A 112671-nucleotide genomic window follows, 5' to 3' on the forward strand; every position below is an offset into this window, starting at 1 on the left:
GCCTGCCCGACCGGGTGGTCTCCCTGTCCGTTGCGCGGGTCCTGGCATCCCACCCCGCCGACGGGGTCCCAGAACCCGTCGCCGAACTCGGCGACCAGGGCGGCGTAGGCCTTGCAGGCCGAAGGGTGGATCTGATTGGCCACCGGCTGGCAGTCCTGGCTGAGCTGGGGCTCTCCACCCTTGCCGAATTCGGCGCACTGCTGGGAGTTGACCGCGATCGGGTCGAGGTCGGCGCCGGAAAGGGCTTCGACAACCTTCTTGGCGTCGGGCCAATAGGACTCGTAGTGGTAGGCGTCGGCGTTGCGCTGCACTTCATGGGCGACCAGCGTCGGCTCCATGTCGTCGCGCCCCTCGACCTTCTCCAGCTGTTCGAAGAACATCTCCGAGCTGCGCACGGGGTCCATTCGGTCCTCGTAGGTGCCCCAGGCGCCGTTGTCGCGCTGCTGGAACAGCCCGCGTGAGTCGGGGCCGGCGTCGTCTCCGTGGTCGATGACCTCCAGTGTGGACTCGCCCATGGCGGTCATGACGCCGATGGTCTGGTCGCGCACCGAAAGGCCCATGTCCGCGGCGACGTTGATGATGACCGCGGCGTTCTTGAGCTGCTCGCCGTGCCATCCGCCCTGGCCGATGGCGTCGTCGGGAATCTGTGACTCGTCGATGGAAACGCTGGTGGTCGGCGAACAGGACAGGGCGCCGCCCGAGAGCAGCACCACCGACCCCAGACATCCACTGATCAGCAGCAGCGGTAGGCAGCCGACGAGGAAGAGAGCCTTTCCCGCCTGGGACCCCCCCAATATTCCTCCTTCGGGAAACACTTCTGCGGCGGCTGGGAGAAGTTCGTCCAGTCGCCTGGAAAGCGCGGTGGGTCCGGAAAGCGCTCACGGTATACGGCGGCCGTGCCGCCCTGCGGCCTGCGAAAGGCGGGGGTGAGTCTACCATTATAGGGTGGTGGTCGGGTGTTTGGGTCAAGTGATTTTCGTGGCCGGGGTGCGCTATTATCCCGCTTCGGGATCCGGTCAGCGCCGCACGCCTGCGGCTTTTTTGTTATGCGTTCACTTTGTCGTGCATTGCGCCGAGGAGAAACAGGGGAGGGGTCGTGGAGGACAACCCGTGGCTGAGCGCCGCACCGGCTCGGCCAGCGCAAACACCGGCAGCGGCCCCTGGTGCCCCTGAGGCCGGTGAGGCGCCCGGGGCATGGGACGAGCCCGGCCCAGTACCGGTGACCGGTCCGCTGGAGCCCCAGCCCCTCGTGCCCGCCCCCGCAGGGCCGCACCTGCCACACCGCCAGGCCCCCGGGCCCGCCCGGCTGTGGTGGATGGGCGTGCACGGCGGCGCGGGCGAGAGCACCCTGGCCGCGCTGAGCGCCGACGGGGCCCCGGCCGAACACGCCTGGCCGGTGGCCGGGACCGGCCAGCACACCGTGGTGCTGGTCGCCCGTACCCACCACCACGGGCTGACGCGCGCCCGCCAGGCGGCCACCGAGTGGGCGTCCGGGCAGGTCCCGGTGCGCCTGCTCGGCCTGGTGCTGGTGCCCGACGGCCCCGGCCGCACCCCCAAGCCGCTGAAGGAGCTGGCCGCCCTGGTCGCCGGCGCGGTCCCCCGCCTCTGGCATATTCCCTGGGTCGAAGCCTGGCGCCTGGCGCCGGCCTCCCCCGAGACGGCCCCGCGCGCGGTGCGGCGCGTGCTCGCCCAGACCGCCCAGCTGATGACCGCCTGAAGAAAGGTCTGACCCGACGATGATGGAGCTGTTGGCCAGCGGCGCAGCCGCGGCCGCCGACCTGCTGCCGATGTCCGCCAAGATCCCCGACCCCGGGGGCGGCCAGCCGCCGCCGGTCGGTAAGGGGTTCATCACCATCCTGCAGTGGGCCAAGTGGCTTTCGCTGGCGGTGTGCGTGGCCGGGCTGATGATCGCCGGGGCGACCATGGCCATCCAGTCCCGCCGCGGCGAGGGCGGCGAGCACATGGGCCGCATCGTCATGGTCCTGGGCGGTGTCGTGGTCATCGCCGCCGCCACCAGCCTCATCGGATTCCTGGTGGACGCCAGCGTCACCTCCTGACCCCGCCCCTCCCGCCCCCCGTTGCGAAAGGCATCCATGGACACCGAGGAGCACGAGCAGCCCGCCGCCGGCAGCGAGCACCCCTTCGCCTCCCGAGGGTTCGTGGTCGCGGCCGTCCTGGTGGCCCTGATCGTGGTGGCCGGCCTGGTCGTCACCACGGTCAAGCTCCTCGGCGCCGACGACCCCGAACCCGAGCCCCGGGCCGAGGGCTCCGTCGGCGCCGAGGAGTACCCCGAGGACCCGGCGACCGAGGTGCCGCGCAGCGACGGCAGCGACAGCGCGTGCGGACTTCCCGAGACCGAGAAGACCGAATTCGCCGAATGGCCCAAGGACACCGCCTGGGAGCGGGTGGGCACCTTGGATGTGCCCTCCAGCACGGCCCACGGGCCCGCCGAGACCGAGGAGAGCGGGTTCCGGCACTGCTACGCCAAGAGCCCCGAGGGGGCCGTGCTCGCGGCGATGAACTATGTGGCCATGACCACCGATCCGCTGATCGTGCCCGACCTGGTGGAGCAGATGTACGCCGAGGGCGAGGGGCGGGACACCGCGCTGGACAAGCTCGAAGACGACCCGCCCGGAGCCGACGAGGGGACTCCGGGCCATCTGGCCGGTGCACAGCTGGTCTCCTACGGGGCCGACCGGGCCCGGGTGGACTCGGCCATGGTGGTCGAGGTGCCAGAGGAGAGCATCGTTTCGGTGACCGTGGACCTGCGCTGGGAGGACGGGGACTGGAAGGTCGTCACCCGCGCCGACGGGGAGATGGTCATCCCCATGGTCGTCATCCACTCCATGGACGGCTACGTCCCGACTCCTGAGGAGGCCTAGCCCATGCTGCCCATGGACGGAGAGGAGGAGAGCGACTGCGGCTGGAACGTCAAGTGCATGGCGGGCGAGTCGGCCAAGGCCGCCCTAGGCGATGCCTTCACCGACACCATGGAGGACCTGGCCGAATCGGTGACCGAGGCCGTGGCCACGGCCGTCACCTCGATGGGCTCGGCCTGGCTGCACCTGTCCACCCCCGACCTGATCCGCTCCGACCCCGGCCCCGCGACCGAGGCCGCTCCTCCGCCAGACGGGCTGACCGGGGGGCTGGAGAGCGTCCTGAACTATGTCGCCGGCACGGCGATCGCGCTGTGCCTGCTGTCGCTGATGGTCATCGGGGCGATGATGGCCATCCGCTCGCGCACCGGCCAGGGCGGGGAGCACCTGAGCAAGATCGTCATCGTGATGGTCGCCACCATCCTCATCGCCGGCGCCGCCTCCATCGCCCGCCCCATGGTGGGACCCGGGCCTCAATCGGATGCCTCGGGGCCGGTGCTGGAGGTCCAGCAGAACCTCTGGTGGTACGTGGGCGCGGCCGTGGTGCTCTCGGTCATCGTGGCCGGCGCCAAGATGGCCTGGGAGCAACGCGCCGACCCCGCCAAGGACCTGGTGCGCTCGCTGTTCACCCTGGTCCTGGTCACCGGCCTGGGAGTGGTCGTCATCGGCATCTGCACCGAGGCCGCCGACAACTTCGCCTCCTGGATGGTCCTGGACACCCTGAATCCCGACGAGGGCGAGATCTCCAAGTTCGGCGCGCGGGTGATCGACATGCTCGCGCTCTCCGGCGGCTTCGGCGTTCTGCTGGGGATCGTTCTGGGGCTGATCGCGCTGTTCCTGTCGCTGTGCCAGATGGTGCTCATGGTCTTCCGCGACGGGATGCTGGTGCTGATGGCCGCGGTCCTGCCGCTGGCCGCGGCCTTCACCAACACCGAGATGGGCCAGTCCTGGTTCAAGAAGGCCTGTGCCTGGACGATCGCGTTCATCCTGTACAAACCGGCCGCCGCCATCGTCTACGCGCTGGCCTTCGCGATCGTGGGCGTGGACGCCGACGAGACCAACTCCTCGACCCTCATCAACGTCATGACCGGCCTGGCACTGATGACGCTGGCCCTGGTGGCCCTGCCCGCCCTGATGAAGTTCGTCATCCCCATGGCCTCGCTCTCCGGCGGCGGGGCGGCCGCCGGGGCGCTGGCAGGCATGGCCGGGGCCATGGGCGGGAAGATGGGCGAGGCCGCCTCGGGCGCCATCAGCAAGGGCCAGGACATCGGCGCCGCGGAGACCGGCGGCGGGGACGGCGCCGACCCCGGGGGCGCAGCCCCCTCCGGGGCCGACGCCGCGGGCCCGGCCAAGGGCGACTCGGGGGGCGGATCCCCCAGCGGCGGGGAAGGGGCTTCCGGCGGCGAGGCGGCCTCCTCGGGCGACGGCGGGTCCGAGGGCGGCGCGGGCGGTGCCGAGAGCGCCACCCCCGGCGCCGAGGAAGGCGAATCGGCCACCGGCGCGGCAGAGGGCGGCGAGGCCGCCGCGGGCGGAGGCGAGGCCGCCGCCGCGGGCTCCTCGGGCGGCGCCGCCGGAGGAGCCGCCGGTGGTGCTGCGGGCGGGGCGGCCGCGGGCGCCAACCCGTGGATGGCCGCCGCCGAGACGGCCGAGCGCATCAAGGAGACCGGCGAAGCCGCCTACGAGGGAGCGAAGGGAACCATGGAAGAGGCCGCGGAGGGCCCCGATGGCAGCTGAGGCCAACAAGCCGCGCACCTACGGCAACTGGCGCCGCCCCACCTCGCCGGGGCTGATGGGGCTGGGCACCGCGGGCACGGTCGCGCTGATGCTCGGGCTGATCCTGCTGGTGTTCGTGGTGATGGCCGCCGGCCTGCTCGGCGGCCTGATCGCGGGCCTGGTCCTGGGCATGGTGCTGCTGGTGCTGCTGGTCAAGGACCGCCACGACCGCAGCCTGCTCTCGCGCGCGGCCACCCGCGCCGGGTGGGCCAACGCGCGAAGCGCCGGGGCGCACCTGTACAGGTCGGGCCCTCTGGGCCGCACCCCCTGGGGCACCTTCCAGCTGCCCGGCCTGGCCGCGCCCTCCCGGCTCAGCGAGCACGAGGACTCCTACGGCCGCCCCTTCGCCCTGATCCACGTGCCCTTCACCGGCCACTACACCGTGGTGCTGGCCTCCGACCCCGACGGCTCGGCCCTGGTCGACCAGGACCAGATCGACCAGTGGGTGGCCGGGTGGGGCCAGTGGCTGGCCAACCTGGGCGAGGAGCCCGGCGTGGAGGCCGCCCAGGTGACCGTGGAGACCGCCCCCGACACCGGGCACCGGCTGCGCCGCGAGGTCTCCACCAACCTCGACCCCGATGCCCCGGCGCTGGCCCGCGACATGCTCACCGAGACCATGGCCGCCTATCCGCGCGGCTCCAGTCAGGTCCGGGCCTACATCACCATCACCTTCCGCGCGGTGGGCGCCACCGGCAAGCGCCGCAGTGCCGAGGAGGTCGGACGCGACCTGGCGGCCCGGCTGCCCGCCCTGAGCGGGTCGCTGGCGGCCACCGGCGCCGGAGCCGCCCGCCCGCTGTCGGCCGCCGAGCTGTGCGAGGTGGTGCGCACCGCCTACGACCCGGCCGCCGGCCCGCTGATCGACCAGGTGCGCGCCGACGGCGAGGCCACGCAGATGGCCTGGAACGAGGTGGGCCCCACCGCCGCGGAGGCCCGGTGGGAGTCCTACCGCCACGACAGCGGGACCTCGGTGAGCTGGACGATGACCCAGGCTCCGCGCGGCAACGTGCACTCCTCGGTGCTGGAGCGCCTGCTCAAGCCGCACCGCGACATCGACCGCAAGCGCATCACCCTGCTCTACCGGCCCCTGGACCCCGCCCGCGCCGCGGCCGTGGTGGAGGCCGACCTGCGCGCCGCGCAGTTCCGCGCCACCTCCAACCGCAAGGCGGTGGCCCGCGACGTGGTGGCCACCCGCCAGGCCCAGGCCACCGCCAACGAGGAGGCCACCGGCGCGGCGCTGCTGAACTTCGGGATGGTGGTCACCGCCACGGTCACCGACCCGGCCCGCCTGGACGACGCCAAGGCGGCCGTGGACAACCTGGCCGCCACCGCCCGCCTGCGGCTGCGCCCGGCCTACGGCTCCCAGGACGCCGCGTTCGCCGCGGGCCTGCCGCTGGGCCTGGTTCTGCCCCGCCACCTGCGCGTGCCCGCCGAGCTGCGCGACCAGTTCTGATTCCGAGGGAGTCACCCATGGCCACCACCACGCCCCAGCAGGCCGCCGACCCCCGCCAGGAGGGTGCCGCCCGCCCGGACGCCGCGCCTGCCGTCCCGTCTCCGAGCGAGGCGGCCAAGACCCGAAAGAAGGAGAAGAAGGACAAGAAAAAGACCGGCCCCAAGCGCCCCGGCGCGCGCGGCTGGCCCGGCCGCGGGGGCGGGGCCTCCCTGCTGGTGCAGGCGGCCGACGAGTACCGCGGCACCTCGGTCCAGGTGTGCGGGCTGTGGCCGTTCGCCGTAGGGGTGGGGGCGCCCATGGTCGGCGTTCCGGTGGGCCGCAACCTGCAGACTGGCGCCACCACCTGCTGCGACCCCATCAGCTGGTTCCAGCGCGCCAACCTCATCTCCAACCCGAGTGCATTCGTGCTCGGCCTGCCCGGCCTGGGCAAGTCCACGATCGTGCGGCGCATGGCCCTGGGGCTGGCCGGCTACGGGGTGCAGCCGCTGGTGCTCGGCGACCTCAAGCCCGACTACGTGGACCTGATCGAGGCCCTGGGCGGGCAGGTCATCACCCTGGGCCGCGGCCGCGGCCACCTCAACGTCCTGGACCCCGGCCAGGCCCACGCCGCCGCCCGGCGCCTGACCGGCAAGGCCCGCGCCCAGGTCATGGCCGACGCCCACGGCCGGAGGCTGACCATGGTCTCCTCGCTGTTGACCATCATGCGCTCGGCCCCGCCCACCGACCGTGAGGAGACCATCCTGGACCGTGCGCTGAGCGTTCTGGACGAGCGCCACGACGGGGTGCCCGTGCTGGCCGACCTGCTCAAGGTCATCCAGGAGGCCCCCGACGAGGTCCGCCATGTGGCCCTGGACCGCGGATCCATCGACCGCTACCGGGAGATCACCGAGCACCTGGAGGCCACGCTGATCGGGCTGACCGGCGGCGGGCGGCTCGGTGAGATCTTCTCCGCCCCCACCTCCAACCCGATGAAGCTGGACCGGCCCGTGGTCTTCGACGTCTCCAGCATCGACGACTCGGAGACCGACCTGCAGGCCGCCGTCCTGCTGGCCTGCTGGTCCAACGGCTTCGGCTCGGTCAGCGTCTCCCACGCCCTGGCCGATGCGGGCCTGGAGCCCCGCCGCCACTACTTCGTGGTCCTGGACGAGCTGTGGCGCGCGCTGCGCGCCGGGCGCGGGCTGGTCGACCGGGTCGACGCCCTGACCCGGCTCAACCGGCAGCGGGGCGTGGGCATGGCCATGGTCTCCCACACCATGAGCGACCTGATGGCCCTGCCTAGCGAGGAGGACCGCGCCAAGGCCAAGGGGTTCGTCGAGCGCTCGGGCATGGTCGTCTGCGGAGGCCTTCCCGAAGCCGAGATGGGCATGCTCAACAGCGCGGTGCGCCTCTCGCGCGCCGAACAGCGCATGCTCTCCAGCTGGCAGGACCCCCCGGCCTGGGACGCCGCGGCCGGCCGCGAGGCCGCCCCGCCCGGGCGCGGCAAGTTCCTCATCAAGGTCGGCGGGCGCCCGGGGATCGGGGTGCGCGTGGCCCTGACCAAGGCCGAGTCCTCCATCAACGACACCAACAAGCTCTGGCACGAATCCAGCCGCATCGGCAGCGACGACGCCCCCCAGGAGTAGACCCGTGCCCTCGACCGACCGCCGCGGCCCCCAGCCCGGCACCATCAGCGCCGAAGCCATCGTCGGAGCCTGCGCCCTGGGCCTGGTGGCCCTCGCGGTGGGCGGGGCCTGGTCCTCGATGCACCTGGCCAACGCCCTGACCGGCAGTCCGCAGGAGCTGCCGCTCAACCCGTTCACGATGGTCTTCGCCCTGGTGCTGGGCGAGGCCTCCTGGAGCGGCGGCGCCACCGCCGCCGCCGTCGGCCAGGCCCTTGTGGTGGGCGGGGCCAGTGCTCAGGGCATCTGGTGGCGCCGCCGCCGCGCCAAGAAGCGCAGCCGGGTCGACCACGCCGCCGGCTACATGGGCGCCGGCGACGAGCTTGCCCACCTGAGCGAGAAGGGCGCCGCGGCCACCGCCCGCCGCCTGGGCGTCACCGAGTCCCCGGGGGTGCCCATCGGGCGCACCGTGGACGGGGGCCAGATGCTCTACGGCTCCTGGGAGGACATGCACATCGACATCTGGGGCCCGCGCACCGGTAAGACCACCTCCCGGGCGATCCCGGCGATCCTGGCCGCTCCGGCCTCCTCCAGCGTGCTGGTCACCTCCAACAAGCGCGACGCCACCGACGCCACCCGGGACGTGCGCAAGAAGATCACCGGAAACGACCCGTGGGTCTTCGACCCCCAGGGCATCGCCACCGAGAAGCCCACCTGGTGGTGGGACCCGCTGACCTACGTCACCGACGAGGTCAAGGCCGACCAGATGGCCGGCCACTTCTCTTCGGGCACCCGCGACTCCTCGGCCCAGACCGACGCCTACTTCGACGGCGAAGGAAAGAACCTGGTCTCCTGGCTGCTGCTGGCCGCCGCCCTGGACGGCCGCCCCATCACCGACGTCTACACCTGGAGCGCCCGCCCCAGCGACGACACCGCGGTGGGCATCCTCTCCGAACACGGCTACACCCTGCAGGCCGACGGCCTGGCCGGGGTGGTCAACGCCCCCGACAAGCAGCGCGCCGGGGTCTACGGCACCGCCCGGCAGATGCTGGCCTGCCTGACCAACACCACCATCGCCCCCTGGATCACCCGCACCGGGCCCGACGACGACCGGCCGCACTTCGACCCGCACGCCTTCGTCAAGGGCGGCCACACCCTCTACAGCCTGTCCAAGGAAGGGGTGGGGACGGCCGGGCCGCTGGTGACCGCGCTGACCGTGGCCGTGAACGAGGCAGGCGAGGAGCTGGGCGCGCGCTCGGCCAGCGGCCGCGTCCCCAACCCCGTCCTCAACGTGCTCGACGAGGTCGCCAACGTGTGCCGGTGGGCCGACCTGCCCAACCAGTACTCCCACTACGGCTCGCGCGGCATCGTGATCATGGCGATCCTGCAGTCCTGGTCCCAGGGAGTGGAGGTGTGGGGCGAGGCCGGGATGCGCAAGCTCTGGTCGGCCGCCAACATCAAGGTCTACGGCGGCGGCGTCTCCGAGGTGGACTTCCTGCAGCAGCTCTCCCAGCTCATCGGCGACCACGACCGCCGCTCGATCTCGGCCAACGTCTCTTCCGACGGTCGCTCCACCACCCGCTCGCTGTCCGACATGACCACCTTGGACGTGGCCGACCTGGGAGCCCTCCCCCGCGGCCGGGCCGTGGTCATCGCCTCGGGGGCGCCCACCACGCTGGTGCAGACGGTGCCGTGGATGGCCGGAAACCACGCCGACGCGGTCAAGAAGTCCATCGCCGCACACGAACCGGGAAGGTGAGCAAGGTGACCTCGGACCCGACCCCTGACTATGAGGATGCGCTGGCCGCGATGATGGCCTTCGTCGATGAGGACGAATCCGCCAACGGGCCCATCCCCCTCAACAAGGACAGGGCCACGGACGCGCCGGCCGCCGAATGGGGCGGCGACCAGGGCCAGGAGACTCCCCAGGAGGCCGAGCAGGACCAGCCCGACCTGTTCTTCGCCTCGGTGGAGGAGTTCGTGCGCGAATACCTCGCGCCGATGTACCGGCGCAAGGTCTCGGCGCGCGGCTCCCGGCGCTGGTCGGCCCAGTGGTGGCGCAATCCCGAGGCCGTCGCCCGCCTGGAGGCGCTGTGGCGGGCCTGGGAGAACCTGCGCCAGGACGGGGGCACCGGAATGAGCACCTGGTGGCGCGACCACGCCGATTACCACATGAACGCCCTGTTCGACCCGGACGGGCCCTTCGCCTCGGCCGGGGACGAGAACAAGGTCGACCAGCCCCTGCCCTGCGCCCCGGCCCCGCGCGGGCTGTTCCCCGACGCGCGTCCCGGAGGCGCCGAGTGAATCCCGGATACCACGAGGCCGACGACCACATCACCGACGCGCTGGGCGCCAACTGGCGCGCGGCGGTGGCCTCCTACCGCTCAACGGCCCAGCGGATCGACACCGCGGCCTCCAAGATCAAGGAGATCTGGCGGCGCCACGAAGAGGACCGGGAGCGCCGTCGGCAGGCACGCGAGCTTTACCAGAATGCCTGGGAGGAGGCCCGCGAGAAGCTGGAGGTGATCGAGGACCCCCAGTGGCGGTGGGAGGAGGCCACCCCCGAGCAGATCGCCGACCTCTACGGGCACGCCCTGGGGTGGAAGGACCACGAGGTACAGGCCGAAGAGGCCGAAGAGCACATCCACCACATGGTGCGCGAGTACTACGGCCTGGATCTGCGCGAGGGCAAGAGCGTCGAGGAGCGCGTGGAGCAGATCCGCAGCGACCTGGAGGAGGTCAAACAGGCCCACGCCGGGATCGAAGGCGAGGAGGGCGAGCATGACCGCGAAACCCGTCCCGCCGAGCCCGAGCCGGTCCCCGACAGGGCCGAGCCCGAGCGGCCCGCGGCCGCCGAGGAGGCCCCCGCAGCGACCAGGGAGGAGCGCGAAGCGGTGGAGCTGGCCCGGACCGGGATGCCCGACGCCGCGGAGGCCGCCCGCGCCCGCCGCTCGCTCAAGGCGCGCAGCACCCGCCCCCGCACACCCGAGCGCGGGGCCTCGGTGGGGCGCTGACCGGGTCAGCCCACCCCGAACCCCTTGTCCGCACCGCGCTCGGCCGCCGGCCCCCGCTCGGCCGCCGGCCCCCGGCCGGCCCCCGCTCGGCCGCCGGCCCCCGGCCGGCCCCCGAACGTGCGGAGTGGACCTGCTGCATGTAGGTGGCGCCCAGACGGGCGGCGTGCCCGGCAGCGAAACCCCGCAGCCGCTCCAGGGAGCCGGTGTCGGCCTCCAGGCGCAGGTTCACCTGCCCGGCCGCCCGGGACAGCTCCCGGTAGCGCTGCGCGGACTGCACGGTGGCCTCCCCCAGGCCCGCCGCCGGTTCCCGGGGGACCCGGTCGCAGGCCTCCTCCAGCCGGGCGGCGTCCTGGCCCCGGGCGAAGGACCCGGCCATCTGCGCGGCGGTCGCACTGGCCTCCCACCGGCCCAGCGCGTGCTCGATGCTGTGCTGGGCCGTCCGCAGCTCCTGCAGGTCCGCATACGGAGCGGCGCCCAGCTCCTGCTCCACCCACGCCGGGTCCTCGCCCTGCTCGACGGCCGCGCGCAGCGCCGCAGTGGCCTGCACCCGCTCGGCGTGCTGCTGGGCCATCGAGGCGACCACGCCCAAATCCAGCCGGTCGGTGCCGATGCGCTGGGCGATGGCCCCGGCGGCCTGGGCCAGCTCGCCGTAGCCGTCGGCGGCGTGCAGCAGGCTCGGCTGGGCCCCGCCCTCACTCACCCGCCCCAGGGCGTCGTGCAGGTCGATGGCGTCGTCGGCGGGCAGCTCCCGCGGGTCGGCCATCTCGGCGGCCGTGGCGGTCTGCTCCCAGGCCGCGATGCCCTTCTGCGCGACCCACCACGCGGCCCTGCCGGCGGCCTGGCTGCTGGCATAGGCCTGTGCGCCGCTCAGGTCGATGGTGGCCGCGGCCGAACGCGGCACCTCGCCGGCCGCCGCAGGCGGGCCCGAGGCCTCCGGCGCGGGCGCCGCGCCCTCGCCGGGGGAGGGGGGCGGTCCCTCCCCGGTCGATGTCTCGACTTCGGGATCCTTCTCCGGCTCTGCCCCTGCCCGCTCGGCCGGGCCGGGCCCCGGCGCGGCCTCCTCCCCGGCCTCGCTCTCTGCTTCCGCAGCCCGCTCGGCGGGCCGGGCGATGTCGGCGCCGCGGCGCACCAGCATGGCCTGCAGCCGGTCGAACTCCGCCTGGCCCAGGTCCTCCGGGGGAGCGGCGACCTCCAGCTCCTCGTACAGCGTCGCGGCGGCCTCAGTACGACCCTCCTTCAGGGCCTGGAGCAGGCGCACACTGATGTCCCTGGTGGTCTCGCGGGCCCTCTCCAGCAGCTCGGCCCGCTCGGCGGCCCACGGCGGCTGGACGTCCTGCTCGGCCAGCGCGGCGTGGACCGCGTCGATCGTGGCCAGGGCGCCGCGCAAGGTGCCCTCCTGCTCGGCGCGGCGCACCGCCTCGGCCACATCCGGCTCGAAGCCCGACACCAGGGAGCGGGCCCGGGCCGCGCGCTGCTCGCGCTCGCGTTCGGCGAGTTCGCGGTGGAGCTGCTCGGAGATACGGTCGCGCCCCAGCCGGTCCAAGAACGCGCTCAGGCGGGACACCCGGGTCCTGCGGTCCAGGGCGGTGGTCTTCTTGCGCAGCCGCCAGGTGCCCTTGGACTTCCACGAGCGGCGGAACCCCAGCTTCTTCAGCTCGGCCCGCACAGCGGCGTCCTTGGCATCCACCCCCCGGACGAAGGTCTCGGCGGGGCCGTGGTCGATGCGGATCACCGGGCCCTGCAGGGCCCGGTGATCCGAAGGGCCGTCCCGCCACACCAGTCGGCTGCGGTCGGCCTCGCGCTGCCAGGTCATCTCGGGGTCGGCGCCGTTGGCGGCGTTGACCACGTCCAGGGCCCGGTCCGCCCGCCCCTCGCGCATGAGCCGACGGATGCTGCTCTCCACTGCCCAGCGAGCGGCGTAAACGTCCCCGGGGCGCGGCGGCGTCCTTCCTCGCAGGACCTCCAGGGCCTGGTCGGCCTCGCGGCCGAAGACCTCGCGGTCAGGGGGCAGGGGCTCGCTCACTTCAGTCGTCTCCACCATCCGGGCTGCTGGAAATGACGGTCGTCCTCGTCCACCAGGATCATCTCCCCAAGGACCTGCTGGCGCGCGTCCAGGCGGGCCTGGGCGTAGCGGCGGCGGCGCTGCTCGGGGTCCTCGCCCTCGGTATCAGGGCCGGCCATCGTCAGCGTCAGCGCCTCGATCTGCAGCTCGGCGCGCCGCCCCAGGTCGGCGAAGAACTCCTCGCGCTGGTCCTCGGGGATCTCGGCGTAGCTGAACCGGCGAACCGTCCGCCAGTGGTCCTCGGCCATCCAGGCCAGATCGTCGCTCATTTGGGCCGTTACCTCCTCGTCGTGCAGCCCTTTGGCGGCCGGCATTCCGACCCGTTCTTTGAGGGGATTCTTGTTCCGCTTGTCTTTCGGCTGTCACCATCGTGGGCAATGTGACCCGCCAAGTCGTCGAGAACACTCAGACCCGCCGGTGGAGTCCGCCCCACCAAGCCTGTGGTCGTGCTCCTACGAGCGCCGGATGGCCATGGGGGCGGTGATCGGGGCGATACCGCGTCCCCTGCCTTGCGCCTCAAGGTCAGCGTCCGGGACCGCGTTCACTCCCGCGCCGTGGGGTCCCACGACGCGGCGTATGGGGAACAGCCCGGGCTCGGCGGGGTTGGCCGGGCCCCACCAACCCTTGTCGTGCGAGGCGCACGGCTTCGCCGGCTTCGGTAAGGACATCTTCGGTTTTCAGAGCCCGGTGGTGCATATCCTGCCGTTCCCTGGGGCGCTCCAGGGCCTCCAACGTCGGCCCTGCCGATACCGGAAGGACACGCGACGCTCGAGCGGCCAACAGTCTGCCCGCCTCCCCTTGTTTTGCGTGGCCCTCGTTAAGTTCACGCGTTGCTTCTACGATGGCATTCGCCATGTGAAGGCTGGTGTAGCGCCCAACCAGATACTGGTCGCGGAGCGCAGTTCCCTGCGTTAGGCGTTCATGATAATTGTCGATCATGTCCGCCATTGCTTCTGCCCAGAGGGCGGACCGTGGCGTGCCCGGGGTTGGCGCTTCACTGAGCTCGTCGCGGCAGTGGGCTTCATCGTGGACGATGAAGCCCTGAGTCAGATCCCGCGGGAACCGGTCCTCATCGGTGAAGAAGAGAGTCGCCCCGGCTCCTTCCGGAGCGAGCAGCGGGATCCCCTCGCCGAGTGCTTCTGAGGCCACCAGGCCAAAGTGCTCGCGAATGGAGGGCATGAGGATCACGTCGGCGCGGTCGCGCTCCCGCTGGACCTCTTGGGTGCTGGAGGTGTACGGCTTGCACTCAACTACCCCCGGGCCGAGTCTCCTGTCCATTTGGGCCTGATAGCGGGGAATTTCCTCGCCTGGCACGCCCAGCAACGTCAGGCGCGCGTTCCCGTAGCCTTCCTCTCTGAGGCGCGCCACCCCCTCGACTGCGACCCTCCTCCCCTTGTTCAGGTCATCGAGGCGACCATAAAGAAGGAATCGGATAGGTTGCCCCGCCTCCCGGCGGCGTTCTTCGAGGCGCTGGCGCCTCTGGACATCTCCTCGGGACGAAGCCGCAATCGGGGGGGGACACTTCGAGTGCCGGATTCTGGGGAGCCATCCTTAGAAGGTCCGAAGTCAGTAGCGGCCCGACGCCTATCCCCATATCCGTTGAGGCCAGAGTTCTGCTGAACCCTCGCTGGAAGGCGGGAACGGCCCATGTGTCGTCTATGGGCGGGTGCTCTGTGTAGTAGGAGAGGTTATGGACAATTTGTGCAAGACGCGCCTCGGGAAAGAGGTCGCGTATGTGTGGGCCGACGTCTCTGAACTTCCCATTGACGAGGATCGTCGTTGGCGACCATCCTTCGTTTTCCCGCAGCTTCTCATCGAGGGTTTGCACGACGTGTGAAAGGGCGAACCCCTCCCATTTGGCGAGCCCGCTGAGGCCGTCTGGCGGCCGGGGGAGTTCGATGTTCGAAGCGCCTTCGAGCTCGACGGACGGCGGTGTGGTCAGGATCTTCACCTGGTGGCCGCCCTCTACGAGCCCTCGCACCAGTTCGGTGTTGAAGCGTCCCACGCCGTCCATCAGCGTGGTGGGGCCGTAGATGAGGAATCGTTCCGGCTGCGCGGGCCTCGACGTTTCAGGTGTCACGGTGGGGGCTTCTCCGTTCTCAGAGGCGCTGGAGTCGCTCGTCGAAGCGGCGCAGGAACGCACACAGGGGGTAGGCGTCGAACAGGAGCGGCCCTATGTGCTGGTCGGGGGTGACCCGGGCGGCGTACTCGTCGAGGACTTCGGCCGTCACCAGGGCGGTCGCGGGCGGCATCAGGATCAGGCGTGTGGTGCCGGCGGGCTCGGCCGGGGTCTCGAAGTCCTCTGGGGCTTCGTCGGGGCGGGGCAGGCGGGGAGAGGGGAGGCGGTCGAGCACTTCGCGCAGGCTCTGGGCCTCCCAGTTCAATGTCGCTGCGCTCACCCCCTTCTTGACGAGGTGGTGGGCCGGGTCGGCCTCTTCGGTCGGTTCCTGCCAGGCCGGGGAGTCCTCGCCGTCGAGGACGGCCAGGAGGCGCTGCGCGGCGTCCACCGCCGGGCCGGCGACAGAGAAGTCGCGGTCGGCCTTGAGCCGGGCGCGGGAGGGCAGGCTCTGGGCTGCGGCCCGCGCCCGTGAGTCCAGCCGCTCGAAGTCGGCCTCAGAGCCCGTGCCCCCGAGCTCGGGTCCGGTCGAGGATGCGGGCAGAGCGGCGGTCCGGGCGGGAGTGGGGTCCTGCCCGCTCAGCGGTGCGCGCAGCCGGGCCGCCAGGTCGTGCAGCAGGTCGGCGAGCTGCTGGGCCTGGGGGCCGATGGTCACGCTCGGTCTGCCCGGCGCCAGCCGGGCGTCCATCTCGTCGAATACGGCGTCGTGGACCTGGGCGAGCCACGAGGCGGAAAGGACGACCGCCCCGTCGGGTGCGATGCCGTCGTAGCCGTTGTTCCTGGGGGCGGTGGCGATCCCCGCATCCCTCGCGACGCGGCGGTGCCAGTCGTCGGTGGCCTGGGCCAGGGTGATGGGGCGGCCGTCGGAAGTGCGCCGCGAGATCAGGTGGTGGGCCGGGTTGAAGCCGTCGAGGTCGGCCACTGCGGTCAGGCCGATGCGGGCCAGTTCCTCTTCCAGCGCCGTCCATGCCGCACGTCTTTCCTCAGTCCAGGGGTCTGCCCTCCATATGTACGTGCCGTGCTGCAGCCACATCATCTGCGCGGCCGCGGTGTAGACGCGCCTGTAGTGATCTGCCTGTTCCTGGGAATCGCCCATCAGAACACCTCTCAGTCGTCAACGCGGTCGGGGTGCCGTTCGGGAGTGTGCCACCGGGCACCGACGGGCTGCAGGGCGACCAGAGGGCCCCTGCAGGAACCGAACATCACTCCTCGTCGTCGGGGTCGGCGATGCGGTGCATGCTCTCCACCGCGGCGGAGACGCCTAGGTCGCTGGTGCCCACGGCGACCGGGCGGTCCTCGGCGTTGAGCAACGTGGCCACGTAGTCGCCGACGTGCAGGTCCTCGGGCAGGTCGGCACGCCCGGCGTTGAAGCGGACCTCGATGCGGTAGGCGCTGCGCTCGGTGGCCATGACGTCGTCGACGTCGATCACCGGGCCCTGGCCGCGCTCGTTCAGCAGCGTGTATGCGGCCACCAGGGCAGCCAGGGGGCGCCCGCGGCGGGTGAGCACCCGGGGGCGGGTCGGACGCAGGCCAGCCTCGCGCACCAGTAGCTCAGCGGACGGGCCACCCTCCAGTGGTCCATCGCGATCCGCCTCAGCTCGTTCATCTGCAACCCTCTCCTCTTCCTCCTCGACGGCGGCCGCGCCGAACTCCTGCCCCAGCTGCCCCTCGTCTGCCATGCAGCCGAGTCAACCAAATCCTCACCGTGGGCATCCGGGGACACCGGGTCCTCATCCGGTCAGAACCACAGCGGCCGGTAGGCGCCGCCACGGAGGGTCGGGCAGGGGTCTCCCGGCCGCAGGGGAAGCCGGCCGGAGGCATAGGCCACCTCCACCTCCGGCTCCGAAAGTGGGCGGTCGCCCACAGCGGCGAAGGACCACTTGCCCGTCGTGGGGTCCTGTTCCCACTGAGCCGGATCCACTCGGTAGATACGGCGGACCGTGCCGCCCGCGGCCACGATCGCGTACTCGGCCTCCCGGCGTGCCTCCGCTCCTATCTGCCAGGCGCCGCGGTCGATGTCGTACTGCTCCGCGCCGCCGACCTCTCCCAGGACCCCCCTGCGGTCCTGCGGGGCCGCGCGGATGCGGTCGGCGCGCGAGATCACCACCGCGACCCGGTCGCCCCGTCGTACCGTGAACGGCCATCGGTAGGCGGCGGCCTGGCGGGTGATCCCCCATGCGGCGCCCAGTTCCTCGGCGCTGGCGCCGAGTTCCACAGCGGCCCTCGCGTCGCCGTCGGCGGCCTCCTTGCACGCCTGGGCCAGCGCCTTGAGGCCGCCGAGGCGCGCCAGGTAGGCCTCCTTGCGGTCGTTGAGGCCGACCTCCTCCGGTGAGTCGGCGTCGCTGTGCGGTGCCCATCTCCACGCGATGGCGCGCAGATCCTGGTGCAGACTCTCCCCATCACTCATGGGGCAAAAATATTTGCCCCATAGCCCTATCGCAAGGGATAATCGTCCCCGGCTCTTCAGCGAGTACGGCGAGGAGAAGTACATGACCAGCGACCACACCCCCCAGATGCGCACCTGGAGCGGTCAGGAGGCCGTCTCCTACGAGGCCGCCCTGGAGGCCATCCACGGCGCCATGGGGGCCTACAGTGCCCTCATCGCCCACGAAGAGGGCAAACCGGCCCCCGACCCCGCGCTCATCCAGCAGGCCCGCGCCGACCGGCGCGCCTGCATCGAGCACCGCCAGGCCCTCGACCCGGCGGACGCCGACCAGGTCGCCCGCACCCGCGCGCACTACAGCGAGCTGACCCGGGCTGTGCGGGAAAGGATGCAGTGAGCGACTTCAACGCCGAGGATTACCGGCTCTCCCCGGAGCGCAACAGGCACATCTTCGAGAACGAGATCGTGCCGGACCTCCTCGAAGGCAAGACGCCCCAGGAGCGGCCCACCGCCCTCTTCCTCGTCGCCCAACCCGGCTCGGGCAAGAGCCGCCTGCAAAAGGAGGTCGAGGCGCCCCTGGTCGACAGAGGCGGCTACATCGACCTCGACAGCGACCTGTACAAGCCCTACCACGACAGCTACGACGCGCTGATGCAGCGCGACGACAAGCTCATGACGGCCGCCACCCGTGCCGACGGACGCGAGTGGATGTGACTGGCCGCCGAATACGCCCGCGAGAACATGCTCAACGTCATCGTCCAGGACACCTCCCAGGACCCCGAGCACAGCGCGGCGATGATGGAGAGCTACGAACAGGCCGGATACGAGGTCACCGCCGAACTCATGGCGGTGGACAAGGTCATCAGCGACCAAGGACTCAACGCCCGCTACTTCGAGCAGGTCCTGGACAGGGGCGCCGGCCGCCTGACCGTCCAGGCCGCCGCCGACCGATCCTATGAGGGCACCCAGGGCCTGGCGCAGCTCATCGACGAGAATCCCGGCCTGGTCGAGCGCGCCCGGATGTGGCGGCGCGGGGAGAACACCCCCTGCTACGACAGCGCCGACAGCCGATGGGAGGGCGTGTCACTGGCCCAGACCCTGCGCTATGAGCGAGAAGAACGCCCCTGGACACCTGAGATGGTGGCCAGCTTCAGGCAGATGCAGGAGCGGATGAAGTCCCCGCAAGGCCCTGAGGTCCAGGCCAAACTCGGACCGGACTGGCAATCCAGGATGGCCGACCTGGAGCAGCGGGCCGAGCCGAAGATCGCCGCCGCAGAGGCGGCCGAAGCCATCCGACGCGCCGGCCAGGGCATGGCCCCGCCCGGCAGGGCATCGGGCCCGGCATCGCAGGCACCGGCACGCGGCGACCCGCCGTCCCAGCGTCGAAGAGACCCCGGAGTGGAACGCTGAGACCAGCGCGGCGGGGGCGGCCCACCAGGGGCCGCCCCCTCTCTTGTTCTCACCGCTCCTGCCCGGTCTGGGGCTTCGGCGGCTGAGCAGCGGACGCCCCGTCTCCCCCGGGCGCCGACGGCCGCCCGCGCTCCTCGGAGGCCCGCATCGCCCCCCGCATGGCCGGGTCCAGCATCCACTCGGGCAGTCGCTCAGCCTCCTGTTGAGTGATCCCCAGTTCGGCAGCGGCCTGGAGCAGGCTCCGTTCGCGTGCGGCCCGCTCGGCCTCGGCCTGCTCGGCGCGGGCCTGGACCATGTCGGCCTGCACCGCCTCCCGGTGGACCTGCTCGGCGGCCGCGCGCGCCTGCCGCTGGGCCTGGATCTCCTCGCCCAGCTGGCCGCTGGCCTGCTCCCACTGCCGCTCGACCGCCCTGCGACCGGTGCCCTGGCGCAGCAGCCACAGCCGTGAGGCCGTGCGCATCGGCTCCAGACGCTCCAGCTCCTCGCGCAGCGCCTGCTCCCGCTCGGCGGCGCGGTTGCGCTCGACCTCCTCGGCGACCGCCGCCACGGCCGGCCCCTGCCCCGGTCCTCGGTGAGCAGCACCAGCTCCTCGGGCTCCTCGACAGCCGCGGCGGGTCCGGGCCCGGACCGCCGTCCAGGCCGCCCCCGGCCACCTGCGCCCACACCTGGCGCACACGCTCCACAACGGCCCCGGCCGCGAAGGAGTCGCGCACCTGGCGCGAGGCGGCGGTGCGCGCCCACCGGCCGACCACGGACGCCACCGCCACGGCGGCCACACCGCCCTCTTGCCCCAGCTGCCCCTCGTCTGCCGTGCAGTCGAGTGAACCAAAGGACCCACCACCGCGTCACGCGGGATTTCACCGCTCCAGTCCCGGATCCGGGCCTCCCCGGCCGCGGGGACGCCCCTGGTCACGGGGGGCGGTGGGGCGTTGGCCGGGTGGGGCCATGCCCTGCCGGGCGCGGCGCACCGCCTCGGAGGCCTGCGCATCGACCTGCTGCGACCGCTCGCCGGATTGGGTGATCGCGGCGGCATAGGCGGCCCGCTCCTCGCTGCTGGCCCCCAAGAAGGCGCCCGGGGAGTGCGGCAGCGCGGAGTTGTCGGCCCCGCGCTGCCCGGCGAGGACCACCGCCTTCTGCATGGTCTGCCATCGTCGGTGCTCTTCCAGCGCCGCGTTGTCATCGGCGTAGGCGATGGGGGCGATGCGGTCGGCGTCGGTGTGCAGTGCCAGCATCGTGGGCGCGGTGACCGTGTTGATCTCCCCGCGCTGGGCGAAGCTTTCGGCGTACCTCCAGTAGGAGGCCATCCACTCACGCGCCTCCTGCCGGCCGAAGGGCACCTGTCCCTCGGAGCGGGCCTGCTTGAGCGCCTCGCCGGCGCCCGGCGGGTGGAGCCACGCCCCGTCCTCCCCACGGGTGTTGTCGTAGTGCACAGTCCCGGAGCGGTCGGTGACGATGACCCGCCGCACGTTCTCATCGGCCTCCAGGGCGTCCATCGTTTCGGGGACCGCCGCATAGACCCGGTCGTGGGCCTCCGCAGGCACCCACCGGCCCTGCCCGGGCGGGTGGGACAGGTACCGGCCCACCATGTCCAGCCGGGAGCGGTACTCCGAGACCGCCACCCCCACCACCTCGGCCTCGAACCCCGGGTGCAGCCCGGACTCCGGAGTGTGCGCCATCCGATCCACGATTTTCAGGACGCCAGGGGAGTGGCCGAAGGTGCCCTCGATGACCAGCGGGTACCCGGCCTCGTGGGCGTACTGCTGGGCCATGGCATTCCACGTGCGCATCGCCGGAGCGGTCAGCTCGACCAGGTCGTGCGGGCGCTCGGCCATGATCTGCTCATAGTCGGGGTGGAAGGCCCGGAAGTCGTCGGGCGAGATCGGGGTGACGGCGTCGCCGTGGCGCTCGATGATCCCGGCCAGTGAGCTGGACTTCCCGGCGGCCATCTGCCCGCCCAGCAGCACGACCGTCGGCGGGCCGCTGTGAACGGGAACGGTCCGGTGGAATCCGAGGAACCTGACGATGCGCCTATCGAAGATCTGGCGCATGCGCTCCTCGGAAACCCCGAAGGCCTCGTCAGCCATCCCTCTCCAGGGCGTCGAGCTCGGCGCGCAGGCGCTGGTATTCGGCGATCATCCCCGCCCGGTCCAGGTCGGTGCGCCGCTTCACGGCCCCGGCGGCCTCCACCTTGGCCATGGCGGCCTCCTCGTCCTCATCGGTGGTCGCCTGGTCGGCAAGGCGGGCGTAGGCGCCGGCCACGCGGGCGGCGGTCTCGTACAGGACATCGGCGACGACCGCATCGGGGGTGGTCGCATCGAACGGGTGCATAGTGCTTCCTTCCTCAGATGGGATCAGCCACGCGGCGGGGCGTCCGTTGCGAGTGAGCAGGACCCGCCGCCCGGTGTAGCGGACCTGGTCGACCAAGTCGCCCAGGACCTTGCGGGCCTGTTCGATCCCGATGGTGTCGTCAGCGTTCCCATTCATACCACTAACCTTAAGGTTCTTAAGATTTGGAGGGAAGGGGGTGTCGGTCCCGTTTCCCGCTCCGGCCACGCTGACGGAGGGCCTGTACGTCCCGTCGAAGGGCCACTGTCCGCCCCGTCGATCGGGCGCCCGGCCCGCATCGCCCGCCGGGCGAGAGGGTCCAGCATCCACTCGGGCAGCCGCTCGGCCTCTCCGCGCGCGATCCCCAGCTCAGCGGCGGCCCGGACCACGCGCCGCTCGCGCTTGGCGTGCTCGGCCTGCTCGGCGCGGGCCTGAGCCACGTCGGCCCGCACCGCCTCCCGGCGCACATGCTCGGCGGCCGCGCGCGCCTGCCGCTGGGCCTGGATCTCCTCGCCCAGCTGGCCGCTGGCCTGCTCCCAGCGCCGCTCGACCGCCCTGCGACCGGTGCCCTGGCGCAGCAGCCACAGCCGTGAGGCCGTGCGCATCGGCTCCAAGCGCTCCAGCTCCTCGCGCAGCGCCTGCTCCCGCTCGGCTGCACGGTGGCGCTCGCCCTTCTCGGCGGCGGCCATCGCGGCGCGCCCCTGCCCGGTCAGGGCCTGCTCCGCAGTGAGCAACGCCAGCTCCTCGGGCTCCTCTCGGGCTGCCGCGGGAACGGGCTCGCCACCCTGCGGGCGCTGTGGTCCGGCTGCTGGCTCCGCGGCCCGCCGGGGCGCAGCAGGGGCGGACGGGCGGGCCCGCCCGGCCCCCCTCCAGCTCGTCGACGACCATGCCCTCGTCCTCGTCGTTCAGCGCCTTGGCGTAGTCACTGATGACGCGGTCCAGCTGCTTCTGGGCGGTCCGCGCCGGGCCCAGGCTGCGCGTCGCCCCCTCGCTCTCCAGCTCGGCCGCCGGAAGGTAGAGGTCGCTGCGCTCCTTAGCACGCGACATGCCGGGGTAGAGGCTGTGGGCATCGGCCCCCACCCCGTAGACGTGGGCGCGCTCGCAGGTGAGCCCTTGGGCGCCGGCGATCGTCAGGGCGTAGCCGTCGTGCACCAGGTCCCCGCGCGCGATCGCCTCGGGGGCGATCCAGGCGTCCTGGACGAGCCTGCCGAACCGCCACTGGATGCGCGCACTGCGCCTGGCGTCGACCTCCAGGACCACGCCGCGGAAGCCGTTGAGCACGTCCGGCTCCCCACGGCTGTCGCGGCGGCGGGAACGGTGGTCGTTCGCCTGGGCGATCGCCTCCTCGATGTCCTGGCCGCGTTGGCGCGCGGCCAGGATCGCATCGCGCACCGCCACCGCGCGCCCGTGGGCGCCGCGCACATCCAGCAGCGGCCCGCTCGACCGGCGGGCGCGGTACTCGCGCAGGTTCTCTTGTCGGGTGATCAGGCGCAGGTGCCGAGGCTGCTGGCAGACCGACTCGTCGCACGCGTGCGCCAGCACCAGGTCCTCCTCCACGCCCGTGGTGATCACCCCGTATGCCGGTCTCCTCCACCGCGCCGCGCCGAACGCGTACCGGAACCGGCTCGTCACCCGGCGGGGTCGGTACACCGAAAAGGTCGTACTCGTAGCATGTGCCGCTGCCCATCGGCTCATGGTGCCCCACGAGGCGCAGAGCGCGGAGGGGCCGCACCTGCGGCCCCTCCACGCTTCTGGTGGGAACTGTTGCCCGTGCCTGCTCACCGCCTGAGGTCGGGGCCCTGCTCCCTGCCGCGGGGGCGGTCGGCGGCGCCTCCCGGCTGCGCCTGGCCCTGGGGCGGCCGCTGCCCCGGCGGCACCATCCCCTGGCGCGCTCTGGACACCGCCTCCCGGGCCTCGCCAGCCCCCTCCATGCCGCCGGCCTCCTGCAGCACAGCGACGATCCGCCTCTTCTCCTCGGTGCCGGCGTCGAAGAAGAGGTCGGGGCTGTGGGGCAGCTCAGCGTTGGGGGTCCCGCGTTCAGCGGCCGTGACGACCACCTTGTGCACCTGCTGCCAGCGATCGTGCTCCGCGCGGCTGCGTGGCAGGTCCGCCGACTGGGGGACCTCCTTTTCCTGGGCGTAGACCGCGTCGGCGACGCGGACGGCGTGCTCGTGCAGCCGCAGGAAGGTGGGGGCGGTGGTGGAGTTCATGTCCCCGCGCTCCAGCATCTCCCGGGAGTACTGCCAGTAGGCCGCCAACCAGGCCTGCCCCTGGGCGGGCTCCAGCGGGCGCGAACGGTGCTGCTCGGCGAACTCCTCGACCGGAACGCCGGGGTGACGCGGGTCGGGGTGCCACTGCCCGTCGCCTCCGCGCTCCAGCACGTACAGGTCCGCCCCCGTGCGGTCGGTGACCGTGATCCGCGACAGGTGCGGGCTGTCCTGGCAGGCCCGAAGGGTCTGCGGGATCATCGGGTAGGCGCTCTCGTGCGCACCGAGGGGGGTCCAGCGTCCCACGTCGACCCCTTCGCCCGGGTGTAGGTAGCGGCCCACCGACGACAGCAGGCTCTCCTCAGCCCGCACGGCAAGCCCCACCGCCTCCACGTCGAACCCGGCGCGGTCGAACCGCTCGGCGGTTCCCACCACCATTTCGGGGTCGCGGAACACCCCCTCGAGCAGCAGGCTGTGCCGCTCGCGCTCGGCGTAGTCGATGGCGCGCTTGACCCACTGGCCGGAGGCCTGGGAGGTCACGTTCGGCATCATCAGCGGCGCCTCGGCGGCGACCCGCGAGTAGTCGGGATGGAAGGGGCGCAGCTCGTCCCCGGTCAGTGGCACCAGCGCACCCTCGGGGTGCCGCCTGGTCACGGATGCGGCCGCGCTCGACTTGCCCGCCGCCGGCTGGGCGCCCAGGAGTACCAGCGTCGGCCGCCCGGATGGTTTGGGGTAGCCGCCGAAGACGAAGGGGCGTACCCGTGTGGCGAACCGCCGGTCGAGTTCGCTCTCGGAGAGCCGGGAACGGTACTCGGCCACTCAGCGCTCCAGGCGCTTGTACTCATCGGCCCAGCGATCCATGTTCCGGCGCATCGCCGCGCGATCGTGGGGGTCGGTCGCGCGGAGCCCGTCGCGCACCCGAATGACCTCCCCCATCCACTGCTTCTCCTCTTCGGGGGTGTCGGCCGAGTCTGCGCGAGCCGCGTAGAGGCCGATCAAGCGGGACGCCGTCTCGCTCATCGCGTCGAAGACGACGGTGTCATCGTCATGGGCGTAGCGGTCCTTGCTCACCATCATGCTCCTCCTTGCTCGCTTACTTCCATCGTCCTATGCCTGGGGCCCGGATTGCCGGACCCCGCATGCACCGGGCGGCCACCGGAGGGCGGGCTGCTCCGGCCGCGCCGGAGCAGCCCGCCCTCCGGTGCTAGGCCGCCAGTACGTGGTCCATGTACAGGTCCCCCCGAGAGGCGGGTCTGGCCGGTGATGGCCTCGACCAGCGGCGCCACCAGGAATTCGGCGGATTTGGGGGTGACCGCGTTGCCCAGCAGTCGGGCCTTGTCCTCACCGCTGAAGTCGAGCAGGTCGTAGTCGTCGGGAAAGCTCATCCCCGCCTGGATCTCGGAGATCTTGAGCATCCGGAACCGCACCCGGGCGATGTCCAGCTCCGGGCCGCGGGGCTCCGGTGCCGGGTTGGCGATGCCGTAGCGGGCCCGGGGCGTCATGGCCCCGAATGGGGAGCTGGCTGTCATCGCCCGGCCCTTGCCGTAGTACTGCACCAAGAGCGGATTCATCACCGGCTGCAGGGGGCACCAGCCCGTGATGGAGGCCTCCGGCGGTGAAAGTGTGCAGGGGGCGCCGTCTTGGTGAGTGCGCGGGCCGCCCCGGCCCACTTCGGTGTCCTGATGGCGCGCCTGTGCCAGAGGATCGCGGCGCTCAACGCCGCGATCTGGCACAACTGGCTGATCGGGGCCCCGGTCAAGCGGTCGCTGAACGCCTACGACCACTGACCAGGGGACATATTCCCCATCAACGATCTAGCTCCACTACTCGATCCAGGTCAGTCCGTAGACGCGGACGATGCTCGTGTCCTCGTCGATGTAGGCGAGGAACATCCCGTCCTCGCCGAACATGCCCCAGCGGTAGGCGGGTCCGCCCGATCCCTGCTCGGATGTCTGGCCCCACGGGTCGTGGCGGACCCTGCCGAGGGCTTCGATCAGCGCCTTGAACGCGCGGGGAGGCAGACCGACGGTCTCGCTGCTCGCCTTCGCAGTGAAGTCGACCCGGTACCCGCTCACGAGTCCTGCCGACCGGCCGCGAGGTCGTCGAGCGTGGTGAACTCGCCGAGGCCGGTCTCGGCCTGGCGGCGGCTCTCGTTGTGGCCGGCGGAGCTGTAGATGGCCGCGCGCATGCTCCAGTGCTTCAGCAGCTCCTGGAGGTGGCGGTACCTCCAGACCTCGTGCGCGGCGCTGACCGCGGCCGCCCGGTACTCGCTCAGGAACACCTCGCGCAGATCGGCCGGCAGCAAGTCGAGGATGCGGGCCGGGTCGTGGGGGTCGTGGTGCTCGATGGGTTGCGTGGTCATCGGGTTCCCCCTTCTCACTGCTGTTCAGTCTGCCATGCGCGGGGGCAAGAGGCGGGGTGAAGGCGGTAAGCACATAGAGCGCCCTGAGAAGGGCGTAGAGGCGTCGGGATGCGTCCACTCGAACACGGCAAGGGGGACGGGAATGGAGCGGCTCTGCGTGCATTTGAGGTGCCTTCAGGGGGGGTGCTGGCGCTACGGATCGCACTCCTCGCGCGAGGCTCCTCGGTCCGTGACCGGTCCTCACGGCGAATACGTGGTGAAGTTCGCCGCGGTCGGGCATCGCCGCAGGTCAAGGCAGGTTGCGCGACGGTCTGTAAAACCGCCGGCTCAGCCTACGCAGGTTCGAACCCTGCACCTGCCACCCACGGAGAACGCCCCCTGATCAGCGTGAGCGCGGTCAGGGGGCGTTTTCGTTCGGTCCGCCCGAGTCCGGGCGTGTCCCGCCGCAGACGGCCATCTGTGGGAAATACGTGGGGAAGTTTTGCGGCCCCACGGTCGGCTACTCCCCGGGCGGCGCTTTGGAGCCCACCCGTGTGGCCTGCTCGGCCTTGCGCCGGTTGATGGCCTCGCGCCCCGAGACGCACTTGGCGTACGTGCTCAGTAGGACGCCGACGCTGTTCCCTGCCCACTCCGCGACCTGAGCGGGATCGATCCCCGCGTTGAGCCAGGCGGACAGGCAGGCGTGGCGAAGGTCGTAGGGGCGCCGCGCCATGGGAGAGGCGACCTCCTCAGGGGTGAAGGCCTGTGCCCTGGCGCGCTTCAGTAGCCGCTCGTAGACGCTCTCCGAAAGGTCGCCGCCCCGGAGTCCGCGGAACAGGTACCCATCAGTGTGGGTTCCGAAGGTCTCCAGGTGGTCCCTGAGGAGCTCTGCAAGCTCCGGAGGGCGGGGAGACATATCGAACCTCCTTGTCGCCCCTCCACTTCAGTCCGCGCTTGTCGCGGCGCTTCCCCGAGTCGGTCCATGTGCGGCCGGCCACTGCTCCAGAGTCCTCTAGGACCAGGGTTCCGCTTCCGGACATGGGCATCTGCAGTTTGCCGCGGCGCAGAGAATGGCCGCCCCGGCCAGCCAGCCGGACACCGCAGGCGCACAGCCTCACGCACACCCGCCGCTACGGCGCGGGCGCCAGCCGGTCCTGGGGGCCGGATGCATCCGAGGCTGACGCATCGCTCGGTGTGGGGCTGCTACCCGGGGGAGCTACCGGTGATCGAGGGCCCCTGTTCTGTCTGCACGCGCAGGCGCCGTTCCGCCGTCGGACTCCCGAGCCGCTCTGGCAGCACCCCTCGGCCAGGGGGCGGGGCAGGCGCAGGTGGACGAGCTGTGGTGGGCCTGTCTCGCCGGTTCGATATCGAGGACGCCTTTGTTTCGTCCCGGGTGTGATGGAGGCTCTCAACCCCGGGAAGGCTGAGAGTCATGGCAGCACCGAGGAACTATCCCGATGCGCAGCGCGAACGCGCCACGAGGATGGCGGTCGAAGCTCGCCGGGATAAGGATGGCTGTACCTGGCCACGGTGATCGAATGCTGCATGAAAATCGCTTCTGACGTGCTTTTTCTTATGGGGCCGGATCCGGCCCCGAATACGTCGCGTGACGAGAACTCGCAGGTGGAGCATGAGGGAAGGGGGCTAGTATTGGCCTTTACGAGTCGTTTGGGATTGATGAGCTACTCGCGGTTATGTTAGCTTCGCTCCTGGTTCGAATCTTCGCAGGAAACCCCCTGCGAAGTCCTCTAAATCGGATCGGGAAATCCATCATGAAGAAAATGATGAAGCGCGTCACTGTTGCGGCGCTGGCGGCTGCAGGAATCGCTGGCGGAGCCGTTGGCGTCGCCTCCGCTGCCGCCGACAATGTCGGTGGCGGAGCCTGGGACCACGGCACCGCTAATGGCAGAGTCTACTCGAACTACTATCACGGATCCGTCTGCCACGGATCGTCAGTCCAGGGGGAGTACTACAACTCGTCCGGTGATACCAGAGCCGGGGTTACAGCGCGTGCCTCCGCTCCGGACAGGCCGTGGCCCATCATCGACAAGTCGTACTGGAGGAACAGCTGCTGACGCGCTGAAACAGACAGGGTCCGCCGACCTTTACGCCGGTCGGCGGACCGCCGCGAAACCATCCTGAACGAGACCCGTGCTGCATCGCAACATCGCCTTCGGCTACATTATTCCCCTCCTGCTGTCCGTCGTTCTTGTCTTCCTCGTCATGGCCCTCTCGGGTCGAGACTTTACCGCTGGTGACCCGCACATGATATGGGTCAGGGAGAATAGTGATATCTCCACGGTCGCGGAGGTCTCCACTGCAGTCGAGGGGGTGGCCAAAACGACGGGAAGCACGATCATTCTCGAAATCTCCGACCTGCGTGACCCAGGGAATGTACGCCACTTCTACATTGCCGCTGGAGATCCGGCCGGGCCGGGTGCTGAATGGCTGGAGAACGGGTACCCGGACTTCAGTCCGGCAATGCGCACCGAAGTACATTCATTCTCGGATCTCTCCCTCGCTGATCCACGGGGTAACTACCTGATCTTCGGCGATGAGGATGATGTGTCCACTGTTCAGGGCGCGCTCGCCGACGTCGGGCTGACAGGTGATCTCGTTCTCAACGACGGTGAACGGATGCCTCACCGGGGTGACTACCTCTTGAAGGGCGACCTCTTCAATGCGCTGGTGACCGCGGCCCTGTGTATTGCGGTCGTCGTCGGCTCTGGTGTGCTGCTGAGCGCTAGGTTCTACGGTGTGGCGCGGCTCAACGGCCACTCCTACCTGCGCATCCTCGGCTGCGACCTCTGGCGGGTCGTACGCGTGTGGGCGGCCGCCGCTCTCGCTGTCACCGTGCTCGTGCTCACCTTCCTCGGCTATTACAACGGCTGGGCGCAGTTGGGCGCTTTCGCCGCTCTCACCGGATCCCTGGTCGCGGGTTTGACGGTGGTCGCGTTGGCCGCGCACGCGCTCGCGCTCGGGATGCTGCACCTGTCCGACGTGCTCAGCGCGCTCAAGGGCAGGCTCCCCGTCCGATCGACCATCGTGGCGACCTACACCGTCCGTATCGCCGTGCTGGTCCTGGCCTTCGGAGCGATCGTCGCCTTGGCGGATTCCGCTCGCGAGGTGGACGCTTCACAGGACGGGTTCGACCACTTCGCCGAGGCGGGCGACACCTCCCAGATCAAGTTCCTCGGCAGCGTTCGGGTCGAGGAGATGGAGGAGGCCTTCGAGACGGACGTCGGACCGTGGCTGCGTGAGGCCGACGCAGACGGACGCACGATCCTGACGAGCCCAGGGCAGGCCGATCAGTACGTGCCGCCTGGCTCTCCGTATCCGGACTTCGAGACGCTGCTGGTCAACGACACCTACCTGCGAGAGCAGGAGCTCTTCTCCCCGGAAGGGGAACGCCACGGCCCCGGCGAGAGTGTGCGCATCCTCGTTCCCGAATCGCGCGCGGACCTTGCCCCCACCCTGGCTGAGGGAGTGCAGGGGTGGCTGGATTTCGAGACGCGCGACGACGACACCGTCGACATCGAGGTACTCGCGCTGGCCGACGGGCAGCAGGCCTTCACCTACGGCAGAACCGACCTTGCTGACCTCACAACGACGCCTCTGCTCGACGACCCCGTCATCGTCGTGATCCCGAACGGGATGCTGCCCGCGTCCAGCTACGCTCACCGTGCCTCCCAGGGGCACCTGCTGTTCCGGGACCCCACCGACGTGGAAACGGCCATCGCCCAGGAGCCGCTGTCGGCCTATGTCAACGGGCTCCAGCCCGTCGCGCTGGCCGCCGCCGACCAACACGACCAACTCCTGTCCGAGTTGCGTATCCGCGCTGCCAATCTGGCTGCCCTCGCTGTGGTTGTGGCACTCACCGGACTCGCCGCCTGCCTGATCTACGTGCGCACCCGTGCCCAGAACATCTTCGCCCGGCACATCAGTGGATGGACGTTCGCCGCCACTCATCGCCGGATGCTTCTGGCTGAGACCTGCGTCATGGCCGGCTTCGTCGGCTGGGCGACCTGGTGGACGCTGAACCGGCTCGCCCTGCGGCGCAATCCCGAGACCTTCTCGCCCGAGGCGATCGGCACCACCGGGACTGAGCCGCTCGTGGCCGCAGGTGTCGCTGCGGTCGCCCTCGCCCTCGTCCTGGCCACCCTGGTCCTCTTCCACCGCCGTATCGTCCGTGAGGGCGCCTCTCAGGCCTGAGGGCCGCATAGTGAGATAAGGAACCCGTCACATGCTCACCATGGAGAACCTGTCCAAGTCCTTCGGCCCCCGAACCCTGTGGGAGAACCTGGATCTGACCGTGGAAGCCGGGCGGATGCTCGCACTGGTCGGGGCCAGCGGATCGGGTAAGACCACCCTGCTCAACTGCATGGGCCTGCTAGAGCGCCCCAGCGGCGGCCGGATCCTGTTCGAGGACACCGACGTGACCCGCCTAGGCCCGGGAAGACAGCGGCGGTTCCGCCGTGACAAGCTCGGCTACCTCTTCCAGAACTACGCGCTCATCGAGAACGCCACTATCCGGGCCAACCTGGACGTGGCGCGTCGGCGCGGCACGCGTCCCGACTACACCCGGGCGCTGGAGCGGGTGGGCCTGGACGGGCGGGAGAAGGACAGGGTGCACTTTCTGTCCGGCGGTGAGCAGCAGCGGGTGGCGCTGGCCCGGCTGATGGTCAAGGAACCCCGCCTGGTGCTGGCCGATGAGCCGACCGGCGCGCTCGACGCTGCCAACGGTGGCATGGTCATCGACACCTTGCGTGAGATGGCCCGTGAGGGGTGCGCGGTGGTGATCGCCACCCACAACGACGCGGTGCGCGACGCCTGCGACACCGTGTTCGATGTGTCCACCAGCCACCTCACCGCCGCATGACCGAGAATCTCCCGCGTCAGGGGATCAGGTCCTTCAAGGACCGCCCGGCCGCCCCCGTGGCCGGACACCGGGACGCGCTCCCGGCCGCGGCCACGTGACCTCAGACGGGGAGTAACGGGGGTGAAGGGCCGCGCCTCGGCCGGGGTGGCCCGCCGGTTCACCGGCTCCCTGGGCGGGATGTTCCCCTGCCGGGTCGGGGTGCTGGCCGCCTGGGCGACCGCCCGCGGCCAGGCGCTCATCGAGCGCGAGCTCTACCTGCCCAAGGAGTGGACCGACGACCCGCAGCGCTGGCGGGCCGCGCACATCCCCGATGTGACCGGGTTCGCGACCGAGCCCCGCCTGGCCATGCGCATCATCGACCGCGCGCTGCCCGACCTGCCCGAAGGCCGGGTCCGGGTGGCCGCCGACGAGGGTGTACGGGCGCGAGGGCGGGTTTCGCGCGTTCCTGGAGGCCCACCGGTTGCCCTGCGCGGTGACGGTGCAGGCCGACCAGGCAGTGCTTCCGCGCCCCGGATGGCGCCACATCGCCCGCCTGGTGGACTAGGCCGCCGCCGAGCAGGACTGGTTCGCCGCGGTCGGGCATCGCCGCAGTTCCAGGCGGGTTGCGCGACGGTCTGTAAAACTGCCGGCTCAGCCTACGCAGGTTCGAACCCTGCACCTGCCACCCACGGAGAACGCCCCCTGACCAGCGGTTCGGCTGGCAGGGGGCGTTTTCGTTCGGTCCGGCGGCGTCCGGGCGTGTCCCGCCGCAGACGGCCTTCTGCGGCGAATGCGCGGTGACGGTCCCCGGCGCCGCCGGTCGTTCCTCGGGCGGCGTGGCCCCCTCCGAGGGATCTCCGCATGACGGCCGGGCGATGAGTTCCCGCCGCGTCGTGCGTCACCATGACCGACCCCGTCGTTCCCCGATGAGGTCTCATCGCCGAGATCCGAGGCAGAGGGACGAGAATGCCGACCATGCAGCCGGACGAGGTCGCCCGGGTCCTGAACCGTCCGATCAGCCGGGGGCTCCTGGCCCGTGACGTGACCGGCCTCGCCTATGTCGCCAAGGACGGAACGCCCAGGAACGTGCCGATCCCGTTCACCTGGAACGGGTCGCAGGTGGTGATGTGCACGACGCCGAACGCCCCCAAGCCGGTGTCCCTGCGCCGCAACCCGGCGGTCGCCCTCACGATCGACACCGAGGTGCACCCGCCCCAGGTCCTGCTGATCCGCGGACGGGCCGAGCTGGACCCCGTCGAGGGGATCCCCGAGGAGTTCCTCCAGATGAGCGACTCCTCCACGATGACGGCCGGACAACGGGTCGAGTGGGAGGCCGAGGTCCGCTCGCTCTACGACAGCATGGTCCGGATCCTCGTGACCCCGACCTGGGCCAAGCTGCTCGACTTCGAGACGACGCTTCCCACCCCGGTCGAGGAGCTGATCGCGCGGCGCGACGAGCGCCGGCGCGGCTGAGCGGCCGAGCGGGACGGGGAGCACCGGAAAGCTCCGGAACGGCGGGCGTTCGGGTGAGGAGCTGTGTACGCTGGACCCGTTCTCGGGCGTTCGAGCGGTGCAATGGGAGCAGTGGCACGCGATTCGTGCGAGCTCCCGCCCGCCTGTGATCCGCCGGATCCGTCGCGCGGACACGCCTTCCGGCCCCGTCGGGGCCCTCCCGTGTCTCTTCGGCCCTCGGCTGCCTTCGGCACGCCCGGCGTGCCGGAGCTGAACGCTGCGCGCCGCGTCCCCCTGGGCCGATGACCGCCCGCCGTCGGCGTGGCCCGGATATGCGCATGACCGAAACCCGCAGTGCGCCCGTGGGCGGGCGCGACTGCCGCGTGTCCGGGCCCGTAGCGGTCCGAATCCTCCCGCGCGCCGTCTGGCGCCCCCGGCGCCGGGCGTCCCGACCGCCTGGCCCGGCGCCGCGCCCCCGTCCCCGGCGGAGCGTGGCCCCGACGCGGGCACCCGGAATGCCGGAAATGGCGCCGCGTTTTCTCTTCCCATTCCCTCCGCATTGCGGAGCCATGGTCGAAGAAGGGTGAAGTGGACATTTTGAATCCGCCGTTTCGGCGTTGACAAAATACGCTGCGTAGCCCCATGATTACTCACGTCCACCGCGGGGGAGCGTCCGCACGGCGCGCCCTTATCTATCCGCCTCCTTAGGGAATCTTCCGGGGGAATCGCAATGAAGAAGCTGACCGCCGCCGGCCTGCTCGCCGGCGCCGCCATGGGTGCCGTTCTGATGGCCGCCCCGGCCCAGGCCACCGACCAGGAGTACAACTCCAACCTGCAGGGCGTGCCGATCCAGGTCTGCAACGCCAACGTCGGTGTGCTCGGCGCGGCCGTCCCGGTCCTGTCCCCGCAGACCACCGGTGACTGCACCAACGGCCCGATCCTGACGAAGGTCGGCTAGAGCGGCAGCACCCGATAACGGGTGACGATTCCAGACATACTTTTCCAGAGGGGAAATCCGATGATCCGCAAGATCTCCGCCGCCGGCCTGGTGGCGGGTGCCGCGATGGGCGCTTTCCTGATGGCCGCTCCGGCCCAGGCGACCGACCAGGAGTTCAACTCCAACCTGCAGGGCATCCCCGCGCAGGTCTGCAACGCCAACGTGGGTGCCGCCATCGGCGCGGCCGTGCCGGTCGTCTCGCCGCAGACCACCGGTGCCTGCACCAACGGCGCCATCTCCTCGCTCGTCTAGGAAGGAACGACCTGATGATCCGCAAGATCTCCGCCGCCGGCCTGGTCGCCGGCGCCGCCATGGGCGCGCTCATGATGGCCGCTCCCGCCCAGGCGACCGACCAGACGTTCAACCAGAACCTGCAGGTCGTCCCGGTCCAGGTCTGCAACGCCAACGTCGGCGTGCTCGGCGCCGCGGTGCCGATCCTGTCCCCGCAGACCACCGGCGACTGCACCAACGGCCCCATCTCGACGATCGTCGAGTAGCGAGAGGAATCACCCATGATCCGCAAGTTCACCGTCGCCGGCGCGCTCGTCGGCGCCGCGGCCGGCGCCGTCCTGATGGCCGCCCCGGCCCAGGCCACCGACCAGGACTTCAACTCCAACCTGCAGGGCATCCCCGCGCAGGTCTGCAACGCCAACGTCGGTGCCGCGATCGGCTTCGCCGTCCCGGTGCTGTCGCCCCAGTCCACGGGCGCCTGCACCAACGGCGCGATCTCCACGCTCGTCAAGTAGGGAGACGCAGATGCTGCGTAAGGCCACCGTCGCCGGCATGCTCGTCGGCGCCGCGGCCGGCGCCGTCCTCATGGCGGCCCCGGCTCAGGCGACCGACCAGACGTTCAACCAGAACCTGCAGGTTCTGCCCGTGCAGGTCTGCAACGCCAACGTCGGCGTGCTCGGCGCCGCGGTGCCGGTCCTGTCGCCGCAGACCACCGAGGACTGCACCAACGGGCCGGTCCAGACCGTCGTCGACGAGGGTGACGGCTACCGCCACTGACGCGTGATCCGGGCGCGCGGCCGCGACCGCCGGAGCGCCGCCGCCCGGACCGCCGCCGGTCGGCTCGTGGGCCCCTTCCCCGCTCCGGGGAGGGGGCCCGTTCGCGTGCGGTGCGCGCCCGGGGTGCTCAGCGGGTCAGCACGGTGGCCGACCCGTGTCCGAACAGCCCCTGGTTGACCGCGATCCCGACCCGCGCTCCCTCCACCCGGCGCCCGGCCTCGGCCCGTCCGCGCAGCTGGTCGGCGATCTCGCACACCTGGGCGATCCCCTGGGCCGGGACGGCCTCGCCGAAGCTCGCCAGCCCGCCGCCGGGATTGACCGGGATCCGCCCGCCCACCCGGGTCGCCCCCTCGTGCAGCAGCTTCTCGGCGCCGCCGCGCGGGCACAGCCCGATCTCCTCGTACCAGTCCAGCTCCATCGCGGTCGACAGGTCGTAGACCTCGGCCAGGTCCAGGTCCTCCGGGCCGACGCCGGCCTCCTCGTAGGCCGCGTGCGCATTGGCCGCCCGGAAGCGCGGGGCGCCCGCGTCCCGGCCCCCGTCCCCGCGCCGGGGCGGGTCGCCCGCCAGGTAGGGCATCTCCGGCTCGGCCACCGGGTAGGCGGGGACGGCCGCCGACAGCCCGGACACCCGCACCGGGCCGGCGCCGCGGCGCCGCGCGTCCTCGGCGCGCACCAGCACCAGCGCGGCCCCGCCGTCGCTGGTCGCGCAGACGTCCAGCAGGTGCAGCGGGTCCGCGACCACGGGGGAGGCCAGCACCTCCTCGGGGGTGGTGCGCGCCCGGTAGCGGGCCCGGGGGTTGGCCGATCCGTGCGCGGCGTTCTTGGCCTTGACCGCGGCGAAGTCCTCGGGCCGTGCGCCGTACAGCTCCATCCGGCGCCGGGCGGCCAGCGCGAAGTAGAGCGGGTTGGCCGCCCCGAGCAGGCGGAAGCGCAGCCAGTCGGGGTCGTCGGGGCGGTCGCCGCCCAGCGGGGCGAGGAAGCCTTTGGGGGCGGAGTCGGCCCCCACCACCAGCGCCGTGTCGCTCAGCCCGGCGAGCAGCCGCGCGCGGGCGGCCGCGATCGCCTGGGCGCCGGACGCGCAGGCGGCGTAGGAGCTGGCGACCTGCTGGCCCCGCCAGCCCAGGGCGCGGGCGAAGACGGCCCCGGCGACGAACCCGGGATAGCCGCCCCGGACGGTGGCCGCGCCGGAGACGAAGTCGACCTCACCGGGGCCGGTCCCGGCGTCGGCGAGGGCGGCCCGCGCCGCGACCGCCCCGTACTCGGTGAAGGGGCGCCCCCACTTGCCCCACGGGTGCATGCCGGTGCCGATGACGCACACCTCTCCGCCGCTCACCGGTCCTCCTCCCGCGGTCCGTCCGCGGGCAGCGGCCGCCAGTGCCATACGGGGTGGCGCTCGCCTCCGGGCCCGGCGGCCGTGCCCTCGACCAGTTCGGCGGGCAGGCCCACCCGCAGGGCGGACAGGTCGGTGCCGGGTGGGGCCTGGCCGAGCACGATGGGGCCGGGGCCGTCCAGTTCGACGGCGATCAGCACGAACGGCTCGAAGGGGTCGGTGGGCGGGACGAACGGGGGCGGCGGCCGGTACCGGCAGTCGGTGAAGGACCAGACGCGGCCGCGGCGGGGCAGGGGCGCCTCCTCCGTCGGCCCGCCGGGGCAGTGCGGGTCGCGGCAGTGGTCGGGGTCGGGCGGGAAGGCCACGGCGCCGCAGGCGGTGCATCGGCTGCCGACCAGGTGCGGCCCGTCGGGGCCGCGGGCCAGCCAGTGGGCGGTCTCCATGGGCCAGATATAGCACCTAACGCTTGCTTGGTACAGGGGGCGGGCGGCGGGCGGATCGGGGCCGCGCAGGGCGGCATCCGGCGAATCCGGCGAAGCCGCACGTAGGATTACGGTGAGTGACGATGCTCGGCGTTCCGAGGGAGGACCCCATGAAGCCGACACGCACCATCACCGCCGCGGCGGGAGCGGCCGCCGTCGCCCTGGCCGCGGGGTGCGGCGCGGGCGGGGGCGCGGCCCAGCAGCCCACCCCCGAGACCACCGGGGGGGTCGACCCGTCGCCGGCCGGGGGGACCCGCGACGGCGGAGAGGCCTACGTCTTCAACACCCACGGCGACGAGGAGGGCTCCACCGACCAGGAGCCGCAGGACCTCACCGCATCGGAGTTCACCGCCTTCAACGACCTGGAGTGGAGCGAGTGGGGCACCGAGCGGGCCGTCGGCGAGGGCGACCTGTCCGGCACCTGGTGCCTGCCGCAGTGCCAGAACGACCCGTACCGGGTCCCGGTCGAGCTGACCGATCCGGAGGAGTTCGACGGGAAGAGCTATTTCACCGCCTACGAGGTGGGTGAGACCGACGAGCTCCCCGACGAGGAGCGGCAGGCCATGGAGGAGGCCGACGGCGGCAGGCTGATGCGCCCGTGACCGAGCCCGCCCGCCCCGGGCGGGCGGGGCCATCGATCGTGGTGATGTCACCACGCGATCGCACATCGGGTGGCGATATCGCCACTCTCGATGCACGGGCCCGACCGCCCGTCCGCACCACGGACCCGGCGCCCGGCAAGCGGGCGTGAGCGGGGCACCTGCTGCTCCGTCGTTGCCCTTTCGCCTGGATCGCGAGAGCCCCGGCAGCTGTCGAGCAGGTCCGGGAAGCACCCGCCTCTCGGGCCGTAGGGCCGGCGGGCGACGGCCGGATCCCTGATGAGGCCTGCCTGAACGCCTGCGGGCGCGGGCGGAACGTCCGTGGCCGGTCGACCGCCGCCCTCCCCGGAGGGCCCCGCCCGCGCGCTCCGTGCCCATGCGTGCCCGTCGGTCCGTGTCCGTCAGGACGAGGGGCCAGACCCCGCGTCGGCTCAAGCATCGGCCTCGGCGCCCCTCATGCATCCCCTGATGCCCTCCTCATGCCCCGGACGCCGGAATCCGGCACGGCCGGACGACCGGCACCCCGCCCGGCACCCCGGCCGACGCCCGCATCGGCCCCGCATAATTCCCAAGGTGCGCATAACCCCCAGCTCACCGGCGTGATTTCGGCCGCCCGGCGGGCACCGGGACGGGCAATCGGGGCACGGCGGTCGCCGGGGGTCTTTAGGCTGCTGAAGTGATGGGTGACTCAGCAGTGGACGAGGCGGCCGGGAGCGGGCGGGCGACCGGCCGGCACGGGCGCGCCGCCCTCCTGCGGCTGGCCCGGTGGTTCGACTCCGCCGACACCGCGCGCGCCGACGCGCTCTACGCCGCGGCCTTCGCCGCCTGGCCCGCGCGCCGCCTCGGCGGCGCCGGCGACGAGACGGCCCCGGCCACCGGCAGCTGGTGGAACGCCCCCCGCGCGCACGCCGCGCCGCCGCGCCCCGCGGGCCCCGTGCCCACCGAGCCCGCCGCCGACCACTCCGCCCAGCGGGCCGCGCTGCACGCCGCCGCCGAGTCCCGCGCGCACTGGCGCCGCGCCGCCGCCGCCGAGGTGCACCGCGCCCTGGCCCAGCGCACCGAAGGCGGCGCCCGCATCGCGCTCGACCCCGCCGCCGCGGGCGTGCTCATGGAGCTGCTCACCGCCGCCCTGGGGTCGGGCGACCCCGAGCGCGCGCCCGTCACCGCCGGAGACATGGAGCTGGAGGTCCGCCTGCACGCCGGCCCCGCCCCCGACGCGCGCCTGACCCTGGCCTCCCCCGACGGCGAGCTGCACCTGGACGGGCTGTGGCTCCAGGTCACCGACTACCGCACGACCCGGGTCCCGGACGACACCCCGGCCGACGCCCCGGCAGGCGACGGGCCCGACGACGGTCCCGAGCAGGAGCCCCCGGAATGATCGACGACATCGCGCTCACCGGGGAGCGGCAGGCGGCCGCCCGGCGGCTGCTGCGCACCCCGGTCCTGTCCGCCCGCACCCACCCCCGCGACCTGGCGCTCGTCCGCGCCCACTCCGACTGGCTGGTGCAGCGCTTCCGCCGCGTCCTGGGCTACGAGCTGGTCGTCGAGGCCGACCACGCCCGGCTGGTCAAGGCCGCCCCGCCGCAGGACGCCCCGCCGCCGCGCCGGGCGAGCGGCGCCCCGCTCACCCCGCGCGCCTACACCTACCTGGCCCTCACCCTGGCCGCCCTGCCCGAGTGCGCCGCCTCCACCGGCACCGGCGAGGTGGCCGAACGGGTGCGCGCCGCCGCCGCCGAGGCCGGGCTGGCGCACGACCCCGAGGCGCGCGCCGCCGAGCGCCGCGCCTTCGCCGCCGCCCTGCGCCACCTGGCCTCCTGGGGGGTGCTCGCCGAGCGGGAGGAGGGCGCCCTGGCCGACTACGCCGCCGGGAGCCGCCCCGCCGCCGCCCTGGACGCCGACGCCGAGGCCGCCCGCCGGGCGCTCGCCCACCCGCCGCACTCGGCCTCGGGCCCCGAGGAGTTCCTGGAGTCCGCCCGCGACCCCGACCCCGCGGCCGACGCCGACGGCGAGGTCGCGCTCCGCCGCCTGCTGGCCGAGCAGGCCGTCGTCTACCGGGAGGACCTGCCCGAGCGCCAGCGCGGCCGACTCGCCCGCCACCAGTGGCGCGCCGCGGCCGAGCTCGGCGCGCTCCTGGGGTGCGAGACCGAGGTCCGCGCCGAGGGTGTGGCGCTGATCACGCCCGACGGCCAGGACGGGGCCCTGCTGCCCGGCGAGGGCGCGGAGGGCCGCGCCGCGCTTCTGCTGGTGCGCGGCCTGGCCGGGCGGGTGCGCCCGCCGGCCACCCCGGCCCGCGCCGCCGAGGTCCCCGAGGCGGTGCTGGAGGAGGAGCTGGCGGCGGCGCTGCCGGACGGGCCGGGCCGCCGCGACCTGCGCGCCCGGGTGCTGCGGCGGCTGTGCGAGGCCGGGCTGCTGCGGGCGCCGGACGGAGGCGGCCGACAGGGGTGGGAACTGCTCGCGGCCGCCGCCCGGTACGGCCCGCAGGGGGCGCGGATCCGGGACAATGGCCCGGATCGCCCGGTTCTGGCCGCGGCGGGCACGGGCGCACCCAGCGGCACCGACGAAAGCGGAGGGCGGTAGATGAGCGACACCGGCACGGCCCCGGACCCGGCCGGCCCCGCCGAGCAGCAGGTGTCCGCCGACGAGCAGGTGACCGCACCGCTGCCGGTCGTCGGCCGCTCCGCCCGCCGGCGCCACCGGCTGCGCCGGGCCGGCATCCACAACGTCTGGCACTACGACGACCAGGTCTTCTCCTTCGCCGACGGGCGGCTGCTGCTGCGCGGGCGCAACGGCGCCGGCAAGTCCAAGGCCCTGGAGATGCTGCTGCCGTTCCTGCTGGACGGCGACGCCCGGCGGCTCGACACCACCGGCACCGGCCGCACCAGCCTGCGCTGGCTGATGCAGGACGGGCGCAGCGCCCCGGTCCTGGACGACGACGAGGACGGTGAGGAGCGCGGGGAGCGCGCGGAGGAGGGCGACGGCGCCGACGGCGCGGACGGCGCTGATGCCGCCCCTGGCGACGCCGCCCCCGGCGCCCCCGACGGCGCCCCCGCGGCGCGTGTGGGCTACCTGTGGATCGAGTTCGCCCGGGACGCCGCCCGGGGCGAGACCGACGGCGCCGGGGAACCCGAAGGCCCCGCCTCCCCCGACCGCCTCACCCTGGGGGCCGCCGTCACCGCCGTGCCCGGGGAGGAGCCCCGCCGGCTGTACTTCGTCACCGGCCGCACCGTCGGCGAGGACCTGGAGCTGGTCCGCGACGGCCGCCCCGTCCCCGTCGAGCGTCTGCGCGCCGAGCTCGGCGCCGACGACTGCTACGACTCCGCCCCGGCCTACCGGGCCCGCGTCATGCGCGACCTGTTCGGCCTGGAGGACCCGGTCCGCTACCGCAACCTGGTCCACCTACTCTACCGGCTCCGCCGCCCCACCATCGGCGAGCGCCTGGAGGCCGGCGAGCTGGTCTCGGTGCTGGCCGAGGCCCTGCCGCCGATGGACGAGGCCGTGCTCGACCAGGTCGCCCGCAACGTCGCCGACCTGGAGGAGGCCCGCGACCGCCGCACCGCGCTCACCGGGGCCGCCGAGCACGTCCGGACCTTCCTCCAGGGCTACCGCTCCTACCTGCACGGGGTGCTCGGCCGCCGCACCGCCCGGGTGCGCGGCCTGCTGGAGGACTTCCAGCGCCGGGACGCCGAGGCCGCCCGGCTGGAGGAGGAGCTGGACCGGCTGGTCACCGAGGAGGCCGCAGCCCAGGAGGAGCGCGACCGCAGCCGGCGCACCCGGGACACCGCCGCCTCCGACGCCGCCACGCTCACCGCCGCCGGCCGGGCCGAGCCCGCCCCCGCCGAGGGCGAGCTGCAGGCGCGCGACGCCGCCGTCGCCGCCTACATCCGGGCCGCCGAGGCCGCGTGGACCGCCGCCGGGTACGCGCTCACCCGCGAAGAGCGGGCGGTGGCCGCTCTCGCCACCGGGACCGGCGCCGTCGAGCGCAGCCTGGAGGGCCTGGAGGAGCTGCACGCCGAGGCCGCCGAGTCGGCCCGCGCCGCCGGCATGGACCCCGCCCTGCTCGGCCGGGTGCCCCGCCCCGTGCACACCGTGCTCGCCCCCCGCGAGTCCACCACCCACGTCGACTTCGAGGGTCTGGAGCGCGCCGTGGAGCGCGACCCGGTTCCCGGCATCGACCTGGAGGCGCTCCGCTCCGGCCTGGCCGACCTGCACGACCGGCTCTGCCGGGCCGAGGCCCAGGCCGCCGAGCGGGCCGCCGCCGTCACCGCGCTCGGCGCCGCGGCCGCCCGCCGGGACGCCGCCGAGCGGCGCGCCGAGGCGCTGGAGGGCGAGGCGGAGGCCGCCGACGCCGCCCTGGAGCGCGCCCGCGCCCGCGAGGCCGACGCCGTCCGGGCGCTGGGCGAGGCCGGGGGGCACTACGCCGAGCGGGTCCGCGCCTGGGCCCAGGCCCTCGCCGAGGACTTCCCCGAGGCCGCCGGGGCCGCCTCCGCCCTGGAGGAGCTCGTCCACCTGCCGCCCGGCGGGGGAGAGGCGGTCGACGCCGACCTGTGCGCCCGGGTCGAGCAGGCCGCCCACGCCCTCGTCGACGACCTGCTCAAGGAGCTGCGCGCGCGCCGGGACACCTCCCTGGGCGAGGAGCGCGAGCTCGTCACCGAGCTGGACGAGCTCTCCGAGCGCAAGCGCCGGGCCGCCGACGCCGGCCCGGACGGCACCCCGCTGTACCTGCTGGTCGACTTCGCCGACGGGCTCAGCGACGCCGAGAAGGTCGGCCTGGAGGCCGCCCTGACCGCCTCCGGGCTGCTCGACGCCCGCCTGGCCCCCGACGGCACCGCCCACGGCGTCGGGGACGGCGCCCTGGACGGGGCCGTGCTGGTGCCTGGCCGCCCCGCCGACGGCGCCGGCCTGCTCGACGTGCTCCGGGTCGCCGAGGGCGCCGCCGAGGAGTACGGCGTGCCCCGGGACCGGGTCGAGGCGCTGCTGTCCTCGGTCGCGCTGCTGCCCGCCGAGGGCGGGCCGGCCGGCGACCCCGCGCCCCGGCACCGCCGGCTGCGCGACGGCGAGCGGCCCCCGGCCGCCTGCGCCGTCTCCGTGGACGGCCGCTGGCGCCTGGGGGTGGCCTCCGGCGCCGCCGGGCAGCTGCCGGTCGCCCCCGAGCGGATCGGCGCCGACGCCCGGGCCGCCGCCCGCGACCGCCGCCTGGCCAACGTCGACCGGCGCATCGACATCGCCGAGGCGCTGCTCGCCGAGGCGGGCGAGCGCCGCGCCGAGACCGAGCGCGCCCAGGACCGCCTGGTGGCCGCCGCCCGCGAGCTTCCCGGCCCCGCCGGGCCGGACCGCGCCCGCGCCGCCCTGGAGGCCGCCCGGTCCTGGCTGGACGCCGCCCTGCAGGAACGGGACCGCGCCCAGGAGGCCGCCGAGGACGCCCGCGGCACCGCCCTGGGCCTGCGCACCCGTGTGCGGGAGGAGGCCGAGGCCGCGTCGCTGCCCACCGATCCCGGGGAGGCCGCCGCCACCGGGGCCGCCGTGGAGGGCCTGCGGGTGCGCACCGCCGCCGCCCTGCGCGACCTGCGCGACCTGGCCGCGCTGCTGGAGGAGCACCGCGTCGCGGTGGAGGACTGGCGCCAGGCCCGCGCCGACCGGGTGGTGGCCGAGGACGCCCGCACCGCCGCCATCGGCGACATGATCACCGTGCGCCGGGACATCGAGCTCACCGACCGGGCCCGCGCCGCCGACCCCGACCGCCTGGGCACCGCCGTGGACGAGGTGCGCGGCCGGATGGACGAGGCCGCCGCCCGCGTGCCGGACCTGGAGCGCGCCGCCCAGCGCGCCCGCGACGAGCGCATCGCCGCCGAGACCCGGCTCGCCGCCGCCGCGGCCGAGCGCGCCGGGCAGGCCGAGCGGGCGCTGGCCGCCGGGGACCGGCTGCGCGCCGCGCTGTGCGGCGCCGACGGCGCCCCCGACACCGACCTGCTCGCCGCCGCCGGGCTGGAGGAGGCCGCGCCGGCCCTGGAGGGCGGCGCCGAGCCCGGGGCCGGCGAGGACGAGCGGCTGGCCGCGCTGGAGGAGCTGGTCGCGGCGCTGGAGAAGGGCCTGGAGGGCGGCGCCGGCGCCGAGGAGGTCGACGACAGCGGGCTGCTGCGCCGCCGCGAGGAGCTGCACGAGGCGCTGGGCCGGTACGCCGCCGCCCGCACCTCTGTCGCCGAGGTGCACGGGGTCAAGCGGGTCACCGTGCACGACGACTCCGGAGCCGACGGGGTGAGCGCGTACGCCGCCCGGCTGGAGCGGATGCGCGCCGAGGCCGAGGAGGCGGCCCTGCTGCGCGAGGAGGAGGCCTACGAGCGCCACCTGCTCGGCGAGCTGGCCGAGCACCTGGCCCGCCGCATCGACGAGGCCCGCGAGCTGGTGGCGGCCATGAACGGGGTGCTGGAGGGGGTGACCACCTCCCAGGGCATCGGCGTGCGCATCGGCTGGGACCTGGCCCCCGACGCCGACGAGGACGTGCGCGCGGTGGTGCCGCTGCTGGCCCGGCCCGCGCACCGGCGCAGCCGGGTGGAGACCACCCGGCTGCGGGACGCGCTGCGCCGCTGCATCGAGTCCATCCGCCGGCTGGACCCCACCGCCACCGGCGGCGCCCAGCTCCGCCAGGCGCTGGACTACCGGTCGTGGTTCTCCTTCGAGGTGCGGGTGACCGACGCCGCCCGCCCGGACCGGGAGCGGCGGCTGAGCCACCGCACCGGGCTCAGCCAGGGAGAGCAGCGGGTGGTGGCCTACCTGGTGCTGTTCGCCGCGGCGGCGGCCCAGTACGACTCGCTGGCCAAGAGCGCGCCGCACGCGCCGCGGCTCATCCTGCTCGACGACGCCTTCGCCAAGGTCGACGAGCCCACCCACGGCCGCCTGCTGGGCCTGCTGGTGGAGCTGGACCTGGACTTCGTGCTCACCTCGGAGCGGGTCTGGGGCTGCTTCGCCAGCGTGCCGAGCCTGCACGTCTACGAGTGCCTGCGCGACCCGTCCGAACCGGGCATCGCCACCCTGCACTTCACCTGGGACGGCACCCGCAGACGCATGGTCGGGGCCTGAGGGGCGGAGCGCCGTTCCGGCCGCGCGCGCCGGGCGTGCTCGGTATGCTCCGGCCCCGTGTCTCCGGGCCCGTCCTCCCGTGCCCCTCCCCGGGATCCGCCTGCCGGGCCCGGACCGGGCGGGACGGGCGGCCCCCGGGCTGACCCGGTACGCCCCGAACGCGCATACTGTCCCTTCGTACCGGAACCGACGACGGAGGCGGGTGTGGTGACGACGCTGACCACCGGCGCTGAGACGTTCGCCGAGGAACCGCCGCCGCCCGACGGGGCGGCCACCGCCGCCGCGGTGCTGGGCCTGCTCGCCCGCTCCCCCCTCGACAACGGGGCCCGCGGCTGGGTGCTGGCGGCCCTGAGCGGCGAAGAGGCGCTGGAGGCCCTCGCCGGGGGCGGCCCCGCCCCCGAGCCCTCCCAGGTCCTGCACGGCGCCCCCGAGCCGCAGCGCGACCCCGGGGCCGTGCCGCGCCCGGTCTTCCTCTCCCGCATCGGGGTGCAGGGCTTCCGGGGAATCGGCAGCCCCGCCGCGCTGGAGCTGACGCCCGGCCCCGGGCTGACCGTGGTGGTCGGCCGCAACGGGTCGGGCAAGTCCAGCTTCGCCGAGGCCGCCGAGGCCGCCCTCACCGGCCGCAACCTGCGCTGGGACGCCATGCCCACCGCCTGGCGGGACGGCTGGCGCAACCTGCACCACCCCGAGCGCACCGAGGTCACCGTCACGCTGGCCGCACCCGGGGCCGACGGCCCCCTGCGCGCCACCCGGGTGTGGGACGGCGACAGCGTCCGCTCCGCCCGCGGCCGCGTCGAGCTGCCCGACGGCTCCTCCGGCCCGCTCAGCTCCCTGGGCTGGGGCCCCGACCTGGACCGCTACCGCCCCTTCCTCTCCTACGACGAGCTCGGCCGGGCCGTGAACGGCCGGGCCGCCGAGCTCTACGACACGCTCACCGCGGTCCTGGGCCTGACCGGACTGGCCGACGCCGAGCGGGGCCTGGCCAAGACCTGTTCGCGGCTGGCCCGGCTGCGCGACCGCCCGCGCCGCGACCTGGACCACCTGCTGGCGCGGCTCGGCGAGGCCACCGACCGGCGCGCCGCGCGGGCCGTGGAGCTCCTCGGCGAGCAGGGCCCCGGCGCCCCCGACCTGGAGCGGCTGGCCGCGCTGGCCGCCGACGACGGCCCCGCCGACCCCGAGGCCGAGCGGGTGCTGCGCCGCCTGCGGCGGCTGTCGGTGCCCGAGCGCTCCCTGATCGCCGACGTGGTCAACGAGCTGCGCGGCGCCGCCATGGAGCTGGCGATGGCCGCCGGGACCAAGGGCGACCGCGCCCGCGGCGTGGCCGACCTGCTCTCCCGCGCCCTGGAGCACCACGAGCGCCACCCCGCCGACTCCGCCTGCCCCGCCTGCGGCGCGGAGGGCGCCCTCGGCGAGGAGTGGGTGCGGCGCGCCCGGGCCGAGATCGACCGGCTGCGGCCGGTCGCCGAGAGCGCCTCGGCGGCCTACGAGCGTGCCGAGGCCGCCCGGGACCAGGCCCGGTTCCTCATGGCCCCCAAGCCGTCCTGGCTGCCCGCACAGAGCGATCTGGGGCGCATCTGGAGCGAGTGGGAGGAAGGCGCCGGCATCACCGACCTGGTGGAGCTGGCCGAGCACATCGAGAGCACCGGGCGGCGCCTGCGCTCGGCCGCCCTGGCCGCCCGCAAGGACGCCGGGCGGCGCCTGGACGACCCCGCCGGGGACTGGGGCGAGTACGCCGAGATGCTCGCCGCCTGGGTGGAGGACGCGCGCGCGGCGGTCAAGGCCGACGGGCTCCTGGTCTCCGCCCACGAGGCGCTGGACTGGTTCTCCGCCGCGGCCAAGGAGATCCGCGACGAGCGGCTGCGCCCGCTGGCCGCGCAGACCGAGCACGTCTGGCAGCGGCTGCGCCAGGAGCGCCACATCGACCTGGAGTCGCTGCGCCTGGTCGGGCGGGGCGCCCGCCGGCGCGTGGCCGTGGACGTGGCGGTCGATGGCGCCGAGGGGGAGGGCAACGCCCCCGGGCTGCTCAGCCAGGGCGAGTTCCAGGCGCTCGCACTGTCCATCTGCCTGCCCCGCACCCTGGCCGCCGGCAACCCCTTCGGGTTCCTGCTCCTGGACGACCCCGTACAGGCCATGGACACCGAGACGGTGGAGGGTCTGGCCGGGGTGCTGGCCGAGGTCGGCGCGCACCGGCAGATCGTCGTGTTCACCCACGACACGCGGCTTCCGGACGCGCTCAGGAGGCTGGGGCTCCCCGCCGACCTGCGCGCCATCGAGCGCGATTCGCTGTCCAACGTCCGGGTCGCGCCTCCCGATTTGGCAGAGCACCCCCAGAGGCCTGTATAGTCATGACCAACGCAAGGGCGGAACCCCGGAAGGGGAGAAGCCGCAGGAGCGTGCCCCTTTAGCTCAGTCGGCAGAGCGTCTCCATGGTAAGGAGAAGGTCTACGGTTCGATTCCGTAAAGGGGCTCTACCACCTCGATGAGGTTCCTTCCCCACTCAGGTGGACGGTCGGCGGGGGCCATGATCCCTCCCGGCCGGGTCGAGAGACGGGTATCCTCACCCAGTGAGGTCCGTTTCCCGGACCGTCGCGGCGGAGTAGCTCAGTCGGTAGAGCAAGCGGCTCATAATCGCTGTGTCGTCGGTTCAAGTCCGGCCTCCGCTACTACCCGCACGGCCCCTGTCCATTGTCAGGGGTCATCGCGGGTCTTTTTCAGTGTTCACCGTCACCAGCAGAAAGGCACTCCGACGTGGCTGCCACTGACGTGAGGCCGAAGATCACCCTGGCCTGCCAGGAGTGCAAGCACCGCAACTACATCACGCGGAAGAACCGTCGGAACCACCCCGACCGTCTCTCGCTGAAGAAGTTCTGCCCCAACTGCCGGCGGCACAACGAGCACCGCGAGACCCGTTAACCGCGGAAGAGCAGCGCACATGGCCCAGTGAGCCCCGGCTCGCTGGGCCATACGTGTGAGAGAAGGAGCCCATGGCGATCAACCGTGCCTTCCTCGGCCGCGCCTACCCCGCGCCCGAGCCCTACGAGGTCACCCGCGGGAAGATCCGCGAGTTCGCCGAGGCCGTCGGCGACCCCAACCCGCTCTACAGCGACCCGGCCACCGCCCGCGACGAGGGCCACCCCGACGTCGTGGCGCCGCCCACGTTCCCCATCGTGCTGGGCATGGCCGGCGCCGGGCGCGCCGTCACCGACCCCGAGCTGGGCCTGGACTTCTCCATGGTGGTCCACGGGGAGCAGCGCTTCCGCTACACCAGGCCGGTGCGGGCCGGGGACGTGCTGGACGCGGTGACCCGGATCACCGACATCCGCAGCCTCGCGGGCAACGAGCTGATCACCCTGGAGAGCGAGATCACCGACCCCGAGGGCGCCCACGTGGTCACCGCGGTCAACATGCTCGTGGTCCGCGGCGCCGCGGACGGGGCCGGGGCGACGTCCGAGGCGAAGGAGGGGGACGCGTGACCGCCGCCGTCCGCTACGACGAGGTCGAGGCCGGGACCGAGCTCGGCGAGCGCACCTTCCCCGTGCGCCGCGTCGACCTGGTCCGCTACGCCGGGGCCTCCGGCGACTTCAACCCCATCCACTGGAACGACCGCACCGCCAAGGCGGTCGGCCTGCCCGGCGTCATCGCCCACGGCATGTTCACCATGGCCGAGGCCGTGCGCCTGGTCACCGACTGGGTCGGCGACCCCGGCGCGGTCGTGGAGTACGGCACCCGCTTCTCGGCCCCCGTGGTGGTGCCCGACGACGACGAGGGGGCCGAGATCACCGTCTCCGGGGTCGTTAAGGAGAAGCGCGGGGACAACCAGGTCCTCGTCGCCCTGACCGTGCGCTCGGGCGGCACACGGGTGCTGGCCCGCCCCACCGTCGTCGTCCGCCTCGCCTGATCGACCCCGCGTTGTTGATCTCGGGGAAGTCGGCCTTGAGAGGGTCCTGATAAGGCCGACTTCCCCGAGATCAACGCGAAAGGGCCGGCCGGTGATGTCCGGTCGTCCGACAGCCTCTGAGAGGGATCCCCGTGTCCGCTGCACCCGCCGCCGGTGTCCGGCTGGCCGACCACACCACCCTGCGCCTGGGCGGCCCGGCCGCCCGGTTCGTCTCCGCCGCCACCACCGGTGAGCTCACCGCCGCCGTCGCCGAGGCCGATGCCGCCGGCGGCCCCCTGCTGGTGCTCGGCGGCGGCAGCAACCTCGTCGTCGCCGACGAGGGCTTCGCGGGCACGGTGGTCCTGGTCGGCACCGGCGGGGTGCGGACCGAGGCCGGGAGCGCCGAGGGCACCGTCCGGGTGCGCGCCGAGGCCGGCGTGGAGTGGGACGGGCTCGTCGAGCGGTGCGTCGCCGACGGCCTCAGCGGCGTCGAATGCCTCTCCGGCATCCCCGGGCGGGTGGGCGCCACCCCCATCCAGAACGTCGGCGCCTACGGGCAGTCCGTCTCCGAGACCGTCGCCGAGGTCGTCGTGTACGACCGCGAGCGCGGCGAGCGGCGCGCCATGGCCCCCGCCGAGTGCGGCTTCGCCTACCGCGACAGCGTCTTCAAGGGCTCCGACCGCTACGTGGTCTGCGAGGTCGTCTTCGAGCTGGAGTCCTCCGCGCTCAGCGCCCCCGTGGCCTACGCCGAGCTCGCCCGGCGCCTGGGCGTCGGGCAGGGCGAGCGGGTCCCCGCCGCCGACGCCCGCGCCGCCGTGCTGGAGCTCCGCCGCGGCAAGGGCATGGTCCTGGACCCCGACGACCCGGACACCCGCAGCGCCGGCTCGTTCTTCACCAACCCGATCCTCACCGAGGCCGAGTTCGAGGACCTGCGCAAGCGCGCCGCCGACCTCCTCGGCCCCGGCGCCGAGCCGCCCGCCTTCCCCGAGGCCGGCGGCCGCGTCAAGACCTCCGCCGCCTGGCTGATCGACAAGGCCGGCTTCTCGAAGGGCCACGGCTCGGGGCCGGCGCGGATCTCCACCAAGCACACCCTGGCCCTGACCAACCCCGGCGGCGCCACCACCGGCGACCTGCTCGCCCTGGCGCGCGAGGTGCGCGCGGGCGTGGCCGACCGCTTCGGCGTCACGCTGGTCAACGAGCCCGTCATGGTGGGCGTGCGGCTCTGACCCGCGCGGCCCCGCCCGCCCCTCCCAAAAAGGAAGTTGGGGGCGGCCAACTTCATTCTTCGCCGAATTTCCCACTCGCGGGAAGGCGTCTCCATGAATTGTGTTCGGAATTTCGCCCGTCCTAGGGTCGAAACAGCCGAAGGGGAGTAGTCCCCAATCCCCGCCGTCGACACACTGGCCGGGCCCCGTGCCCGGCCCGGCCGCGGGAGCCCGCCGCACGGGCGGACGAGACCTTCGGCCCGGTAACGGACGCCACCGGGCCGAAAGGGCGTCCCCTCGCGCCCCGGCCCACCGGGCGAAAGGCGGACCGAATGGATTTCCTCCCCGCGCTGGCGGCGGGCACCGTGGTGGTGTTCCTCGCCGAGATGGGAGACAAGACGCAGCTGGTGGCGCTCTCCCTGGCCAGCCGCTACCGCTGGTGGACCGTCCTGGCCGGGATCACCGCCGCCACCGTCGCGGTGCACGGGCTCAGCGTCCTGCTGGCCGAGGCCGCCGGCCTGGCGGTCCCCACCGAATGGGTCACCCTCATCGCGGGCCTGGCCTTCATCGGGTTCGGGCTGTGGACCCTGCGCGGCGACGAGATGACCGAGGCCGACGAGCGGCGCGCCGCCTCCCGGCGGGTCCGGTCGGCCTTCCTCACCGTCGCCACCGTCTTCTTCGTCGCCGAACTGGGCGACAAGACCATGCTCGCCACCGTGACCGTGGGCACCCAGTACCACTGGCTGCCGGTCTGGATCGGTTCCACCGTCGGCATGGTCGCCGCCGACGCCATCGCCATCGCCCTGGGGGCGGTGCTCGGCAAGAAACTCCCCGAGCGGGCCGTGCAGATCGCTGCCGCCGTCCTGTTCTTCCTGGCCGGGGGCGCGATGACGCTTCAGGGCGCGTTGACGCTGTCGGGGCTGTGACCGGTGCCGCCTCCGGACGCCCCCTCCCGCGCGCCGGGCTCCCCGGGGGAGCGGGACAGCCATTCGTCCACCCCGGCGAGCATCTCCTTGCGCAGCCACTCCGGCGCGCCCGACCCCCGGATCGACATCCGCGCCAGCTCCGCCAGCCCGGTGTCGCCGAACCCGAAGACCGACCGCGCGATCTCGTACTGCTCGGCCAGCCGGGGCCCGAAGAGCAGCGGGTCGTCGGCGCCGAGGGCGATCGGGACGCCCCCGTCGAAGAGCCGCCGCAGCGGCACGTGCGCCACGTCGGAGACCACGCCCAGGCTCACGTTGGAGGAGGGGCACACCTCCAGCGTCACCCCCTGCGTGGCGATCCGCTCCACCAGGTAGGGGTCGTCCACGGCGCGCACCCCGTGGCCGACGCGGTCGGCGGCGAGCTCGTCCAGGCACTCGCGCACGCTGCGCGGCCCCTGCAGCTCGCCCCCGTGCGGCGCGGACAGCAGCCCCGCGCGCTTGGCGATGCGGAAGGCGCCCTCGAACTCCAGGGCGCGCCCCCGCCGCTCGTCGTTGTTCAGCCCGAAGGACACCACGCCCTTGTCGGCGTACTGCCGGGCCAGGCGCGCCAGCGCCTTGGCGTCCATCGGGTGCCGGGTGCGGTTGGCCGCCACCATCAGCCCGATGTGCACCCCGGTCTCCCGCTCGGCGGCGCGGGCCGCGTCCAGGACCAGCTCCAGGGCGGCGGTGAGACCGTCGAACCGGGCGGCGTACCCGCTGGGGTCGACCTGGATCTCCAGCCAGCGCGCCCCGGCGGCCGCCTCGTCCTCGGCCGCCTCCCGCAGCAGCCGGCGGATGTCCTCCGGCTCGCGCAGGACCGACCGGGCGATGTCGTAGAGCCGCTGGAACCGGAACCAGCCGCGCTCGTCGGCCGCGCTCAGGTGCGGCGGCCACTCCTCGGCCAGGGCCTGGGGGAGGTGGACCCCGTGCCGCGCGGCGAGCTCCACGAGCGTGGAGTGGCGCATGGAGCCGGTGAAGTGCAGGTGCAGATGGGCTTTCGGCAGCAGCGCGATGGGGCGTTCCATGACGCAATGGTGCCGTATCGGCGCGGGCGCCGCCCGGTGCCTCGTGCGAAATGAGACGCGCCGCACGCCCCGGAGGAGGGCGTGCGGCGCGTCGCGTCGGGTCCGGCGGCCGGTGGGCGGCTCAGGCGGCCTCGCCCAGCAGCTTCTGGATCCGGCCCACGCCCTCGGCCAGGTCGGCGTCGCCGAGCGCGTAGGACAGCCGCAGGTAGCCCGGGGTGCCGAAGGCCTCGCCGGGGACCACCGCGACCTCGGCCTGTTCCAGGATCAGCTTCGCCAGCTCGGCGGAGTCCTGCGGCCGCACGCCGCGGATCTCCTTGCCCAGCAGCCCCTTGACCGAGGGGTAGGCGTAGAACGCGCCCTGCGGCTCCGGGCAGACCACGCCGGGGATGTCGCCCAGCATCCGCACGATGGTGCGGCGGCGCCGGTCGAAGGCCTCGCGCATGCGCTCCACCGCCGACAGGTCGCCGGTGACCGCGGCCAGCGCCGCGGCCTGGGAGACGTTGGCCACATTGGAGGTGGCGTGCGACTGCAGGTTGGAGGCGGCCTTGACGACGTCCTTGGGGCCGATCACCCAGCCCACCCGCCAGCCGGTCATGGCGTAGGTCTTGGCGACGCCGTTGACGACCACGGTGCGGTCGGCCAGCTCGGGGACCTCCACCGGCATCGAGGAGAACCGGGCGTCCCCGTAGACGAGGTGCTCGTAGATCTCGTCGGTCATCACCCACAGGCCCGCCTCGGCCGCCCAGCGGCCGATCCCGCGCACCTGATCGGGGGTGTACACCGCGCCGGTCGGGTTGGAGGGGGACACGAACAGCAGCACCTTGGTGCGCTCGGTCCGGGCCTGCTCCAGCTGCTCGACGGTGGCCAGGTAGCCGGTGGACTCGTCGGTGACCACGTAGCGCGGAACGCCGCCGGCCAGCTTGATCGACTCGGGGTAGGTGGTCCAGTACGGGGCGATGACGATGACCTCGTCGCCCGGGTCCAGCAGCGTGGCGAAGGCCTCGTAGATCGCCTGCTTGCCGCCGTTGGTGACGAGCACCTGGGAGGGCTCCACCTCGTAGCCGGAGTCGCGCAGCGTCTTGGCGGCCAGCGCCTCCTTCAGCTCGGGCAGCCCGCCCGCCGGGGTGTAGCGGTGGAAGCGCGGATCACGGGCGGCCTCGACCGCCGCCTCCACGATGTAGTCGGGGGTCGGGAAGTCCGGCTCGCCGGCGCCGAAGCCGATCACGGGGCGGCCCTCGGCCTTCATGGCCTTGGCCTTGGCGTCCACGGCGAGCGTCGCCGACTCGGAGATGCCGCCGATGCGTTGCGAGATACGAGGTCGGTCACTCATGGGCCCATCGTTGCACGCGGTGAGCGGGTCCGGCCCGCTCGGGTTGGCCCGCAGGGCCGATAGGCAATAGACTCAGGCGACCCGGCGGGGCGGACGCGTACGGCGGAGCGGTGGCTCCGGGTGCGCATCCGGGCGCGGAACCGGCTATGGTGGGTACCGCGCGGACGCCGCGAAGGGCAGTGGCTCAATTGGTAGAGCACCGGTCTCCAAAACCGGCGGTTGGGGGTTCGAGTCCCTCCTGCCCTGCAAGGACAGATGTGGATGAGGTGCGCATCGGACCCGACACTAAGGACCTCTGGTGACTCAGACCAACGCCGACGCCAAGCCCGGCAAGGAGCCCCAGCGTCGTACCGGTCCGGTGACCTTCACCCGCCAGGTCGTCGGGGAGCTGCGCAAGGTCCGCTGGCCTACGCGCCGCGAGCTCATCACCTACACGATCGTCGTGATCGTCTTCGTTGTCATCATGGTCGGCTACGTCTCGCTCCTCGACTTCGGCTTCGGCGAGGCCGTCACCTGGCTCTACGGGACGCTCGGGAGCAGCGGCGGCGAGCAGGCCCCCCTCTAGCGCCCCTCCCGCCCCGGCCGCGCCTGGTCACGGTGCGCCCTGTGACGCCGTAAGCTGGCAGGACCGGCACCGGCCGCCACGCGCGCGGGTGCCCGGCGGGCGTAACCGACGAGAGAAAGAGCAGCCGTGTCCGAGTCCCCACTGACCTCTGGCGACCTCCCGGAAGAGGACCTTGATCAGGTGTCAGAGGAAGAGGCCGGCCAGCGCGCCGAGGAGGAGCAGCAGGAGCCGGGCGCCGAGGACGGCGCCGAGGGCTCCGGCGGCCCCGAGGCCGAGTCCCAGGCCGAGGGGGAGGCCGACGAGGCCCCCAGGCTCGACCCGGTCGAGGAGTTCAAGATCGAGCTCCGGCTGCTTCCCGGCGACTGGTACGTCGTGCACACCTACGCGGGCTACGAGAACCGCGTGAAGGCCAATGTCGAGAGCCGCACCCAGTCGCTCAACATGGAGGACTACATCTTCCAGGTCGAGGTGCCCACCCAGGAGGTCACCGAGGTCAAGGGCGGCAAGCGGCAGCAGGTCACCGAGAAGGTGCTTCCCAGCTACGTCCTGGTGCGCATGGAGCTGACCGACGAGTCGTGGTCGGCCATCCGCAACACCCCGGGCGTCACCGGCTTCGTGGGCCTGTCCAACCGGCCGGCGCCGCTGAGCGTCCAGGAGGTCGCCGACCTGCTGGCGCCCGAGGCGGAGGAGGAGCCGGAGCAGGCCAAGCAGGGCGAGCGGCCCGAGCCGCGCGGCGACGTCGCCTACGAGGTGGGCGAGTCGGTCACCGTGATGGAGGGGCCCTTCGCCACGCTCCCGGCGACCGTCAGCGAGATCAACCCCGACACCCAGAAGCTCAAGGTGCTGGTCTCCATCTTCGGCCGCGAGACCCCGGTGGAGCTGGGCTTCAACCAGGTCTCCAAGATCTGAGCACCGCTCGCCCGGACCGCGGGCGGCCGTGCCCCGCCGCCCGCGCGAGCACGTAGACTTGGTGGGTCCGCCTTCTGGGCGGACCCACCGCGCTCTGCCCAGCGCAGGGCCCCTGTCGGCCCCGCTCCGCGCGGTCCGTGCGCCCTGCGCACACCCTCCGGCGCGCCCGAGGGGCCGAGAAGCAACGCAGATCAGGCAAAGGACCCGATATGCCTCCGAAGAAGAAGAAGATCGCGGCGCTCGTCAAGGTTCAGCTGCCCGCGGGCCAGGCCACCCCGGCCCCGCCCGTCGGTACCGCGCTGGGCCCGCACGGCGTCAACATCATGGACTTCTGCAAGCAGTACAACGCTGCGACCGAAGCCCAGCGCGGGAACGTCATCCCCGTAGAGATCACCATCTACGAGGACCGCTCGTTCTCCTTCATCACCAAGACCCCGCCGGCGCCCAAGCTGATCATGAAGGCCGCCGGCGTCGACAAGGGCTCCACCGACCCGGGGCGCACCACGGCCGGCAGCATCAGCGCCGACCAGATCCGCGAGATCGCCCAGACCAAGCTGCCCGACCTCAACACCGACGACGTCGAGGCCGCCAGCAAGATCGTCGAGGGCACCGCCCGCTCCATGGGCTTCGTGATCAAGTAGCCCCCGCCGTCGACCGTGGCAGGGTCCTGCGCGGCCCGCTCACCACACATCTCGTCAGGAGAACCGCATGAAGCGCAGCAAGAACCACCGCAAGGCCAGCTCCCTGGTCGACCGCGACCGCCTCTACGGGCCGGTCGACGCGATCAAGCTGGCCAAGGAGACCTCCACCGCCAAGTTCGACGCCACCGTCGAGGTGGCCCTGCGCCTGGGCGTCGACCCGCGCAAGGCCGACCAGATGGTCCGCGGCACCGTCAACCTTCCGCACGGCACCGGTAAGACCGCTCGGGTCCTGGTCTTCGCCACCGGCGAGAAGGCCGAGGCCGCACGTGCCGCGGGCGCCGACTACGTCGGAGACGACGACCTGGTGCAGGAGATCCAGAACGGCTTCCTCGACTTCGACGCCGTGGTGGCCACGCCGGACCTGATGGGCAAGGTCGGCCGCCTGGGCCGGGTTCTGGGCCCCCGCGGCCTGATGCCCAACCCCAAGACCGGGACGGTCACCCCGGACGTGGCCAAGGCCGTGTCCGACATCAAGGGCGGCAAGATCGAGTTCCGTGTCGACCGGCACAGCAACCTGCACTTCATCATCGGCAAGGCCTCCTTCGCCGAGGAGCAGCTGGCGGAGAACTACGCCGCCGCCCTGGAGGAGGTCCTGCGGCTCAAGCCGTCGGCCGCCAAGGGGCGCTACATCAAGACCGCGAACATCACCACCACGATGGGCCCGGGCATCCCGGTCGACCCGTCGGTGACCCGCGTCGCCGCCGAGTAGCCTCGGCCCCCTGCTCTGGGCCCCGGACCGCGTGCGGTCCGGGGCCCAGCCGTTTCCCCCGGTCGTGCCGCCCGGTCCCCGGCCCGCGCCGGTGTGCCTCCGCCCACATCTTCCGGCGCACGTGCCGGGGCGCTTTCCGGATGCCCTAAGATGGTGAGTGCCGAAGACCGCCGGTCGCCGCCCTCAGGGCGGCCCAAGGTCCCGACGAGGTCGGGCGGCCTGCGCAGGTGTGATGTGAGCTCTTCCGATACGTGTGCGCGATCCCCGGATCCGTGCGTCCTCGGTCGTGCCCCGCGCCCCTGCGCCGGGGCTTTTTTCATGCCGCGCCCGCCCGCCTCGCCCAGGTCCCTGGAACCCCCGGCGTTCACTGTTGGAAGGAGTCCCATGGCGAGGCCGGATAAGGCAGCCGCGGTCGCCGAGCTCACCGAGGAGTTCACGAGCTCCCAGGGCGCCGTGCTTGCCGAATACCGGGGGCTCAGTGTGGCGCAGATGGGCAAGCTGCGCCGCAGCCTCGGCCAGAACGCGCGGTTCCGCGTCGTGAAGAACACCCTCGGCAAGATCGCGGCCAAGGAGGCCGACCTTGACGAGAAGGCCCTCGAGATGTTCGAGGGGCCGTCGGCCATCGCCTTCGTCCGCGGTGACGTGGTCGAGGCGGCCAAGGGCCTGCGTGACTTCGCGAAGGAGAACCCGCCTCTGGTGATCAAGGGCGGCTACATCGACGGCAAGACGATGGGCCCCGAAGAGATCACCAAGCTGGCCGACCTTGAGTCCCGCGAGGTCATCCTCGCGAAGCTGGCGGGCGCCCTCAAGGCCAAGCAGGGCCAGGCCGCCGCCACGTTCGAGGCCCTCCCGCTCAAGTTCGCTCGCCTCGCGCAGGCGCTGCAGGACAAGAAGTCGGACGAGGCCTAAGACGACCATGGCACGGCGCCGAGGGGCGCGCGTGTTCGGGAAGAAAGAGAGATCGCAATCATGGCGAAGCTCAGCAACGAAGAGCTCCTCGGCGCCTTCGAGGAGATGACCCTTCTCGAGCTCTCCGAGTTCGTCAAGCTGTTCGAGGAGAAGTTCGACGTCGAGGCCGCCGCTCCGGCCGCCGTCGTCGCCGCCGCCCCGGGTGCCGGCGACGCCGGTGCCGCCGAGGAGGAGGAGAAGGACGAGTTCGACGTCATCCTCGAGTCGGCCGGCGACAAGAAGATCCAGGTCATCAAGGAGGTCCGCGGCCTCACCAGCCTGGGCCTGAAGGAGGCCAAGGACCTGGTCGACAACGCCCCCAAGCCGCTGATGGAGGGCGTCAACAAGGAGAACGCCGACAAGGCCAAGGAGGCCCTGGAGGGCGCCGGCGCCACCGTCACCCTCAAGTAGGGCCGAGCGGCCGCCCCGCACGCGGGGCCGCCGCGCCGCAGGGAGGCCGTCCCGGAACACCGGGGCGGCCTTCCTCGTTCCACCGGGCGCGCCTCCGCGCCGCCCGTCGCCGCCGCTCTTTGCCCGCGTTCGACCGACCCTTGGAAGTGAAGATTCCTTCCCCGATGTCTCCTCCCTCACACCCGCCCTGTCCTGTGGGACCTCTCACGGGCATCGGGCGAGGCCGCCAGGCCCCTCCGGGCTTGACGGATCCGCCTGAGGGAGCGATGCTGCGTGGTGTCGTGACTGACTCCGGGGGATGCGGTTGGACAGCGGTGTAGTATTCGGCTACACTGCCCTTTTGCGCTGCCCTTTGACGACCCCTGTGCCGGTGTCCGTGCGTTCCGCGCCCTGATCACCCGTGGTCTCGGCCCACCGACTGCACGTGCCACCTCGACGGCGGAGGCCACCGGGAGCCCCGGAGGCTTCCCCCATCGAACAACGACCCGGGTCGTCCGGCGTGCGCGCGCATCAACCGCCACAAGCCTTCGGAAGGACCCCTGTTGGCAGCCTCGCGCAACGCCTCCGCTAACGCCCTTGGTCCGAACCGCGTTTCGTTCGCCCGCATCCACGAACCGCTCGAGGTCCCCGACCTTCTCGCGCTGCAGACCGAGTCCTTCGACTGGCTGCTGGGCAACGAGAAGTGGCGCGCCCGAGTCGAGGCCGCCCTCGAGGCGGGCCGCAAGGACGTTCCGGAGCAGTCCGGTCTCGAAGAGATCTTCGAGGAGATCAGTCCGATCGAGGACTTCTCGGGCACGATGTCGCTGTCGTTTCGCGACCATCGGTTCGAGCCGCCCAAGTACTCCGAAGAGGAGTGCAAGGACAAGGACATGACGTACTCCGCGCCGATGTTCGTCACCGCGGAGTTCATCAACAACGACACCGGCGAGATCAAGAGCCAGACGGTCTTCATGGGCGACTTCCCGCTCATGACCGTCAAGGGCACCTTCATCATCAACGGCACCGAGCGTGTCGTCGTCTCGCAGCTGGTCCGCTCTCCGGGCGTGTACTTCGACCGGCAGGTCGACAAGACCTCCGACAAGGACCTGTTCGGCTGCAAGGTCATCCCGTCCCGCGGCGCGTGGCTGGAGTTCGAGGTCGACAAGCGCGACTTCGTCGGCGTCCGCATCGACCGCAAGCGCAAGCAGGCGGTCACCGTGCTGCTCAAGGCGCTCGGCTGGACCACCGACCAGATCCTGGAGCGCTTCGGCCACTACGAGTCCATCCGCAACACGCTGGAGAAGGACCCCACGGCCGGCACCGACGACGCGCTGCTGGACATCTACCGCAAGCTGCGCCCGGGGGAGCCCCCGACGAAGGAGTCGGCGCAGGCCCTGCTGGAGAACCTGTACTTCAACCCCAAGCGCTACGACCTGGCCAAGGTCGGCCGCTACAAGATCAACAAGAAGCTCGGGCTGGACACGGACTTCACCCAGGGCACCCTGACCGAGGACGACATCGTCGCCACGGTCGACTACCTGGTGCGGCTGCACGCCGGCGAGGAGTCGATGGACACCGCGATCGGCGAGCGGCCGATCGAGACCGACGACATCGACCACTTCGGCAACCGGCGCCTGCGCACGGTCGGCGAGCTCATCCAGAACCAGGTCCGGCTGGGCCTGGCCCGGATGGAGCGCGTCGTCCGCGAGCGCATGACCACCCAGGACGTCGAGGCGATCACGCCGCAGACGCTGATCAACATCCGGCCGGTCGTCGCCTCCATCAAGGAGTTCTTCGGCACCAGCCAGCTGTCGCAGTTCATGGACCAGACCAACCCGCTGGCCGGGCTGACCCACAAGCGCCGCCTCTCGGCGCTGGGCCCGGGCGGTCTGTCCCGTGAGCGCGCGGGCTTCGAGGTCCGCGACGTCCACCCGTCGCACTACGGCCGCATGTGCCCCATCGAGACGCCGGAAGGCCCGAACATCGGCCTGATCGGCTCGCTGGCCGGCTACGGGCGGGTCAACTCCTTCGGCTTCGTCGAGACGCCCTACCGCAGGGTCGTCGACGGGCGGGTCACCGAGGAGGTGGTCTACCTGACCGCCGACGAGGAGGACCGCTACGTCATCGCCCAGGCCAACACCCAGGTGGAGGCCGACGGCACGTTCAGCGAGTCCCGGGTGCTCGCGCGCACCAAGGGCGGCGAGTTCGAGGCCGTCGCCGGCGGCGAGGTGTCCTTCATGGACGTCTCCCCGCGCCAGATGGTCTCCGTCGCCACGGCGATGATCCCGTTCCTGGAGCACGACGACGCCAACCGCGCGCTCATGGGCTCCAACATGCAGCGCCAGGCGGTGCCGCTGCTGCGCGCCGAGGCGCCGAAGGTCGGCACCGGCATGGAGTACCGCGCCGCCACCGACGCCGGCGACGTGGTGCTGGCCGAGAAGGCCGGCGTGGTCGAGGACGTGACCGCCGACTACATCACGGTCATGGACGACGAGGGCGGCCGCAAGACCTACCGCCTGGGCAAGTTCCGCCGCAGCAACCAGGGCACCTGCTTCAACCAGCGCCCGGTCGTCGACGAGGGCGTCCGGGTCGAGGCGGGCCAGGTCCTGGCCGACGGCCCCTCGACCGACCAGGGCGAGATGTCGCTGGGCAAGAACCTGCTCGTGGCGTACATGTCCTGGGAGGGCCACAACTACGAGGACGCCATCGTGCTGTCCCAGCGGCTGGTCCAGGACGACGTCATGTCCTCGATCCACATCGAGGAGCACGAGGTCGACGCCCGCGACACCAAGCTGGGCCCGGAGGAGATCACCCGCGAGATCCCCAACGTCAGCGAGGAGGTCCTCGCCGACCTGGACGACCGCGGCATCATCCGGATCGGCGCCGAGGTCGTCGACGGCGACATCCTGGTCGGCAAGGTCACCCCCAAGGGCGAGACCGAGCTGACCCCGGAGGAGCGCCTGCTGCGCGCCATCTTCGGTGAGAAGGCCCGCGAGGTCCGCGACACCTCCCTGAAGGTGCCGCACGGCGAGTCCGGCAAGGTCATCGGCGTGCGCGTGTTCAGCCGCGAGGAGGGCGACGAGCTGCCGCCCGGCGTCAACGAGCTGGTCCGCGTCTACGTGGCGCAGAAGCGCAAGATCACCGACGGCGACAAGCTGGCCGGCCGCCACGGCAACAAGGGCGTCATCGCCAAGATCCTGCCGCAGGAGGACATGCCGTTCATGGAGGACGGCACCCCGGTCGACATCGTCCTCAACCCGCTGGGCGTGCCCGGCCGGATGAACGTCGGCCAGATCATGGAGATCCACCTGGGCTGGATGGCGGCCAACGGCTGGCAGGTCGACGACGGGCCCGAGGAGTGGAAGCAGCGGCTGCGCGCCATCGGCGCGGGGGAGGTCCCCCCGGGCAGCACCGTGGCCACCCCGGTCTTCGACGGCCTGCGCGAGGACGAGATCACCGGCCTGCTCCAGGCGGTGCTCCCCAACAGCGACGGCGACCGCCTCATCAACGCCGACGGCAAGGCCGTGCTCTACGACGGCCGCACCGGTGAGCCGTTCGACGAGCCGATCGCGGTGGGCTACACCTACTTCCTGAAGCTGCACCACCTGGTGGACGACAAGATCCACGCCCGTTCCACCGGTCCGTACTCGATGATCACCCAGCAGCCGCTGGGCGGCAAGGCGCAGTTCGGCGGGCAGCGCTTCGGAGAGATGGAGGTCTGGGCGCTGGAGGCCTACGGGGCCGCGTACGCGCTGCAGGAGCTGCTCACCATCAAGTCCGACGACGTCCTGGGCCGCGTGAAGGTGTACGAGGCCATCGTCAAGGGCGAGAACATCCCGGAGCCCGGCATCCCCGAGTCCTTCAAGGTGCTCATCAAGGAGATGCAGTCGCTCTGCCTGAACGTGGAGGTGCTGTCCAGTGACGGTATGTCCATCGAGATGCGAGACACCGACGAGGACGTCTTCCGTGCGGCGGAAGAACTGGGTATCGACCTGGGTCGGCGCGAGCCGAGCAGCGTCGAAGAGGTCTGACTTCCGCAAGCTTCGAGAGCAGGGGACGAATTAAGTGCTCGACGTCAATTTCTTCGACGAGCTGCGCATCGGCCTGGCCACGGCCGACGACATCCGCCAGTGGTCGCACGGTGAGGTCAAGAAGCCGGAGACGATCAACTACCGCACCCTGAAGCCGGAGAAGGACGGGCTCTTCTGCGAGAAGATCTTCGGCCCGACCCGGGACTGGGAGTGCTACTGCGGTAAGTACAAGCGGGTCCGCTTCAAGGGCATCATCTGCGAGCGCTGCGGTGTCGAGGTCACCCGGGCCAAGGTGCGCCGCGAGCGCATGGGCCACATCGAGCTGGCCGCTCCCGTGACCCACATCTGGTACTTCAAGGGCGTTCCCAGCCGCCTGGGCTACCTGCTGGACCTGGCCCCCAAGGACCTCGAGAAGATCATCTACTTCGCCGCCTACATGGTGACGTGGGTGGACAACGAGGCCCGCGAGCGCGACCTGGCCTCCCTGGAGGCCCAGGTCTCGGTCGAGCGCCGGCACCTGGAGCAGCGCCGCGACTCCCAGGTCGAGGAGCGGCACAAGAAGCTCGAGGCCGACCTGGCCGAGCTGGAGGAGCAGGGCGCCAAGGGCGACGCGCGGCGCAAGGTCCGCGAGTCGGCCGAGCGCGAGATGCGCCAGATCCGCGACCGCGTGCAGCGCGAGATCGACCGCCTCGACGAGGTCTGGAACCGCTTCAAGGGCCTGAAGGTCCAGGACCTTGAGGGCGACGAGATGCTCTACCGCGAGATGCGGGACCGCTTCGGCAAGTACTTCCGCGGCGGCATGGGCGCCCAGGCCATCCAGGAGCGCCTTGCCAACTTCGACCTCGACGCCGAGGCCGAGAAGCTGCGCGAGACCATCCGCAGCGGCAAGGGCCAGAAGAAGGCCCGCGCCCTCAAGCGGCTCAAGGTCGTCTCGGCGTTCCTGAACACCCGCAACAGCCCGATGGGCATGGTGCTCGACTGCGTCCCGGTGATCCCGCCGGACCTGCGCCCCATGGTCCAGCTGGACGGCGGGCGGTTCGCCACCTCCGACCTGAACGACCTGTACCGCCGGGTCATCAACCGGAACAACCGGCTCAAGCGCCTGCTCGACCTGGGCGCTCCCGAGATCATCGTCAACAACGAGAAGCGGATGCTGCAGGAGGCCGTCGACGCGCTGTTCGACAACGGCCGCCGCGGCCGCCCGGTCACCGGGCCGGGCAACCGTCCGCTGAAGTCGCTGTCCGACATGCTCAAGGGCAAGCAGGGCCGGTTCCGGCAGAACCTGCTGGGCAAGCGCGTCGACTACTCCGGCCGTTCGGTCATCGTCGTCGGCCCCACGCTCAAGCTGCACCAGTGCGGCCTGCCCAAGCAGATGGCGCTGGAGCTGTTCAAGCCGTTCGTGATGAAGCGCCTGGTCGACCTGAACCACGCGCAGAACATCAAGAGCGCCAAGCGGATGGTGGAGCGGTCCCGCCCGGTGGTCTGGGACGTCCTCGAAGAGGTCATCACCGAGCACCCGGTGCTGCTCAACCGTGCGCCCACGCTGCACCGCCTGGGCATCCAGGCCTTCGAGCCGCAGCTGGTCGAGGGCAAGGCCATCCAGATCCACCCGCTGGTGTGCACCGCCTTCAACGCCGACTTCGACGGCGACCAGATGGCGGTCCACCTGCCGCTGTCCGCCGAGGCCCAGGCCGAGGCGCGGCTGCTGATGCTGGCCACCAACAACATCCTCAAGCCCTCCGACGGCAAGCCCGTCACCATGCCCACCCAGGACATGATCATCGGGCTGTACTACCTGACCACCCTCAAGGAGGGCGGCAAGGGCGAGGGCCAGGCCTACAGCAGCCCGTCCGAGGCCATCATGGCCTACGACGGCGGGGAGCTGGACCTGCAGGCCATGGTGCGGCTGCGGGTGCCCGGCGACGTGGTGCCGCCGGCCGACTGGGAGGCCCCCGAGGGCCACGTCCCCGGCGAGCCCTACATGCTCCAGACGACCCTGGGCCGGTACCTGTTCAACGAGACCACCCCGGCGGACTACCCGTTCGTCAACTACCAGGTGGGCAAGAAGCAGGTCTCGGCGCTGGTCAACGAGCTGGCGGAGAACTACCCCAAGGTGCAGGTGGCCACCACGCTGGACGCCTTCAAGGACGCCGGCTACAAGTGGGCCACCCGCTCCGGGCTGACCATCGGCATCGGGGACGTGCTCACGCCGCCGCGCAAGGACGAGATCATGGAGTCCTACGAGCGCCAGGCGGACAAGATCCAGCGCGAGTACGACCGCGGTCTGATCACCGACGACGAGCGCCGCCAGGAGCTCACCGAGATCTGGACCAAGGCGACCAACGACGTCGCCAAGGAGATGGAGGACAACTTCCCCGCCGACAACCCGGTGTGGATGATGGTCCAGTCGGGTGCCCGAGGCAACCCGATGCAGGTCCGCCAGATCGCCGGTATCCGCGGCCTGGTCTCCAACACCAAGGGTGAGACGATCCCGCGTCCGATCAAGGCCTCCTACCGCGAGGGCCTGTCGGTGCTGGAGTACTTCATCTCCACGCACGGCCAGCGCAAGGGCCTGGCGGACACGGCGCTGCGCACCGCCGACTCCGGGTACCTCACCCGGCGCCTGGTGGACGTGGCCCAGGACGTCATCGTCCGCGAGGTCGACTGCCACACCGACCGCTCGCTCTGGCACGAGGTCGGCGAGAAGAACGCCGCCGGCACCGTGGTGCGCAAGCACAACGTGGAGAACACCGGCTTCGGCCGGACCATCGCCGAGGACGTCGTGGTCGACGGCGAGGTGCTGCTGCCCGCGGGCACCGACACCTCCGAGGGCGTCATCGACAAGCTGGTCGAGGCCGGCGTGGAGCGGGTGCGCGTGCGCTCCTCGCTCACCTGCGAGGCCAAGATCGGCGTGTGCAGCGCCTGCTACGGCCGCTCCATGGCCACCGGCAAGCCGGTGGACGTCGGTGAGGCGATCGGCATCATCGCGGCGCAGTCCATCGGTGAGCCCGGCACCCAGCTGACCATGCGGACCTTCCACATGGGCGGTTCGGCCGGCCAGGACATCACCCACGGTCTGCCGCGTGTCACCGAGCTCTTCGAGGCCCGCATCCCCAAGGGTGTGGCGCCCATCGCCGAGCTCGACGGGCGGATCCGCATCGAGGAGACCGAGAAGAGCCGGAAGATCATCCTGATCCCGAACGACGGCTCGGACGAGATCTCCTACCCGGTGCCGATGCGCGCCCAGCTCCTGGTGGAGGAGGGCTCGCACGTCACCGTGGGCCAGCAGCTCATCCAGGGCGCGATCAACCCGCACGAGGTGCTCCGCATCCAGGGCCCGCGCGCGGTGCAGCAGCACCTGGTCAACGAGGTGCAGGAGGTCTACAAGTCGCAGGGCGTCTCGATCCACGACAAGCACATCGAGATCATCGTGCGGCAGATGCTCAAGCGGGTGAACATCCTGGAGTCGGGCGACACCGAGCTGCTGCCCGGCGAGATGGTGGACCGGCCCAAGTTCGAGTCGGTCAACCGCCAGGTGGTGGCCGAAGGCGGTCAGCCCGCCGCCGGCCGCCCGGTCCTGCTGGGCATCACCAAGGCCTCGCTGGCCACCGAGTCGTGGCTGTCGGCGGCCTCCTTCCAGGAGACCACCCGGGTGCTCACCGAGAACGCCATCCACGGCAAGAGCGACCCGCTGGTGGGCCTCAAGGAGAACGTCATCATCGGTAAGCTCATCCCGGCCGGTACCGGTATGCCGCAGTACCGCAACGTCCGGGTCGAGCCGACCGAGGAGGCCAAGGCCTCCATGTACTCGGTCGCGGGCTACGAGGAGCCCAGCGAGTACACGTTCGGCCAGGGCACCGGTGAAGCGGTGCCGCTGGAGGAGTACGACTTCGGGCCCTACAACCGGTAGGGCCGGATCCCGCCCCGGCGGGACGGAGTTCGGAGAGATCGGTTGACCGATCCGGTGACGGCGGTGGCCCATCCCGCGCGGGATGGGCTGCCGCCGTTCGCTGTGTCCGCTGGGCCCGCCGGGTCCGCGCGGATCTGTCAGGGGAGTCGAGCGCACATGCGCGGTCGGGAGAACGAGGACCAGTGACGGACAACGGGGGAGGGCGGTACCGACCGCCCGACGAGGAGTCTCGGCCCGCGGACGACGCGGGCTCGTGGTTCACGCCCAGCGGCGACCGGTACCGCACCCAGGCCGGCTACCAGGACCCCTACGAGGAGGGCGGCGAGGCCCAGGAACCGGGGGCACCGGGCGCACCGGGCGCACCGGGCGCACCGGATGCGCCGGGCGGTTCCGACCGGCCGACCGGGGTGTTCCCGGCCGGCGGCGGCTACCCGAGCACCGGCTACCCGAGCACCGGCGGGCAGCGCCCGCCGATGGCCGAGCCCTACCCGTCGGCCCTGGACGGCCCGCTCGCGGGCGATGCGCCCGCACCGCCGCCGATGCCGCCGCCCACCGGTGCACCGGTGGGCCGGCCGTACACGCCCGAGGCCGAGGCGCCCCCGGCGCCCGAGCGCCCCGACGGCGTGGAGCCGGGGTCGGGCGCCTGGCCGTCCGCGGCCTCCTTCGGCACCGCCCCGGACGGCCCGCGGCAGCCGCCGCGCCCCGAGCCGGAGGCCGAGCCGTCGCCCGAGCCCGAGGCGCCGGTGTGGAACGTGGAGACCGGCGCCTGGCCGTCCGCGGCCTCGGCCGCGCCCCCGGCCGACGGGGGCGGCGACGGCGCCGACGGCACCGACGGCACCGACGGCACCGACGGCACCGACGGCGGAGCCGGGGCGCCCGCGGCGTTCACCGGCGGCGGGTGGCCGAGCGCGGCCCCCGGCCCGGGGGAGTCGGACGGTCACGGGGAAGGACCGTCCGGCGCGCCCGGGAACGCCCCCCTGTCGGGTCCGCAGCCGCACCTGCCGCCCGAGCAGGCGGCTCCGAGCAGTGGTCTGAGCAGTGGTCCGAGCGGGAACACGTGGGCGTTCGGCGGTTCGGGGGAGCCGCCGAACGCCGCGTCCGCCCCTGCCCCTGCCCCGGAACCGGCTCCGGCTCCGGCACAGCCTCCGAACGACGGGGGAGCGGGCCACGGCGGCCTGGGCACCGGAAGCGGCAACACGTGGGCGTTCAGCAGGGACGACTACGACCTGCCCACGGACGTGCGCGACGCCGCGCTGCGCGCCGAGGAGCGCCGCCGGTCCGAGCAGGAGTCCGCCCGGGAGCCCTATATCCCGCAGGACACCTACCGGCAGGACGCCTACCGGCAGGACGCCTTCCGGCAGGAGCCCTACCCGCAGGAACCGGCGCCGCAGGACCCGTCCCTCCGGGAACAGGGCGGGTACGGCGACTACGACCCGCTCGCCCCCGGAGGCCCGTGGGCCGGCCGTGCCGCGCCGCCCCCGCAGGAGCCGCAGAAGCCGCAGGGCCCCGACCCGGTTCGGCCCCCGGCGGACGGCCTGGACCCGTCGGACCCGCTCGGGTCGATCGCCGCGCAGCAGCGTTCGGCCCGGGAGGCGGAGGAGGCCTACGGCGAGGCCCCCGCCGAGGACCGGTGGGGCGGCCCGCAGCAGTGGGGATCGGCGCCTTCGGGTGATGAGGAGTACGGTTCGGGTCCGGCTCAGGTGCCGGGTGCCTGGGGCTCGGAGGGGGCCCAGGGCCCGTCCTTCGAGGGGACGCAGGCGATGCCCTCGGTGGGCCGTGACGATCCGCTCGGCACCCCGGACCCGCTCGGCACGCCGGACCCGCTCGGCGGCCCGCAGCGGTGGGGGCCGGCGCCTTCGGGTGATGAGGAGTACGGTTCGGGTCCGGCTCAGGTGCCGGGTGCCTGGGGCTCGGAGGGGGCCCAGGGCCCGTCCTTCGAGGGGACGCAGGCGATGCCCTCGGTGGGCCGTGACGATCCGCTCGGCACCCCGCAGCAGTGGGGGACCGATCCGGCGGCCACGGCCCTTTCGGAGCAGGGGTACCCGGAGCAGGGGTACCCGGAGCACGGCCGCTCGGACCGGCGCTACGACGGCGCCTATGACGAAGGGCCCGAAGGGTACGGCGCCTACGAACAGGGCGGCCCCGGGCACGACGGCTACGACGGCGCCTACGACGGCGCTTACGACGACGGCTACGGGCACGACGACGGGCGCGTCCAGGACGGCGGCGGCGCCGGGCGGCGCGGCCGGCGGGACCGGCTGGCCGAGGAGTTCCCCGGCTTCGGCGACCGCCCGCCCGGCGGGAACGCCGGAGACGACTACCCGGGCTACGACGGCATCGACGACGTGTGGGCCGAGCCGGACACCGGCGCCGCCGCCGCGATGTGGCTCGGCGTCATCGGCCTGGTCCCCGGCATCGGCCTGTTCACCTCGATCGCGGCCGTCATCGTCGGTCCGCGCGCCGTGCGCCGGATCCGCTCCTCGCGCGGGGAGTACGAGGGCGAGGGCCAGGCGCGCACCGGGACGATCCTGGGCTGGGTCGGCCTGGGGCTGTTCCTCGTCGAGGCGGTCGCGGCGGCGGCCTTCCTGCTGCTTTAGGGGCCGTCGGAGCGGCGGCGCGGTCGGCGCCCGGTCCGGGCGCCGACCGCGCGGGGCCGGGGGTGATCCCGGTCGCACCGGTGCGGCGGTGCGCACATCAGGGGGGCCGCGGTCCGATAATGCGCCCGAGCACTGCCCGGGGGTCGTTACACTGGGAGACGACCTACGGCTGATATGAGGTCCGAGGAACAGCGGTACCCGAGGGGCCGGACCCGTTTTGACCGGGCACAACCCCTTCGGTACCCTTGACCTTCGTGCCCGTGAGCCAACGGGTCACAGCGCGTGCGCTCGTCGCGCCGCCCTTCGGGGCCGGTCGCGAGTCCGGCGCCGCGTGACACCTCCTCCCATGACATTCGACCGCCAGGTCGGGCGTATTCGGTGTCGGCCGTCCCCGGGACAGAGCCCGACACGCCCGGATGCGGGGGTCGGGGGGAACGGGAAATCCAGCAGGTCGATAGCGACAAGGCTACGAGAACCGGCGTAGGTCACGAGGAAGACGGAGACGCGGTGCCCACCATCCAGCAGCTGGTCCGCAAGGGCCGACAGGACAAGGTCGCAAAGAATAAGACCCCGGCGCTGAAGGGGAGTCCGCAGCGTCGTGGTGTGTGCACGCGTGTTTACACCACTACGCCCAAGAAGCCGAACTCCGCGCTGCGCAAGGTCGCCCGTGTGAAGCTGAGCAGCGGGATCGAGGTCACGGCCTACATCCCCGGCATCGGCCACAACCTGCAGGAGCACTCCATCGTGCTCGTGCGCGGCGGCCGTGTGAAGGACCTGCCGGGTGTCCGCTACCGGATCGTCCGCGGTTCGCTCGACACGCAGGGCGTCCGTAACCGCAAGCAGGCGCGCAGCCGTTACGGCGCTAAGAAGGAGAAGTAAGCATGCCGCGCAAGGGCCCGGCGCCGAAGCGCCAGCTGATCACCGACCCGGTCCACGGATCGCCGCTCGTCACCGCACTGATCAACAAGGTGCTGCTGGACGGCAAGCGTTCCCTCGCCCAGCACATCGTCTACGGGGCGCTGGACGGCGCGCAGGAGAAGACCGGTCAGGAGCCCCTGGTCGTCCTCAAGCGTGCGCTGGACAACGTCAAGCCCTCCCTCGAGGTCCGCAGCCGGCGCGTCGGCGGTGCCACCTACCAGGTCCCGGTCGAGGTCCGCGCCTCCCGGAGCACCACCCTCGCCCTGCGCTGGCTCGTCACCTACTCGCGCCAGCGCCGCGAGAAGACCATGACCGAGCGCCTGATGAACGAGCTGGTCGACGCGAGCAACGGGCTCGGCGCCAGCGTCAAGCGGCGTGAGGACACGCACAAGATGGCGGAGTCCAACAAGGCCTTCGCTCACTACCGCTGGTAATCCCCGCGGTCTACTCGATACCTGAGACCGAGAGAGACGAGCCACATGGCTACCACCGCTCTTGACCTTGCCAAGGTCCGCAACATCGGGATCATGGCTCATATCGACGCGGGCAAGACCACGACGACTGAGCGGATCCTGTTCTACACCGGTGTGACCCACAAGGTGGGCGAGGTCCACGACGGCGCCGCCACGATGGACTGGATGAAGGAGGAGCAGCAGAGGGGCATCACGATCACCTCTGCCGCCACCACCACCCACTGGGACGACTACACCATCAACATCATCGACACGCCCGGCCACGTGGACTTCACGTCCGAGGTCGAGCGGTCGCTGCGTGTTCTGGACGGCGCAGTCGCGGTCTTCGACGCCAAGGAGGGCGTGGAGCCGCAGTCGGAGCAGGTCTGGCGCCAGGCCGACCGGTACGAGGTGCCGCGCATCTGCTTCGTCAACAAGATGGACAAGATCGGCGCGGAGTTCCAGCGCTGCGTGGACATGATCCGCGAGCGCCTGAACGCCACCCCGATGGCGATTCAGCTGCCGATCGGCGCGGAGTCGGACTTCAAGGGCGTCATCGACCTGGTCCGCATGAAGGCCTACGTGTGGAACGCGGAGGCCAAGCTCGGCGAGGCCTACGACACGATCGAGATCCCCGACGAGTACGTCGACGCCGCCCGCGAGGCGCGCGACACCATGATCGAGACGCTGGCCGAGGCCGACGACGAGATCATGGAGCTCTACCTGGAGGGCACCGAGCCCACCATCGAGCAGATCGTGCCCGCCATCCGCCGCGCCACCATCGCCGGCACCGCGATCCCGGTCACCTGTGGTTCCGCGTTCAAGAACAAGGGCGTGCAGCCCCTGCTCGACGCGGTGGTCGCCTACCTGCCCGCTCCGGCCGACATCAGCGGCGTCCAGGGCCACGACCCCAAGGACGAGTCCGAGGAGCGTTCGCTCGTTCGCAAGCCCAGCCAGGAGGAGCCCTTCTCCGCGCTGGTCTTCAAGATCATGAGCGACCCGCACCTGGGCAAGCTGACCTACATCCGCGTCTACTCGGGCGTGCTCGAGGCCGGGACCCAGGTCCTCAACAGCCTCAAGGGCCGCAAGGAGCGCATCGGCAAGATCTACCGGATGCACTCCAACAAGCGCGAGGAGATCCAGAGCGTCGGCGCCGGCGACATCGTCGCCGTCATGGGCCTCAAGGACACCACCACCGGCGAGACCCTGTGCGAGCAGGCGAACCCGATCGTGCTGGAGTCCATGACCTTCCCGGTCCCGGTCATCGAGGTGGCCATCGAGCCCAAGACCAAGAGCGACCAGGAGAAGCTGTCCCTGGCGATCCAGCGGCTCTCTGAAGAGGACCCGACCTTCCAGGTCAAGACCGACGAGGAGACCGGCCAGACCATCGTGTCCGGCATGGGCGAGCTCCAGCTCGAGGTCCAGGTCAACCGGCTGCGGGACGAGTTCAAGGTCGAGGCCAACATCGGCCGTCCCCAGGTCGCCTACCGCGAGACCGTCCGGAAGAAGATCGAGAAGGTCGAGTACACCCACAAGAAGCAGACGGGTGGCTCGGGCCAGTTCGGTCGCGTCATCATCGACCTGGAGCCGCTCGCGGCCGACGGTGACGGTGACAGCGCCGGTTACGAGTTCGTCAACAACATCACCGGTGGCCGCATCCCGCGGGAGTACATCCCGTCGGTGGACGCGGGCTGCCAGGAGGCCGCCGAGTTCGGCGTCCTCGCCGGGTACCCGATCGTCGGGGTCAAGGTGACCCTGCAGGACGGCCAGTACCACGACGTGGACTCCTCCGAGCTCGCCTTCAAGGTCGCCGGTTCCATGGCGTTCAAGGACGCCGCCCGCCGGGCGAAGCCGGTCATCCTGGAGCCGGTCATGGCGGTGGAGGTCACGACGCCCGAGGAGTACATGGGCGACGTGGTCGGTGACCTGAACAGCCGCCGCGGTCAGATCCAGTCCATGGAGGAGCGCGGAGGCAGCCGGGTCGTCAAGGCTCAGGTGCCCCTGTCGGAGATGTTCGGCTACGTGGGGGACCTGCGCAGTCGGACGCAGGGCCGGGCCAACTTCACCATGGTCTTCGACTCCTACGCCGAGGTTCCCTCGAGCGTGCAGGAAGAGATCGTGGCCAAGGCCCGCGGTGAATAACCGCGAACACGTAACCAGTCAGCTAGCAACCCTGTACGTCTAGGAGAGATCCAGTGGCGAAGGCAAAGTTCGACCGGAGCAAGCCGCACGTCAACATCGGCACGATCGGGCACATCGACCACGGCAAGACCACGCTGACCGCGGCCATCACCAAGGTCCTGCACGACGCGTACCCGGAGATGAACCCGTTCACGCCGTTCGCGGACATCGACAACGCTCCTGAGGAGCGCGAGCGCGGCATCACCATCTCCGTCGCCCACGTCGAGTACCAGACCGAGGCGCGCCACTACGCGCACGTGGACTGCCCCGGCCACGCCGACTACGTGAAGAACATGATCACCGGTGCGGCGCAGATGGACGGCGCCATCCTGGTGGTCGCCGCCACCGACGGCCCGATGCCGCAGACCAAGGAGCACGTGCTCCTGGCCCGCCAGGTCGGCGTCCCCTACATCGTCGTCGCCCTGAACAAGGCCGACATGGTGGACGACGAGGAGATCTTCGAGCTCGTCGAGATGGAGATCCGCGAGCTCCTCAGCGAGTACGAGTTCCCCGGTGACGACGTCCCGGTCGTCAAGGTCTCCGCGCTCAAGGCGCTGGAGGGCGACGCCGACGCCGCCCAGGGCGTGCTCGAGCTGATGAACGCCGTCGACGAGAAGATCCCCGAGCCGGCGCGCGACACCGACAAGCCGTTCCTGATGCCGATCGAGGACGTCTTCTCGATCACCGGCCGCGGCACCGTCGTCACCGGCCGCATCGAGCGCGGTGTCATCAACGTCAACGAGACGGTCGACATCGTCGGCATCAAGGAAGACAAGCAGACCACCACGGTCACCGGCGTCGAGATGTTCCGCAAGCTGCTCGACCAGGGCCAGGCCGGCGACAACGTCGGTCTGCTGCTGCGCGGCACCAAGCGCGAGGACGTCGAGCGCGGCCAGGTCGTCATCAAGCCGGGCACCACGACCCCGCACACCGAGTTCGAGGGCCAGGTCGTCATCCTGTCCAAGGACGAGGGCGGTCGCCACACCCCGTTCTTCAACAACTACCGGCCCCAGTTCTACTTCCGGACCACCGACGTCACCGGCGTCGTCACGCTCCCGGAGGGCACCGAGATGGTGATGCCCGGTGACAGCACCGGCATGACCGTCCAGCTGATCCAGCCGGTCGCGATGGAGGAGGGCCTGAAGTTCGCCATCCGCGAGGGTGGCCGGACGGTGGGCGCCGGTCGCGTCACCAAGATCCTCAAGTAGAGGACGACCGTATGCGGCGGTCGGGCCGCCGACCGGCCCGGCCGCCGCACCATGAACGACGTCATCGGGCTCTGTAGCGGTGATGCACCTCAGGGGACAGCCCTGCAGCGGTTTCTCAGGTGAATAGAGCCAAACAACGACAGGGCGCCCCCTGACGGGGCCCGGGCCGGCTCGCCGGCACGGCGCCTCTACGGACACTGAAGCGAAGGACGAAAAGGCCACCATGGCGGGACAGAAGATCCGCATTCGGCTCAAGGCCTATGACCACGAGGTCATCGACAGCTCGGCTCGCAAGATCGTCGAGACCGTGACGCGGACCGGCGCGCAGGTCGCTGGCCCGGTGCCGTTGCCGACGGAAAAGAACGTTTACTGCGTCATCCGCTCTCCGCACAAGTACAAGGACTCGCGGGAGCACTTCGAGATGCGCACGCACAAGCGGCTGATCGACATCATCGACCCGACGCCGAAGACCGTCGACTCGCTCATGCGTCTCGACCTGCCGGCCGGCGTCGACATCGAGATCAAGCTTTAAGGGACGCACAGACATGGCCACCAAGCAGATCAAGGGAGTCCTGGGCGAGAAGCTCGGCATGACCCAGGTCTTCGACGACTCGGGCAAGATCGTGCCCGTGACCGTCCTGAAGGCCGGCCCGTGCGTCGTGACGCGCGTTCGGACTCCGGAGACCGACGGCTACACCGCCGTCCAGCTCGGCTACGGCAAGGTCAATCCGCGCAAGGTGAACAAGCCGCTCGGCGACTACCTGCGCAAGCACGACCTGACGCCGCGCCGCCACTACGTCGAGGTCCGCACCTCCGACGCCACCGAGTACACGCTCGGCCAGGAGCTGACCGCCGAGGACTTCGAGACCGGCCAGCTGGTCGACGTCACCGGCCGCAGCAAGGGCAAGGGCTTCGCCGGTGTCATGAAGCGCCACGGCTTCCGCGGCCTGAAGGCCTCGCACGGTGCGCACAAGGTGCACCGCTCGCCGGGCTCCATCGGCGGCTGCGCCACGCCCGGGCGCGTGTTCAAGGGCATGAGGATGGCCGGCCGGATGGGCAACGCCCGCACGACCGTGCAGAACCTCAAGGTTCAGGCGGTCGACGCGGAGAAGGGCCTCATCCTGGTCAAGGGTGCGGTGCCCGGTCCCAACGGCGGGCTGGTGCTCGTCCGCACCGCCGCGAAGGGGGAGAACTGATTATGGCGACGATCGAGGTCAAGGGCCCCGACGGCGCCGCCGGCCGGAGCGTCGAGCTCCCGGAGGCGATCTTCGAGCAGCAGGCGAACATCCCGCTGATGCACCAGGTCGTCAACGCGCAGCTGGCCGCGGCCCGGCAGGGGACCCACGCCACCAAGACCCGCGGCATGGTCCGCGGCGGTGGCAAGAAGCCCTACCGGCAGAAGGGCACCGGCCGGGCCCGCCAGGGCTCGACCCGCGCTCCGCAGTTCGCCGGCGGTGGGACCGTGCACGGCCCCCAGCCGCGCGACTACGCCCAGCGCACGCCCAAGAAGATGAAGGCCGCCGCGCTGCGCGGCGCCCTGTCGGACCGGGCCCGCAACGGCCGGGTGCACGTGCTCAGCACCTTCGTCCCCGACGAGGTGTCGGCCAAGCGCACCCAGACCGCGCTCAAGGCCCTGCGCCAGGTCACCGATTCCGACAAGGTCCTGGTGGTCCTGGACCGCAACGACGAGACCAACCGCCTCGCGCTGCGCAACCTCGCCGAGGTGCACATCCTCGACGCGGACCAGGTGAACACCTACGACGTCCTCGACGCCGACGACGTGGTCTTCACCGAGCGCGGGTACGAGGAGTTCCTGGCGCACGCTTCGGGTGCCTCGCAGGCCCGGAAGCCGGAGGAGGACGACCAGTGAGGATCCCCGACCCTCGGGACATCATCGTCGAGCCGGTGATCTCCGAGAAGAGCTACGGGCTGCAGGACCAGAACCAGTACACGTTCATCGTGCGCCCGGACGCCAACAAGACGCAGATCAAGATCGCGGTCGAGAAGATCTTCGAGGTGAAGGTCGCGAGCGTGAACACGATCAACCGTCCCGGCAAGCGCAAGCGCACCCGCTTCGGTTACGGGAAGCGTCCCGACACCAAGCGCGCGATCGTGACGGTCGCCGAGGGCGACCGGATCGACATCTTCGGGGTCTGATCCGCGCAGCCTGCGGCCGGACACCGCTTCAACCAGCAATTCGCGAAGGAATGCACGAAGAAGATGGGCATTCGTAAGTACAAGCCGACGACGCCGGGTCGTCGCGGCTCCAGCGTGAGCGACTTCGTCGAGGTCACGCGTTCGGAGCCGGAGAAGTCCCTGGTGCGTCCGCTCCACTCCAAGGGCGGCCGCAACGGCCACGGCCGTATCACCACGCGCCACCAGGGCGGCGGCCACAAGCGCGCCTACCGTGTCATCGACTTCCGTCGGCACGACAAGGACGGCGTCCCCGCGAAGGTCGCGCACATCGAGTACGACCCGAACCGGACCGCCCGCATCGCCCTGCTGCACTACGTGGACGGCGAGAAGCGCTACATCCTGGCGCCCGCCGGCCTGAAGCAGGGCGACCGGGTCGAGAACGGCCCCGGGTCCGACATCAAGCCCGGGAACTGCCTCCCGCTGCGCAACATCCCCACGGGTACGTTCGTGCACGCGGTCGAGCTCAAGCCGGGCGGCGGCGCCAAGCTGGGCCGCTCCGCCGGGTCGCAGATCCAGCTCCTGGCCAAGGAGGGCAACTACGCCACGCTGCGCATGCCCTCCGGTGAGATGCGGATGGTGGAGGTCACCTGCCGCGCCACCGTCGGACAGGTCGGCAACGCCGAGCAGTCCAACATCAACTGGGGCAAGGCCGGCCGCATGCGGTGGAAGGGCCGCAGGCCCACCGTCCGCGGTGTGGTCATGAACCCGGTCGACCACCCCCACGGCGGTGGTGAGGGCCGTACCTCGGGCGGCCGCCACCCGGTCAACCCCGCCGGTAAGAAGGAAGGCCGGACCCGTCGCAAGAACAAGGCCAGCGACAAGTACATCGTGCGGCGTCGGCGCAGCGGCAAGAAGAAGCGGTAAGGAGCACGTCTGATGCCACGTAGCCTTAAGAAGGGCCCCTTCGTGGACCACCACCTGGCCAAGAAGGTGGAGGACCAGAACGAGAAGGGCACCAAGAACGTCATCAAGACGTGGTCGCGGCGCTCCATGGTCGTCCCGGAGATGATCGGGCACACCATCGCCGTGCACGACGGCCGCAAGCACGTCCCGGTCTTCATCTCCGAGGCGATGATCGGCCACAAGCTCGGCGAGTTCGCCCCCACGCGCACTTTCCGGAGCCACGTCAAGGAAGACCGCCGTAGCCGCCGTTAGCGGTTGCACCGATCGACAAGGACCATGTTCCCCACGGTGAGTGGGGAGGAGATTTCCGTGAGCGAGGGAAAAGCGATGGGAACGAGGGCACAGGCGCGGTTCGTCCGCGTCACGCCCCGCAAGGCCCGCCGGGTGGTGGACCTGATTCGCGGGTTGCCCGCTGACGAGGCACAGGCGGTCCTCCGGTTCGCGCCGCAGTCGGCGAGCGAGCCGGTGGGGAAGGTGCTGGCGAGTGCGATCGCCAACGCCGAGCACAACGACAAGCTGGACCGCGAGACCCTGGTCGTGGGGCGTGCCTGGGTGGACGAGGGCCCGACGCTGAAGCGGATCCGTCCGCGTGGCTTCGGGCGCGCTTTCCGGGTCACCAAGCGCACGAGCCACATCACCGTGGTCGTGGAGCCCAGTGAGACCAAGGAAAGGACCCGATAGTGGGGCAGAAGATCAACCCGCACGGGTTCCGGCTCGGGGTCACGACTGACTACAAGACCCGCTGGTACGCCGAGAAGCAGTACAAGGACTACGTCAAGGAAGACGTGGCCATCCGCCGCATGCTCAACCGCGGCATGGAGCGGGCCGGAATCAGCAAGGTCGAGATCGAGCGGACCCGCGAGCGCGTGCGCGTGGACATCCACACCGCCCGCCCCGGCATCGTCATCGGCCGGCGCGGCGCGGAGGCCGACCGCCTCCGCAGCAACCTGGAGAAGCTGACGGGCAAGCAGGTCCAGCTCAACATCCTCGAGGTGAAGAGCCCGGAGACCGACGCCCAGCTCGTCGCCCAGGGCGTGGCCGAGCAGCTGGCCAGCCGGGTGGCGTTCCGCCGCGCGATGCGCAAGGCCATGCAGAGCGCCTCCAAGAGCGGCGCCAAGGGCATCCGCATCCAGTGCAGCGGCCGTCTCGGCGGTGCCGAGATGTCGCGGTCGGAGTTCTACCGCGAGGGCCGCGTGCCGCTGCACACGCTGCGCGCCGACATCGACTACGGCTTCTTCGAGGCCCGTACGACGTTCGGCCGCATCGGCGTGAAGGTGTGGATCTACAAGGGCGACGCCCCGGCCACCCGTGCCGAGCGCGAGGCCCAGCAGGCCGCACAGCGCGCCCCGGGCGGCGGAGGCGGCGGCCAGCGCCGCGAGCGTCCGGGCCGTCGCCGTCGCGGCGGCCAGGGCGGCCAGGGCGGCGGCCAGGGGCAGCCGGCCGAGGCCAAGTCCAGCGCGCCCGCCGACGCGGCTCAGGGCGCCGAGAAGTCCGGGAACGAGGGGAGCTGAACGAGATGCTCATTCCCCGGAAGGTCAAGTACCGCAAGCAGCACCACCCGGACCTGCGCGGCCGCGCCAAGGGTGGGACGACGGTCAACTTCGGTGAGTTCGGCATCCAGGCCCTGGACGCCGCCTACGTCACCAACCGGCAGATCGAGGCCGCTCGTATCGCCATGACCCGTCACATCAAGCGCGGCGGCAAGGTGTGGATCAACATCTTCCCGGACCGCCCGCTGACCAAGAAGCCGGCCGAGACCCGGATGGGTTCCGGCAAGGGCTCGCCCGAGTGGTGGGTCGCCCCGGTGAAGCCGGGCCGAGTGATGTTCGAGCTGTCCGGCGTGCCGGAACCGGTGGCCAAGGAGGCCATGCGTCGGGCCATGCACAAGCTCCCGATGCGGTGCAAGTTCGTGAAGCGGGAGGTGTGGGAGTAATGGCGAAGTCCCCGACCGCCCAGGAGCTGCGCGTCCAGTCCCAGGAGGACCTGGTCGGCAAGCTCAAGGAGGCGAAGGAAGAGCTGTTCAACCTGCGCTTCCAGGCTGCCACCGGGCAGCTCGACAACAACGGCCGACTGCGCACCGTCAAGCGCGAGATCGCGCGGATCTACACGGTCCTGCGGGAGCACGAGCTGGGCATCATGCCGCTGGCCGAGTCGGCTGAGAAGACGAAGGAAGCAGCCGAATGAGCGAGATCGACGAGCGGACCGCTCGCAACTACCGCAAGGTGCGCGAGGGCTACGTCGTCAGCGACAAGATGTCGAAGACCGTGGTCGTCGAGGTCGAGGACCGTGTCAAGCACGCGCTGTACGGCAAGGTCATCCGCCGCACCACCAAGTACAAGGCCCACGACGAGAACGAGATCTGCGGCGTCGGCGACCGGGTCCGGATGATGGAGACCCGCCCGCTGTCGGCGACCAAGCGCTGGCGCGTCGTGGAGATCCTGGAGAAGGCTAAGTAGACCCCTGCCTCGGCGGCCGGTTGGTGGAGATCGGCCGCCTAAGGGGTGAGACCACCTAGCAGTGCGGGCAGTGCGCCCGCGCGCACATATCAGGAGCAGACGTGATTCAGCAGGAGTCGCGACTCAAGGTCGCCGACAACACGGGGGCCAAGGAGATCTTGACCATCCGTGTCCTCGGTGGCTCGGGTCGGCGCTACGCGGGCATCGGCGACACCATCGTGGCGACGGTGAAGGACGCCCTTCCCGGCGCAGGCGTGAAGAAGGGCGATGTCGTCAAGGCTGTCATCGTGCGCACCGTCAAGGAGCGCCGCCGGCCCGACGGCTCCTACATCCGCTTCGATGAGAACGCCGCCGTGCTCATCAAGGACGGTGGGGACCCGCGAGGCACCCGCATCTTCGGTCCGGTCGGACGTGAGCTGCGGGACAACAAGTTCATGCGCATCATCTCGCTAGCGCCGGAGGTGCTCTAGGCGATGAAGGTCAAGAAGGACGACGAGGTCATCGTCATCGCCGGCAAGGACAAGGGTGCCACCGGGAAGGTCATCAAGGCCCTTCCCAAGGAGCAGCGTGTCGTCGTCGAGGGCGTCAACCTCATCAAGAAGCACAGGAAGGCGAACCCGGCGAGCGGCCAGCAGGGCGAGGTCGTCACGCAGGAGGCCCCGATCCACGTGAGCAACGTCGCCCTCGCCGAGGACGGCAAGGGCATCCGGGTCGGCTACCGCTTCACCGAAGACGGCAAGAAGGTTCGCGTCTCGCGCCGTACCGGTAAGGACATCTGATGACGGTCACCAACGACATCGAGGCTCCGGCGATGCCTCGTCTCAAGGAGAAGTACCGCTCCGAGATCATGCCGGCGCTGCGCGAGGAGTTCGGGATCGCCAACGTCATGCAGATCCCCGGCCTGACCAAGGTCGTGGTGAACATGGGCGTGGGCGAGGCCGCGCGCGACGCCAAGCTGATCCAGGGCGCCGTCGCCGACCTGTCGGCGATCACGGGCCAGAAGCCCAAGATCAACCGGGCCAAGAAGTCCATCGCGCAGTTCAAGCTGCGCGAGGGGCAGCCCATCGGCGCCGCCGCCACGCTGCGCGGCGACCGCATGTGGGAGTTCGTGGACCGGCTGGTCTCCCTGGCCCTGCCGCGCATCCGGGACTTCCGCGGGCTCAACCCGAACCAGTTCGACGGCAAGGGCAACTACACCTTCGGCCTCACCGAGCAGGTCATGTTCCACGAGGTCGACCCGGACAAGGTCGACCGGCCGCGGGGCATGGACATCACGGTCGTGACCACTGCGACCACGGACGACCAGGGGCGCAGCCTGCTCAAGCGCCTCGGGTTCCCCTTCAAGGAAGCCTGAGGGAGGCGACCATGGCAAAGAAGGCGCTGATCGCCAAGGCGAACAGGAAGCCGAAGTTCGCCGTCCGCGCGTATACTCGTTGCTCGAAGTGCGGACGTCCGCGCGCCGTCTTCCGCAAGTTCGGCCTGTGCCGCATCTGCTTCCGCGAGATGGCGCACAAGGGTGAGCTGCCGGGCATCGCCAAGTCGAGCTGGTAGCAGCCGCGGGCCGGGCGCCGTCCCGGCCGTAGGAGCGGATCGCGGAGCCGCCGCGCCGCCCCCTCCCCGGAGTGGCCGGGCGCGGGCGGGCGCGGCGACCACCACGTAACACGATGGACAGAACAAGGGCCCGGGCACCGGTGCGTCCGGTGGCCGGCCCGTGACCACGCCGTAGGTCCTAGAGGTGCCCCGGAAAGGGGAACAGGCGGGAAGGGACCCGTCTGTCCTTGGGGAAACCGCGGTGAGGAAGGGCCAGTCGGCCATGACGATGACCGACCCGATCGCAGACATGCTCACGCGTCTGCGCAACGCGAATTCGGCGCACCACGACACCGTGGCGATGCCGTATTCCAAGATCAAGGCGCACATCGCCGAGGTCCTCCAGCAGGAGGGCTACGTCCAGGGCTGGAGCGTCGAAGAGGCGCAGGTCGGAAAGACCCTGGTGGTGGAGCTCAAGTACGGCCCCACTCGGGAGCGTTCGATCGCCGGCATCCGGCGCGTGTCCAAGCCGGGCCTGCGCGTCTACGCCAAGAAGGACAACCTTCCGCGCGTTCTGGGCGGTCTCGGCACCGCCATCATCTCGACGTCCGGTGGCCTGATGACCGACAAGCAGGCCAAGAAGAACGGCGTGGGCGGCGAAGTCCTCGCCTACGTCTGGTAATAGGGAGAGATTTCAGCATGTCGCGTATCGGTCGACTGCCGATTTCGGTCCCCAAGGGCGTCGAAGTCACGATTGACGGGCAAGACGTCACTGTCAAGGGGCCGAAGGGCACTCTGCACCACACCGTTACCGACCCGATCACGGTCGAGCTGGAGGACGGCCAGGCCGTCCTGAGCCGCCCGGACGACCACCCGGAGAACCGGTCGCTGCACGGTCTGAACCGTGCGCTGCTGGCCAACCTGGTCGAGGGCGTCTCCAAGGGCTTCAGCAAGACCCTGGAGATCCACGGCGTCGGCTACCGCGTCCAGGCGAAGGGCTCCAACCTGGAGTTCTCGCTGGGCTACAGCCACCCGGTCGTGATCGAGCCGCCGGAGGGGATCACCTTCCGCGTGGAGAAGCCGACTCTGCTGCACGTCGAGGGCATCGACAAGCAGCTGGTGGGCCAGGTCGCCGCGAACATCCGTCGTCTGCGCAAGCCCGACCCGTACAAGAAGAAGGGCGTGCGGTACGCGGGCGAGCGGATCCGTTCCAAGGCCGGAAAGGCTGGTAAGTAGCCATGGCGAAGAGCACGACCGCGGTCCGCAAGGGCACGGCCGCGCGCACTGCTTCGCGTGCGCGGCGCCACCTTCGGGTCCGCAAGAAGATCAACGGCACGCCGGCGCGCCCGCGCCTGGTCGTCACCCGCTCCTCCAAGCACATGGTCGCCCAGATCGTGGACGACACCAAGGGCCACACCCTGGTCTCGGCCTCCACCATCGAGGCGGGGCTGCGCGCCCAGGAGGGCACCAAGTCCGAGAAGTCGCAGAAGGTCGGCGAGCTCCTGGCGCAGCGCGCCAAGGAGGCCGGCATCAGCGCGGTCGTCTTCGACCGCGGCGGCAACCGCTACCACGGCCGCATCGCGGCGCTCGCCGAGAGCGCCCGGTCCGGCGGGCTGGAGTTCTGATCCGATGAACCCGGTCCACAGCAAGTACACCGACGGGAAGAGGAACCACTGATGGCTGCAGCTCCGCGGCGCGGCGCCGGTGGCGAGCGGCGAGACCGCCGCGACGATCGCCGCGGCGGCGCCGCAGACAAGGGTGTCTCCTACATCGAGAAGGTCGTGACCATCAACCGGGTCGCCAAGGTCGTCAAGGGCGGCCGGCGGTTCAGCTTCACCGCGCTGGTCGTCGTCGGCGACGGCAACGGCATGGTGGGCGTGGGTTACGGCAAGGCCAAGGAAGTTCCGGCCGCCATCGCCAAGGGCGTGGAGGAGGCGAAGAAGAACTTCTTCCGCGTCCCCCGCATCCAGGGCACCATCACGCACCGGGTCCAGGGCGAGGACGCCGCCGGCGTCGTGCTGCTGCGCCCGGCCGCGCCGGGTACCGGTGTCATCGCCGGCGGTCCGGTCCGCGCCGTGCTGGAGTGCGCGGGCGTCCACGACGTGCTGAGCAAGTCCCTCGGCTCGTCCAACGCCCTGAACATCGTGCACGCCACCGTCGCCGCGCTCAAGGGCCTGGGCCGTCCCGAGGAGATCGCGGCCCGCCGCGGCCTGCCGATCGAGGACGTCGCGCCGGCCGCCATGCTGCGCGCCCGTGCGGAAGCGAAGGCGGGGGCCTGACGATGGCGAAGCTCAAGATCACCCAGGTGCGGTCGAAGATCGGCGGCACGAAGAAGCAGCACGAGAACCTGCGCTCTCTCGGCCTCGGCAAGATCGGCCGGTCGGTCGTCCGTGAGGACGGTCCGCAGCTCCGCGGGCAGGTCGGCGTCGTGGCGCACCTCGTGAATGTCGAGGAGGTCAGCGAATGAGCGACAACGACCCCGGCGAGCTGCTCAAGCTCCACCACCTGCGCCCGGCTCCGGGCAGCAACAAGTCCAAGATCCGCAAGGGTCGCGGCGAGGCCTCCAAGGGCAAGACCGCGGGTCGCGGCACCAAGGGCACCAAGGCCCGCTCCACGGTGCCCGTCGGCTTCGAGGGCGGTCAGATGCCCCTGATCCGGCGGCTGCCGAAGCTGCGCGGGTTCAGCAACGCCCGGTTCCGCACCACCTACCAGGTCGTGAACCTGGACCGGATCGCGGAGCTGTTCCCCGAGGGGGGCGAGGTCACCGTCGAGGGCCTGGTCGCCAAGGGCGCGGTGCGCAAGAACCAGCCCGTCAAGGTGCTGGGCACCGGTGAGATCTCGGTGGCCGTCCAGGTGAGCGCCAACGCGTTCTCCGCCTCGGCCAAGGAGAAGATCGCCGCCGCCGGTGGTTCCACCACCGAGCTGTAGGCGCATCGATCCGATCCGCCACGAGTGATGCGGGGGCGTCGGCCGGCGAGACCCACCCAGGGTGGGAGCCGGCGGGCGCCCCCGCGTGCTACCCGGGTCCGGTCCGCCGTCACCAGGACGATCCCGCCCCGGACCCGAAGGGCTGTTACAGTGCCTTACTGCCTGACGCCTAACTGTTCGACCGATGACTCCAGGGCCCCGGGGCCGCCCCCGGTGCCGCCGCTCTACGACGATTCAGGATCGGCCGCGATGTCTCGAACCGGTTCCGCCGCCGAAGCCGCGCAGGAGGAGACGTGCTAGGAGCGTTCGTCCGTGCGTTCCGCACGCCCGACCTGCGTAACAAGCTGCTGTTCACCATTTTCATCCTGACCATCTTCCGGCTGGGCTCGGTCATCCCGGCGCCGGGGATCAACTCCGCGGCGATCAGAGAGCAGCTGGAGTCGGTGCAGGCCGCCGACGAATCAGGGATCTATTCGCTGATCAACCTGTTCAGCGGCGGGGCCCTGCTGCAGCTGGCGGTCTTCGCGCTGGGCATCATGCCCTACATCACCGCGAGCATCATCATCAACCTGCTCACGGTGGTGATCCCGCGGCTGGAGGCCCTCAAGAAGGAGGGCCAGCCCGGCCAGGCGAAGATCACCCAGTACACCCGGTACCTCACCCTGGCCCTGGCCATCCTGCAGTCGACCAGCTTCATCGCGATGGCGCGCAGCGGGCAGCTCTTCCAGGGGCAGATCCCGGTGCACACCTACATGCCCAACGACGACCTGCTGACCCTGGTCACCATGGTGTTCACCATGACGGCGGGGACCGCGGTCATCATGTGGTTCGGTGAGCTGATCACCGAGCGCGGCGTGGGCAACGGCATGTCCCTGATGATCTTCACCCAGGTCATCGCGATGTTCCCGTCCTCGATCGGGACCATCTGGCAGGAGCAGGACACCTGGGTCTTCGTGCTCATCTGCATCGCGGGCCTGGTGCTGATCGCCGGCGTGGTCTTCATCGAGCAGGCGCAGCGCCGCATCCCGGTGCACTACGCCAAGCGCATGGTGGGCCGGCGGATGTTCGGCGGCAGCTCGACCTACATCCCGCTGAAGGTGAACCAGGCCGGCATCATCCCGGTCATCTTCGCCTCCTCGCTGCTCTACCTCCCGCAGCTGGCCATCGGCCTGTTCGGCCAGGACAGCGACAACCCCGTCGTGGGCTTTCTCAACGAGTACTTCGTGACCGGCACGCACCCGGTCTACATGGCGACCTTCTTCGTCATGATCGTGGGTTTCGCGTTCTTCTACGTGGCCATCACCTTCAACCCCGCCGAAGTCGCCGACAACATGAAGAAGTACGGTGGGTTCATCCCGGGTATCCGGCCCGGGCGTCCGACCGCGGAGTACCTGGAGTACGTGCTCAACCGGCTGACGACCCCCGGATCGCTGTACCTCGGGTTCATCGCTCTGCTGCCGATGGTGGCGATGGGCGCCTCCGGGGCGACCCAGAACTTCCCGTTCGGCGGCACGAGCATCCTGATCATGGTCGGTGTCGGGCTGGACACGGTGAAACAGATCGAGTCTCACCTCCAGCAGCGGAACTACGAAGGTTTCTTGCGATAGTGCGTGCCGTACTTGTTGGGCCCCCTGGTGCCGGGAAAGGCACCCAGGCCCAGATCCTGGCGTCAGAACTGTCCATCCCCAAGGTGTCCACGGGCGACATCTTCCGGGCCAACGTGAGCGGCGGTACCGAGCTCGGCAAGAAGGCCAAGAGCTACATGGACCGCGGCGACCTCGTCCCCGACGAGGTCACCAACGAGATGGTGCGGGGCAGGCTCGCCGAGGAGGACGCCCGCGAGGGCTTCCTGCTCGACGGCTTCCCGCGCAACGTGCCCCAGGCCGAGACGCTGGACTCCATGCTCAAGGACATGGGGACGGCGCTGGACGCGGTCCTGGAGCTCAAGGTGGACGAGGAGGAGGTCGTCAAGCGCCTCTCCGGCCGCCGCTCCTGCCGGGAGTGCGGCCGCGTCTACCACGTCGACTACGACCCGCCCCGGGCCGAGGACGTCTGCGACGCCTGCGGCGGCGGGCTCTACCAGCGCGACGACGACCGCGAAGAGGTCATCCGGCACCGCCTGGAGGTCTACCGGGAGCAGACCGAGCCCCTGGTCGCCTACTACCGGGACAAGGGCGTGCTGGTCGCGATCGGGGCCACCGGCTCCGTCGAGGACGTCACCGCCCGCGCTCTGGCCGCGCTGGGGCCGGACGCCTGATGTTCCGCAGATCCAAGCCGGACATCCAGATCAAGACGCCGGAGCAGATCCGCATGATGCGGGAGGCCGGCAAGGTCGTGGCGCGCGCCCTGAACGCGGTGCGCGCCGCGGCCGCCCCCGGGATGAGCACCCTGGACCTGGACGCCGTCGCCGAAGAGGTGATCCGCGGCGCCGGGGCCGTGCCCTCGTTCAAGGGCTACCAGGGCTTCCCGGGGTCCATCTGCACCTCGGTCAACGAGGAGGTCGTGCACGGCATCCCGCGCGCCTCCAAGGTCCTGGCCGAGGGCGACGTGGTCTCGGTCGACTGCGGCGCCATCCTGGAGGGGTGGCACGGCGACTCGGCGGTCACCGTCCCGGTCGGCACCGTCTCCGACGACGACGTGCGGATGATGGACGTGTGCCGGGAGTCCATGTGGCGCGGCATCGCCGAGCTGCGGCCCGGGCGGCGCCTGGGCGACATCGGCCACGCCATCGACTCCTACATGGCCTCCCAGGGCTCCTGGGGCAACGTCCAGGAGTACGGCGGGCACGGCATCGGCACCGAGATGCACATGGAGCCGCACGTGCTCAACCACGGCCGCCCCGGCAAGGGGCTGCGCCTGGAGGAGGGCATGTGCCTGGCCATCGAACCGATGGCCAACCAGGGCACCCGCAACGTCGCGGTGCTGGAGGACGAGTGGACCGTGGTCACCCGGGACGGCCGCCGCTCGGCGCACTTCGAGCACACGGTCGCGGTGACCGCGCAGGGCCCGATGGTGCTCACCGCCCGCGAGGACGACCGGCCCGAGATCGAGAAGCGCTCCTTCCCCGACCCGGGCTGGTAGGCCCCGCGCCCGCGGAGGCGGCGGCCGGCGCGGCGCCGGATAGGATCGAGGCCGTCAGCCGACTCCGCGGGGTCGATTCCATGGAGGAGGGGGGCACCGTGGCCGAGGACGCCCCGAAGGCCGCCGGTCCGGCCGACTCCGAACGGGACCGCGCCGCGCGCCTCCTGCAGGCGCACTTCGCACAGGGGCGGCTCGACGGCGGCGAGTTCAGCTCCCGCCTGGAGCGGGTCTACAAGGCCTCGGACGCGCGCGAGCTGGAGGCCGCCGTCTCCGACCTGCCCTCCTCGCCCGAGCCGCCGCGGCCGGCCCGTGCGGCCGGGGGCGCGGGCGGCGGGAGGAGCCTGCTGCGCGATCCGGCGCTGCTCATCCCCTGGGGCCTGTGGGCCGGGGTGAACACCCTGTGCTTCACCATCTGGCTCATCCTGTATCTGACCGGTCAGAGCGACGGATACCCGTGGTTCCTGTGGGTGCTCGGTCCGTGGGGTATCGTGATGGCGTTCATCACACTCGGACTCGCCGCGGTCTACCGCGGCGGCGGTACCGCGGCCGGCGACTGACGCGGCGTCCTCCCCGCTCGCGGAGGGCGTTAGACTGGGATGGCCCACACTCGGGCCGTTGGGTCAGCGTGCCTTACTTCCGCATCCGCAGGAATCTCCGCGTATGCTGTCGCGGTTGACCTGATCGTCAATGTCCGAATCAGCAGTGTGCCCGGTGTCCGTCCGCGGACGCCCGGCCGCCAGCCCCTGCCTTCGGCGGGGAGATTCTCGAAGCGTGGAGGATATGGCTAAGAAAGACGGCGCCATCGAGATCGAGGGCTCCGTTATCGAGTCCCTGCCCAACGCAATGTTCCGAGTGGAGCTCGACAACGGGCACAAGGTGCTTGCCCACATCAGCGGCAAGATGCGGATGCACTACATCCGTATTCTCCCCGACGACCGCGTCGTCGTGGAGCTGAGCCCGTACGACCTCACCCGCGGGCGCATCGTTTACCGCTACAAGTAAGGCCGCGCCGCGCAGCCGTCCGGCGGGAGCCGGGCGGGCGGGGCGGCACGAGTTCGGAGACACCATGAAGGTCAAGCCGAGCGTCAAGAAGATCTGCGCGAAGTGCCGAGTGATCCGCCGCCACGGCCGGATCATGGTCATCTGCTCGGACCCGCGCCACAAGCAGCGCCAGGGCTGAGCCCCTCGCGCGTCTTCTCGACGGCGACGAATTCCAGACGGACCTGTCCCGGTCCCCGCGGTGCGCGGGGACAACCCCCGGTCGGAGGCCGGGGCGCTCGTCAGGGCGGCGAGCGGCAATGGGACGGGCAAGACCTCCGCACAGTACGAAGGAGCACGCCCATATGGCACGCCTCGCAGGCGTCGACCTCCCCCGTGACAAGCGGGTGGAGATCGCTCTCACCTACGTTTTCGGTATCGGCCGGACCCGTGCGGCCGAGACCCTGAAGAACACCGGTGTCAGCCCCGACACCCGTGTCCACGAGCTCTCCGAGGACCAGCTCGTCCAGATCCGCGACTGGGTCGACGCCAACTACCAGGTCGAGGGCGACCTGCGGCGCGAGGTTCAGGGCGACATCCGTCGCAAGATGGAGATCGGCTGCTACCAGGGCATCCGGCACCGCCGCGGTCTGCCGGTGCACGGTCAGCGCACGCAGACCAACGCCCGCACCCGCAAGGGCAAGAAGAAGACCGTGGCCGGCAAGAAGAAGCCGAAGAAGTAGTCCGTCCGGACCTCGACCACCGGGTCCGGCGCCGACGGACCGACGATCTTGGGAGTAATCAGGTATGCCGCCTAAGGGCCGCCAGCAGGGCGCCGCGCGCAAGGTGCGCCGCAAGGAAAAGAAGAACATCGTCCACGGGCATGCTCACATCAAGAGCACGTTCAACAACACGATCGTGAGCATCACCGACCCCACCGGTGCGGTGATCTCGTGGGCGAGCTCCGGGCAGGTCGGCTTCAAGGGGTCGCGCAAGTCCACCCCGTTCGCCGCCCAGATGGCGGCCGAGGCCGCCGCGCGCCGCGCCCAGGAGCACGGGGTGCGCAAGGTGGACGTCTTCGTCAAGGGTCCCGGCTCCGGCCGTGAGACCGCCATCCGCTCGCTGCAGGCCACCGGCCTGGAGGTGGGCTCGATCCAGGACGTCACGCCGACTCCGCACAACGGCTGCCGTCCGCCCAAGCGCCGCCGGGTCTGACCCCGGCGCGCTCGCCGCGCCCGCCCGGCCTCGTTCGGCCGGGGAGCGGGTAGGTAGTTGATGAGGTCCCGCATCCGCGGGGCCGTCCAGTGGCCGTCAAATAGCGGGCGGCCGTGGGAAGGGAACACCGAACATGCTCATCGCCCAGCGTCCGGCGCTCTCGGAGGAGAGCCTGTCGGAGCTCCGCTCCAAGTTCGTGATCGAGCCCCTGGAGCCGGGCTTCGGCTACACCATCGGCAACTCGATCCGGCGGACCCTGCTGTCCTCGATCCCCGGTGCGGCCGTCACCAGCATCCGCATCGAGGGCGTCGAGCACGAGTTCACCACCGTGCCCGGCGTCAAGGAGGACGTCACCGAGATCATCCTGAACCTCAAGGGCCTGGTCGTCTCCTCGGAGCACGACGAGCCGGTTCTGATGTATCTGCGCAAGCAGGGCCCCGGCGTGGTGACCGCTGCGGACATCGCGCCGCCGGCGGGGGTCGAGGTGCACAACCCCGACCTGCACATCGCCACGCTGAACAGCAAGGGCAAGCTGGAGATGGAGCTGACGGTCGAGCGCGGCCGCGGGTACGTCTCGGCGACCCAGAACAAGCAGCCCGGCCAGGAGATCGGCCGTATCCCGATCGACTCCATCTACTCGCCGGTCCTGCGGGTCACCTACAAGGTCGAGGCCACCCGCGTCGAGCAGCGCACCGACTTCGACCGGCTCATCCTGGACGTCGAGACCAAGCCGAGCATCCGGCCCCGCGACGCCGTGGCCAGCGCCGGCAAGACGCTGGTGGAGCTGTTCGGGCTGGCGCGCGAGCTCAACGTCGACGCCGAGGGCATCGACATGGGCCCCTCGCCCACGGACGCGGCCCTGGCCGCGGACCTGGCGCTGCCGATCGAGGACCTCAACCTCACGGTGCGTTCCTACAACTGCCTCAAGCGCGAGGGCATCCACACGGTGGGCGAGCTGGTCGCCCGCTCCGAGCAGGACCTTCTGGATATAAGGAACTTCGGCGCGAAGTCCATCGAGGAGGTCAAGCAGAAGCTCGTGGACATGGGCCTCTCGCTCAAGGACTCCCCGCCCGGGTTCGACCCCAGCAGCGCGGCCGACTCCTACGGGTCCGACGACGACGACCAGTCCTACGTCGAGACCGAGCAGTACTAGAAGACGTCGCCCGAGGTACCGCGGCCGCCTGTGCGGCCGCGGACCGCACCACTAGGAGAAGTACACGATGCCCACGCCGACGAAGGGGCCTCGCCTGGGTTCCGGCCCGGCCCATGAGCGGCTCATGCTGGCGAACCTGGCGACCTCGCTGTTCCAGCACGGCCGTATCAAGACCACCGAGGCCAAGGCCAAGCGCCTGCGCCCCTACGCGGAGAAGCTGATCACCCTGGGCAAGCGGGGCGACCTGCACGCCCGGCGCCAGGTGCTGCAGACCATCCGCGACAAGGCGGTCGTGCACGAGCTGTTCACCGAGATCGGCCCGCGCTACGAGAACCGCCCCGGTGGCTACACCCGCATCACCAAGATCGGGCCGCGCAAGGGCGACAACGCCCCCATGGCCGTGATCGAGCTGGTCGAGGCGCTCAACCGCCCGGCCGCCACGACGGCTCCGGCCCCCGAGGCCGCTGCTGCGGCCCCGGAGCAGGAGAAGGCGGAGGAGGCGGCCCCCGAGGCCGCGGCCGACTCCGCCGAGGAGTCCGCCGAGGACAAGAAGAGCGAGGAGTAAGGGGACTCCCCCTTGCCCGCCGGTGCCCGGTCCCCTCGATGGGGGCCGGGCACCGCTGTTTGCCCCGCCCCCGATTCCGCGCCCCCGACGGGGCGCCGACCTAGGAAGGCCCGACCATGATCCGCCTCCGCCTCGACCTGGCCTACGACGGCTCGGGCTTCTCCGGGTGGGCCGAGCAGCCCGGCCGGCGCACTGTGCAGGGGGTGCTGCAGGAGGCGCTGGCGCGGGTGCTGCGGCTGCCGCCGGAGCAGGCGGTGCTGACCGTGGCCGGCCGGACCGACGCCGGGGTGCACGCCTCGGGGCAGGTGGCCCACCTGGACGTGCCCGAGGAGGTGTGGGGGGCCGAGGGCGAGCGGGTACTGCGGCGCCTGGCCGGGGTGCTCCCGCCCGACGTGCGGGTGCGCTCGGCGGCCCCCGCGCCCGAGGGGTTCGACGCCCGCTTCTCGGCGCTGCACCGGCGCTACGTCTACCGGGTGAGCGACGCCCCGTGGGGCGTGGACCCGCTGCGCCGCCACGACGTGCTCTGGCACCGGCGGCCGCTGGACGCCGACCGGATGAACCTGGCCGCCGCCGAGCTGGCCGGGGAGCACGACTTCGCCGCCTACTGCCGCCGGCGGGAGGGGGCGACCACGGTGCGCGAGCTGCTGCGCCTGGAGTGGGTGCGCGAGGGCGACCACCTGCTGGCCGGAACGGTCCAGGCCGACGCCTTCTGCCACAACATGGTGCGGGCGCTCGTGGGGGCGCTGCTGGCGGTCGGGGACGGGCGCCGGGACACCGGGTGGCCGGCCCGGGTGCTGGCCGCGGGGGAGCGCGACTCCGCGGTCCACGTGGTGGGCCCGCACGGGCTGTGCCTGGAGGAGGTCGCCTACCCGGACGGCGGCCTCCTGGCGGCCCGCGCACGGGCCACCAGGAGGGTGCGCACGCTCGGCGGGGACGCGGCCCCGCCCGCCTGACCGGCCGGGCTCAGGCGGCCGGGCTCAGGCGACCTGGTCGGCCAGCGAGGACAGGGTGGAGTCGACGAACCCGGGGGAGACCTCCTCCAGGTCGGCCGCCCGGTCCTCGGGGGGCGAGCCGTCGGCGTTGGCCGTGAAGGTGAACAGCAGGTAGGGCCCCCACTGCCCGCCGGAGCCGACCCCGGCGGCGGTGTCCACCTTCCGGGCGCCGCTGTCCTCGGTCCCGTTGAGGCCGGCGAACCACTCGCCGGCCTCCAGGTCCTGGGCGTCGAGCGCCTTCCCGGCGTCGTCCGGGGAGTCCAGCGCGGCGACCCCGGCGGTGACCGCGGTCGCCCCGTCCTCGGAGACGTAGGTGGCGCGGATCACCTGGCGGCAGCCGGCCTCGTCCAGGGCCGCGCCGTAGGAGCCGCGCCCCACGGTGGCGCAGTCGTCGGTGTCGTCCACCAGGGCCAGGGCGTACTCCTGCCCGGAGACCTCCAGGGTCTCGGGGAACAGGCCGCCCGACTCCAGCCGCTGCGGCTCGCCGGGGGCCTCGGCGGCCGCGGCGCCGCCGGAGGACCCGGACCCGTCGTCTGGGCCCCCGCCCCCGGCCAGCATGAAGGCGCCGGTCCCGGCCGCGCCGAGCAGGGCGAGGAATCCCACGCCGGCCAGCACCTTGGCGGTGGTGCCGCCGCGCATGCCCGCGCCGCGCCGGCCGCGCCCGCCGGAGCCGGCCCCGTCCATCTCCTCCATCGCCGACAGGTCGATCTCGGCGGTGGTGTCGCCCTCGCGCGGGGACTCGTCGCGGAACATCGGACGCCCGCCGAACTCGTCGGGGGCCGGGGCGTCCCCGGAGACCGCGCCGATGCTCTGGGTGGCGTCGTCGTCCACGACGAGGGGTTCGTCACCCGCCCCGGGCGCGTGCCCCGGGCCCACCACCCGGCCCTGCAGCGGGGCGCCGGGGGGCGCGGCACCGGGCGGCGGGGGAGGAGGCGGCCCCTGCGGGGCGCCCGGTCCGGGGCGCGGCGGACCCTGCGGACCCTGCGGACCCTGCGGCGCCTGGGGCGGCCGGGGCCCACGCGGCGGCGGGCCGTGCGGCCCGGGCGGAGGCGGACCGTGCGGCGGGCCCTGCGGCGGGCCCTGTGCCGGGCGGCCGCCGGGGGGCGGTCCCGGAGGGGGACCCTGCGGCGGCCCGTTCGGCGGTCCCGGCGGGCGGGCACCGGGCGGCAGCGGCCGCGGCGCGCCGGGCGGTGGGCCCTGCGGCGCCCCCGGCGGCAGCGGCCGCTGCGGGGGGCCGGGGCGGTTCGGCTCCTGGCTCATATCGGGCTCCTGCCGTCCGGGCACGCCGTCTGGTGGGCCGGGACGGCCTTGGCTGGGCTCGTTCGGATGCGGTGTGATGGGACTCCTCCGGGGCGTCCGGGACACGGGGCCGCGGGCCCGGCGTCGGGCGGGGGCGCGGCCAAGGGGGGGTGGGGCTCAGAGTCGGCGCGAGCGGCGGTGCCGGGCGCGTCGCCGATGCGTTCGGCGCCCGATGGCGATATGCTTCACCGCCGACTTTAGCGCCCGCTCCGCGGCGGCGCGCCCGCGCCCCGTGCGCACGGGACGGACGAAGCACTCGCTCGGCGGGGCATAATAAGGAGACGGAGTAGTCACGGACGGCGGCCAGCCCGCCCGGCCGGGGCGCCCGTGGGTCGTTTTTGACCTGCGGTGTTCTGTGCCGATAGGATACTCCGTCGTTGTGCGTTGAGTTGCCGTGGGTTCCCGCGAGTCGTCGCTGGGCGCCGATCACGCATCATCGTCCGCGCACTCAACACCGGAACGCCTGGGTCCCGTCCGAGGCGGCCGGCCCAGGAATACGAGACCCCGACCCTTCGCGCAAGAGGGGACGGACCACGCCGACAGAGACGAAGGCTTACGATCGTGCGCACATACAGCCCCAAGCCCAGCGATGTCCAGCGTCAGTGGCACGTCATCGACGCAAGCGATGTCGTGCTCGGCCGGCTGGCCAGCCACGTCGCAACGCTGCTCCGAGGCAAGCACAAGACCTACTACGCGCCGCACATCGACACGGGCGACTTCGTGATCGTCGTGAACGCCGAGAAGGTGGCGCTGACCGGTCGCAAGCGCGAGCAGAAGCGCGCCTACCGGCACTCCGGCTACCCGGGCGGGCTGCGCAGCGTGAGCTATGCCGAGCTTCTCGAGAAGCGCCCCGACCGCGCCGTGGAGAAGGCCGTCAAGGGCATGCTCCCCAAGGGCTCTCTCGGCCGCCAGATGGCCAAGAAGCTGAAGGTCTACGCCGGGCCGGAGCACCCGCACCAGGCGCAGCAGCCGGTGCCTTTCGAGATCAGCAAGATCGAGCAGCCCGCCTAGGCGTTCGCGAGAGCTAGCAGGAAGTACGAGGAGAACCGTGGTCGAGCCCACCGGCATCGAAGACGTCACCCAGGAATTCGACGGGAGCGAGGAGTTCCCGGCCGAGTACACCACCGAGTCGCCCGAGGCGCCCGACGCGGCCTATGTCCCCACGGCTTCCGGCCCGGGCGCCGGCACCGGCCGCCGCAAGAAGGCCATCGCGCGGGTGCGCATCGCCCCCGGGTCCGGCGAGTGGAAGATCAACGGCAAGCCGCTCGAGGTCTACTTCCCGGACAAGGTGCACCAGCAGGAGATCAAGGAGCCGCTGGTCACCCTCGGGTTCGACGGCGCCTACGACGTGGCCGCCAACCTTGACGGCGGCGGCACCAGCGGCCAGGCCGGCGCCATGCGCCACGGGCTGGCCCGCGCCCTGGCGGGGCTGGACCCCGAGAACAACCGCCCGGCGCTGAAGAAGGCCGGCTTCCTCACCCGTGACGACCGCAAGGTCGAGCGGAAGAAGGCCGGTCTGAAGAAGGCCCGCAAGGCCCCGCAGTTCTCCAAGCGCTGACGCGCAGGCCAGACACGGCTACGGCCCGCCGGTCCCCCGTTCACCGGGGTGGCCAGAGCGGGCCATAGCTGTTTCTCGGCTCCTGTGGGCGGCATCCCCTCTCCCTGACCCTTTTCCGCTTCGATTGAAGGGGCTATTCGCTGTGGCTCGCTTGTTCGGTACCGACGGGGTGCGGGGGGTCGCCGGGCGCGATCTCACCGCCGGCCTCGCGCTGGATCTGTCCGCCGCCGCCGCGCGCGTCCTGGGGCGCGGGGCCGGCACGGCCCGCCCCACCGCGGTGGTGGGCCGGGACCCGCGCGCCTCCGGTGAGTTCCTGGAGGCGGCCGTGGTGGCCGGGCTGGCCGGGGCCGGCGTGGACGTGGTCCGCCTGGGGGTGCTGCCCACGCCGGCGGTGGCCCACCTGACGGCCGAGCTGGACGCCGACTTCGGGGTGATGCTCTCGGCCAGCCACAACTCGGCACCGGACAACGGGATCAAGATCTTCGGCCGGGGCGGGCAGAAGCTGCCCGACGCGGTGGAGGACGAGATCGAGGAGGCGCTGGCCGAACCCGCCGAAGGGGCGGCCGGCGAGGACGTGGGCCGGGTGCGCGACGCCGGCGACGGCGCCGAGCGCTACATCGCGCACGTGCTCGCGGCGACCCCGCACCGCCTGGACGGGCTGAAGGTCGTGGTGGACTGCGCCAACGGCGCGGCCGCGCGGGTGGCGCCGGAGGCGCTGCGCCGGGCCGGGGCCGAGGTGGTCGCGATCGGCGACCGCCCGGACGGGCTGAACATCAACGCCGGGTGCGGCTCCACCCACCTGGACGCGCTGCGCGCGGCCGTGGTCGAGCACGGGGCCGACGCCGGCGTCGCCCACGACGGGGACGCCGACCGCTGCCTGGCGGTGGCCGGGGACGGCTCGGTCGTCGACGGCGACCAGATCATGGCGATCCTGGCCCTGGAGATGCAGGAGGCCGGGCGGCTCGCCGCGTCCACGCTGGTGGTCACGGTGATGAGCAACCTGGGGCTCAAGCAGGCGATGGCCCAGGCCGGGATCGCGCTGGTGGAGACTCCGGTCGGGGACCGCTATGTGCTGGAGGCCATGCGCCAGGGCTCCTTCTCGCTGGGCGGGGAGCAGTCCGGGCACGTCGTGCTGCTGGACCACGCCACCACCGGCGACGGCCTGCTGACCGGCATGCAGCTCCTCAGCGCGGTCGCCCGCCGCGGTCTGGCCCTGGACGAGCTGGCCAAGTCGATGGTGCGGCTGCCGCAGGTGCTGGTGAACGTGCGCGGGGTGGACAAGGCCCGGGCCGCCACCGACGAGGGGGTGGCCGCCGCGGTCGCCCGCGCCGAGTCCGACCTGGGCGAGTCGGGCCGTGTGCTGCTGCGCCCCAGCGGTACCGAGCCGATGGTGCGCGTGATGGTGGAGGCGCCGACCCAGGAGCGGGCGGCCGAGGTGGCCGATGCGCTGGCCGCCACGGTGCGCGAGCGGCTCGGCTGAGCGCCGGGCCTCCCGTAGAGACGGGCAGGGGCGCCCCGGACGGGGGCGCCCCTTTCCTGTGCGCTCGTTCCCGTGCGCCGGCCTGCGGCTCAGTGCCCGCCCTCGTGGAACAGCTCGCGGTTGCGCTGGATGGTGTCCCAGGACTCCGGCTCGGCCGGCGCGGACATGGTGCTCGGCCCCTGCTCGGCGGCGCCGGGCGCGGCGTCGGGCCGCTCGGGGGTGTACAGCCAGGTGTCGAACACGGTCTGCAGGTCCTTGCCGGAGATCTTCTCCGACAGGTCGATGAACTCCGCGACCGTGGCGTTGCCGTGGGCGTGCTCCTCCTGCCAGGTGCGCAGGATCTCGGCGAAGTCCTCCTCGCCGACCGCCACCCGCAGCGCGTGCACCGCCAGGGCGCCGCGGTCGTAGACCGAGGCGTGGAAGACGTCGTCCGCCCCGGGGTCCCCCGGCGGAACCGTCCAGAAAGCGCTGTCGGCCGGGTAGGCGTCGTAGGTGAACTCGGCCAGCTCCTGGGCGGTCCCCTCGCCCTCGTACTCCGACCACATCCACTCGGCGTAGCTGGCGAAGCCCTCGTTCAGCCAGATGTCCTGCCAGGTGTCGACCGAGACGTGGTCGCCCCACCACTGGTGGGCCAGCTCGTGCGCCACCACGTAGGTGTTGGAGCCGCGCCCGAAGAAGGCGTGGCTGTAGACGGGCCGGGTCTGGGTCTCCAGCGCGAAGCCGAGGTCGGCGTCGGGTCCGGCCACCACGCCGCCCAGGGCGTTGTAGGGGTAGGGGCCGAAGCTCTCCTCCTGGAATTCCAGGATCTCCGCGCCGCGCTCGATGCTGGCCCGCGCCGGCCCGGCCAGCTCGTCCAGCCCGGGGGAGTAGGCGTTGTACACGGGCAGGCCCGAGGCGGTCGTGTCCTCGTGCACCTCGTAGTCGCCGACCGCCAGGGTGGCGAGGTAGGTGGTGGACGGCCGGTCCTGGCGCCAGAGGAAGATGTCCTTGCCGTGGCGGGTCTGGCGCCCGGTGAGCTCGCCGTTGCTGATCGCCTTGTACCCCTCGGGGACCTGGATCCGCACGTCGAAGGTGGCCTTGTCGCGGGGGTGGTCGTTGGCGGGGAACCACCACCAGGACGCCTCCGGCTCGCCCAGCGCGATCGCGCCGTCGTCGGTGCGGTGCCAGGCGCTGGGCACGTCGCCCCAGCCGACGGTGGAGGGGTGGTCGCTGTACTTGACGACCACCGTCATCTGCCGGTCCTCGGCCACGGTGCGGGAGGGTTCCACGGTCAGCTTGTGGCCCTCCGAGGAGTGCTCGGCGGGGCGGCCGTTCACCCGCACCGAGTCCACGTCCAGCAGGAAGTCCAGGGTGAAGGAGTCCAGCTCCTCGGTGGTGCGGGCGACCAGCGTCGCCGTGCCCGTGAGCCGGTCGGTGTCCGGCCGGTAGTCCAGGCGCAGGTCGTAGTGGCCGACGTCGTAGCCGGTGTTGCCGTAGGAGGGGAAGTAGGGGTCGCCGATGCCGGCGCCGGGCTCGGCGGCGGCCGCGGTCGCCGGGACCAGGGCGGTCACCAGGGCGGCCGCGACGGCGGTGCCTCTTCGCACGCGCATGGACGCTCCTGTTCGTCTCGGGGAGCGGGGGATGCGTGCGCGGCGGTCACCGCGCACGCATACCCGATTACCCGTCGGAACACCGGACGAACCGGCCCCAGGGGGCCCATGGCACGATCCGGCCGCACCCGTCCCGCGCGCCGCGGCTACTCCACGGTGACGCTCTTGGCCAGGTTGCGCGGCTGGTCCACGTCGTTGCCCTTGGCCAGCGCCAGCTCGCAGGCGAAGACCTGCAGCGGCACCGTGGACACGATCGGCTGCAGCAGCGTGGGCACCGCCGGGATCTCCACCAGCTCGTCGGCGAAGGGGCGCACCGCCTCGTCGCCCTCCTCGGCGATCACCACGGTGCGGGCGCCGCGCGCGCGGATCTCCTGGATGTTGCTGACGATCTTGTCGTGCAGCACGCCCCGGCCCTCCCGCGAGGGCACCACCACGACCACCGGGAGCCCGTCCTCGATCAGCGCGATCGGGCCGTGCTTGAGCTCGCCGGCGGCGAAGGCCTCGGCGTGCATGTAGGCGAGCTCCTTGAGCTTGAGGGCGCCCTCCATGGCCACCGGGAAGCCCACGTGGCGGCCCAGGAACAGCACCGTGTCGGCGCCGGCCAGCGAGCGCGCGAGCGCGCGCACCGGGTCCACCGTGCCCAGCACCTTCTCCACCTGCTCGGGCATGTGCGCGAGCTGGCCGATGACGGCGTTGATCTCGTCGCCGTACTTGTGGCCGCGCACCTGGGCCAGGTACAGGCCCACCAGGTAGCAGGCGGCCAGCTGGGTGAGGAAGGTCTTGGTGGCCGCCACCCCCACCTCCGGGCCGGCGTGGGTGTAGAGCACCGCGTCGGACTCGCGGGGGATGGTCGAGCCGTTGACGTTGCAGATGGCCAGCACCCGGGCGCGCTGCTCGCGGGCGTAGCGCACCGCCATCAGGGTGTCCATGCTCTCGCCGGACTGGGAGATGGCGATCACCAGGGTCTGGCGGTCCAGGATCGGGTCCCGGTAGCGGAACTCGCTGGCGACCTCCACCTCGCAGGGGATGCGGCACCAGTGCTCGATGGCGTACTTGGCGATCATCCCGGCGTGGTAGGAGGTGCCGCAGGCGATGATCACGATCTTGTGGATCTCGCGCAGCTCGGCGCCGTCCAGCCGCATCTCGTCCAGGGTCAGGGTGCCGTCGGCGGCCACCCGGCCCAGCAGGGTGTCGGCGAGCGCCCGGGGCTGCTCGACGATCTCCTTGAGCATGAAGTACTCGTAGCCGCCCTTCTCGGCGGCCGAGGCGTCCCAGTCCACGTGGTACTCGCGCACCGGGGCGGGGGCGCCGTCGTAGTCGGTGACGCGGACGTCGCCGGCGCGCAGCTCCACCACCTGGTCCTGGCCCAGCTCGACCGCGTCGCGGGTGTGCGCGATGAACGCGGCCACGTCGCTGGCCAGGAAGTTCTCGCCGTCGCCGCGCCCCACGACCAGGGGGGAGTTGCGGCGGGCGGCCACGATCAGGTCGGGGTCGCCGGCGTACATCGCCACCAGGGTGAAGGCGCCCTCCAGGCGGCGGCACACCGCGCGCATCGCCGCGGCCAGGTCGCCGTCGCCGCGGTCCTTGAGCTCGGTGCTCAGCAGGTGCGCGGCGACCTCGGTGTCGGTCTCGGAGGTGAACTTGCAGCCGCGCTCCTCCAGCTCCACGCGCAGTGCGGCGAAGTTCTCGATGATCCCGTTGTGGATCACCGCGACCCGGCGCTCGCCGTCCACGTGCGGGTGGGCGTTGACGTCGTTGGGCGCCCCGTGGGTGGCCCACCGGGTGTGCCCGATCCCGATGCCGTCCGCCGCCGGGGGCGACGCCTCCAGCGCCCGGCGCAGGTTGGCGAGCTTTCCGGCCCGCTTCTCGGTCTGCAGGGTGCCGCCGTCGAGCACGGCGACGCCCGCGGAGTCGTATCCGCGGTACTCCAACCTTGCGAGGCCGTCCACCACGACCTCCAGCGCCGGTTGCGGCCCGACGTAGCCAACGATTCCGCACATGGCCGCAAGAGTAGTTCAGCACGGGCCCCGACGCGCCCCTTCCAAGGCTGGACCACTGGCCGTTTTCGCAGGTAGCGGTATAGACCAGTTGGCACCTCGCGGGGAGGAGGCGCAGGTGGGGGCACCCCGGCGGGCGGCGAGTGCCGACCGCGGCGCCCGTGGCGAAGCACTCAAAAAAGACACGGCCGGATCCGGCGCGGTGCGCCCCGGCGCCCCGCCCCCGGCCGGTCGGCCCCCTCGGGGGCTCATCTAGAGTGGGCAGACGTGTCACAAGCGACGAAGAACGGCTTCTCGACGCCGTACGTGGAGCTGGACCGCGCCGGGTGGGCCGCGCTGCGCGACGCCACCCCGCTGGCCCTGACCGAAGCCGACCTCGAAGTGCTGCGCGGGACCTCCGATCCGACGTCGCTGGACGAGGTCAGGGACATCTACCTGCCCCTGTCCCGGCTCCTCAACCTCTACGTCAAGGCCACCCGGCAGCGCCACGGCGCGGTCCGGGCCTTCCTCGGCGAGGACGACCGGCCCGTCCCGTTCGTGATCGGCGTCGCCGGCAGCGTGGCCGTCGGCAAGTCCACCGCCGCCCGGCTGCTGCGCACCCTGCTCGCCCAGTGGCCCGACCACCCCGACGTGGAGCTGGTCAGCACCGACAACTTCCTCTACCCCAACCGGGTCCTGCAGGAGCGCGGGATCATGAACCGGAAGGGGTTCCCGGAGAGCTACGACCGGCGGGCCCTGGTGCGGTTCGTCCAGGAGATGAAGGCCGGGGCGCCCGCCAAGGACATCCCGGTCTACTCCCACCTCGCCTACGACATCGTCCCCGGCGCGGTGCAGACCGTGCACCGGCCCGACATCCTGGTGGTCGAGGGCATCAACGTCCTCCAGCCGCCGCTGGCCGGGCACCTGGCGGTCTCGGACTTCTTCGACTTCTCCATCTACGTCGACGCCCGGCCCGAGCACATCCGCAACTGGTACCTGGACCGGTTCCTGGAGCTGCGGCGCACCGCCTTCTCCGACCCGCGCTCCTACTTCCACTCCATGGCGACCACGGTCGACGAGGAGCGCGCCAAGGAGTTCGCGATGAACACCTGGCGCAGCATCAACGAGGTCAACCTGGTGGAGAACATCCAGCCGACCCGGGCGCGGGCCACCCTCGTGCTGCACAAGGGGGAGGACCACCTGGTGCGGCGGGTGCGGCTGCGCAAGACCTGACCGGCCCGGGCCCTTCGGCCGGATCCGGACCCGGCCGCGGCGGAACGGGACCGGGGCGGGCGGCGTCCCACCGGGGTGGGACGCGAGCGGAAAGGGGCCCACGGATCATGATCCCCCAGGACGGGCAGGACCGAGGGAGCTTCCGGACCACCGGGCGCAAGAGCTCGGCCACGGTGGTCGTCGGCGCGCTGAGCGCGCTGTCGCTGGCCGTGGCCGGGTGCGGCAGCCCGGACACGGTGACCGCGCGGTGCGTGGACGACGACCGCCGCTCCGACGGCTCGTACCGGGTCGTCGACGAGGACCGGTGCGACGACGACTCCGGCACCGGGCGCACCGGCGGCTACTTCTACTACTACGGCGGCAACGCGAGCGGGGGGTCGGTCAGCGGCGGCACCCGGGCCCGCCCCTCGGACGCCAAAGTGGTGACCGAGAGCGGCAAGGTCATCCAGCGCGGCGGCATGGGCGGCCGCGGTGGCGGCGGCGGACGGGTCGGCGGCTGAGGGGGCGCGGTGAACAGGAGCAGCTCGAACCCGGTGCGGCCCGGCTGGCCGGACATCGTCGAGGAGCAGGGCCTGGGGTTCCACGTCGCCGTGCACCCCGAGCACCTGACACGGCCCTACTGGGACGAGTCGGTGCACTACGAGTTCGCCATGGACGAGGTCCTCGCCCTGGAGGAGACCGTCGGGGAACTGCACCGCATGTGCCTGGAGGCGGTGGAGTTCGTCGTCGCCGAGGAGCGCTACGCCGACTTCGGCATCCCCGACTGGGCGGCGCCGTTCGTCCGGGACTCCTTCAAGCGCGGCGACCCCTACCTGTACGGGCGCTTCGACCTCGTCTACGACGGCACCGGCCCGGCGCGCCTGCTGGAGTACAACGCCGACACCCCCACCGCCCTGGTGGAGGCGGCGGTCGTGCAGTGGCACTGGCTGCAGGACGTCCACCCCGGCCAGGACCAGTGGAACTCGGTGCACGAGCGGCTGGTGGACCGCTGGGCCGAGATCGCCCCGCGGCTGGCGGGCGAGCGGGTGCACTTCGCCTGGACCAACCAGGACGAGACCGGGGAGGAGGCGCTCACCACCGCCTACCTGGAGGAGACCGCGCGCGCCGCCGGGGTGGCCACCTGCGACATCGCCCTGGAGGACGTGGGCTGGGACCAGCGCCGGCAGGCCTTCGTCGACCTGGAGGAGCGGCCGGTCGGGGCGGCGTTCAAGCTGTACCCGTGGGAGTGGCTGGTCCACGACCGGTTCGGGGCGCTGGTGCTGCAGAACCTGGAGCGCACCGCCTGGGTGGAGCCGCTCTGGAAGATGGTGCTGTCCAACAAGGCGCTGCTGGCGGTGCTGTGGGAGATGTACCCGGGCCACCCCAACCTGCTGCCGGCCCGCCTGGGCGACCCCGGCGGCATGGACGCCTACATCGCCAAGCCGCTGCTGGGGCGGGAGGGCGCGGGCATGTCCATCACCGTCCCGGGAGGGGAGCTGGAGCGGCGGCCCGGCGCGTACGGGGCCGAGGGGTACGTGTTCCAGGAGTTCGCCCCGCTGCCCGTGTTCGAGGGGCAGCACCCGGTACTGGGGGCGTGGGTGGTCGGCGACGGGGCGGCGGGCCTGGGGATCCGCGAGACCGAGAACCTCATCACCGACGACACCTCATCGTTCGTCCCGCACCTGATCCGCCTGTAGGGCCGCCTCCCGGGGCGCGGGCCGGCGCTCCACGTGCCCGGCCCCGCCCCGGCAGCGGGAGAACGGGCCGTCGGCGGCGAGCAGCCTGGCCAGCAGCGGGTCCAGGTGCTCGCCGTGCCAGCGGGCCGGTCCCGAGGCCCCCGAAGCGGCGGTGTCGGCCAGCTCGGTGTAGGCCAGGCGCAGCGCGTGCAGTCGGCCCACCGCCTCGTGGTGCTCCCACCAGGCGGGGCACCACCCGGAGTCGTCGCCGACGTAGACCGGGACCAGGAACCCGTCCACCCAGCGCACCAGGGCGGCCAGCTCGGCCTTGTAGGCCTCCCGGGACATGTTGAAGATGAACGGCGCAGGCGACGCCTCCGGCTCGGGCTCCTCCTCGGGGCGGGCCGCGGCCACGTCGGAGAGCTGCGTCTGCAGGCGGATGACGTCCGCGCCGAGCTTGTGCATGGCGTTCTGCAGGTGGGTGACGCGCTCGGCGAGCGCGTCACCGGTCGCGGTGCGTTCATCGGTCGAGGTCATACGGGTGTGTCCTGTGCCGTCCCGTGGTACTCGGTTTCGCGGGCCTTCAGGCAAGTAAATCAGCCGTGTCCGGGCCCCCGTGACACGCCCTTGCCCGGGCATGCTCGTGGGGGATCGGGCACACGGCCGGTCGGCGGACGGCGGCGACCGGCGGAGAACGGAGGAGCGCATGCGGCGGGCGCACACGGTCCAGGACGTCCGGGCGGCGGAGGCGGCGCTGATGGCGCGGCTGCCCGAGGGGGCGCTGATGGCCCGGGCGGCGAGGGCGCTGGCGGGGGTGTGCGCGCGCACGCTCGGGCGGGTGTACGGCGCCCGGGTGGTGCTGCTGGTCGGCGGCGGCGACAACGGCGGGGACGCGCTGTACGCCGGGGCGGAGCTGGCCCGCCGGGGCGCCCGCGTGTGCGCGCTGCTCGCCGGCGGCCGGGTGCACGAGGCGGGCCTGGCGGCGCTGCGCGCGGCCGGCGGCCGCGCGCTGGAGGGGGAGCGGGAGCAGGACCGGGCGGCGGCCGAGGCGGCCGCCGCCGACCTGGTGGTCGACGGGCTGGTCGGCATCGGCGGCCGCGGCGGGCTGCGCCCGCCGCACGCCCGCCTGGCCGCGCTCGCGGCGCCGGGGACGGTGGTCGCCGTCGACCTGCCCAGCGGGGTGGACGCCGACACCGGCCGGGTGGAGGGGCCCACGGTGCGGGCCGACGTCACGGTCTGCTTCGGTACCGGAAAGCCGGGCCTGTTCATCGACCCGGGGGCGGAGTACGCGGGCCGGGTGGTCCAGGCCGACATCGGCCTGGGGCCCGACCTGCCGGCGCCGCGGCTGGAGGCGGCCGGAGGCGCGGACGTGGCCGCGCTGCTCCCCCGGCCCGCGCGCACCGACGACAAGTACCGCCGGGGGGTGCTCGGGGTGGCCGCGGGGTCGCCCGCCTACCCGGGGGCGGCGGTGCTGTGCACCGGGGGCGCGCTGCGCACCGGCGCGGGGATGGTGCGCTGCCTGGGGGAGGAGGCGGTGGCGGCGCGGGTGCTGGACCGCTGGCCGGAGGCGGTGGTCGGCCCGGCCGACCCGGGGGCCCGGGTGGCGGCGTGGGTGATCGGTCCGGGCCGGGGCACCGACGAGGCGGCGGCCGAGGAGCTGGCGGGCGTGCTCGGCGGCGGCGCCCCGGTGCTGGCGGACGCCGACGCGACCACGCTGATCGCCCGCGGCGCGGTCGACCCGGCGGAGCGCCGGGCCCCGACCCTGCTCACCCCGCACGCGGGGGAGCTGGCCCGGATGCTCGGCACGGACCGTGAAGAGGTGGAGGAGCGCCGCCTGGAGCACGTCGAGCGCGCGGCGGACCGGTTCGGCTGCACGGTGCTGCTGAAGGGGGCGACGACGCTGGTGGCCACCCCGGGCCGCCCGGTGGCGGCGGACACGGCGGGCACCCCGCTGCTGGCGACGGCGGGCAGCGGGGACGTGCTGTCCGGCATCGCGGGCGCACTGCTGGCCACGGGCCTGGACCCGCACGAGGCGGCGCTCTGCGCGGCCCGCCTCCACGGCCGCGCAGCGGCCCTGGCGAGAGACGGCGCCCCGATCTCGGCCACGGACCTGTGGGAGGGGATCCCGAGGGCCGTCCTGGAGGCGAGGAAGGAAGGGGAGGGAGAGGAAGCAGGGGAGTAACGGCGGAACCGGCGAAGACCAGCGGAGCCGCGGCCGAAGGCCCTCCCCAGGAAGGCAGGGCACCCGCAGAACACGCCCGGGGCCTGCCGGGGTCCGCCGGGGCCGGCTGGAGCCCGCCGGGGCCCGCCGGAGCCCGACCGCCCGCCGACTCGTCCCCTCATGCCCCGGAATAACGACCAACGGCATCGGCGTCCTGGCCGTAGCGCGGTCGGGCGGCGGGTGCGCGGATGGCCGGTGTGGGACGGCGGCGACGGGACGGCTGGTACCCCGCTCGGGGCTGCCTGCCGGGCGGCGAGCCGCCGGGGTGCCAGGGGAGGGCGGCGACGAGGAGGCGGGGCGGTTCCCCGGTGTTGTCGGTCGGCCGCCGGGCCTCTCGCGTTCCCGGCGATGACCAGCGGCGACGACGGGACGGCCGGTACCCCGCTCCGGCCTGCCTGCCGGGCGGCGGGGCCCTTCGGTGCAGGGAAGAGGCGGCAACGGCGAAGCTGGAACCCCGCTCATGGGCCCCGGCCGGGCGGCGGTCCGCCGGAGTGCGGGGAGATGGCAGCGACGGAACGGCCGGTGCCCCGCTCAGGGCTGCTTGCCGGGTGCCGGTTCGCCGGGGTGCCAGGACGAGGGGCGGCCGCGTCCTTCTGAGAGGTGCGGCCGCTGCGGCGCGATCGGCGGCCCCGCCCCGGGTGCGCGCCCCCTTCCTTGTCGTTGATCTCGGGAGAGTCGGGGTAATACCAGCGAGTATTACCCCGACTCTCCCGAGATCAACGGGGGTGTCGATGAGGGCGGCCGGGGACCGCAGAGTTCCACCACACCAGCAGACACGACCCCGCCGCCCGGCAAGCAGCCCCGAGCGGGGCACCGGCCGTTCCGTCGTCGCCGCTGTTCATCGCCGGTACCGCTGTGGCCCGGCGGCCGACCGGCGGCGCCGGGGAACCGCCCCGCCCCGCCTCGCCGCTGTCTTCCCCCTTTCGCCCCGGCGGCCCGCCGCCCGGCAAGTAGGCGTGAGCGGGGGACCAGCTGCGCCGTCGCCGCTGCTCCCTTGGCCATCCGCACGCCCGGCGCCCGACAGTGCTGCGGTTGGGACCGGCCTCCTGTCGTCGTTGCCGCTGCTCACCTGGACCGCGAGGGGCCGGGCGCTCGGCAAGCGGGGCCGGGGAGCCGCCCCGCCCGTGCCGTCGCCGCCACCCCACACCGGCCATCCGCACGCCCGGCACCCGACAGCGCTACGGCTGGAATCGGCCACCCCTTCGTCATCGGCGGGGAATCCGGGACAGGCGTGTCAGTCGGAATCGTTCAAGCCCAGGTGGCGGGCGGCCTCCAGCCCCTTCTGGACGATGTCGGCGATGAAGTAGTCGCCCGGGTCGCGCTCGTCGTGCAGGAGGTGAAGGTGCTCCTCGTCCACCCACATGAACTCGGTGTGCTTGCCCTCCTCCAAGCGGGGCGACGAGAGGTCGCCGTCGACGCGGACCAGGTAGTCGACCTCGTGCCGGTCCACCCCGTCGTCCGGGGTCCACACGAGCCGGAACAGTTCGGCCTCCACCGAGCGCAGCCGCCACCCCGTCTCCTCGGCGACCTCGCGGGCCAGCGCCCGGACCGCGGACTCGCCCGCCTCGACGTGCCCGCCCACCACGTCCCAGCAGTTCGGGAAGGCCTTCCGGTCCGGGGACCTCCGCTGGGCGAACGCCCGCCCGCGCCCGTCCACCACGACCGCGCCCACCACCCACCGGTGGCCGTCGCCGGTGTCGGGGAACACCACGCCCTCCCGCACCCGGGGCCCGCCGGGCCCGCCGGATCCGCCCGGCCTGTGTGGGCCGCCCGCCACCGGGCCGCCCCTGCTCTCGCCGTTCATGCCCGTGACCGTACCCCCGACCCGCGCCTTCCGGCGGCCGCAGGGGCCGCGATAGCGTAGGCGCCCCCGACGCGGAGGCGACCCCCGATTCGCACCCCCCGAGCCGGCACGAGGGAGACGATGGACGTCCAGCCCATGCTCACCCGCGACCTGGTCCTGCGCGTGTGCGCCAACTCCACCGAGTTCGCCACCGCCTGGACCGACGACGAGCGCAAGGTCGTCGCCCCCTTCCTCGCCCCCCGCGACACCGCCCTGATCGACGCGGTGGTGCGCGGCGCCGCCGCCATGGGCGTGGAGCGGCTCCTGGTCTGCCGCACCCGCGCCGAGTACGCCTACGAACCGGTCACCGACGCCCCCGCCACCTCCGCCGCCGTGGTAGAGGTCATCCGCGGCTGGGGCGACGACCCCACCGACCTGCTCCTGGCCGTCGAGGACCTGTCCGCCGCGGTCCTGGTCACCGCCGATGAGCTGACCGTCGCCGCCGGCCCCGACGCCTTCGTCCGCGCCGTCGTCGGCGCCGACGTGCCCGGTGTCCGCGCCGGCTTCGCCGAGGAGGCCCAGGACCGCCGCGACCCCGACCTGATGCGCTCCGCCCAGCGCTACGGGTGCCTGGAGACCGGAGGCCGACACGCCCGCACCTCCCGGTCCCCGGGCCCCGACCTCGCCGAGCGGCTGTCCGAACGCGCCCGGTCCCTGCGCGAGCACGCCCCCGGGACCGCCCGCGCGCTGCGCGCCGTGCGCGGCGGCGCCTGCTGGGCCCTGCTGGTCGTGCTCGCCCTCGCCGCCCTGTTCTCGCCCGGCGTCTCGGCCGCCGTCCCCGCCGCCTTCGGCGTGCTCTGGCTGCTGGTCCAGCTGGCCGTTCCGGCCCGCTCGCGCACGGTCGGCTTCGCCACCCTGGTGCGGATCGTGCCGCTGGGCGCGCTCATGCTGTGGCCGATCGCGTTCGTGCAGCAGGTCCTCGCCCAGGCCCTGGGCCCGGAGGCGATGGGCGCCGGCGCCGGCGTCTACATCGCCGTCTACACCGAAGAGCTCGGCAAGCTGCTGCCGCTGCTGGCGCTGTGGCCGGTGGCCCGCCGCCGATTCCGCCGCCTGGCCGCCGTCGACTACCTGCTGCTCGGCGCGGCCTCCGGGGCCGGTTTCCACTTGGCCGAGCAGGGGTTGGCGGCGCTGGCCTCCCAGGGGGCGGTCGTCGGCGGCGCCGAGCACCGGCTGTTCACCCTGCTGCCCGGGTGGACCCAGATGCTCCCCGACGGCCCGGTCTTCCCCGGCCACGGGGTGCTCACCGCGCTGATCACCGGGGCGTTCGGGCTGGCCGTGGTGGGCCGCCGGCACTACGGTGCCTGGCTGTGGCTGCTGCCGGCGGCGGCGGTCGGCACCGCCGCGGTGGTGCACACCCGCTACAACGCGGCGGTGGAGGGCCTGGCCGTGGACCCCGTCGGGTCGTTCCTGGCGGCGCTGACCGGCGACGGCGCGCTGGTGCGGTGGCTGCTGCTCGCGCTGCTCGTCGCCGGCGTCCTCCTCGACCACCGGCTGGCCCGGCCCACCGCCGACACCACGCCGCCGCTGCCCGGAGCCGAGCCACTGGCCGGGCTCACCCGCGCCGTCCGCGGCCGCCAGGTGCGGGCGCGGGTACGGGTGCCGGGCGACATCGCCCCGGTGTTCCGGCGCTCCGCCCTGGCCGCCATCCGCTTCCCGGTGACGGCGGCCACCGCCCTGGCGGCGATGGCGCACGAAGTCGCGGTGCAGGTCCGGGCGGCCCGAACGGGGCCGTCGGCGCTCTTCGACTGCTGGCGCTTCCTGCGGCACCGCCGGGCCCACGCGATGGGCGCGGCCCGGGCGGCGGGCCGCCCGTGGCGGCCCTACCCCTCGCACGCCCGCCTGGACGCCGCCCGGCGGAGGCTGGAGTCCGGCGCGCCCGCGATCGGTGCCACGGCGGTGGTGGGGACCGCGGCCGCGGCGGCCGCCGCCCTGCCCGTATCGCCCCCGGCCGGGGCCGGGCCGGAAGGGGCGGCCTACGCGCTCCCGGTACTGCAGGCCGCGATCGAGACACTGTCGTCCGCGTCCGGCGCCGAGGCCGCCTGGTCCCTGGCCGGCGCTGCGGCGCTCCTGGCGCTGGCCGTCGGCGGATGGTCGGTGCCCTGGTCGCCTCCTGCCGCCCGCACCCTCCTGCGCAGCCCGGGCAGGGCCGCCCTGGAGATCGCGGGGATGGCGGCCCCGGGGCAGCTGCCGTACGCGGCCGCAGGCCTGGCCTCCCTCCTGCTGCCGCGCCGCCCGGAGGGCCGCTGACGCCGGGGCGGCGCCCCGCGCCCGCCCTGACCGGTGGCGGGACGTGAGCGCCGTCCCGCGCCGACCTGACACGGGCGGCGTCCGGTGCGTGCAAAACTGAATCCATGCCACCGAACTCCGCCGAAGCCCACGTCGACCTGGGTGCGATCGCCGAGAACACCGCGCTGCTGGCCGACCGGGCCCGCGGCGCGCAGGTGATGGGCGTCGTCAAGGCCGACGGGTACGGGCACGGCATGGTCCCCGCCGCCCGGGCCGTCCTGGCCGGAGGGGCCACCTGGCTGGGCACCGCCTTCGTGGAGGAGGCCCTGGAGCTGCGCGCCGCCGGGATCACCGCCCCCACCGTGGCGTGGATCCTGCCGCCCGGCGCGCCGCTGGGCGCCGCCATCGCCGCCGACATCGAGCTCGGCGTCTCCGCCGGCCACGTCCTCGACGACGTGGTCCGCGCCGCCCGCACCGAGGGCCGCCGCGCGCGGGTGCACCTCAAGGCCGACACCGGCCTCAACCGGGGCGGCATCACCTCCGAGGACTGGCCCGCCCTCACCGCCGCGGCCGCCGCCGCCGAGGCCTCCGGCGAGATCGAGGTCACCGGCGTCTTCTCGCACTTCGCCTGCGCCGACGAGCCGGGCCACCCCTCGATCGCCGCGCAGGCCTCGGTCTTCACCCAGGCCCTGGAGATCGCCGAGAAGGCGGGGCTGCGCCCCCGCGTCCGGCACTTCGCCAACTCCGCGGCCACCCTCACCCTGCCCGAGACCCACTACGACCTGGTCCGCCCCGGCATCGCCTCCTACGGGCTCTGCCCGATCCCCGGCATGGAGGTGCCCGGCCTGCGCCCGGCGATGACCATGCGCGCCCACATCGCCCTGGTCAAGCGGGTCCCCGCGGGCAGCGGCGTCTCCTACGGCCACCGCTACACCACCGCCGCCCCCGCCAACCTGGCGCTGGTCCCCGTCGGCTACGGCGACGGGGTGCCGCGGGCCGCCACCAACACCGCCCCGGTGCTGGCGGGCGGGCGGATCCGCACCATCGCCGGCACCGTGTGCATGGACCAGTTCGTGCTGGACCTGGGCGACGACACCGCCGACCCCGGCGACCGGGCGGTGCTCTTCGGCGACCCCGCCCGCGGGGAGCCGAGCGCCCAGGACTGGGCCCGGGTGCTCGGGACCATCCCCTACGAGGTCGTCACCCGGATCGGCCCCCGGGTCGCCCGTTCCTATTCCGGTCCCGGCGCACCCTGAGGCCGCCTACCCTGGTATCCGTGAACCAGACCGACGTGATCCCGACCGACGCCGCCATGCGCGACCTGGGCGTGCGCCTGGCCGGCGTGCTCGCCGCCGGCGACCTGGTCATCATGTCCGGGCCGCTCGGGGCGGGCAAGACCACCCTGACCCAGGGCCTGGCCGAGGGCATGAAGGTCCGCGGCCCCATCACCTCGCCGACGTTCGTCATCTCGCGCATCCACCCGCCGCTGGCCGGCGGCCCGTCGCTCGTGCACGTGGACGCCTACCGGCTCTCCGGGCCCGACGAGCTCGACGACATCGACCTGGACGCCACCCTGCCCGACGCGGTGACCGTCGTGGAGTGGGGCGAGGACGTGGCCGAGGGCCTGTCCGACGAGCGCTTGGAGGTGGCCATCGAGCGCCGCCCCGACGACACCCGCCGCGTGCGCCTGACCGGCATCGGCGCCCGCTGGGACGGCGTGCGGCTGTAGGCTGGTCGACCGTGCTGCTCCTGGCTTTCGACACCGCGACCCCGGCCGTCACCGCCGCGGTCTGCCAGGCCCCCGACGGCGGGGGCCCCGACACCGTCCGCACCGCGGCCGCCACCTCCTCGGTGGACGCGCGCCGCCACGGCGAGCTGCTCGCCCCGGCGATCCAGGAGGCGGTCGCCGAGGCCGGCACCCGCCTCGGCGACCTGGCGGGCATCGCCGTCGGCGTCGGCCCCGGCCCCTACACCGGCCTGCGGGTCGGCCTGGCCACCGCGCTCTCCCTGGCCGACGCCCTGGGCGTCCCCTGCCACGGGGTGCCCACCCTGGACGCCCTGGCCTACGCCTCCGGGCGCACCGGCCCGTTCATCGCGGCCAGCGACGCCCGCCGCAAGGAGGTGTTCTGGGCCCGGTACGCCGACGCCTCCACCCGTACCGGCGCGATCGCCGTGGACCGCCCCGCCGACGTCGACACCGGCGGCCTGCCGGTGGTCGGGCACGGCGCCGCCCTCTACCCGGCCGAGCTGGGAGGCGGCGCCCGGAAGGGCCCCGAGGGCGGCGACGAGGCGTTCGCGCCGCTGTACCCCACGGCCTCGGCCCTGGGCGAGCTGGCCCTGCGCCGCCTCCTCGCCGGGGAGGAGCTGGACGACCCCCGGCCGCTGTACCTGCGCCGCCCCGACGCGGCCGAGCCGTCCGGGCCGAAGAAGGTGGGCCAGTGGAAGGCGTGAGCGAGGTCCGGGTCCGCCCGATGGAGGGGGAGGACGTCGCGCCGGTCATGGTGCTGGAGCGCGCCCTGTTCCCCAAGGACGCCTGGAGCGAGGACATGCTCCGCGGCGAGTTGGCCGAGCCCACCCGGCACTACTTCGTCGCCGACCGCGGCGGCGACCTGGTGGGCTACGCCGGGCTGCGCGCGGTGCCGCCCGAGGGCGACGTGCAGACCATCGCGGTGCGCGCCGACGCCCAGGGGGACGGCGTGGGCACGCGCCTGCTGACGACCCTGCTCGCCGAGGCGCAGGAGCGGGGCGTCACCGAGATGTTCCTGGAAGTGCGCTCGGACAACCCGCGCGCCCGCGAGCTCTACCGCCGCTTCGGCTTCGGGGAGATCGGGGTGCGCCGCAAGTACTACCGCGACGCCGACGCGATCGTGATGCGCCGCTCGGCGTCGGCGGCCGAGCGCTCGGGCGAGGAGAGGATCCGATGAGCCGAGACGACCTCCCCCTGGTCCTGGGCATCGAGACGTCGTGCGACGAGACCGGCGTGGGCCTGGTCCGCGGCTGCACGCTGCTGGGCGAGGACGTCGCCTCCAGTGTGGAGCAGCACGCCCGCTTCGGCGGCGTCGTCCCGGAGGTGGCCAGCCGCGCCCACCTGGAGGCCATGGTGCCCACGGTGCGCCGCGCGCTGGACAAGGCCGGGGTGGCGGCCTCGGACGTGGACGCGGTGGCGGTCACCGCCGGCCCCGGGCTGGCCGGGGCCCTGCTGGTGGGCGTCTCGGCGGCCAAGGCCTACGCGATGGCGCTGGACGTGCCGCTGTACGGGGTCAACCACCTGGTCGGCCACGTGGCCGTGGACCAGCTGGAGCACGGGCCGCTGCCCAAGCCCGCGGTGGCGCTGCTGGTGTCCGGCGGGCACACGTCGCTGCTGCTGGTGGAGGACCTGGCCACGCGGGTCCGCTCGCTGGGCGACACCGTGGACGACGCGGCCGGCGAGGCCTACGACAAGGTGGCCCGCCTGCTGGGGCTGCCCTACCCGGGCGGCCCGCCGATCGACCGCGCCGCGCGCGAGGGCGACCCGGGGGCGATCCGGTTCCCGCGCGGCAAGTGGGGCGACGGCACCTACGACTTCTCCTTCTCCGGCCTGAAGACGGCGGTCGCCCGCTGGGTGGAGGACGCCGGGGGACAGGGGCGAGAGCTCCCGGTGGACGACATCGCCGCCGGGTTCCAGGAGTCGGTGGTCGACGTGCTGACCCGCAAGGCGGTCGACGCCTGTGTGGACAACGGCGTGGACCACTTGGTCATCAGCGGCGGGGTGGCGGCCAACTCCCGGCTGCGCGCCCTGGCCGAGGAGCGCTGCGCCGAGGCCGGGGTACGGCTGCGCGTCCCGCGCCCGAAGCTGTGCACCGACAACGGCGCGATGATCGGCGCCCTGGGCGCCGAGGTGGTGGCCGCCGGGCTGCCCCCGTCCCGCCTGGACCTGGCGACCGACACCTCCCTCCCGGTGAACATGCCCCTGGCCCCCTGACGGGGGAAGGGGGAAACGGCGGCATGGGCCGGGGAACCGCCCCGCTCCCTCGTCCCCTTCGTCCTCCTCGTCTCTCTCGCCGCCGCCTGGACGGCCATCGCGTCGGTGCCGTCTGCGTCCCACGTACGAGTCCCACGCACGAGTCCCACGAAAAAGGGGCGGGCCTTCGGCCCGCCCCTTCAAGCTCCGGTGGCCGGGTGTCTCACCCGCGGCCGGCCGGGAGGATCACAGGTCCCCTCGCGGCCCCGTCACTCGTCGTCGTCATCGTCCTCGTCGCGGCGGCGCTTCTTGCGGCCGTCCTTGCCGGGGCGCAGCAGGGCCTCGGCCAGGGCCAGCATGGTCTCCTCCAGCGCCGCCAGGCGCTTGGTGACGTCGTCGTGCGAGGTCTCCACGGCCTCGCTGAGCGCCTCTTCGAGCTCGTGCCGGTCCGGGCGGGCCTGCACGTCCTTGGCGATCGGCGCCAGCGCCCCGGTCAGCGCCTTCTCCAGCGCGTCCAGCCGGTCGCCGTGGTCGATCACCGGGCGCTCGGACAGCTCGGTCAGGCGCCGGTGCAGCTCGGAGACCTCCATGAGCGACGGCAGCTGGGCCAGCCGCTGGTTGAGCGCCTCCAGGCGGTCGTCCACCGCCTCCAGGCGCCCGTCCACGCCGTCGATCTGCCCGTCGACGCCCTCCAGGTGGCCGTTGACCCCCTCGAACTTGCCCTCGACGCCGCCCAGGCGCCCCTCGATGCCCTCCAGGCGCCCGCCGATCCCGTCGAAGCTGCCCTCGAAGTGCCCCTCGAAGGTGTCGAACCGGTCGGTCAGTCGGCCGAGCCCGCTGTCGAAGCGGCCGCTGATCGCCTCCAGGTGCCCGTCGATCCGCTCGCCCACCGAGGTCCGGTGCTCGTCGCTCTTGGCGTTGAGCGCGGTGATGCCCGCCTCCAGGGCGCCCTTGAGCGACTCCAGCTCCGCCGCGGCGGCGGCCCGGTCCTCCTCGGCCTGCGACCGCAGCCCGCGGGCGGTCTCCTCCAGCCGCTCGGCCAGGTGCTCGCGGTACTGGTCGTCGCGCTCGCGCAGCTCCGAGCGGTGCAGCTCCAGCTGCTCGTGCAGCTCGCCGAGGCGCTCGCGCACGTGGGTGCGCAGCTCGCCCAGGCGCTGCTCGGTGGACTCGGCCAGCTTGCCCAGCGCCCCGGACACGTCGGCGACCGCCGCCGTGGCCTCGGCGTGGTTCTCCTCGTTCTGGGCGGTGAGCTTGGCCGCGGTCTTGGCGAGTTCGGAGGTGAGCGCCTCGCGCTGCTCCTGCAGCGTGCCGGAGAGCGCCTCGTGGTTCTCGACCGCGCGGGTCTCGGCCGCCTCGCGCTGTTCCCGCAGGGCGGTGGTGAGGGCTTCGTGGTTCTCGGTGGCGCGGGTCTCCAGGGCCTCGCGCTGTTCGCGCAGCGCCGTGGTGAGGGCTTCGTGGTTCTCGGTGGCGCGGGTCTCCAGGGCCTCGCGCTGTTCGCGCAGCGCCGTGGTGAGGGCTTCGTGGTTCTCGCCGACGCGGGCCTCCAGCGACCCGTGCTGCTCCTGCAGGGCGGTGGTGAGGGCTTCGTGGTTCTCGCCGACGCGGGCCTCCAGCGACCCGTGCTGCTCCTGCAGCGCCGTGGTCAGCGTCTCGGCCCGCTCCTTCTCGGACTCCGACAGCGCCCCGAGCGACGACTCCAGCGACTCCACACGCTCGACCAGCGCCGCCAGGCGCTCCTCGGTCGCCGCCGAGAGCGCCTGCACGCCCCCGCCGACCTCCTCGACCCCGGTGCCGACCTCGTCCAGGCGGGCCCGGGTGCGGGCCTGCTCCTCGGAGAGCTCCTTGATCCGGTCCAGCGCGCTGGTGACGTGGTCGGCCACCCCCCGCACGTCGGACCGCAGCGCCGGGATCTCGGCGAGCGGCTTGACCCGCTGCCCGACCATCTCGATGTGCTCGGCGAGGGTCTCGGCCCACTCCGGCGGGCGCGCGCCCAGGTCGTCGACCTTGCCCTGGACGGCGGAGACCGCCTCGGCGAGCGTGGTGAACTCCCGTTCGCGGAACTCGCGCAGGAGCCACTCCATGCCCTCCAGGCGCTGGCGCATCTCCTCGGACACCGCGCCCTGGGACTTCTGCTCGGAGACCTGCTCCTGGGCGGCCCGGGACAGCAGGTCCCGCATCCGGTCGGAGATGCCGGTCTGACCTCCCCCGTTGAGGAAGTTGTGGCTGCTCTGTTCCACCGAGGCGCTCCTTAAGTGCTCTGAAGAGGGCCCCCGGCCCGGACGGAAGGGACGGGGGAGGGAGAAGTCGGGACGTCGGCGCGGGGGCGGCGGGGCGCATCACCCGGCGCCAGGGGTCGAACGCGTGCGGTGACCGTCGCGGGC

Annotated in this window: 116 protein-coding genes, 4 tRNA genes and 2 pseudogenes (1 of these 122 cut by a window edge); 94 read left to right on the forward strand and 28 right to left on the reverse strand. The window is 72.3% G+C overall.

From position 1 onward, the window contains the following. Positions 1 to 794: the 5' portion of a VldE C-terminal domain-containing protein gene (locus C892_RS30040; protein WP_152513402.1), read on the reverse strand. Its footprint begins 280 nt before the window's first position; 794 of the gene's 1074 nt are visible here — the first part of the coding sequence; the start codon lies at positions 792 to 794; its stop codon lies beyond the left edge, outside the window. Positions 795 to 1219: 425 nt separating this feature from the next. On the opposite strand from C892_RS30040, the gene C892_RS0116015 reads away from it, so the two are divergent. Genes C892_RS0116015 through C892_RS0116055 form a run of 9 tightly spaced genes read left to right on the forward strand, consistent with a single transcriptional unit; the run spans position 1220 to position 10711 of the window. Continuing rightward, positions 1220 to 1717, forward strand: a complete 498-nt coding sequence (locus C892_RS0116015) for a DUF6668 family protein (RefSeq protein WP_017558027.1) — start codon at positions 1220 to 1222, stop codon at positions 1715 to 1717. A 19-nt stretch (positions 1718 to 1736) separates the two neighbouring features. Next, positions 1737 to 2057, forward strand: a complete 321-nt coding sequence (locus C892_RS0116020) for a hypothetical protein (RefSeq protein WP_017558028.1) — start codon at positions 1737 to 1739, stop codon at positions 2055 to 2057. A gap of 36 nt (positions 2058 to 2093) precedes the next feature. Beyond that, positions 2094 to 2882, forward strand: coding sequence for a DUF8175 domain-containg protein (locus tag C892_RS0116025; RefSeq protein ID WP_017558029.1), 789 nt, complete (start codon positions 2094 to 2096; stop codon positions 2880 to 2882). A 3-nt stretch (positions 2883 to 2885) separates the two neighbouring features. Then, the gene (locus C892_RS0116030; RefSeq protein WP_017558030.1) at positions 2886 to 4610 is read left to right on the forward strand and encodes a TrbL/VirB6 family protein; all 1725 of its coding nucleotides are present in this window, start codon (positions 2886 to 2888) and stop codon (positions 4608 to 4610) included. Continuing rightward, on the forward strand, positions 4600 to 6099 hold the full coding sequence (locus C892_RS0116035) for an SCO6880 family protein (RefSeq protein ID WP_017558031.1): 1500 nt from the start codon (positions 4600 to 4602) through the stop codon (positions 6097 to 6099). The genes C892_RS0116030 and C892_RS0116035 overlap by 11 nt, the downstream gene beginning before the upstream one ends. Positions 6100 to 6116: 17 nt before the next feature. After that, positions 6117 to 7721, forward strand: coding sequence for a putative type IV secretion/conjugal transfer ATPase (locus C892_RS0116040; RefSeq protein ID WP_017558032.1), 1605 nt, complete (start codon positions 6117 to 6119; stop codon positions 7719 to 7721). 4 nt (positions 7722 to 7725) lie between these two features. After that, positions 7726 to 9456: a type IV secretory system conjugative DNA transfer family protein gene (locus C892_RS0116045; RefSeq protein WP_017558033.1), complete on the forward strand. Its 1731-nt coding sequence runs from the start codon at positions 7726 to 7728 to the stop codon at positions 9454 to 9456. 5 nt (positions 9457 to 9461) lie between these two features. Further along, entirely contained in the window at positions 9462 to 10001 is a 540-nt protein-coding gene (locus C892_RS29065; protein ID WP_239647409.1) for a DUF4913 domain-containing protein, read from the forward strand. Continuing rightward, complete coding sequence (locus C892_RS0116055) at positions 9998 to 10711, forward strand: hypothetical protein (RefSeq protein WP_017558035.1); 714 nt, start codon at positions 9998 to 10000, stop codon at positions 10709 to 10711. Before C892_RS29065 ends, C892_RS0116055 begins: the two co-directional genes overlap by 4 nt. On the opposite strand, the gene C892_RS0116060 is transcribed toward C892_RS0116055, so the two are convergent. The 7 genes from C892_RS0116060 to C892_RS0116095 all read right to left on the reverse strand — a co-directional run bounded on the left by C892_RS0116060 (position 10653) and on the right by C892_RS0116095 (position 17296). After that, positions 10653 to 12734 carry a hypothetical protein gene (locus C892_RS0116060; RefSeq protein ID WP_026124398.1) on the reverse strand — a complete coding sequence of 694 codons (2082 nt, stop codon included), beginning with the start codon at positions 12732 to 12734 and terminating at the stop codon, positions 10653 to 10655. The two genes, C892_RS0116055 and C892_RS0116060, sit on opposite strands and share 59 nt — an antisense overlap. Next, positions 12731 to 13042 (reverse strand): hypothetical protein, encoded by a 312-nt coding sequence (locus C892_RS30045; RefSeq protein WP_152513403.1) that lies wholly within the window; start codon positions 13040 to 13042, stop codon positions 12731 to 12733. Before C892_RS30045 ends, C892_RS0116060 begins: the two co-directional genes overlap by 4 nt. Positions 13043 to 13295: 253 nt before the next feature. Further along, complete coding sequence (locus C892_RS30670; protein WP_338040865.1) at positions 13296 to 14282, reverse strand: glycosyltransferase; 987 nt, start codon at positions 14280 to 14282, stop codon at positions 13296 to 13298. Then, positions 14176 to 14853 carry a glycosyltransferase family protein gene (locus C892_RS32295; protein WP_239647410.1) on the reverse strand — a complete coding sequence of 226 codons (678 nt, stop codon included), beginning with the start codon at positions 14851 to 14853 and terminating at the stop codon, positions 14176 to 14178. Before C892_RS32295 ends, C892_RS30670 begins: the two co-directional genes overlap by 107 nt. Positions 14854 to 14872: 19 nt before the next feature. After that, the gene (locus C892_RS0116085; RefSeq protein WP_152513404.1) at positions 14873 to 15985 is read right to left on the reverse strand and encodes a hypothetical protein; all 1113 of its coding nucleotides are present in this window, start codon (positions 15983 to 15985) and stop codon (positions 14873 to 14875) included. A 106-nt stretch (positions 15986 to 16091) separates the two neighbouring features. Further along, positions 16092 to 16568 (reverse strand): hypothetical protein, encoded by a 477-nt coding sequence (locus C892_RS0116090; protein ID WP_152513405.1) that lies wholly within the window; start codon positions 16566 to 16568, stop codon positions 16092 to 16094. 59 nt (positions 16569 to 16627) lie between these two features. Then, positions 16628 to 17296, reverse strand: coding sequence for a hypothetical protein (locus C892_RS0116095; RefSeq protein ID WP_017558042.1), 669 nt, complete (start codon positions 17294 to 17296; stop codon positions 16628 to 16630). An 82-nt stretch (positions 17297 to 17378) separates the two neighbouring features. On the opposite strand from C892_RS0116095, the gene C892_RS0116100 reads away from it, so the two are divergent. Together C892_RS0116100 and C892_RS30055 are read left to right on the forward strand one after the other, a co-directional pair. Continuing rightward, positions 17379 to 17669, forward strand: a complete 291-nt coding sequence (locus tag C892_RS0116100) for a hypothetical protein (RefSeq protein WP_017558043.1) — start codon at positions 17379 to 17381, stop codon at positions 17667 to 17669. A 68-nt stretch (positions 17670 to 17737) separates the two neighbouring features. Beyond that, positions 17738 to 18682 (forward strand): annotated as a pseudogene (locus C892_RS30055) (zeta toxin family protein). 49 nt (positions 18683 to 18731) lie between these two features. On the opposite strand, the gene C892_RS30060 reads toward C892_RS30055, so the two are convergent. From C892_RS30060 to C892_RS0116145, 7 genes are all read right to left on the reverse strand, one after another. Further along, positions 18732 to 19229 (reverse strand): hypothetical protein, encoded by a 498-nt coding sequence (locus tag C892_RS30060; RefSeq protein WP_017558046.1) that lies wholly within the window; start codon positions 19227 to 19229, stop codon positions 18732 to 18734. Positions 19230 to 19539: 310 nt separating this feature from the next. After that, positions 19540 to 20766: a zeta toxin family protein gene (locus tag C892_RS0116120; RefSeq protein WP_017558047.1), complete on the reverse strand. Its 1227-nt coding sequence runs from the start codon at positions 20764 to 20766 to the stop codon at positions 19540 to 19542. After that, entirely contained in the window at positions 20759 to 21166 is a 408-nt protein-coding gene (locus C892_RS0116125) for a type II toxin-antitoxin system Phd/YefM family antitoxin (protein ID WP_017558048.1), read from the reverse strand. The genes C892_RS0116120 and C892_RS0116125 overlap by 8 nt, the downstream gene beginning before the upstream one ends. After that, on the reverse strand, positions 21163 to 21741 hold the full coding sequence (locus C892_RS0116130; protein ID WP_017558049.1) for a hypothetical protein: 579 nt from the start codon (positions 21739 to 21741) through the stop codon (positions 21163 to 21165). Before C892_RS0116130 ends, C892_RS0116125 begins: the two co-directional genes overlap by 4 nt. Positions 21742 to 22785: 1044 nt before the next feature. Continuing rightward, positions 22786 to 24033, reverse strand: a complete 1248-nt coding sequence (locus C892_RS0116135; protein ID WP_017558050.1) for a zeta toxin family protein — start codon at positions 24031 to 24033, stop codon at positions 22786 to 22788. Continuing rightward, positions 24034 to 24291 carry a hypothetical protein gene (locus C892_RS0116140; RefSeq protein WP_017558051.1) on the reverse strand — a complete coding sequence of 86 codons (258 nt, stop codon included), beginning with the start codon at positions 24289 to 24291 and terminating at the stop codon, positions 24034 to 24036. Then, the gene (locus C892_RS0116145) at positions 24288 to 24716 is read right to left on the reverse strand and encodes a class I SAM-dependent methyltransferase (protein ID WP_152513406.1); all 429 of its coding nucleotides are present in this window, start codon (positions 24714 to 24716) and stop codon (positions 24288 to 24290) included. The genes C892_RS0116140 and C892_RS0116145 overlap by 4 nt, the downstream gene beginning before the upstream one ends. Positions 24717 to 24893: 177 nt before the next feature. On the opposite strand from C892_RS0116145, the pseudogene C892_RS31850 reads away from it, so the two are divergent. Beyond that, positions 24894 to 25001, forward strand: a pseudogene (locus C892_RS31850) (IS982 family transposase); the annotation flags it as partial. A gap of 36 nt (positions 25002 to 25037) precedes the next feature. Here the strand turns inward: C892_RS31850 and C892_RS0116155 are convergent. Then, positions 25038 to 25289, reverse strand: a complete 252-nt coding sequence (locus tag C892_RS0116155) for a hypothetical protein (protein ID WP_017558053.1) — start codon at positions 25287 to 25289, stop codon at positions 25038 to 25040. Beyond that, on the reverse strand, positions 25286 to 25576 hold the full coding sequence (locus C892_RS0116160; RefSeq protein ID WP_017558054.1) for a DUF6247 family protein: 291 nt from the start codon (positions 25574 to 25576) through the stop codon (positions 25286 to 25288). Before C892_RS0116160 ends, C892_RS0116155 begins: the two co-directional genes overlap by 4 nt. 293 nt (positions 25577 to 25869) lie before the next feature. Between C892_RS0116160 and C892_RS31380 the strand changes: the two genes are divergently transcribed. Continuing rightward, positions 25870 to 25937 (forward strand) — tRNA-OTHER (locus C892_RS31380). Positions 25938 to 26075: 138 nt separating this feature from the next. Here C892_RS31380 and C892_RS30065 read toward each other — a convergent pair. Beyond that, positions 26076 to 26471, reverse strand: a complete 396-nt coding sequence (locus tag C892_RS30065) for a site-specific integrase (RefSeq protein WP_017558055.1) — start codon at positions 26469 to 26471, stop codon at positions 26076 to 26078. Positions 26472 to 27339: 868 nt separating this feature from the next. Between C892_RS30065 and C892_RS30675 the strand changes: the two genes are divergently transcribed. From C892_RS30675 to C892_RS0116210, 10 genes are all read left to right on the forward strand, one after another. Next, positions 27340 to 27630 carry a lactococcin 972 family bacteriocin gene (locus tag C892_RS30675; protein WP_239647420.1) on the forward strand — a complete coding sequence of 97 codons (291 nt, stop codon included), beginning with the start codon at positions 27340 to 27342 and terminating at the stop codon, positions 27628 to 27630. 76 nt (positions 27631 to 27706) lie between these two features. Further along, positions 27707 to 29767 carry a bacteriocin-associated integral membrane family protein gene (locus C892_RS0116170; protein ID WP_017558056.1) on the forward strand — a complete coding sequence of 687 codons (2061 nt, stop codon included), beginning with the start codon at positions 27707 to 27709 and terminating at the stop codon, positions 29765 to 29767. Positions 29768 to 29798: 31 nt separating this feature from the next. Beyond that, positions 29799 to 30434: an ATP-binding cassette domain-containing protein gene (locus C892_RS0116175; RefSeq protein WP_017558057.1), complete on the forward strand. Its 636-nt coding sequence runs from the start codon at positions 29799 to 29801 to the stop codon at positions 30432 to 30434. A 177-nt stretch (positions 30435 to 30611) separates the two neighbouring features. Then, a complete protein-coding gene (locus C892_RS32800; protein WP_449406520.1) occupies positions 30612 to 31214 on the forward strand; it encodes a transposase in 603 nt (200 codons plus the stop codon). 165 nt (positions 31215 to 31379) lie between these two features. Beyond that, positions 31380 to 31886 carry a pyridoxamine 5'-phosphate oxidase family protein gene (locus C892_RS0116185; protein ID WP_239647411.1) on the forward strand — a complete coding sequence of 169 codons (507 nt, stop codon included), beginning with the start codon at positions 31380 to 31382 and terminating at the stop codon, positions 31884 to 31886. Between the two features lie 709 nt (positions 31887 to 32595). Continuing rightward, the gene (locus C892_RS0116190; RefSeq protein ID WP_017538053.1) at positions 32596 to 32823 is read left to right on the forward strand and encodes a cousin-of-CoaP protein; all 228 of its coding nucleotides are present in this window, start codon (positions 32596 to 32598) and stop codon (positions 32821 to 32823) included. A 60-nt stretch (positions 32824 to 32883) separates the two neighbouring features. Beyond that, positions 32884 to 33114 carry a cousin-of-CoaP protein gene (locus C892_RS0116195; protein WP_017538052.1) on the forward strand — a complete coding sequence of 77 codons (231 nt, stop codon included), beginning with the start codon at positions 32884 to 32886 and terminating at the stop codon, positions 33112 to 33114. Positions 33115 to 33128: 14 nt separating this feature from the next. Beyond that, positions 33129 to 33359: a cousin-of-CoaP protein gene (locus C892_RS0116200; protein ID WP_017558060.1), complete on the forward strand. Its 231-nt coding sequence runs from the start codon at positions 33129 to 33131 to the stop codon at positions 33357 to 33359. A 15-nt stretch (positions 33360 to 33374) separates the two neighbouring features. Next, positions 33375 to 33608 (forward strand): cousin-of-CoaP protein, encoded by a 234-nt coding sequence (locus C892_RS0116205; RefSeq protein ID WP_017558061.1) that lies wholly within the window; start codon positions 33375 to 33377, stop codon positions 33606 to 33608. 10 nt (positions 33609 to 33618) lie between these two features. Further along, entirely contained in the window at positions 33619 to 33870 is a 252-nt protein-coding gene (locus C892_RS0116210) for a cousin-of-CoaP protein (protein ID WP_017538049.1), read from the forward strand. Between the two features lie 127 nt (positions 33871 to 33997). Here the strand turns inward: C892_RS0116210 and C892_RS0116215 are convergent, their stop codons facing one another. Together C892_RS0116215 and C892_RS0116220 are read right to left on the reverse strand one after the other, a co-directional pair. Beyond that, on the reverse strand, positions 33998 to 35203 hold the full coding sequence (locus C892_RS0116215; RefSeq protein WP_017558062.1) for a lipid-transfer protein: 1206 nt from the start codon (positions 35201 to 35203) through the stop codon (positions 33998 to 34000). Continuing rightward, positions 35200 to 35643 (reverse strand): Zn-ribbon domain-containing OB-fold protein, encoded by a 444-nt coding sequence (locus C892_RS0116220; RefSeq protein ID WP_017558063.1) that lies wholly within the window; start codon positions 35641 to 35643, stop codon positions 35200 to 35202. The genes C892_RS0116215 and C892_RS0116220 overlap by 4 nt, the downstream gene beginning before the upstream one ends. Before the next feature lie 149 nt (positions 35644 to 35792). On the opposite strand from C892_RS0116220, the gene C892_RS0116225 reads away from it, so the two are divergent. The 12 genes from C892_RS0116225 to C892_RS0116280 all read left to right on the forward strand — a co-directional run bounded on the left by C892_RS0116225 (position 35793) and on the right by C892_RS0116280 (position 49363). Then, the gene (locus C892_RS0116225; protein ID WP_017558064.1) at positions 35793 to 36284 is read left to right on the forward strand and encodes a hypothetical protein; all 492 of its coding nucleotides are present in this window, start codon (positions 35793 to 35795) and stop codon (positions 36282 to 36284) included. Between the two features lie 676 nt (positions 36285 to 36960). Further along, positions 36961 to 37659 (forward strand): DUF2397 family protein, encoded by a 699-nt coding sequence (locus C892_RS0116230; RefSeq protein ID WP_239647412.1) that lies wholly within the window; start codon positions 36961 to 36963, stop codon positions 37657 to 37659. After that, a complete protein-coding gene (locus C892_RS0116235) occupies positions 37656 to 38858 on the forward strand; it encodes a DUF2398 family protein (RefSeq protein WP_017558066.1) in 1203 nt (400 codons plus the stop codon). Before C892_RS0116230 ends, C892_RS0116235 begins: the two co-directional genes overlap by 4 nt. Further along, positions 38859 to 43355, forward strand: a complete 4497-nt coding sequence (locus tag C892_RS0116240) for a TIGR02680 family protein (RefSeq protein ID WP_017558067.1) — start codon at positions 38859 to 38861, stop codon at positions 43353 to 43355. It begins immediately after the preceding gene. Positions 43356 to 43559: 204 nt separating this feature from the next. After that, positions 43560 to 45698 carry an AAA family ATPase gene (locus C892_RS0116245; protein WP_017558068.1) on the forward strand — a complete coding sequence of 713 codons (2139 nt, stop codon included), beginning with the start codon at positions 43560 to 43562 and terminating at the stop codon, positions 45696 to 45698. A 52-nt stretch (positions 45699 to 45750) separates the two neighbouring features. Continuing rightward, positions 45751 to 45823: transfer RNA gene (locus C892_RS0116250), tRNA-Thr, on the forward strand. A 122-nt stretch (positions 45824 to 45945) separates the two neighbouring features. Next, a tRNA-Met gene (locus tag C892_RS0116255) sits at positions 45946 to 46018 on the forward strand. Between the two features lie 85 nt (positions 46019 to 46103). Then, the gene (gene rpmG / locus C892_RS0116260; protein ID WP_026124401.1) at positions 46104 to 46268 is read left to right on the forward strand and encodes a 50S ribosomal protein L33; all 165 of its coding nucleotides are present in this window, start codon (positions 46104 to 46106) and stop codon (positions 46266 to 46268) included. Between the two features lie 71 nt (positions 46269 to 46339). Beyond that, positions 46340 to 46828 (forward strand): MaoC family dehydratase N-terminal domain-containing protein, encoded by a 489-nt coding sequence (locus tag C892_RS0116265; RefSeq protein WP_017538040.1) that lies wholly within the window; start codon positions 46340 to 46342, stop codon positions 46826 to 46828. Beyond that, positions 46825 to 47253, forward strand: coding sequence for a MaoC family dehydratase (locus C892_RS0116270; RefSeq protein WP_017558069.1), 429 nt, complete (start codon positions 46825 to 46827; stop codon positions 47251 to 47253). The genes C892_RS0116265 and C892_RS0116270 overlap by 4 nt, the downstream gene beginning before the upstream one ends. Before the next feature lie 131 nt (positions 47254 to 47384). Then, positions 47385 to 48458, forward strand: a complete 1074-nt coding sequence (locus C892_RS0116275; protein WP_017558070.1) for a UDP-N-acetylmuramate dehydrogenase — start codon at positions 47385 to 47387, stop codon at positions 48456 to 48458. Between the two features lie 311 nt (positions 48459 to 48769). After that, entirely contained in the window at positions 48770 to 49363 is a 594-nt protein-coding gene (locus C892_RS0116280) for a TMEM165/GDT1 family protein (RefSeq protein WP_017558071.1), read from the forward strand. Here C892_RS0116280 and C892_RS0116285 read toward each other — a convergent pair. Both C892_RS0116285 and C892_RS0116290 read right to left on the reverse strand, forming a co-directional pair. Then, complete coding sequence (locus C892_RS0116285; RefSeq protein WP_017538036.1) at positions 49333 to 50424, reverse strand: adenosine deaminase; 1092 nt, start codon at positions 50422 to 50424, stop codon at positions 49333 to 49335. The genes C892_RS0116280 and C892_RS0116285 overlap by 31 nt on opposite strands. A 121-nt stretch (positions 50425 to 50545) precedes the next feature. Beyond that, a complete protein-coding gene (locus tag C892_RS0116290; protein ID WP_017558072.1) occupies positions 50546 to 51754 on the reverse strand; it encodes a pyridoxal phosphate-dependent aminotransferase in 1209 nt (402 codons plus the stop codon). Positions 51755 to 51927: 173 nt separating this feature from the next. Here C892_RS0116290 and C892_RS0116295 point away from each other — a divergent pair. From C892_RS0116295 to truA, 46 genes are all read left to right on the forward strand, one after another. Next, positions 51928 to 52000 (forward strand) — tRNA-Trp (locus tag C892_RS0116295). 52 nt (positions 52001 to 52052) lie between these two features. Further along, complete coding sequence (gene secE, locus C892_RS0116300; protein WP_017558073.1) at positions 52053 to 52319, forward strand: preprotein translocase subunit SecE; 267 nt, start codon at positions 52053 to 52055, stop codon at positions 52317 to 52319. A gap of 126 nt (positions 52320 to 52445) precedes the next feature. Then, positions 52446 to 53228, forward strand: coding sequence for a transcription termination/antitermination protein NusG (gene nusG, locus C892_RS0116305; protein ID WP_026124403.1), 783 nt, complete (start codon positions 52446 to 52448; stop codon positions 53226 to 53228). 209 nt (positions 53229 to 53437) lie between these two features. Beyond that, positions 53438 to 53869, forward strand: a complete 432-nt coding sequence (gene rplK / locus C892_RS0116310) for a 50S ribosomal protein L11 (protein WP_017538032.1) — start codon at positions 53438 to 53440, stop codon at positions 53867 to 53869. A gap of 67 nt (positions 53870 to 53936) precedes the next feature. Continuing rightward, positions 53937 to 54638, forward strand: coding sequence for a 50S ribosomal protein L1 (rplA, locus tag C892_RS0116315; protein WP_017558075.1), 702 nt, complete (start codon positions 53937 to 53939; stop codon positions 54636 to 54638). 384 nt (positions 54639 to 55022) lie between these two features. Then, entirely contained in the window at positions 55023 to 55547 is a 525-nt protein-coding gene (gene rplJ / locus C892_RS0116320) for a 50S ribosomal protein L10 (protein WP_017538030.1), read from the forward strand. Between the two features lie 60 nt (positions 55548 to 55607). Continuing rightward, a complete protein-coding gene (rplL, locus tag C892_RS0116325) occupies positions 55608 to 55997 on the forward strand; it encodes a 50S ribosomal protein L7/L12 (RefSeq protein WP_017538029.1) in 390 nt (129 codons plus the stop codon). 542 nt (positions 55998 to 56539) lie between these two features. Next, entirely contained in the window at positions 56540 to 60007 is a 3468-nt protein-coding gene (rpoB, locus tag C892_RS0116330) for a DNA-directed RNA polymerase subunit beta (RefSeq protein ID WP_017538028.1), read from the forward strand. A 34-nt stretch (positions 60008 to 60041) separates the two neighbouring features. Next, the gene (locus C892_RS0116335; RefSeq protein WP_017538027.1) at positions 60042 to 63917 is read left to right on the forward strand and encodes a DNA-directed RNA polymerase subunit beta'; all 3876 of its coding nucleotides are present in this window, start codon (positions 60042 to 60044) and stop codon (positions 63915 to 63917) included. A gap of 182 nt (positions 63918 to 64099) precedes the next feature. Continuing rightward, positions 64100 to 66514, forward strand: coding sequence for a DUF4190 domain-containing protein (locus C892_RS0116340; protein WP_026124404.1), 2415 nt, complete (start codon positions 64100 to 64102; stop codon positions 66512 to 66514). Between the two features lie 507 nt (positions 66515 to 67021). Beyond that, positions 67022 to 67393: a 30S ribosomal protein S12 gene (gene rpsL, locus C892_RS0116345; protein WP_017538026.1), complete on the forward strand. Its 372-nt coding sequence runs from the start codon at positions 67022 to 67024 to the stop codon at positions 67391 to 67393. 2 nt (positions 67394 to 67395) lie between these two features. Beyond that, positions 67396 to 67866: a 30S ribosomal protein S7 gene (gene rpsG / locus C892_RS0116350; protein WP_017538025.1), complete on the forward strand. Its 471-nt coding sequence runs from the start codon at positions 67396 to 67398 to the stop codon at positions 67864 to 67866. Positions 67867 to 67911: 45 nt separating this feature from the next. After that, complete coding sequence (fusA, locus tag C892_RS0116355) at positions 67912 to 70026, forward strand: elongation factor G (protein WP_017538024.1); 2115 nt, start codon at positions 67912 to 67914, stop codon at positions 70024 to 70026. 53 nt (positions 70027 to 70079) lie between these two features. Continuing rightward, positions 70080 to 71273, forward strand: a complete 1194-nt coding sequence (gene tuf / locus C892_RS0116360) for an elongation factor Tu (protein ID WP_017538023.1) — start codon at positions 70080 to 70082, stop codon at positions 71271 to 71273. Between the two features lie 223 nt (positions 71274 to 71496). After that, positions 71497 to 71805 (forward strand): 30S ribosomal protein S10, encoded by a 309-nt coding sequence (gene rpsJ / locus C892_RS0116365; protein ID WP_013156110.1) that lies wholly within the window; start codon positions 71497 to 71499, stop codon positions 71803 to 71805. Positions 71806 to 71818: 13 nt separating this feature from the next. Then, positions 71819 to 72469 carry a 50S ribosomal protein L3 gene (rplC, locus tag C892_RS0116370; protein ID WP_017538022.1) on the forward strand — a complete coding sequence of 217 codons (651 nt, stop codon included), beginning with the start codon at positions 71819 to 71821 and terminating at the stop codon, positions 72467 to 72469. A gap of 2 nt (positions 72470 to 72471) precedes the next feature. Next, positions 72472 to 73143, forward strand: a complete 672-nt coding sequence (gene rplD, locus C892_RS0116375; RefSeq protein WP_017538021.1) for a 50S ribosomal protein L4 — start codon at positions 72472 to 72474, stop codon at positions 73141 to 73143. Further along, positions 73140 to 73430: a 50S ribosomal protein L23 gene (gene rplW / locus C892_RS0116380; protein ID WP_017538020.1), complete on the forward strand. Its 291-nt coding sequence runs from the start codon at positions 73140 to 73142 to the stop codon at positions 73428 to 73430. Before rplD ends, rplW begins: the two co-directional genes overlap by 4 nt. Positions 73431 to 73493: 63 nt before the next feature. After that, positions 73494 to 74333, forward strand: coding sequence for a 50S ribosomal protein L2 (gene rplB / locus C892_RS0116385; protein WP_026124405.1), 840 nt, complete (start codon positions 73494 to 73496; stop codon positions 74331 to 74333). Between the two features lie 12 nt (positions 74334 to 74345). After that, positions 74346 to 74624, forward strand: coding sequence for a 30S ribosomal protein S19 (rpsS, locus tag C892_RS0116390; RefSeq protein WP_026124406.1), 279 nt, complete (start codon positions 74346 to 74348; stop codon positions 74622 to 74624). 75 nt (positions 74625 to 74699) lie between these two features. Further along, positions 74700 to 75053, forward strand: coding sequence for a 50S ribosomal protein L22 (rplV, locus tag C892_RS0116395; protein WP_026124407.1), 354 nt, complete (start codon positions 74700 to 74702; stop codon positions 75051 to 75053). Continuing rightward, positions 75053 to 75883 carry a 30S ribosomal protein S3 gene (gene rpsC / locus C892_RS0116400; protein WP_017538016.1) on the forward strand — a complete coding sequence of 277 codons (831 nt, stop codon included), beginning with the start codon at positions 75053 to 75055 and terminating at the stop codon, positions 75881 to 75883. Before rplV ends, rpsC begins: the two co-directional genes overlap by 1 nt. 5 nt (positions 75884 to 75888) lie before the next feature. Next, positions 75889 to 76305: a 50S ribosomal protein L16 gene (rplP, locus tag C892_RS0116405; RefSeq protein ID WP_017538015.1), complete on the forward strand. Its 417-nt coding sequence runs from the start codon at positions 75889 to 75891 to the stop codon at positions 76303 to 76305. Beyond that, positions 76305 to 76556 (forward strand): 50S ribosomal protein L29, encoded by a 252-nt coding sequence (rpmC, locus tag C892_RS0116410; RefSeq protein ID WP_017538014.1) that lies wholly within the window; start codon positions 76305 to 76307, stop codon positions 76554 to 76556. The genes rplP and rpmC overlap by 1 nt, the downstream gene beginning before the upstream one ends. After that, positions 76553 to 76828 (forward strand): 30S ribosomal protein S17, encoded by a 276-nt coding sequence (rpsQ, locus tag C892_RS0116415; protein ID WP_017538013.1) that lies wholly within the window; start codon positions 76553 to 76555, stop codon positions 76826 to 76828. Before rpmC ends, rpsQ begins: the two co-directional genes overlap by 4 nt. 101 nt (positions 76829 to 76929) lie before the next feature. Next, positions 76930 to 77298 carry a 50S ribosomal protein L14 gene (rplN, locus tag C892_RS0116420; RefSeq protein ID WP_017538012.1) on the forward strand — a complete coding sequence of 123 codons (369 nt, stop codon included), beginning with the start codon at positions 76930 to 76932 and terminating at the stop codon, positions 77296 to 77298. Between the two features lie 3 nt (positions 77299 to 77301). Continuing rightward, on the forward strand, positions 77302 to 77607 hold the full coding sequence (rplX, locus tag C892_RS0116425) for a 50S ribosomal protein L24 (RefSeq protein WP_017538011.1): 306 nt from the start codon (positions 77302 to 77304) through the stop codon (positions 77605 to 77607). After that, positions 77607 to 78182, forward strand: coding sequence for a 50S ribosomal protein L5 (rplE, locus tag C892_RS0116430; protein ID WP_017538010.1), 576 nt, complete (start codon positions 77607 to 77609; stop codon positions 78180 to 78182). Before rplX ends, rplE begins: the two co-directional genes overlap by 1 nt. Positions 78183 to 78193: 11 nt before the next feature. After that, positions 78194 to 78379, forward strand: a complete 186-nt coding sequence (locus C892_RS0116435; protein ID WP_017538009.1) for a type Z 30S ribosomal protein S14 — start codon at positions 78194 to 78196, stop codon at positions 78377 to 78379. Between the two features lie 262 nt (positions 78380 to 78641). Next, a complete protein-coding gene (rpsH, locus tag C892_RS0116440; RefSeq protein ID WP_017538008.1) occupies positions 78642 to 79040 on the forward strand; it encodes a 30S ribosomal protein S8 in 399 nt (132 codons plus the stop codon). 17 nt (positions 79041 to 79057) lie between these two features. Further along, positions 79058 to 79594, forward strand: coding sequence for a 50S ribosomal protein L6 (rplF, locus tag C892_RS0116445; protein ID WP_017558076.1), 537 nt, complete (start codon positions 79058 to 79060; stop codon positions 79592 to 79594). 2 nt (positions 79595 to 79596) lie between these two features. Beyond that, positions 79597 to 79983 (forward strand): 50S ribosomal protein L18, encoded by a 387-nt coding sequence (gene rplR, locus C892_RS0116450; protein WP_017538006.1) that lies wholly within the window; start codon positions 79597 to 79599, stop codon positions 79981 to 79983. 51 nt (positions 79984 to 80034) lie between these two features. Continuing rightward, positions 80035 to 80637, forward strand: a complete 603-nt coding sequence (rpsE, locus tag C892_RS0116455; protein ID WP_017538005.1) for a 30S ribosomal protein S5 — start codon at positions 80035 to 80037, stop codon at positions 80635 to 80637. A 2-nt stretch (positions 80638 to 80639) separates the two neighbouring features. Next, entirely contained in the window at positions 80640 to 80825 is a 186-nt protein-coding gene (gene rpmD / locus C892_RS0116460; RefSeq protein WP_017538004.1) for a 50S ribosomal protein L30, read from the forward strand. Further along, a complete protein-coding gene (gene rplO, locus C892_RS0116465; RefSeq protein WP_017538003.1) occupies positions 80822 to 81286 on the forward strand; it encodes a 50S ribosomal protein L15 in 465 nt (154 codons plus the stop codon). Before rpmD ends, rplO begins: the two co-directional genes overlap by 4 nt. 293 nt (positions 81287 to 81579) lie before the next feature. Beyond that, the gene (gene secY, locus C892_RS0116470) at positions 81580 to 82893 is read left to right on the forward strand and encodes a preprotein translocase subunit SecY (protein WP_017558077.1); all 1314 of its coding nucleotides are present in this window, start codon (positions 81580 to 81582) and stop codon (positions 82891 to 82893) included. After that, the gene (locus C892_RS0116475) at positions 82893 to 83543 is read left to right on the forward strand and encodes an adenylate kinase (RefSeq protein ID WP_026124408.1); all 651 of its coding nucleotides are present in this window, start codon (positions 82893 to 82895) and stop codon (positions 83541 to 83543) included. Before secY ends, C892_RS0116475 begins: the two co-directional genes overlap by 1 nt. Continuing rightward, positions 83543 to 84367: a type I methionyl aminopeptidase gene (gene map / locus C892_RS0116480; RefSeq protein ID WP_017558078.1), complete on the forward strand. Its 825-nt coding sequence runs from the start codon at positions 83543 to 83545 to the stop codon at positions 84365 to 84367. Before C892_RS0116475 ends, map begins: the two co-directional genes overlap by 1 nt. 80 nt (positions 84368 to 84447) lie before the next feature. Next, a complete protein-coding gene (locus tag C892_RS0116485) occupies positions 84448 to 84924 on the forward strand; it encodes a DUF1707 SHOCT-like domain-containing protein (RefSeq protein ID WP_017558079.1) in 477 nt (158 codons plus the stop codon). A 223-nt stretch (positions 84925 to 85147) separates the two neighbouring features. Further along, positions 85148 to 85369 (forward strand): translation initiation factor IF-1, encoded by a 222-nt coding sequence (gene infA, locus C892_RS0116490; RefSeq protein WP_017593374.1) that lies wholly within the window; start codon positions 85148 to 85150, stop codon positions 85367 to 85369. 64 nt (positions 85370 to 85433) lie between these two features. After that, the gene (gene rpmJ / locus C892_RS0116495; protein WP_017537997.1) at positions 85434 to 85547 is read left to right on the forward strand and encodes a 50S ribosomal protein L36; all 114 of its coding nucleotides are present in this window, start codon (positions 85434 to 85436) and stop codon (positions 85545 to 85547) included. Positions 85548 to 85710: 163 nt separating this feature from the next. Continuing rightward, entirely contained in the window at positions 85711 to 86088 is a 378-nt protein-coding gene (rpsM, locus tag C892_RS0116500) for a 30S ribosomal protein S13 (protein WP_017537996.1), read from the forward strand. A gap of 64 nt (positions 86089 to 86152) precedes the next feature. Further along, on the forward strand, positions 86153 to 86560 hold the full coding sequence (rpsK, locus tag C892_RS0116505) for a 30S ribosomal protein S11 (protein WP_017537995.1): 408 nt from the start codon (positions 86153 to 86155) through the stop codon (positions 86558 to 86560). Between the two features lie 133 nt (positions 86561 to 86693). Continuing rightward, positions 86694 to 87713, forward strand: coding sequence for a DNA-directed RNA polymerase subunit alpha (locus tag C892_RS0116510; RefSeq protein WP_017558080.1), 1020 nt, complete (start codon positions 86694 to 86696; stop codon positions 87711 to 87713). A gap of 67 nt (positions 87714 to 87780) precedes the next feature. Then, on the forward strand, positions 87781 to 88278 hold the full coding sequence (rplQ, locus tag C892_RS0116515; RefSeq protein ID WP_083934399.1) for a 50S ribosomal protein L17: 498 nt from the start codon (positions 87781 to 87783) through the stop codon (positions 88276 to 88278). Positions 88279 to 88394: 116 nt separating this feature from the next. Next, on the forward strand, positions 88395 to 89231 hold the full coding sequence (gene truA / locus C892_RS0116520) for a tRNA pseudouridine(38-40) synthase TruA (protein ID WP_017558082.1): 837 nt from the start codon (positions 88395 to 88397) through the stop codon (positions 89229 to 89231). A gap of 24 nt (positions 89232 to 89255) precedes the next feature. On the opposite strand, the gene C892_RS32300 is transcribed toward truA, so the two are convergent. Further along, the gene (locus C892_RS32300) at positions 89256 to 90101 is read right to left on the reverse strand and encodes a hypothetical protein (protein ID WP_017558083.1); all 846 of its coding nucleotides are present in this window, start codon (positions 90099 to 90101) and stop codon (positions 89256 to 89258) included. Between the two features lie 1029 nt (positions 90102 to 91130). Between C892_RS32300 and rplM the strand changes: the two genes are divergently transcribed. The 3 genes from rplM (at position 91131) to glmM (ending at position 93607) form a co-directional block, all read left to right on the forward strand. Continuing rightward, positions 91131 to 91580 (forward strand): 50S ribosomal protein L13, encoded by a 450-nt coding sequence (rplM, locus tag C892_RS0116530; protein ID WP_026124410.1) that lies wholly within the window; start codon positions 91131 to 91133, stop codon positions 91578 to 91580. A gap of 37 nt (positions 91581 to 91617) precedes the next feature. Further along, positions 91618 to 92127: a 30S ribosomal protein S9 gene (rpsI, locus tag C892_RS0116535; RefSeq protein WP_017558084.1), complete on the forward strand. Its 510-nt coding sequence runs from the start codon at positions 91618 to 91620 to the stop codon at positions 92125 to 92127. 142 nt (positions 92128 to 92269) lie between these two features. Beyond that, positions 92270 to 93607, forward strand: coding sequence for a phosphoglucosamine mutase (gene glmM, locus C892_RS0116540; protein WP_026124411.1), 1338 nt, complete (start codon positions 92270 to 92272; stop codon positions 93605 to 93607). A gap of 89 nt (positions 93608 to 93696) precedes the next feature. Here glmM and C892_RS0116545 read toward each other — a convergent pair whose 3' ends face one another. Then, positions 93697 to 95196: a M1 family metallopeptidase gene (locus C892_RS0116545; RefSeq protein ID WP_017558086.1), complete on the reverse strand. Its 1500-nt coding sequence runs from the start codon at positions 95194 to 95196 to the stop codon at positions 93697 to 93699. A gap of 146 nt (positions 95197 to 95342) precedes the next feature. Then, positions 95343 to 97196, reverse strand: a complete 1854-nt coding sequence (gene glmS, locus C892_RS0116550; protein WP_083932564.1) for a glutamine--fructose-6-phosphate transaminase (isomerizing) — start codon at positions 97194 to 97196, stop codon at positions 95343 to 95345. A gap of 303 nt (positions 97197 to 97499) precedes the next feature. On the opposite strand from glmS, the gene coaA reads away from it, so the two are divergent. The 3 genes from coaA to C892_RS0116565 all read left to right on the forward strand — a co-directional run bounded on the left by coaA (position 97500) and on the right by C892_RS0116565 (position 100081). After that, positions 97500 to 98405 carry a type I pantothenate kinase gene (gene coaA, locus C892_RS0116555; RefSeq protein ID WP_017537984.1) on the forward strand — a complete coding sequence of 302 codons (906 nt, stop codon included), beginning with the start codon at positions 97500 to 97502 and terminating at the stop codon, positions 98403 to 98405. Between the two features lie 107 nt (positions 98406 to 98512). Next, positions 98513 to 98905, forward strand: a complete 393-nt coding sequence (locus tag C892_RS0116560) for a hypothetical protein (RefSeq protein ID WP_017558087.1) — start codon at positions 98513 to 98515, stop codon at positions 98903 to 98905. 9 nt (positions 98906 to 98914) lie between these two features. Then, entirely contained in the window at positions 98915 to 100081 is a 1167-nt protein-coding gene (locus C892_RS0116565; RefSeq protein ID WP_026124412.1) for a glutathionylspermidine synthase family protein, read from the forward strand. Here C892_RS0116565 and C892_RS0116570 read toward each other — a convergent pair. Then, positions 100049 to 100597 carry a DUF4913 domain-containing protein gene (locus tag C892_RS0116570; RefSeq protein ID WP_017537981.1) on the reverse strand — a complete coding sequence of 183 codons (549 nt, stop codon included), beginning with the start codon at positions 100595 to 100597 and terminating at the stop codon, positions 100049 to 100051. The genes C892_RS0116565 and C892_RS0116570 overlap by 33 nt on opposite strands. 169 nt (positions 100598 to 100766) lie before the next feature. Between C892_RS0116570 and C892_RS0116575 the strand changes: the two genes are divergently transcribed. After that, a complete protein-coding gene (locus tag C892_RS0116575) occupies positions 100767 to 102242 on the forward strand; it encodes a bifunctional ADP-dependent NAD(P)H-hydrate dehydratase/NAD(P)H-hydrate epimerase (RefSeq protein WP_017558088.1) in 1476 nt (491 codons plus the stop codon). A gap of 1273 nt (positions 102243 to 103515) precedes the next feature. Here C892_RS0116575 and C892_RS0116580 read toward each other — a convergent pair. Then, entirely contained in the window at positions 103516 to 104004 is a 489-nt protein-coding gene (locus C892_RS0116580) for an NUDIX domain-containing protein (RefSeq protein ID WP_017537979.1), read from the reverse strand. 201 nt (positions 104005 to 104205) lie between these two features. Between C892_RS0116580 and C892_RS0116585 the strand changes: the two genes are divergently transcribed. From C892_RS0116585 to tsaD, 6 genes are all read left to right on the forward strand, one after another. Further along, complete coding sequence (locus C892_RS0116585; RefSeq protein ID WP_017558089.1) at positions 104206 to 106371, forward strand: PrsW family glutamic-type intramembrane protease; 2166 nt, start codon at positions 104206 to 104208, stop codon at positions 106369 to 106371. Positions 106372 to 106475: 104 nt separating this feature from the next. Then, on the forward strand, positions 106476 to 107606 hold the full coding sequence (alr, locus tag C892_RS0116590; RefSeq protein WP_017558090.1) for an alanine racemase: 1131 nt from the start codon (positions 106476 to 106478) through the stop codon (positions 107604 to 107606). Between the two features lie 20 nt (positions 107607 to 107626). Continuing rightward, a complete protein-coding gene (tsaE, locus tag C892_RS0116595; RefSeq protein WP_017537976.1) occupies positions 107627 to 108079 on the forward strand; it encodes a tRNA (adenosine(37)-N6)-threonylcarbamoyltransferase complex ATPase subunit type 1 TsaE in 453 nt (150 codons plus the stop codon). An 11-nt stretch (positions 108080 to 108090) separates the two neighbouring features. Then, positions 108091 to 108801, forward strand: a complete 711-nt coding sequence (tsaB, locus tag C892_RS0116600; RefSeq protein ID WP_017558091.1) for a tRNA (adenosine(37)-N6)-threonylcarbamoyltransferase complex dimerization subunit type 1 TsaB — start codon at positions 108091 to 108093, stop codon at positions 108799 to 108801. Next, a complete protein-coding gene (rimI, locus tag C892_RS0116605) occupies positions 108789 to 109274 on the forward strand; it encodes a ribosomal protein S18-alanine N-acetyltransferase (RefSeq protein WP_017558092.1) in 486 nt (161 codons plus the stop codon). The genes tsaB and rimI overlap by 13 nt, the downstream gene beginning before the upstream one ends. Then, on the forward strand, positions 109271 to 110311 hold the full coding sequence (tsaD, locus tag C892_RS0116610) for a tRNA (adenosine(37)-N6)-threonylcarbamoyltransferase complex transferase subunit TsaD (RefSeq protein ID WP_017537973.1): 1041 nt from the start codon (positions 109271 to 109273) through the stop codon (positions 110309 to 110311). Before rimI ends, tsaD begins: the two co-directional genes overlap by 4 nt. 248 nt (positions 110312 to 110559) lie before the next feature. Here tsaD and C892_RS0116615 read toward each other — a convergent pair whose 3' ends face one another. Beyond that, positions 110560 to 112527, reverse strand: a complete 1968-nt coding sequence (locus C892_RS0116615; protein ID WP_017558093.1) for a coiled-coil domain-containing protein — start codon at positions 112525 to 112527, stop codon at positions 110560 to 110562. Positions 112528 to 112671: the final 144 nt, after the last annotated feature.

Source organism: Nocardiopsis baichengensis YIM 90130 (assembly GCF_000341205.1).
GTDB classification, from domain to species: Bacteria; Actinomycetota; Actinomycetes; order Streptosporangiales; family Streptosporangiaceae; genus Nocardiopsis_A; species Nocardiopsis_A halophila.

Bases quoted from the DNA above. Each gene is read 5' to 3' on its own strand.
- rplR (WP_017538006.1), top strand. From the start codon at position 79,597: ATGGCGAAGAGCACGACCGCGGTCCGCAAGGGCACGGCCGCGCGCACT.
- C892_RS0116125 (WP_017558048.1), bottom strand. From the start codon at position 21,166: ATGAATGGGAACGCTGACGACACCATCGGGATCGAACAGGCCCGCAAG.
- glmS (WP_083932564.1), bottom strand. From the start codon at position 97,196: ATGTGCGGAATCGTTGGCTACGTCGGGCCGCAACCGGCGCTGGAGGTC.
- C892_RS32800 (WP_449406520.1), top strand. From the start codon at position 30,612: ATGTTCCCCTGCCGGGTCGGGGTGCTGGCCGCCTGGGCGACCGCCCGC.
- C892_RS0116285 (WP_017538036.1), bottom strand. From the start codon at position 50,424: ATGGAACGCCCCATCGCGCTGCTGCCGAAAGCCCATCTGCACCTGCAC.
- rplK (WP_017538032.1), top strand. From the start codon at position 53,438: ATGCCTCCGAAGAAGAAGAAGATCGCGGCGCTCGTCAAGGTTCAGCTG.
- C892_RS0116280 (WP_017558071.1), top strand. From the start codon at position 48,770: ATGGATTTCCTCCCCGCGCTGGCGGCGGGCACCGTGGTGGTGTTCCTC.
- C892_RS0116220 (WP_017558063.1), bottom strand. From the start codon at position 35,643: ATGGAGACCGCCCACTGGCTGGCCCGCGGCCCCGACGGGCCGCACCTG.
- C892_RS0116210 (WP_017538049.1), top strand. From the start codon at position 33,619: ATGCTGCGTAAGGCCACCGTCGCCGGCATGCTCGTCGGCGCCGCGGCC.
- C892_RS0116140 (WP_017558051.1), bottom strand. From the start codon at position 24,291: ATGATGGTGAGCAAGGACCGCTACGCCCATGACGATGACACCGTCGTC.
- rpmC (WP_017538014.1), top strand. From the start codon at position 76,305: ATGGCGAAGTCCCCGACCGCCCAGGAGCTGCGCGTCCAGTCCCAGGAG.
- tsaD (WP_017537973.1), top strand. From the start codon at position 109,271: ATGAGCCGAGACGACCTCCCCCTGGTCCTGGGCATCGAGACGTCGTGC.
- C892_RS0116095 (WP_017558042.1), bottom strand. From the start codon at position 17,296: ATGAGTGATGGGGAGAGTCTGCACCAGGATCTGCGCGCCATCGCGTGG.
- fusA (WP_017538024.1), top strand. From the start codon at position 67,912: ATGGCTACCACCGCTCTTGACCTTGCCAAGGTCCGCAACATCGGGATC.
- C892_RS0116290 (WP_017558072.1), bottom strand. From the start codon at position 51,754: ATGAGTGACCGACCTCGTATCTCGCAACGCATCGGCGGCATCTCCGAG.
- rpsK (WP_017537995.1), top strand. From the start codon at position 86,153: ATGCCGCCTAAGGGCCGCCAGCAGGGCGCCGCGCGCAAGGTGCGCCGC.
- rplL (WP_017538029.1), top strand. From the start codon at position 55,608: ATGGCGAAGCTCAGCAACGAAGAGCTCCTCGGCGCCTTCGAGGAGATG.
- C892_RS0116195 (WP_017538052.1), top strand. From the start codon at position 32,884: ATGATCCGCAAGATCTCCGCCGCCGGCCTGGTGGCGGGTGCCGCGATG.
- map (WP_017558078.1), top strand. From the start codon at position 83,543: ATGTTCCGCAGATCCAAGCCGGACATCCAGATCAAGACGCCGGAGCAG.
- rplD (WP_017538021.1), top strand. From the start codon at position 72,472: ATGGCGACGATCGAGGTCAAGGGCCCCGACGGCGCCGCCGGCCGGAGC.
- rplJ (WP_017538030.1), top strand. From the start codon at position 55,023: ATGGCGAGGCCGGATAAGGCAGCCGCGGTCGCCGAGCTCACCGAGGAG.
- C892_RS0116035 (WP_017558031.1), top strand. From the start codon at position 4,600: ATGGCAGCTGAGGCCAACAAGCCGCGCACCTACGGCAACTGGCGCCGC.
- C892_RS0116185 (WP_239647411.1), top strand. From the start codon at position 31,380: ATGCCGACCATGCAGCCGGACGAGGTCGCCCGGGTCCTGAACCGTCCG.
- C892_RS0116175 (WP_017558057.1), top strand. From the start codon at position 29,799: ATGCTCACCATGGAGAACCTGTCCAAGTCCTTCGGCCCCCGAACCCTG.
- C892_RS0116190 (WP_017538053.1), top strand. From the start codon at position 32,596: ATGAAGAAGCTGACCGCCGCCGGCCTGCTCGCCGGCGCCGCCATGGGT.
- C892_RS0116545 (WP_017558086.1), bottom strand. From the start codon at position 95,196: ATGCGCGTGCGAAGAGGCACCGCCGTCGCGGCCGCCCTGGTGACCGCC.
- C892_RS0116240 (WP_017558067.1), top strand. From the start codon at position 38,859: ATGAGCGACACCGGCACGGCCCCGGACCCGGCCGGCCCCGCCGAGCAG.
- C892_RS0116120 (WP_017558047.1), bottom strand. From the start codon at position 20,766: ATGGCTGACGAGGCCTTCGGGGTTTCCGAGGAGCGCATGCGCCAGATC.
- C892_RS30045 (WP_152513403.1), bottom strand. From the start codon at position 13,042: ATGAGCGACGATCTGGCCTGGATGGCCGAGGACCACTGGCGGACGGTT.
- C892_RS30675 (WP_239647420.1), top strand. From the start codon at position 27,340: ATGAAGCGCGTCACTGTTGCGGCGCTGGCGGCTGCAGGAATCGCTGGC.
- rplX (WP_017538011.1), top strand. From the start codon at position 77,302: ATGAAGGTCAAGAAGGACGACGAGGTCATCGTCATCGCCGGCAAGGAC.
- C892_RS0116510 (WP_017558080.1), top strand. From the start codon at position 86,694: ATGCTCATCGCCCAGCGTCCGGCGCTCTCGGAGGAGAGCCTGTCGGAG.
- C892_RS0116205 (WP_017558061.1), top strand. From the start codon at position 33,375: ATGATCCGCAAGTTCACCGTCGCCGGCGCGCTCGTCGGCGCCGCGGCC.
- C892_RS0116100 (WP_017558043.1), top strand. From the start codon at position 17,379: ATGACCAGCGACCACACCCCCCAGATGCGCACCTGGAGCGGTCAGGAG.
- C892_RS0116265 (WP_017538040.1), top strand. From the start codon at position 46,340: ATGGCGATCAACCGTGCCTTCCTCGGCCGCGCCTACCCCGCGCCCGAG.
- C892_RS0116435 (WP_017538009.1), top strand. From the start codon at position 78,194: ATGGCAAAGAAGGCGCTGATCGCCAAGGCGAACAGGAAGCCGAAGTTC.
- rpsE (WP_017538005.1), top strand. From the start codon at position 80,035: ATGGCTGCAGCTCCGCGGCGCGGCGCCGGTGGCGAGCGGCGAGACCGC.
- C892_RS0116235 (WP_017558066.1), top strand. From the start codon at position 37,656: ATGATCGACGACATCGCGCTCACCGGGGAGCGGCAGGCGGCCGCCCGG.
- rpsJ (WP_013156110.1), top strand. From the start codon at position 71,497: ATGGCGGGACAGAAGATCCGCATTCGGCTCAAGGCCTATGACCACGAG.
- rplC (WP_017538022.1), top strand. From the start codon at position 71,819: ATGGCCACCAAGCAGATCAAGGGAGTCCTGGGCGAGAAGCTCGGCATG.
- rplO (WP_017538003.1), top strand. From the start codon at position 80,822: ATGAGCGACAACGACCCCGGCGAGCTGCTCAAGCTCCACCACCTGCGC.
- C892_RS0116560 (WP_017558087.1), top strand. From the start codon at position 98,513: ATGATCCCCCAGGACGGGCAGGACCGAGGGAGCTTCCGGACCACCGGG.
- C892_RS0116160 (WP_017558054.1), bottom strand. From the start codon at position 25,576: ATGACCACGCAACCCATCGAGCACCACGACCCCCACGACCCGGCCCGC.
- rplA (WP_017558075.1), top strand. From the start codon at position 53,937: ATGAAGCGCAGCAAGAACCACCGCAAGGCCAGCTCCCTGGTCGACCGC.
- C892_RS0116585 (WP_017558089.1), top strand. From the start codon at position 104,206: ATGGACGTCCAGCCCATGCTCACCCGCGACCTGGTCCTGCGCGTGTGC.
- C892_RS0116085 (WP_152513404.1), bottom strand. From the start codon at position 15,985: ATGGGCGATTCCCAGGAACAGGCAGATCACTACAGGCGCGTCTACACC.
- C892_RS0116230 (WP_239647412.1), top strand. From the start codon at position 36,961: ATGGGTGACTCAGCAGTGGACGAGGCGGCCGGGAGCGGGCGGGCGACC.
- rplB (WP_026124405.1), top strand. From the start codon at position 73,494: ATGGGCATTCGTAAGTACAAGCCGACGACGCCGGGTCGTCGCGGCTCC.
- infA (WP_017593374.1), top strand. From the start codon at position 85,148: ATGGCTAAGAAAGACGGCGCCATCGAGATCGAGGGCTCCGTTATCGAG.
- rplE (WP_017538010.1), top strand. From the start codon at position 77,607: ATGACGGTCACCAACGACATCGAGGCTCCGGCGATGCCTCGTCTCAAG.
- C892_RS0116090 (WP_152513405.1), bottom strand. From the start codon at position 16,568: ATGGCAGACGAGGGGCAGCTGGGGCAGGAGTTCGGCGCGGCCGCCGTC.
- C892_RS0116025 (WP_017558029.1), top strand. From the start codon at position 2,094: ATGGACACCGAGGAGCACGAGCAGCCCGCCGCCGGCAGCGAGCACCCC.
- C892_RS0116030 (WP_017558030.1), top strand. From the start codon at position 2,886: ATGCTGCCCATGGACGGAGAGGAGGAGAGCGACTGCGGCTGGAACGTC.
- C892_RS0116200 (WP_017558060.1), top strand. From the start codon at position 33,129: ATGATCCGCAAGATCTCCGCCGCCGGCCTGGTCGCCGGCGCCGCCATG.
- C892_RS0116020 (WP_017558028.1), top strand. From the start codon at position 1,737: ATGATGGAGCTGTTGGCCAGCGGCGCAGCCGCGGCCGCCGACCTGCTG.
- C892_RS0116485 (WP_017558079.1), top strand. From the start codon at position 84,448: ATGGAGGAGGGGGGCACCGTGGCCGAGGACGCCCCGAAGGCCGCCGGT.
- rplP (WP_017538015.1), top strand. From the start codon at position 75,889: ATGCTCATTCCCCGGAAGGTCAAGTACCGCAAGCAGCACCACCCGGAC.
- rpsS (WP_026124406.1), top strand. From the start codon at position 74,346: ATGCCACGTAGCCTTAAGAAGGGCCCCTTCGTGGACCACCACCTGGCC.
- C892_RS30065 (WP_017558055.1), bottom strand. From the start codon at position 26,471: ATGTCTCCCCGCCCTCCGGAGCTTGCAGAGCTCCTCAGGGACCACCTG.
- C892_RS0116145 (WP_152513406.1), bottom strand. From the start codon at position 24,716: ATGACGCCCCGGGCCCGCTACGGCATCGCCAACCCGGCACCGGAGCCC.
- C892_RS0116575 (WP_017558088.1), top strand. From the start codon at position 100,767: ATGCGGCGGGCGCACACGGTCCAGGACGTCCGGGCGGCGGAGGCGGCG.
- rplQ (WP_083934399.1), top strand. From the start codon at position 87,781: ATGCCCACGCCGACGAAGGGGCCTCGCCTGGGTTCCGGCCCGGCCCAT.
- rpsG (WP_017538025.1), top strand. From the start codon at position 67,396: ATGCCGCGCAAGGGCCCGGCGCCGAAGCGCCAGCTGATCACCGACCCG.
- rpsQ (WP_017538013.1), top strand. From the start codon at position 76,553: ATGAGCGAGATCGACGAGCGGACCGCTCGCAACTACCGCAAGGTGCGC.
- C892_RS0116040 (WP_017558032.1), top strand. From the start codon at position 6,117: ATGGCCACCACCACGCCCCAGCAGGCCGCCGACCCCCGCCAGGAGGGT.
- alr (WP_017558090.1), top strand. From the start codon at position 106,476: ATGCCACCGAACTCCGCCGAAGCCCACGTCGACCTGGGTGCGATCGCC.
- rplF (WP_017558076.1), top strand. From the start codon at position 79,058: ATGTCGCGTATCGGTCGACTGCCGATTTCGGTCCCCAAGGGCGTCGAA.
- C892_RS0116225 (WP_017558064.1), top strand. From the start codon at position 35,793: ATGAAGCCGACACGCACCATCACCGCCGCGGCGGGAGCGGCCGCCGTC.
- rplV (WP_026124407.1), top strand. From the start codon at position 74,700: ATGGGAACGAGGGCACAGGCGCGGTTCGTCCGCGTCACGCCCCGCAAG.
- truA (WP_017558082.1), top strand. From the start codon at position 88,395: ATGATCCGCCTCCGCCTCGACCTGGCCTACGACGGCTCGGGCTTCTCC.
- rpmJ (WP_017537997.1), top strand. From the start codon at position 85,434: ATGAAGGTCAAGCCGAGCGTCAAGAAGATCTGCGCGAAGTGCCGAGTG.
- rpsH (WP_017538008.1), top strand. From the start codon at position 78,642: ATGACGATGACCGACCCGATCGCAGACATGCTCACGCGTCTGCGCAAC.
- C892_RS0116570 (WP_017537981.1), bottom strand. From the start codon at position 100,597: ATGACCTCGACCGATGAACGCACCGCGACCGGTGACGCGCTCGCCGAG.
- rpsM (WP_017537996.1), top strand. From the start codon at position 85,711: ATGGCACGCCTCGCAGGCGTCGACCTCCCCCGTGACAAGCGGGTGGAG.
- rpmD (WP_017538004.1), top strand. From the start codon at position 80,640: ATGGCGAAGCTCAAGATCACCCAGGTGCGGTCGAAGATCGGCGGCACG.